The 115343-nt window shown below is 43.2% G+C and carries 97 protein-coding genes, 2 tRNA genes and 3 rRNA genes (2 of these 102 cut by a window edge); 52 read left to right on the top strand and 50 right to left on the bottom strand.

The genetic code is table 11. From position 1 onward, the window contains the following. The 3 genes in view from ACH784_RS00770 to murB are tightly spaced (each overlapping or abutting the next) and all read right to left on the bottom strand, a layout consistent with a single transcriptional unit that may run on beyond the window. Positions 1-565, bottom strand: the 5' portion of a protein-coding gene (locus ACH784_RS00770) for a type III pantothenate kinase (protein WP_404392683.1). 140 nt of this gene lie to the left of the window's left edge; only the first 565 of its 705 coding nucleotides appear in the window; its start codon is at positions 563-565; its stop codon lies off the left edge, out of view. Then, positions 562-1563 carry a bifunctional biotin--[acetyl-CoA-carboxylase] ligase/biotin operon repressor BirA gene (gene birA / locus ACH784_RS00765; protein ID WP_404392681.1) on the bottom strand — a complete coding sequence of 334 codons (1002 nt, stop codon included), beginning with the start codon at positions 1561-1563 and terminating at the stop codon, positions 562-564. Before birA ends, ACH784_RS00770 begins: the two co-directional genes overlap by 4 nt. After that, positions 1560-2570 (bottom strand): UDP-N-acetylmuramate dehydrogenase, encoded by a 1011-nt coding sequence (gene murB, locus ACH784_RS00760; RefSeq protein ID WP_404392679.1) that lies wholly within the window; start codon positions 2568-2570, stop codon positions 1560-1562. The genes birA and murB overlap by 4 nt, the downstream gene beginning before the upstream one ends. 130 nt (positions 2571-2700) lie before the next feature. Here murB and ACH784_RS00755 point away from each other — a divergent pair, with 130 nt between their 5' ends. Then, positions 2701-4545, top strand: a complete 1845-nt coding sequence (locus ACH784_RS00755) for a M1 family metallopeptidase (protein ID WP_404392677.1) — start codon at positions 2701-2703, stop codon at positions 4543-4545. Between the two features lie 80 nt (positions 4546-4625). Here the strand turns inward: ACH784_RS00755 and ACH784_RS00750 are convergent, their stop codons facing one another. Next, positions 4626-5213 (bottom strand): DUF2057 family protein, encoded by a 588-nt coding sequence (locus ACH784_RS00750; RefSeq protein WP_404392675.1) that lies wholly within the window; start codon positions 5211-5213, stop codon positions 4626-4628. 136 nt (positions 5214-5349) lie between these two features. Between ACH784_RS00750 and ACH784_RS00745 the strand changes: the two genes are divergently transcribed. The 5 genes from ACH784_RS00745 to ACH784_RS00725 all read left to right on the top strand — a co-directional run bounded on the left by ACH784_RS00745 (position 5350) and on the right by ACH784_RS00725 (position 15818). Next, positions 5350-5721, top strand: a complete 372-nt coding sequence (locus ACH784_RS00745) for a histidine triad nucleotide-binding protein (protein ID WP_404392673.1) — start codon at positions 5350-5352, stop codon at positions 5719-5721. Positions 5722-5947: 226 nt separating this feature from the next. After that, positions 5948-6604: a response regulator transcription factor gene (locus tag ACH784_RS00740; protein WP_404392671.1), complete on the top strand. Its 657-nt coding sequence runs from the start codon at positions 5948-5950 to the stop codon at positions 6602-6604. 98 nt (positions 6605-6702) lie between these two features. Then, positions 6703-8862 (top strand): ATP-binding protein, encoded by a 2160-nt coding sequence (locus ACH784_RS00735; protein WP_404392669.1) that lies wholly within the window; start codon positions 6703-6705, stop codon positions 8860-8862. A gap of 98 nt (positions 8863-8960) precedes the next feature. Next, positions 8961-12314, top strand: coding sequence for an amidohydrolase family protein (locus ACH784_RS00730; protein ID WP_404392667.1), 3354 nt, complete (start codon positions 8961-8963; stop codon positions 12312-12314). A gap of 213 nt (positions 12315-12527) precedes the next feature. Continuing rightward, on the top strand, positions 12528-15818 hold the full coding sequence (locus ACH784_RS00725; RefSeq protein ID WP_404392665.1) for a methyl-accepting chemotaxis protein: 3291 nt from the start codon (positions 12528-12530) through the stop codon (positions 15816-15818). A gap of 43 nt (positions 15819-15861) precedes the next feature. Here the strand turns inward: ACH784_RS00725 and ACH784_RS00720 are convergent, their stop codons facing one another. Both ACH784_RS00720 and ACH784_RS00715 read right to left on the bottom strand, forming a co-directional pair. Further along, entirely contained in the window at positions 15862-17193 is a 1332-nt protein-coding gene (locus tag ACH784_RS00720; RefSeq protein ID WP_404389461.1) for an IS4 family transposase, read from the bottom strand. A 127-nt stretch (positions 17194-17320) separates the two neighbouring features. After that, a complete protein-coding gene (locus ACH784_RS00715) occupies positions 17321-17923 on the bottom strand; it encodes a hypothetical protein (RefSeq protein WP_404392663.1) in 603 nt (200 codons plus the stop codon). A gap of 322 nt (positions 17924-18245) precedes the next feature. Between ACH784_RS00715 and ACH784_RS00710 the strand changes: the two genes are divergently transcribed. The 8 genes from ACH784_RS00710 (at position 18246) to ACH784_RS00675 (ending at position 27730) form a co-directional block, all read left to right on the top strand. Beyond that, positions 18246-19649, top strand: a complete 1404-nt coding sequence (locus tag ACH784_RS00710; protein ID WP_404392661.1) for an ATP-binding protein — start codon at positions 18246-18248, stop codon at positions 19647-19649. Then, a complete protein-coding gene (locus ACH784_RS00705) occupies positions 19642-20997 on the top strand; it encodes a sigma-54-dependent transcriptional regulator (RefSeq protein WP_404392659.1) in 1356 nt (451 codons plus the stop codon). Before ACH784_RS00710 ends, ACH784_RS00705 begins: the two co-directional genes overlap by 8 nt. 64 nt (positions 20998-21061) lie before the next feature. Further along, complete coding sequence (locus tag ACH784_RS00700; RefSeq protein ID WP_404392657.1) at positions 21062-22084, top strand: metal-dependent hydrolase; 1023 nt, start codon at positions 21062-21064, stop codon at positions 22082-22084. A gap of 102 nt (positions 22085-22186) precedes the next feature. After that, positions 22187-23305: a UDP-galactopyranose mutase gene (glf, locus tag ACH784_RS00695; RefSeq protein WP_404392655.1), complete on the top strand. Its 1119-nt coding sequence runs from the start codon at positions 22187-22189 to the stop codon at positions 23303-23305. Positions 23306-23309: 4 nt separating this feature from the next. Continuing rightward, entirely contained in the window at positions 23310-24332 is a 1023-nt protein-coding gene (locus tag ACH784_RS00690) for a hypothetical protein (protein ID WP_404392653.1), read from the top strand. A 245-nt stretch (positions 24333-24577) separates the two neighbouring features. Beyond that, on the top strand, positions 24578-25147 hold the full coding sequence (ahpC, locus tag ACH784_RS00685) for an alkyl hydroperoxide reductase subunit C (RefSeq protein WP_404392651.1): 570 nt from the start codon (positions 24578-24580) through the stop codon (positions 25145-25147). 131 nt (positions 25148-25278) lie between these two features. Next, the gene (ahpF, locus tag ACH784_RS00680) at positions 25279-26856 is read left to right on the top strand and encodes an alkyl hydroperoxide reductase subunit F (RefSeq protein WP_404392649.1); all 1578 of its coding nucleotides are present in this window, start codon (positions 25279-25281) and stop codon (positions 26854-26856) included. A gap of 220 nt (positions 26857-27076) precedes the next feature. Further along, a complete protein-coding gene (locus ACH784_RS00675; RefSeq protein ID WP_404392647.1) occupies positions 27077-27730 on the top strand; it encodes an XRE family transcriptional regulator in 654 nt (217 codons plus the stop codon). A gap of 57 nt (positions 27731-27787) precedes the next feature. Here ACH784_RS00675 and ACH784_RS00670 read toward each other — a convergent pair whose 3' ends face one another. From ACH784_RS00670 to ACH784_RS00660, 3 genes are read right to left on the bottom strand one after another with little or no spacing between them, the layout of a single operon-like run. Next, the gene (locus ACH784_RS00670; protein ID WP_404392645.1) at positions 27788-29098 is read right to left on the bottom strand and encodes a sigma-54-dependent transcriptional regulator; all 1311 of its coding nucleotides are present in this window, start codon (positions 29096-29098) and stop codon (positions 27788-27790) included. A gap of 3 nt (positions 29099-29101) precedes the next feature. Then, on the bottom strand, positions 29102-29611 hold the full coding sequence (locus ACH784_RS00665) for a hypothetical protein (protein ID WP_404392643.1): 510 nt from the start codon (positions 29609-29611) through the stop codon (positions 29102-29104). A 1-nt stretch (position 29612) separates the two neighbouring features. Next, complete coding sequence (locus tag ACH784_RS00660; protein WP_404392641.1) at positions 29613-31043, bottom strand: sensor histidine kinase; 1431 nt, start codon at positions 31041-31043, stop codon at positions 29613-29615. Positions 31044-31309: 266 nt separating this feature from the next. Between ACH784_RS00660 and ACH784_RS00655 the strand changes: the two genes are divergently transcribed. The 4 genes from ACH784_RS00655 to ACH784_RS00640 all read left to right on the top strand — a co-directional run bounded on the left by ACH784_RS00655 (position 31310) and on the right by ACH784_RS00640 (position 33663). Further along, positions 31310-31540: a hypothetical protein gene (locus ACH784_RS00655; RefSeq protein WP_404392639.1), complete on the top strand. Its 231-nt coding sequence runs from the start codon at positions 31310-31312 to the stop codon at positions 31538-31540. 54 nt (positions 31541-31594) lie between these two features. Then, positions 31595-31816, top strand: a complete 222-nt coding sequence (locus ACH784_RS00650; RefSeq protein ID WP_404392637.1) for a crotonobetainyl-CoA--carnitine CoA-transferase — start codon at positions 31595-31597, stop codon at positions 31814-31816. Between the two features lie 20 nt (positions 31817-31836). Further along, positions 31837-32061, top strand: a complete 225-nt coding sequence (locus ACH784_RS00645; protein WP_404392635.1) for an EF-hand domain-containing protein — start codon at positions 31837-31839, stop codon at positions 32059-32061. Positions 32062-32343: 282 nt separating this feature from the next. Continuing rightward, positions 32344-33663: a trypsin-like serine protease gene (locus tag ACH784_RS00640; RefSeq protein WP_404392633.1), complete on the top strand. Its 1320-nt coding sequence runs from the start codon at positions 32344-32346 to the stop codon at positions 33661-33663. Between the two features lie 34 nt (positions 33664-33697). Here the strand turns inward: ACH784_RS00640 and ACH784_RS00635 are convergent, their stop codons facing one another. Continuing rightward, positions 33698-35797 (bottom strand): winged helix-turn-helix domain-containing protein, encoded by a 2100-nt coding sequence (locus ACH784_RS00635; protein ID WP_404392631.1) that lies wholly within the window; start codon positions 35795-35797, stop codon positions 33698-33700. 333 nt (positions 35798-36130) lie between these two features. On the opposite strand from ACH784_RS00635, the gene ACH784_RS00630 reads away from it, so the two are divergent. Together ACH784_RS00630 and ACH784_RS00625 are read left to right on the top strand one after the other, a co-directional pair. After that, on the top strand, positions 36131-39157 hold the full coding sequence (locus ACH784_RS00630; RefSeq protein ID WP_404392629.1) for a TonB-dependent receptor domain-containing protein: 3027 nt from the start codon (positions 36131-36133) through the stop codon (positions 39155-39157). 86 nt (positions 39158-39243) lie between these two features. Then, positions 39244-40341 (top strand): metallophosphoesterase, encoded by a 1098-nt coding sequence (locus ACH784_RS00625; RefSeq protein ID WP_404392627.1) that lies wholly within the window; start codon positions 39244-39246, stop codon positions 40339-40341. A gap of 27 nt (positions 40342-40368) precedes the next feature. Here ACH784_RS00625 and ACH784_RS00620 read toward each other — a convergent pair whose 3' ends face one another. The 6 genes from ACH784_RS00620 to ACH784_RS00595 all read right to left on the bottom strand — a co-directional run bounded on the left by ACH784_RS00620 (position 40369) and on the right by ACH784_RS00595 (position 47084). Beyond that, positions 40369-41145, bottom strand: a complete 777-nt coding sequence (locus ACH784_RS00620; protein WP_404392625.1) for a hypothetical protein — start codon at positions 41143-41145, stop codon at positions 40369-40371. 36 nt (positions 41146-41181) lie between these two features. After that, positions 41182-41712 (bottom strand): DUF4124 domain-containing protein, encoded by a 531-nt coding sequence (locus tag ACH784_RS00615; protein WP_404392623.1) that lies wholly within the window; start codon positions 41710-41712, stop codon positions 41182-41184. A gap of 363 nt (positions 41713-42075) precedes the next feature. After that, a complete protein-coding gene (locus ACH784_RS00610) occupies positions 42076-42816 on the bottom strand; it encodes a phosphoadenylyl-sulfate reductase (RefSeq protein WP_404392621.1) in 741 nt (246 codons plus the stop codon). A 45-nt stretch (positions 42817-42861) separates the two neighbouring features. Next, on the bottom strand, positions 42862-44580 hold the full coding sequence (cysI, locus tag ACH784_RS00605) for an assimilatory sulfite reductase (NADPH) hemoprotein subunit (protein WP_404392618.1): 1719 nt from the start codon (positions 44578-44580) through the stop codon (positions 42862-42864). A gap of 52 nt (positions 44581-44632) precedes the next feature. Next, positions 44633-46447, bottom strand: coding sequence for an assimilatory sulfite reductase (NADPH) flavoprotein subunit (locus ACH784_RS00600; RefSeq protein WP_404392616.1), 1815 nt, complete (start codon positions 46445-46447; stop codon positions 44633-44635). 256 nt (positions 46448-46703) lie between these two features. After that, positions 46704-47084, bottom strand: a complete 381-nt coding sequence (locus ACH784_RS00595; protein ID WP_404392614.1) for a hypothetical protein — start codon at positions 47082-47084, stop codon at positions 46704-46706. Positions 47085-47326: 242 nt separating this feature from the next. Here ACH784_RS00595 and ACH784_RS00590 point away from each other — a divergent pair, with 242 nt between their 5' ends. The 3 genes from ACH784_RS00590 to ACH784_RS00580 all read left to right on the top strand — a co-directional run bounded on the left by ACH784_RS00590 (position 47327) and on the right by ACH784_RS00580 (position 50540). Further along, complete coding sequence (locus ACH784_RS00590) at positions 47327-48034, top strand: hypothetical protein (RefSeq protein WP_404392612.1); 708 nt, start codon at positions 47327-47329, stop codon at positions 48032-48034. 125 nt (positions 48035-48159) lie between these two features. Beyond that, complete coding sequence (locus ACH784_RS00585; protein WP_404392610.1) at positions 48160-48792, top strand: endonuclease; 633 nt, start codon at positions 48160-48162, stop codon at positions 48790-48792. 86 nt (positions 48793-48878) lie between these two features. After that, positions 48879-50540 carry a S41 family peptidase gene (locus ACH784_RS00580; RefSeq protein WP_404392608.1) on the top strand — a complete coding sequence of 554 codons (1662 nt, stop codon included), beginning with the start codon at positions 48879-48881 and terminating at the stop codon, positions 50538-50540. A 61-nt stretch (positions 50541-50601) separates the two neighbouring features. Here ACH784_RS00580 and ACH784_RS00575 read toward each other — a convergent pair whose 3' ends face one another. Continuing rightward, entirely contained in the window at positions 50602-50727 is a 126-nt protein-coding gene (locus tag ACH784_RS00575; protein ID WP_404392606.1) for a hypothetical protein, read from the bottom strand. A 237-nt stretch (positions 50728-50964) separates the two neighbouring features. Between ACH784_RS00575 and ACH784_RS00570 the strand changes: the two genes are divergently transcribed. Then, the gene (locus ACH784_RS00570; RefSeq protein ID WP_404392604.1) at positions 50965-51324 is read left to right on the top strand and encodes a hypothetical protein; all 360 of its coding nucleotides are present in this window, start codon (positions 50965-50967) and stop codon (positions 51322-51324) included. A gap of 8 nt (positions 51325-51332) precedes the next feature. On the opposite strand, the gene ACH784_RS00565 is transcribed toward ACH784_RS00570, so the two are convergent. From ACH784_RS00565 to fabR, 7 genes are all read right to left on the bottom strand, one after another. Then, on the bottom strand, positions 51333-51749 hold the full coding sequence (locus ACH784_RS00565; RefSeq protein ID WP_404392602.1) for a globin family protein: 417 nt from the start codon (positions 51747-51749) through the stop codon (positions 51333-51335). A gap of 86 nt (positions 51750-51835) precedes the next feature. Continuing rightward, positions 51836-52426, bottom strand: a complete 591-nt coding sequence (locus tag ACH784_RS00560) for a hypothetical protein (RefSeq protein WP_404392600.1) — start codon at positions 52424-52426, stop codon at positions 51836-51838. 87 nt (positions 52427-52513) lie between these two features. After that, positions 52514-53113, bottom strand: coding sequence for a 3-isopropylmalate dehydratase small subunit (leuD, locus tag ACH784_RS00555; protein ID WP_404392598.1), 600 nt, complete (start codon positions 53111-53113; stop codon positions 52514-52516). Then, positions 53113-54513 (bottom strand): 3-isopropylmalate dehydratase large subunit, encoded by a 1401-nt coding sequence (gene leuC / locus ACH784_RS00550; RefSeq protein WP_404392596.1) that lies wholly within the window; start codon positions 54511-54513, stop codon positions 53113-53115. The genes leuD and leuC overlap by 1 nt, the downstream gene beginning before the upstream one ends. A 51-nt stretch (positions 54514-54564) precedes the next feature. Continuing rightward, positions 54565-55641, bottom strand: a complete 1077-nt coding sequence (gene leuB, locus ACH784_RS00545) for a 3-isopropylmalate dehydrogenase (RefSeq protein ID WP_138480089.1) — start codon at positions 55639-55641, stop codon at positions 54565-54567. Then, the gene (leuA, locus tag ACH784_RS00540) at positions 55638-57185 is read right to left on the bottom strand and encodes a 2-isopropylmalate synthase (RefSeq protein WP_404392594.1); all 1548 of its coding nucleotides are present in this window, start codon (positions 57183-57185) and stop codon (positions 55638-55640) included. The genes leuB and leuA overlap by 4 nt, the downstream gene beginning before the upstream one ends. Positions 57186-57630: 445 nt before the next feature. Continuing rightward, complete coding sequence (gene fabR / locus ACH784_RS00535) at positions 57631-58257, bottom strand: HTH-type transcriptional repressor FabR (protein WP_058028411.1); 627 nt, start codon at positions 58255-58257, stop codon at positions 57631-57633. 104 nt (positions 58258-58361) lie between these two features. Here fabR and ACH784_RS00530 point away from each other — a divergent pair, with 104 nt between their 5' ends. Together ACH784_RS00530 and sthA are read left to right on the top strand one after the other, a co-directional pair. Continuing rightward, on the top strand, positions 58362-59489 hold the full coding sequence (locus tag ACH784_RS00530) for an acyl-CoA desaturase (protein WP_404392592.1): 1128 nt from the start codon (positions 58362-58364) through the stop codon (positions 59487-59489). Positions 59490-59571: 82 nt separating this feature from the next. Further along, entirely contained in the window at positions 59572-60960 is a 1389-nt protein-coding gene (sthA, locus tag ACH784_RS00525) for a Si-specific NAD(P)(+) transhydrogenase (protein WP_404395136.1), read from the top strand. 64 nt (positions 60961-61024) lie between these two features. Here the strand turns inward: sthA and ACH784_RS00520 are convergent, their stop codons facing one another. Together ACH784_RS00520 and ACH784_RS00515 are read right to left on the bottom strand one after the other, a co-directional pair. After that, positions 61025-62254, bottom strand: coding sequence for a hypothetical protein (locus tag ACH784_RS00520; protein WP_404392590.1), 1230 nt, complete (start codon positions 62252-62254; stop codon positions 61025-61027). Next, positions 62247-62900, bottom strand: a complete 654-nt coding sequence (locus ACH784_RS00515; protein WP_404392588.1) for a methylamine utilization protein — start codon at positions 62898-62900, stop codon at positions 62247-62249. The genes ACH784_RS00520 and ACH784_RS00515 overlap by 8 nt, the downstream gene beginning before the upstream one ends. A 346-nt stretch (positions 62901-63246) precedes the next feature. Between ACH784_RS00515 and ACH784_RS00510 the strand changes: the two genes are divergently transcribed. After that, positions 63247-64267, top strand: a protein-coding gene (locus ACH784_RS00510; protein WP_404395135.1) for an IS630 family transposase whose coding sequence is annotated in 2 segments (ribosomal slippage) — positions 63247-63699 and positions 63701-64267 — 1020 coding nt in all. Because the reading frame shifts where the segments join, the coding sequence is not laid out codon by codon here. A 127-nt stretch (positions 64268-64394) separates the two neighbouring features. Here the strand turns inward: ACH784_RS00510 and rrf are convergent. The 7 genes from rrf to rhlB form a co-directional block, all read right to left on the bottom strand. Then, positions 64395-64508 (bottom strand): 5S ribosomal RNA (rrf, locus tag ACH784_RS00505). 93 nt (positions 64509-64601) lie between these two features. Next, positions 64602-67485, bottom strand: a 23S ribosomal RNA gene (locus tag ACH784_RS00500). Between the two features lie 260 nt (positions 67486-67745). Continuing rightward, positions 67746-67821: transfer RNA gene (locus tag ACH784_RS00495), tRNA-Ala, on the bottom strand. Between the two features lie 43 nt (positions 67822-67864). Continuing rightward, positions 67865-67941: transfer RNA gene (locus tag ACH784_RS00490), tRNA-Ile, on the bottom strand. A gap of 75 nt (positions 67942-68016) precedes the next feature. Continuing rightward, positions 68017-69549, bottom strand: a 16S ribosomal RNA gene (locus ACH784_RS00485). The 16S, 23S and 5S rRNA genes sit together here with 2 tRNA genes alongside, the layout of an rRNA operon. Before the next feature lie 470 nt (positions 69550-70019). Then, positions 70020-71510 (bottom strand): guanosine-5'-triphosphate,3'-diphosphate diphosphatase, encoded by a 1491-nt coding sequence (gppA, locus tag ACH784_RS00480; protein ID WP_404392586.1) that lies wholly within the window; start codon positions 71508-71510, stop codon positions 70020-70022. Between the two features lie 39 nt (positions 71511-71549). Further along, entirely contained in the window at positions 71550-72818 is a 1269-nt protein-coding gene (gene rhlB, locus ACH784_RS00475; protein WP_404392584.1) for an ATP-dependent RNA helicase RhlB, read from the bottom strand. Positions 72819-72910: 92 nt separating this feature from the next. Here rhlB and trxA point away from each other — a divergent pair, with 92 nt between their 5' ends. The 3 genes from trxA (at position 72911) to ACH784_RS00460 (ending at position 76072) form a co-directional block, all read left to right on the top strand. Further along, positions 72911-73237, top strand: a complete 327-nt coding sequence (gene trxA / locus ACH784_RS00470; protein WP_058028399.1) for a thioredoxin TrxA — start codon at positions 72911-72913, stop codon at positions 73235-73237. A gap of 190 nt (positions 73238-73427) precedes the next feature. Beyond that, complete coding sequence (gene rho, locus ACH784_RS00465) at positions 73428-74687, top strand: transcription termination factor Rho (protein ID WP_404392582.1); 1260 nt, start codon at positions 73428-73430, stop codon at positions 74685-74687. Between the two features lie 119 nt (positions 74688-74806). Then, positions 74807-76072: a methyl-accepting chemotaxis protein gene (locus tag ACH784_RS00460; RefSeq protein WP_404392580.1), complete on the top strand. Its 1266-nt coding sequence runs from the start codon at positions 74807-74809 to the stop codon at positions 76070-76072. Here ACH784_RS00460 and ACH784_RS00455 read toward each other — a convergent pair. Then, positions 76049-78916 (bottom strand): ATP-binding protein, encoded by a 2868-nt coding sequence (locus ACH784_RS00455; protein ID WP_404392578.1) that lies wholly within the window; start codon positions 78914-78916, stop codon positions 76049-76051. The genes ACH784_RS00460 and ACH784_RS00455 overlap by 24 nt on opposite strands. A 70-nt stretch (positions 78917-78986) precedes the next feature. On the opposite strand from ACH784_RS00455, the gene ACH784_RS00450 reads away from it, so the two are divergent. Beyond that, positions 78987-79571, top strand: a complete 585-nt coding sequence (locus tag ACH784_RS00450) for a DNA-J related domain-containing protein (RefSeq protein WP_404392576.1) — start codon at positions 78987-78989, stop codon at positions 79569-79571. Here ACH784_RS00450 and dbpA read toward each other — a convergent pair. Continuing rightward, positions 79568-80944, bottom strand: a complete 1377-nt coding sequence (gene dbpA / locus ACH784_RS00445; RefSeq protein WP_404392574.1) for an ATP-dependent RNA helicase DbpA — start codon at positions 80942-80944, stop codon at positions 79568-79570. The two genes, ACH784_RS00450 and dbpA, sit on opposite strands and share 4 nt — an antisense overlap. A gap of 179 nt (positions 80945-81123) precedes the next feature. Between dbpA and ACH784_RS00440 the strand changes: the two genes are divergently transcribed. Next, the gene (locus ACH784_RS00440) at positions 81124-81912 is read left to right on the top strand and encodes a tetratricopeptide repeat protein (protein WP_404392572.1); all 789 of its coding nucleotides are present in this window, start codon (positions 81124-81126) and stop codon (positions 81910-81912) included. Between the two features lie 27 nt (positions 81913-81939). Here the strand turns inward: ACH784_RS00440 and ACH784_RS00435 are convergent, their stop codons facing one another. After that, positions 81940-84534, bottom strand: a complete 2595-nt coding sequence (locus ACH784_RS00435; protein WP_404392570.1) for an EAL domain-containing protein — start codon at positions 84532-84534, stop codon at positions 81940-81942. Positions 84535-84893: 359 nt separating this feature from the next. On the opposite strand from ACH784_RS00435, the gene ubiD reads away from it, so the two are divergent. Together ubiD and fre are read left to right on the top strand one after the other, a co-directional pair. Beyond that, a complete protein-coding gene (gene ubiD, locus ACH784_RS00430) occupies positions 84894-86372 on the top strand; it encodes a 4-hydroxy-3-polyprenylbenzoate decarboxylase (RefSeq protein WP_404395133.1) in 1479 nt (492 codons plus the stop codon). Between the two features lie 29 nt (positions 86373-86401). Then, positions 86402-87115: an NAD(P)H-flavin reductase gene (gene fre / locus ACH784_RS00425; protein WP_404392568.1), complete on the top strand. Its 714-nt coding sequence runs from the start codon at positions 86402-86404 to the stop codon at positions 87113-87115. Positions 87116-87172: 57 nt separating this feature from the next. On the opposite strand, the gene ACH784_RS00420 is transcribed toward fre, so the two are convergent. After that, positions 87173-87811 (bottom strand): hypothetical protein, encoded by a 639-nt coding sequence (locus ACH784_RS00420; protein WP_404392566.1) that lies wholly within the window; start codon positions 87809-87811, stop codon positions 87173-87175. 194 nt (positions 87812-88005) lie between these two features. Here ACH784_RS00420 and ACH784_RS00415 point away from each other — a divergent pair, with 194 nt between their 5' ends. The 6 genes from ACH784_RS00415 (at position 88006) to ACH784_RS00390 (ending at position 90788) form a co-directional block, all read left to right on the top strand. Next, a complete protein-coding gene (locus tag ACH784_RS00415) occupies positions 88006-88329 on the top strand; it encodes a hypothetical protein (protein WP_404392564.1) in 324 nt (107 codons plus the stop codon). Positions 88330-88375: 46 nt separating this feature from the next. Then, on the top strand, positions 88376-89068 hold the full coding sequence (locus ACH784_RS00410; protein ID WP_404392562.1) for a helix-turn-helix transcriptional regulator: 693 nt from the start codon (positions 88376-88378) through the stop codon (positions 89066-89068). A 175-nt stretch (positions 89069-89243) separates the two neighbouring features. Then, positions 89244-89450 (top strand): hypothetical protein, encoded by a 207-nt coding sequence (locus ACH784_RS00405; protein WP_404392560.1) that lies wholly within the window; start codon positions 89244-89246, stop codon positions 89448-89450. A gap of 165 nt (positions 89451-89615) precedes the next feature. Next, entirely contained in the window at positions 89616-90017 is a 402-nt protein-coding gene (locus ACH784_RS00400) for a CBS domain-containing protein (protein WP_404392558.1), read from the top strand. 140 nt (positions 90018-90157) lie between these two features. Further along, positions 90158-90301, top strand: a complete 144-nt coding sequence (locus ACH784_RS00395; protein WP_404392556.1) for a hypothetical protein — start codon at positions 90158-90160, stop codon at positions 90299-90301. 64 nt (positions 90302-90365) lie between these two features. Continuing rightward, positions 90366-90788, top strand: a complete 423-nt coding sequence (locus tag ACH784_RS00390) for a glutaredoxin family protein (RefSeq protein WP_404392554.1) — start codon at positions 90366-90368, stop codon at positions 90786-90788. A 52-nt stretch (positions 90789-90840) separates the two neighbouring features. On the opposite strand, the gene add is transcribed toward ACH784_RS00390, so the two are convergent. The 7 genes from add to cyaY form a co-directional block, all read right to left on the bottom strand. Then, positions 90841-91839, bottom strand: coding sequence for an adenosine deaminase (add, locus tag ACH784_RS00385; protein ID WP_404392552.1), 999 nt, complete (start codon positions 91837-91839; stop codon positions 90841-90843). 302 nt (positions 91840-92141) lie between these two features. Continuing rightward, positions 92142-93248, bottom strand: coding sequence for a heme biosynthesis HemY N-terminal domain-containing protein (locus ACH784_RS00380; protein WP_404392550.1), 1107 nt, complete (start codon positions 93246-93248; stop codon positions 92142-92144). Further along, positions 93245-95074, bottom strand: coding sequence for a uroporphyrinogen-III C-methyltransferase (locus tag ACH784_RS00375; protein ID WP_404392548.1), 1830 nt, complete (start codon positions 95072-95074; stop codon positions 93245-93247). The genes ACH784_RS00380 and ACH784_RS00375 overlap by 4 nt, the downstream gene beginning before the upstream one ends. A 16-nt stretch (positions 95075-95090) precedes the next feature. Next, the gene (gene hemC / locus ACH784_RS00370; protein ID WP_404392546.1) at positions 95091-96029 is read right to left on the bottom strand and encodes a hydroxymethylbilane synthase; all 939 of its coding nucleotides are present in this window, start codon (positions 96027-96029) and stop codon (positions 95091-95093) included. A 21-nt stretch (positions 96030-96050) separates the two neighbouring features. Then, positions 96051-97004, bottom strand: a complete 954-nt coding sequence (locus ACH784_RS00365) for a DUF2914 domain-containing protein (protein ID WP_404392544.1) — start codon at positions 97002-97004, stop codon at positions 96051-96053. Positions 97005-97020: 16 nt separating this feature from the next. After that, entirely contained in the window at positions 97021-97674 is a 654-nt protein-coding gene (locus ACH784_RS00360) for an alpha/beta hydrolase (protein WP_404392542.1), read from the bottom strand. Beyond that, positions 97674-97994, bottom strand: a complete 321-nt coding sequence (cyaY, locus tag ACH784_RS00355; protein WP_404392540.1) for an iron donor protein CyaY — start codon at positions 97992-97994, stop codon at positions 97674-97676. The genes ACH784_RS00360 and cyaY overlap by 1 nt, the downstream gene beginning before the upstream one ends. Positions 97995-98115: 121 nt before the next feature. Between cyaY and ACH784_RS00350 the strand changes: the two genes are divergently transcribed. The 5 genes from ACH784_RS00350 (at position 98116) to xerC (ending at position 102079) form a co-directional block, all read left to right on the top strand. Next, on the top strand, positions 98116-98298 hold the full coding sequence (locus ACH784_RS00350; protein ID WP_058028359.1) for a lipoprotein: 183 nt from the start codon (positions 98116-98118) through the stop codon (positions 98296-98298). A gap of 1 nt (position 98299) precedes the next feature. After that, on the top strand, positions 98300-99553 hold the full coding sequence (gene lysA, locus ACH784_RS00345; protein ID WP_404392538.1) for a diaminopimelate decarboxylase: 1254 nt from the start codon (positions 98300-98302) through the stop codon (positions 99551-99553). Between the two features lie 96 nt (positions 99554-99649). Continuing rightward, positions 99650-100480: a diaminopimelate epimerase gene (dapF, locus tag ACH784_RS00340; protein WP_404392536.1), complete on the top strand. Its 831-nt coding sequence runs from the start codon at positions 99650-99652 to the stop codon at positions 100478-100480. Positions 100481-100528: 48 nt separating this feature from the next. Continuing rightward, positions 100529-101137, top strand: a complete 609-nt coding sequence (locus tag ACH784_RS00335) for a DUF484 family protein (RefSeq protein ID WP_404392534.1) — start codon at positions 100529-100531, stop codon at positions 101135-101137. Positions 101138-101212: 75 nt separating this feature from the next. Further along, on the top strand, positions 101213-102079 hold the full coding sequence (gene xerC, locus ACH784_RS00330; RefSeq protein ID WP_404395131.1) for a tyrosine recombinase XerC: 867 nt from the start codon (positions 101213-101215) through the stop codon (positions 102077-102079). A gap of 432 nt (positions 102080-102511) precedes the next feature. Here xerC and ACH784_RS00325 read toward each other — a convergent pair whose 3' ends face one another. After that, a complete protein-coding gene (locus ACH784_RS00325) occupies positions 102512-103813 on the bottom strand; it encodes a hypothetical protein (RefSeq protein WP_404392532.1) in 1302 nt (433 codons plus the stop codon). A 134-nt stretch (positions 103814-103947) separates the two neighbouring features. Here ACH784_RS00325 and ACH784_RS00320 point away from each other — a divergent pair, with 134 nt between their 5' ends. Further along, a complete protein-coding gene (locus ACH784_RS00320; protein WP_404395129.1) occupies positions 103948-104655 on the top strand; it encodes an HAD-IA family hydrolase in 708 nt (235 codons plus the stop codon). A gap of 28 nt (positions 104656-104683) precedes the next feature. Next, the gene (locus ACH784_RS00315) at positions 104684-105580 is read left to right on the top strand and encodes a dTDP-4-dehydrorhamnose reductase family protein (protein ID WP_404392530.1); all 897 of its coding nucleotides are present in this window, start codon (positions 104684-104686) and stop codon (positions 105578-105580) included. A 56-nt stretch (positions 105581-105636) separates the two neighbouring features. On the opposite strand, the gene ACH784_RS00310 is transcribed toward ACH784_RS00315, so the two are convergent. Then, positions 105637-106476 (bottom strand): glycosyltransferase, encoded by an 840-nt coding sequence (locus ACH784_RS00310; RefSeq protein ID WP_404392528.1) that lies wholly within the window; start codon positions 106474-106476, stop codon positions 105637-105639. A 66-nt stretch (positions 106477-106542) separates the two neighbouring features. Here ACH784_RS00310 and ACH784_RS00305 point away from each other — a divergent pair, with 66 nt between their 5' ends. Beyond that, positions 106543-107226 carry a pseudouridine synthase gene (locus tag ACH784_RS00305; protein ID WP_404392526.1) on the top strand — a complete coding sequence of 228 codons (684 nt, stop codon included), beginning with the start codon at positions 106543-106545 and terminating at the stop codon, positions 107224-107226. A 7-nt stretch (positions 107227-107233) separates the two neighbouring features. On the opposite strand, the gene ACH784_RS00300 is transcribed toward ACH784_RS00305, so the two are convergent. Beyond that, positions 107234-107617: an MAPEG family protein gene (locus tag ACH784_RS00300; protein ID WP_404392524.1), complete on the bottom strand. Its 384-nt coding sequence runs from the start codon at positions 107615-107617 to the stop codon at positions 107234-107236. Positions 107618-108061: 444 nt separating this feature from the next. Here ACH784_RS00300 and ACH784_RS00295 point away from each other — a divergent pair, with 444 nt between their 5' ends. Then, positions 108062-108934 carry an EamA family transporter gene (locus ACH784_RS00295; protein ID WP_404392522.1) on the top strand — a complete coding sequence of 291 codons (873 nt, stop codon included), beginning with the start codon at positions 108062-108064 and terminating at the stop codon, positions 108932-108934. Between the two features lie 69 nt (positions 108935-109003). Here the strand turns inward: ACH784_RS00295 and ACH784_RS00290 are convergent, their stop codons facing one another. Then, complete coding sequence (locus ACH784_RS00290) at positions 109004-109933, bottom strand: SPFH domain-containing protein (protein ID WP_404392520.1); 930 nt, start codon at positions 109931-109933, stop codon at positions 109004-109006. An 80-nt stretch (positions 109934-110013) separates the two neighbouring features. Continuing rightward, positions 110014-112308 carry a penicillin acylase family protein gene (locus tag ACH784_RS00285; protein WP_404392518.1) on the bottom strand — a complete coding sequence of 765 codons (2295 nt, stop codon included), beginning with the start codon at positions 112306-112308 and terminating at the stop codon, positions 110014-110016. Between the two features lie 202 nt (positions 112309-112510). Between ACH784_RS00285 and ACH784_RS00280 the strand changes: the two genes are divergently transcribed. Further along, a complete protein-coding gene (locus ACH784_RS00280) occupies positions 112511-113131 on the top strand; it encodes a YceH family protein (RefSeq protein ID WP_404392516.1) in 621 nt (206 codons plus the stop codon). Positions 113132-113218: 87 nt separating this feature from the next. Continuing rightward, the gene (nadE, locus tag ACH784_RS00275) at positions 113219-114055 is read left to right on the top strand and encodes an ammonia-dependent NAD(+) synthetase (protein ID WP_404392514.1); all 837 of its coding nucleotides are present in this window, start codon (positions 113219-113221) and stop codon (positions 114053-114055) included. Positions 114056-114089: 34 nt separating this feature from the next. Here nadE and ACH784_RS00270 read toward each other — a convergent pair whose 3' ends face one another. Then, a complete protein-coding gene (locus tag ACH784_RS00270; RefSeq protein ID WP_404392512.1) occupies positions 114090-114977 on the bottom strand; it encodes a sulfite exporter TauE/SafE family protein in 888 nt (295 codons plus the stop codon). Positions 114978-115142: 165 nt separating this feature from the next. Between ACH784_RS00270 and folM the strand changes: the two genes are divergently transcribed. Beyond that, a protein-coding gene (gene folM / locus ACH784_RS00265) for a dihydromonapterin reductase (RefSeq protein ID WP_404392510.1) crosses the window boundary here: on the top strand, positions 115143-115343 show its beginning. Its footprint extends 507 nt past the window's final position; the window shows 201 of its 708 coding nt (coding positions 1-201); the start codon lies at positions 115143-115145; its stop codon lies beyond the right edge, outside the window.

Here is a 115343-nt window from a genome sequence, read left to right as displayed (position 1 = left end):
AATCTAATTGCGCTATACCCGCTTCCACAGCACCTAAGGTGGCTATCAAGGCACCATTTTTTACAGCATTTGGTGTATTTGTGCCAAGTTCTGGTAAAAACAAACTCTCTGAGTCTGAAAATACCTTTTGTGTGTTACTTACAAGACTGTCGATCATCATATCTAAACCGGGCAAAATCCACCCACCAAGATGCTCACCAGATTTAGTAACCACATCGACTTTACTCGCTGTGCCCGAGTCCACTACCACACAATGTCTATTTGGATATAAATAATGACAGGCAACCACACCCAACCAACGGTCAATGCCGAGATTTTGAAATTGCGGATAAGCACATTTAACTGCGCCAAGCTGCGCTGTCACATTTGCTTGTAATAAAGGAATGCTGAGCTGCTGTGCTTTAGCCGTGATATTTGCAAGCAGTTTGTCGGGCCCAACTTGCGCAATCGCGATTTCTTTAACCGCAGGCCAATTAATATCGGCTTCTTCAATAAAGGTGATGTTGCTATTTACTTCACTGGCAACTTTTAATGCGGTATTACCCACATCGACTAACAATCTCATTCATTTACTTCCTTACGCAATGAAATCTCTCCGCCATAGTAGCTTTTCACTTCGCCATCTTGGCGCAGTACAATGCCCCCTTGTGCATCTATGCCTTCACAAATACCGCGCCATTGTCTTTGCCCAGTAGAAAGACAAACCACTTCCCCTGCGAATGCATTTAATGCATTCCACTGTGTGACCATCTCGGTTAAGCCTGACACCTGATATTGCGCCAACCTTTCATCAAGGGCATAAGTTAAATATGCCACCAGCTTATCTTTATCTAGAACATGACTGTGGGAAGCTATGTCTGTCCAAGGTTGATCGATTTGCTGTGATGCCGTTTCGGGCATTTGTAAATTAATCCCAATACCAATCACTAAGTGACATGGCCCTTCAACCTGACCATCTAGCTCAACTAAAACACCAGCTAACTTTTTATGATTAAGATAAATATCGTTGGGCCACTTCAGTGCCACTTCTAACCCATAAAGCGCTTTTAAAGCATCATACACTGCAAGGCCCACCGCAATAGACACACCCATCGCTGCTTGCAATCCATCGTCTAAACGCCAGTAATAGCTGTAATACAGATTAGCACCAAATGGAGATTGCCAAGTACGGCCGCGACGACCCCGCCCTGCTTCTTGCATTTCAGCAACCAATACATGCCCTGAATTAATCGGCAATTTGTTTTGCACACGGCGCATTAATTCTGAGTTGGTTGAATCTATGATAGGCATCACTTCAAGCTGTTTTTTCTGCCCTGACAGTACATGGTAATAGTGATTTACTGCTGATTCATCAAGTAAAGGGACACTATGGTTGAGTTTGTAACCTTTACCACTGAGTTTAAAGATGTCGATGCCCATTTCTTGTAAAGACTTAATGTGTTTCGATACCGCAGCGCGAGAAATGTCTAAGCTTTCACCTAAATACTGTCCAGACACAAACTCTCCCTTATTAAGGGCTTTTAAAATAGCCAACTTGTTCCCTTGTGGTCCTTTATAACTCATGCTTGCACACCTTGTAGTTGTACATTGCCATTTGCAGCAATCACACGCACTTCATGTTCTAGTGGCACATTGAACTTTTGCCACACGCTTTGTTGAATATGTTGGATCATGGCTTTAAGCTCTGAGGCTGTGCCCGCACCTTGATTAACCAGTACTAAAGCTTGTTTGTGATATACGGCAATACCCCCTAACTCAAAGCCCTTGAGCCCGGCTTGTTCAATCAACCAGCCAGCGGCTAATTTAGTATGCTTAGTATCTACTGGATAATTTGGCATATCAGGATACTGCTTTAACAAAGCTTCTACCTGCCCGCTTCCCACAATGGGGTTTTTGAAAAAACTACCAGCATTGGCCAGCACTTTCGGATCCGGAAGTTTGCTTTGTCGTATTTCAATCACTTTGTTAAATACCTGCTGTGCGGTGACCGTATTTTTATCAAGCGATTGTAAAGGTCCATAGTTAAGCACAGGCTGCCATTGCTTAGGTAACTCAAACAGTACTTCAGTAATAATAAACTTATCTTTTAAAGCTTGTTTAAACACCGACTCTCTATAAGCAAAGTCACACTCAGCTTGCGCAAGTTCTACAAATTGCGCTTTGCCAATATCATAGCCTTTGACCGATTTAATGAACTGCCCAACTTCAACGCCATAAGCACCAATATTTTGAACAGGGGCAGCCCCCACTGTACCCGGGATTAATGCGAGGTTTTCAAAGCTAAATACGCCTTGTTCAAGTAAATGAATAACTAGCTGATGCCAATTCTCACCCGCAGCAGCTCGAACATGCCAAACATCTTGTTGCTCTATAACTGATATGCCTTTATTGGCTATCTTTAGCACTGTGCCAATAAAGTCTTCGATAAAGACCGTATTGCTACCCTCTCCCATTACATAGCAAGGTTTAGAAAAATCGAGCTGAGTGAGGTTATCGGGATGAGTGATGGTTATGAGCGCTGCACAGTGAGCTGGTAAAGCAAAAGTATGGAGCGTTTGGACTGATGGCACGTTCAACCTAACAAGTAATCTATTAATCTGGCTAGTTTACCCTAAGCACAATCCACACGCACCTATGTGAAGTTTTTCTTAAGCATGATATAAATGCCGCTCGTTTACTTAATCCGTGCAAGGATAAACAATGAAATTAACTGCTTTAGCCGCGAGCTTAATGCTGGCAGGTATCTCTCAAAGCGCTTTGGCAACACATGCTGTTGACGAGCACACTTATGCTAATTTAAAAGATGTAGTCAGCACCCATCTACATTTAGACCTAGACGTTGATTTTGCAGACAAGCAACTTGAAGGTTTCGTAGAGCACACCCTTGATTGGCGCAACGCGTCTGCGCGCACTTTAGTGCTAGATACGCGCGACCTTGAAATCGATAAAGTGATGTACCAAGGCAAAAACGGTCAATGGCATAAAGCAAGTTTTACCCTTGCAAAGCGTGATGATGTAAGAGGCGCTAAATTAACTATTCGCTTTAAAGAGCAAGCCAAAAAAGCCCGTGTTTACTACAATAGTTTACCGCAAGCGTCAGGCCTACAATGGTTAACACCAGTACAAACTGCCAGTAAAACACACCCGTTTATGTACAGTCAGTCACAAGCTATTCATGCGCGTAGCTGGATCCCTGTACAAGACACGCCGGCAATGCGCACAACCTACACTGCCCGTATTCAGACTCCAAAAGATGTTCGTGCGGTCATGAGTGCAGATAACTCAGAAGCATTTGTCAAAGACGGCGACTATTGGTTTGATATGCCACAAGCTATTCCACCATACTTAATCGCTATTGGTGCAGGTAACCTTGAATATAAAGAAATGTCGCACCAGACTGCGATTTTCGCAGAGCCACAAATTCTTGATGCCTCGGTTGCTGAATTTAACGACACGCAAGCGATGATCGATAAAACAAACCGCATGTATGGCGAATATGCTTGGGGTCGTTACGACTTACTAATGCTACCACCAAGCTTCCCGTTTGGCGGTATGGAAAACCCACGCCTGTCATTCATCACCCCAACCGTTGTTGCAGGTGACAAGAGCTTAGTTAATCTAATTGCCCATGAACTTGCGCACTCTTGGTCAGGCAACCTTGTGACAAATGCAACGTGGGAAGACTTATGGCTAAATGAAGGTTTCACCTCTTATGTTGAAAACCGCATTATGGAAGAAGTGTTTGGCCGCGACCGTGCCGTAATGGAGCAAGCATTAGATGCCGCGGGCCTGCGCGCACAACTTGGCAACATTCCGGCTCCAGATACCCGCCTAAACTTAAAGCTAAATGGTCGCGATCCAGATGATGCGTTCAGCAAAGTGCCCTATATCAAAGGTCAGTTATTCCTAATTTACTTAGAAGAAAAGTTTGGCCGTGCACGCTTTGACGAATTCGTAAAAGGCTACTTTGCCAAGTATTCGTTTAAGTCTCTAACCACCGCTGAGTTTGTTGAATACCTAAATACGCACCTACTAGAAAAACACCCTGGTATCGTTTCTCTAGAAAAAGCCAAAGAGTGGATTTTTGAACCTGGCTTACCTGCGGATGCGCCAAACCCAACTTCAGATGCGTTTAATAAAGTCGATGCTGCAACAGCGGCTTGGTTAAAAGGTGACAAAGACCTAGCAGACCTACCAACGAACGATTGGACAGTGCACGAGTGGTTACACTTCTTAAATAACCTGCCGCGAGATTTAAGCCTAGATAAAATGGCGAAGTTAGATTCAGCATTTAACCTAACTAATTCAACCAACGCCGAGCGTGCGTTTGCTTGGTATATGTTAGCCGTAGGTAATGGTTATGAGGCCATTTATCCGGCACTGGATAAGCACTTAACCAGCATTGGCCGCCGTAAGCTCATCGTGCCTTTATACAAATCACTTGTTAAACATGGCAAGCGCGACTGGGCGCAAAAGGTATATAACAATGCACGTCCGGGTTATCACCCGTTAGCGCAAGGTACTGTAGACGCGATTTTTAAATAAGCGAAATGCAAAAAGCAAAAAGGGCCATATGGCCCTTTTGTTTTCTATAGCTCAATTTAACAAATGCACTTGAATCGTGTTTAATTCACTTTAACCGCTTTCAAAAACGCCTCTCGCTGCTTTTTATCAGCTTGCTGCCACCAATAGTGCAACATAAGTTCAGCACTTGGATGCGTCACCCCTTCAACCGCCTTTCTACTTACTGGGGCTACTGTTTGTGGAGCGCTTTTTACACGCTCAGCAACTACGGGAGCAACCTCTACTTCAGGCTTTACTGCTACAGCTTTTTGTTGCGAATTATTAGGAGTAACCACATAAACAGCGGGAGATTGCGCAAATTGTTCTGCAGCTTCTATATCTTTTGCCCTGTTAAAACCGATTTTATATTTACCATCTTGAGTAATACTTACCTCAACCCAAAAAGGCTCGGACGACACAGTTTGGTGCTCGTCGTAATCTAACTCATAAAGATCACTATATTTAAGCTGCACTTTATGTGTTCCCACTGGCAGGTCAAAATCGAGCTTTTTGCTGAATAACGAATGCTCAACTTTTTCTCCATTTACTTTTAGCGGAATAAGCTCTTCAGGAAAGCTTAATGTCGCAGCTTGAACAAGACCACAACTGCTTATTAACAAAGCAAAAAACAGCCCTTTTATTTGATTCACTTCACTCTCCTTCTTGTAATTTTATAATCTTACCGATTGCAGTTTGACAGCTCAGCAATTCTTTGTCATTAGTGTATAGATACTAAAACAGTCTAATAAACCGATAGATAGCAACAACATACTTTTAGGATAAACCATGGCCGAAGCCACTATTTTTGACAAGATTATTAGTAAAGAAATCCCAGCCGATATCATCTATGAAGACGAACACACACTTGCTTTTAAAGATATTAACCCGCAGGCACCTTTTCATGTACTGGTGATCCCAAAAACACCTGTCGCAACAATCAACGATATTAATGAAACTAACGCGCATTTAATTGGTCAACTTTATGTGGTAGCGGCCAAGCTAGCAAAAGAGCATGGCTTTGCCGAAGATGGCTATCGAGTAGTTATGAACTGTAACGAACATGGCGGTCAAACTGTCTATCACATCCATTTACATGTGCTTGCAGGTCTTGAAATGGGCTGGCCACCATTCACAAGTAAGAAAAAAGAATTAATTTAAAAAATTCCTTGCTAATAGTTACAAATGAATAAGCTATTAATGCGACTAACAAAATAATAACATTTTCAAACGGTTAAAACTGAAAATGCCAATTAGTCGCATTATTTAACAAAAACGCTTGTATATATAGCAAAATTTTCTATATTTTTAGTAACAAACTCATACAAAAGGTCTGAGTCGCGTGTTAGCATTAAAGCAATAATTTGAATGAGAGCGTCCATTTAAAATGAGCAGTACCGCCTTTTTACTACTAGATAAAGATCCAATTAACACAATTGGTATTAATGTCCTTCAACCTTTACTTAAAACCCAAGGTTTAGAAGTCACCACCGGCACCGATATTACAGAGGTACCTGAAGACACAAGATTGTTATTCATCGAAACCGCACAAAACGATGCATGGAACAAACTAAAAGAACATTTAGTAAAGCTGAAAGTAAATTGCGATATTGTGTTATTTAACTTAGACGAAAACCCAGAGCTTGCAAATCGCGCGCTGCTAAGTGGTATTCGCGGTGTGTTTTACACCACAGATAACGCTGATGTACTAATGAAGGGGATCCGTTTATTAATGGAAAACCAGCTTTGGTATCGTCGTGACATCATGTGTAATGCCCTAAACCGTATGTTGCAGTTTAACAAAGATGCCCTTCACAAACTGACTGAAGGCGATATCGAGCCAGTTAAACTCACTAAACGTGAAAAAGCGATTATTTCACTCATGAGTAAAGGTGCGAAGAATAAAGAAATCGCTGAAGACCTAAACATCAGCCCACACACAGTGAAAACACACCTTTACAGTGCTTTCAGAAAGACTAAGTGTCGTAACCGAATCGAACTTCTGTCTTGGGCACAACAAAATATTCCAGACGAAATTCGTTAATAGAATGTTCTAAAATTGAGGAAGCTAAGCTTCCTCTTTCTTTACCTGTTCCCATCTTCCCTCTATGCTAGAGCAATTATTTAATAAGTTCGACGCGTATGTTTGATCCAAAAACTCTCTATTTTACCAGCGGCGCCATGATGGCCATGATGACCTTGTTATGTTTCTTAACTTGGCGTACCAACAAAAACATACCCGGCACAGCAACTTATACTCTTTACCCTCTCGCCCTTTTCCTGGCAACGATTAGCTTTTCACTCCATGGTTACCTAGAGCATTGGCAAACTATCGGCATCGGTAACGCCCTATTATTTGGTGCATCGATTATTCATGTTATTGCTATCAGTCAATTTTTTGATCACAAAGGGTGGGAGTTAAAAAGCTTCTTAGCGTTCACTGGGGTTTTGCTCATTGCATTAGGTTATTACAGTATCATTGATGATAATTTAAGAGCCCGAATTTGGATTTCTGACTTACAACATATTGCCGAAATCATATTATTACTTTCTTTGTTTTGGCGATTTTCTCGACCTTTATACCCCAATGGCAGTATTGTTTACGGTATTGTATTAATACTCTTGTTAATCGTTTTTGTCGGCCGCTCTATCATGATGGGAGACGTGACCCACATGACTATTATGCTCGACAATTGGTTCTCAACCACGGTTTTTGTCAACGGTGTTCTATCTCCTATTTTCTACGCTACGGGTATGGCACTTTTATGCAATGAACGCAGAGAACATCATTTAAATAAACTCACCGAAAAAGCACAAAAAGACCTAGAAATTCGAGGGTTATTCTTATCAACCGTCAGCCATGAGATCCGCACCCCATTGAATGGCATTTTAGGCAGCGCACAATTGGTATTAAGTCGTACCAAGAGTCCTAAAAACAAGGCCTATTGCGAAGCCATTATTAATTCAGCAGAGTCTCTCAACTTACTTATAGAAAAAGTGCTGGATTACGCCAGCCTTGAACAAAGTGACGAGTCATTGTATGAAGAAGACATTGAACTGAAAAGTTGGCTAAACAATTTATGTTTATTGCTCACGCCATTAGCCGAACAAAAGCAACTTAAGTTTGAACTTGATTACGACCTACCAGAACAAGCTTGTTATTACTGCGATCAGCAAAAACTACGTCAGGTTATTATTAATCTTGTTGGTAACGCCATTAAGTTTACTGATTCTGGCTCAGTGAAAATAAAAGTTCACCTCGAGCAAGACAGCGCCATGGCACATACTGTTACCTTTAGCGTGATCGATTCAGGCCCAGGTATTGAAGGAGACGATATAGAAAAGCTCACTCAACCTTATGTACAAAGCAATGCCGGTAAAGTGAAAGGCGGCACCGGTCTTGGTCTTGCAATTACCGCGCGCTTACTTGAACGTCTAGGTTCAAAACTAGAAATTGCCAGTCAGTTAAATAAAGGCAGTGTGTTTAGCTTCAGCTTAAATCTTGCAATAGGTGAACTGAGCTTAGTGCCTCAACGTCAACACGAACAAGATTGTGTAACGGGTCTTAATATCTTATTGGTTGAAGATTTAGAGTTAAACCAAAAAATTGCCATAGAGTTTATGGCTGAAGATGAGCACAAAGTGAAGCTGGCAACCACAGGGCAATCCGCCCTTGAGTTACTTAAAGATCACCAGTTTGATGCAGTGCTGCTCGATATGAACTTGCCTGACTTAACCGGCCAAGAAGTGCTTAAATCGCTGAAAAAGATAGAGCATAAAAACCAGCGCACTCCGTTTCTGGCATTCACCGCGAGCCTCAGCCCAGATGAAGTCAAAGAATATATGACGCTGGGTATCAAAGACATCGTGGCTAAGCCCATCAAACAAGAGAAACTTCGCCAAGCACTGAGTGACTCACAAACACTGAAAGAGCCAACCATCAGCGTCGAACTGGCGGATGTCCTTTACGATGAAACCGCAGCCACTTCACTTCAGAAAAACTTTAATGAAGACGAAGTGTCTTCTATTTACAACGAGTTTGTGCTTTCTGCGCGCAACAAATTAATTAGCATTCAACAGCAATTAGACATAGACAACGACCAATGTATAAAAATGCTGCATCGCCAAGCGAGCACAGCCTTACAATTAGGCTTTAATCGCTATGGGCAAATGCTAAAAACCATCGAGCGTCGTTTACTAGAAGATAAATCTGCCCACGAAGAGCTCACCCAAGCCATGGTTTTATGGCAAGAAAGCTTAGCGGCATATTTGCAGTTTGTTCGCACTCAAACGCTAAATTAAAGCACTTTATCGCGCAGAGTCGACACACTAAATTAAATTCGTCATGCTAGTGACAAGTGCATTGAAAGTGCACATATAACAAAACAAAGGGAACCATTATGGCATTACTTAAAACACCACTGGCGCTGGCCGTCAGTTTAGCCGTATTCGGTGCAAGTGCTCCTGCGCTTGCTAATGCTGATAGTAAAGCAACCGATAAGGCCGCTGTAAAAACTGAAGCTAAAAAATCAGACAAGTGGGATGTACTAAACCCACCAGGTGAAAAGCAAACCATCACCATCGACACTAACGAAACGACATGGAGTAACCTAGACGTTAGTCCTGATGGCAAAAGTATTATTTTCGATATGTTAGGCGACATCTATGTAATGCCTATCTCAGGCGGTAAAGCGACTGCGATTACCAATGACAGAGCGTGGAACTTCCAACCTAAATTCTCTCCGGACGGGTCTAAAATCGCATTTATCTCTGACCGTGAAGGCGCAGAAAACCTATGGGTTATGGATGTGAACGGCGAGAACATGCGTAAAGTGTCTGGCGAATCTCACAACCTACTTCATAACCCAGCTTGGTCACCAGATGGCCAATATATCGCGGTTAAACAAGGTCAAGTAACAGGTCGTACAATTCCTGGTGGTTCAATCCGCATGTATCACATTTCAGGTGGTAAAGGCGTAGTTGTGCGTGAACGCCTACACGGTGCGAAGTCACAGAAGAACGTTGCAGAGCCAGCTTTCTCAACAGACGGTAAGAAAATTTACTACTCAGTTGATGCAACGGCAGGTGTACGCTGGCAGTACAACAAAAATGCGCTTGATTCAGTCTTTGAGATCCGCTCTTGGGATTTAGCAACCGGTGAAGAAGAAACTGTGATCCGTGGCTCAGGTGGTGCAATTCGTCCAACGCCAAGCCCAGACGGTAAATCGCTTGCGTTTGTAAAACGTATCGAGAATGGCAAAATCATGCAAAGCGCTTTGTATATCAAAGATCTTAAGTCTGGTATCGAAACAGAAATCTTTGCAGGCCTAGACCGTGACTTACAAGAAGCTAACGGTGCACAAGGTAACACGCCAGCATTTGCTTACACGCCAGACGGTAAAGCATTAGTGTTCTGGTCGGGCGGTGTATTCCACAAAGTCGACATTGCTAGCAAACAAGCACAAGTGATCCCAACCCGTGTTGTGGCTGAAAAGCAAATCACGCCAGCGCTGAAGTTTGCGGTAGACGTTGCCCCTGACACATTCAAAGTGAAACTGGCACGTTGGTCACAAGTTTCTCCAGATGGTAAAACAGCCCTATTCCAAGCACTTGGTCACCTTTACACTAAAGATATCGCGTCAGGTAAAGTAAAGCGCGTGACTAAGCAAAACGATCACTTTGAGTTCTACCCTAGCTTCTCTCGTGATGGCAAATATATTGTCTATACAAGCTGGGATGACCAAGATTTAGGCGCGGTTCGCGTGGTATCTGCAAAAGGTGGTAAAGGCAAAGTGATCACGCAAGAGCCTGGTCACTACATCAACCCAAGTTTCTCACCAGATGGTAAAAAAGTACTTTATCGCAAAGTAACCGGTGGTTACTTACTCAGTGGTGACTGGTCAATGGAACCGGGCATTTACTTAACCAGCGTTAAAGGCGGTGAAGCAAAGCGCATCATCAAACGTGGTGACAACCCACACTTTGGCGCTGACAGCGACCGTATTTTCTTCAATGTTGCAAGCAGCGAAACTAGCCGAGAACTTAAGTCAGTAGATTTAAACGGTCAGCAAGAGCGCTCACACTTCAAGGGTGAGTACATCTTTGACTACCGCGTATCACCAAACGGCAAATACGTGGCCTTCATTGAAAACTTCAATACCTTTGTAGCGCCATTCACAAGCACAGGTAAAACGCTATCAATTAACAAGGGCACTAAATCATTCCCTGTTAAGCAAGTGTCTAAGTACTCTGGTGACTTCTTAAACTGGAAAGCTGACAGCAGCGCATTAACTTGGGCGTTTGGTCCGAACCTTTATCAGCGCAAGCTAACTGATACATTTGCGTTCTTAGAAGGCGCAGCAGATGACGTCAGCGAGCTAACGGCTGAAGGCATCGACTTAAGCTTCGAGAAAAAAGCCGATAAGCCAGAAGGCCTACTAGCCCTAGTTGGCGGTAAAGTCGTTACTATGCGTAACGCTGACCAAGAGCAAGAAATCATCGAAGACGGTGTGGTGCTTATCGAAGACAACCGCATTATTGCAGTAGGTACGCGCAGCGATGTGAACATTCCTAGCAAAGCAAAGGTCATGGATATCTCAGGTAAAACTGTGATCCCAGGCCTTGTTGATGCACACGCGCACGGCAGCTATGGTAGCCGTAACTTGCAGCCAGAGCAGAACTGGAACCAGTTCTCAAATGTGAGCTTTGGTGTTACAACCATTCACGATCCATCGAACGATTCAAACGAAGTGTTCTCAATGGCTGAACTTCAGCGCGCTGGTCTAACCGTTGCACCACGTATTTACTCTGTAGGTCGTATCTTATACGCAGGTAACGCACCGGGTTATAAAACGCCGATCAACAATCTTGAAGACGCGCAGTTCCACGTTAAGCGCCTGAAAGATGCGGGTGCTATCTCGGTGAAGAGCTACAACCATCCTCGTCGTGACACGCGCCAACAAGTGCTAGAAGCAGCAAAAGAAATGGAAATCATGGTAGTACCTGAAGGTGGTTCTAAGTTCCAACAGAACATGAATATGATCATCGACGGTCACACAGGTCTTGAGCACGCGCTACCAATTCCAAACATCTACTCAGACGTAGTTCAAATGTGGAGCCAAACTAAAGCGGGCTTTACACCTACGTTTAACGTGGCTTACGGTGGTATTAAAGGTGAAGATTACTTCTACGATAAAACAGAAGTATGGAAGAACGAGCGCTTAAAAGCATTCGTACCTGACTATATTCTAAACCCACGCTCAATTCGCCGCCCTACCGCACCTGAGCACCACTATAACCACATCAATGCCGCTAAGTCTGCGAAGCAGTTACGCGATAAAGGCGTTACAGTTCATATTGGTGCACACGGTCAACGTGAAGGTTTAGGCGCGCACTGGGAATTATGGTCAATGGCACAAGGTGGCTTCACAGCATGGGAAGCGTTACGCAGTGGTACAATCGATGGCGCTAAATACCTAGCGCTAGACAATGACATAGGTACCATTGAAAAAGGCAAGCTGGCTGACTTAGTGATCATCGACGGTGATGTATTAAACGATATTCGTCAGTCAGAAAAAGTAGCTTACACGGTACTAAACGGCCGTATCTACGATGCTGCAACCATGAACGAGGTAGGTAACTACAATCGTAAACGTCAGCCATTCTTCTTCGAAAACGGTAGCAAAGCACCTATGCACTCAGCAACCGAAGCCTACATGGAAGAAAAAGCACACAAATATCACTGGAAGCATTAATAACCTGAGTTCAGGTTAATTATTACAGTTTGATGTAGTGTAAAAACTTCAAAAGGCCGCAAATCAGCGGCCTTTTTTACATTCATAAAAAAATCACCTAAATCTGCAACAAAATTGGACGATAAGTGTAGACGCAACTAATAATTGTTCTAAACTTTGCACCTATATTAGTCACCATCTCAAGTAAGATGTAATCATAAAAAGGAATGCGCTATGACCAGCCCATTGACGTATTTCAGCTCGCTTAATTTGAGCCGAAAACTCATCGCCGCGTTTTTAACTGTGGCCCTTGTTCCCATCGTTGTAATTATTTCAATTGCGCTTTTTAAAGCGTCTTCAGCGTTAGAGCAACAAGCTTACTCACAACTCGCTGCTGTGGGAGAAATAAAGAAAAGTGCGGTCAGACGCCATTTTGAAAACGTAAAAGATAACCTTTATGCGTTAACCATTAACCCAAAAACAGCCGAAGCAAGCCAACAATTTATCGACGGCTTCAATCAAATTGATGGGGTTGTCAGTAAACCTCAGAGCTTACAACGCTATTACCAGCAAGACTTTAATAACAAATTTAAAGCTGAAAACCCAAACCAAGCGATGCCCGGCGAGATCATTAATGGTTTAAATGCACAAGCACTGGAATTACAAACCAGATATATTTCTGATAACCCTAACCCTCTTGGTGAAAAAATTAAGTTAGTTAGTACAGGTCATCAAGACAGTTATGATTTGGCACACCAAAAATTTCACCCTTTCTTTTCTGAAATAGCCGATATTTACGACTTGTACGATATTTTCATCGTCGACAATCAATCTGGAAACATTGTTTATTCAGTGTACAAAGAGCTCGATTACGCCACCTCTTTAACAAGTGGACCTTATTCGAACAGCAATATTGCGGCGGTTTTCAATCAAGCCAAAGATTTATTTAGCCAATCAGAATTTGCATTTGTTGACTATCAGCAATATGTGCCGTCTTATAATGCACCGGCGAGCTTTATTGCCGCGCCAATTATTTATGATGGTGCGCCACAGGCGACTCTGATCTTCCAACTATCAATTGATGCTCTTAATAAAATCATGACTGAGCGAGAAGGCTTAGGTGAAACCGGTGAAACTTACTTAGTCGGACCTGAAGGCCTGATGCGCTCAGACTCTTATTTAGACCCAGACAATCACTCTGTGATTAATTCATTTAAATATCCAAATAAAGGTAGCGTAAAAACCGAAGCATTCCGCTTGGCTATGTCGGGCCAAGAAGGTGAAAAAGTCATTACTGATTACAATGGCCAACCTGTGCTATCAGCTTATCGTCAACTCAATGTACTTGGGCATAATTGGGCGCTACTTGCTGAGATCGATGAGAAAGAAGCCTTTGCAGCAGTGACCATGTTGCGTAACTTGTTATTACTTATTTTGGTTATTTCCATCGCCTTGATAATTGCCGTTGCCGTATTTTTCGCACGCTCACTGACTCGACCTGTACATGATTTAATGGCCACGATGCGCCGCGTTGAAAAAGAAGGTGACTTTTCACTTCGTGCACCGATTTCTTCAAAAGATGAAATCGGCCGTTGCGCATTAGCATTCAACTCACTGTTAGAAGCACTACAAACTTCAATTAGCGCATCGAACCGCGTACTTAATCAAATGGCCGAGGGGAAATTCCACGACCGCATTCAAGTAGAATGTAAAGGTGAATTAAATACCCTTAAACAAGCAACCAACAATTGTGCAAACAGCTTAGATGTTGCCATAGGCGAAATTAATCATGTCATCAGCGCGATGTCACAGGGTCAATTCGACAAGCAGTTACAAGCACCTATGTCAGGGGATCTTGCTCATCTCAAAGACAACATTAATTGCTCTTTAAACTCGCTCGATAACACCATGAATGCGATTGTTGAAACCATGGCCAATGTCGCGAAAGGCAATTTTACCGACACCATTCAAGTTGAAGCACAAGGTAAGCTAAACGAGTTAAAGGTTAGCGTGAATGATTCTGTAAAAAGCATCAATGGTGCCGTTGCCGAGATTAATACGGTGATGGGTGCCATTCGTCAGGGGGATTTCTCTAAACGCGTTAACCTACCACTGCAAGGTCAACTTGAAGCACTGAAAGACGATATCAATTTCAGTGTTGCCAACCTTGCTGAAATCATTAAAGACATCAGTAATGTTATGTCTGCAGTAAGCCAAGGTGATTTCAAGCACACCATTGAGTGCGAGGCACAAGGTCAACTAGGGCAACTTAAACAAGATATTAATGCGTCAATCACTAGCCTAGATAAAGCCATGGGAGAGATTTCAGCGGTAATGATGGCAATTAGCCACGGCCGTTTCGACCGCACCATTGAATCACCAATGACAGGCCAGCTTAATACCCTGAAACAAGACATCAATCGCTCGGTATTAACCTTAGACCAAGTTATTCAAGAGCTTGCAAGTGTCATGGCGGCAATGTCTGAGGGTGACTTCACTCAGAAGATTGAGTCAGACCTACAAGGTCAGTTATTACAGCTCAAAGAAGACATTAATGGCTCAACCGATACTATTTCTGATGCCATCAATGAAGTGACACAAGTGCTTAGCGCAGTGGCTCAGGGTAATTTAACACACTCAATTAATAGTGATTACCAAGGGGTATTCTTAACCCTTAAGCATGATGTGAATAGCACCATTGCGAAACTTACAGAGGTGATCCAAGGCATTCAGATTGCCGCAAATCAAGTGTCACAAAGTGCTGGCGAAATCGCTAACAGCAACACCGAGATAAGCTCTCGTACAGAAGAACAAGCTGCCAACCTTGAAGAAGCCAGTGCCAGCACCAGCAATATGTTGGATGAAATTGGCCAAGTTGCCGACCAATCAGGTGTCGCTGTGCAATTGGCTGAAAGCGCTGAAGCCATAGCTAAAGAAGGTGGTTCACTATCGCACGATACAGTATTGGCGATTGACGAAGTTAACACGGCGAGCAAAGACATCAATGAAATCGTGTCTGTTATCGACGGCATCGCTTTCCAAACTAACTTACTCGCACTTAACGCTGCAGTAGAAGCGGCGAGAGCCGGTGATAATGGTCGCGGGTTTGCGGTTGTCGCTAACGAAGTTCGTGAATTGGCTGGTCGAAGCGCTGCGTCAGCTCGACAGATCAAAGACATCATCGCTAACTCAAATGCCAAAGTAGAGCAAGGCACTGAATTGGCGAATAGTTCGGGCCAAAAGCTAGAACAAATTGTCGGTGCAGTTGCGCAGGTGAATAATTCGATTGTGAAGATCAACCAATCGACCATGACTCAGCAACAGGCTATTCGAGAAGTTGATACGGTGGTACAGCGCCTTACTCATCTTATTCAGGAAAACTCGGCCATTACCGAAGAGACCATGGCTGCCGCGAAGCAAATGGCTGACCAAGCACACAATATGCGACGCTCATTAGAGTATTTCAATTTAGGTGAAAGTGAGTATGCCGAGCCAACTTTGCTGGTACATCACTACAACCGATAATACTTTACAATAAAAATAAAAACGGCCCATTGAGTAATGCCAGTCAGTTAAGAATTGACTGGCATTTTCTTTTATACGGATATTTCCTTGGTTTCTTTCTAACCTCTCTTGGGTATCTCCTATCAGGAAGCCGGTCTGGTAATACAAACAATCTTAGTGTTGTCAGCAGCTCTTCATAATGTACTGGCAACTTACTCGCACTGTGGATAGGAGTGAGCATAAAAAATGCGATGATATGGCGCATACATAAACTAAAACTAAGTTGTCTGGGTATCAGGATTTCTTCCGCTTTCGTTGCATCAATCATTGCAATGCGGATTAAGTTGTAAGCTAACAGTAGTCCCCATAACTCTTGACGTACCATATCTGGCTTTTTACTTCGTAATGCATGTTTAGACTGATGCAACCCTTGTTTCATTTCTCTAAAGCCCAACTCTATTTCCCAACGCTGAGTATAGACTTCTGTTAATTCATCATATGGATAACGCATGGGATCGATTAATGAACTCAGTACACGGTAGCTTTTCCCATCAACTTTATACGTAGTGAGTCGGGCGGTTATTTGCTCTGGTAAATCTTTAAATTTACTTTTAGCTTGAGGGCTAGTATGTAAAGAGATTATTTTATCTTCATCGCTGATATGACGTTCAACTTGGTATTGTAAATCCTTGCGAGCTGGTAACATCCAATGTGTATTTTTACCTTGTCTTTGCCACTGATATAAAAGGCCTAAAGAGTAATAGCCACGGTCAAATAGCGTTAAAGAGTCATCTGGGACAGACGATAAAAGTCTTTTGGCAAGTGTCATTTCCCCTACATGGCGTGCATCAAAGCTACTATCCAGTAATAGATGGCTTGATACCTCCATCAAACTACACATCCTGATTTGAGGATAACTGCCTTCACCAAATTGATTACTGTCACTACCAAACGCAATACGATTTTCTTCGTTATCTTGAGTTCTAAAGCTCACTCCATCAACAGCTAACAAATTCAGTCCACACCACTGCTCAAAGGCATGCTTGTAAAATGCTCTTTGGGCCAACAATCGAAACGAGTGACACACTGCATCAACCCCTAAACGTTGACGGCCTTGAACCAAAGCGCTGGGCGCAACCAGTTTATTTTTCCCCGGCAGCGTAATATCTAATCGGCTTGCGATATCCCATACTGTTTCGTTACGAAATAGGCTCATACCAATGACTGACCACATTATAGCTTCTAACGGCAACCTTCTTCGACGCACGGTTGCAACTCCAGCATATTCGAACGCCTGTTCAAGTATATCGGCATCAAGGACATTCTTTAGTTTATCCAGGGTGTGTACATCATCTAAAAACGAAGTTAGGTCGTCACAGTGATTAGAAAGAGGCATAAAAAAATCCGATATTAGTTTCCTAATATCGGATTCTGAACCCTTTAAAAGATCGGTCAACTGATCTATTTGTTTCTTAACTGATCAGCATTGGCCCATTGAGGGCCGTTTCTTTTATCAAACTCAGTTAATACTTTTCATTGAGCAGGGTTTGTAGCTCATCAATTTGCTCAGGTGTTAACTTGGTTTCTTTCAGTAATGACGTGATCAACTTAAACTCATGGTCGCCTTCACCATCTGCATCAAACGAGAACTTAAATACTTTAGGTGCTTTAGTTGGCTTAACTGGTTTTGGTGCACCTGGCGGTAACGGTGGCTCTGGTGGTAGGTGTAGCGCAAAATCTTCGCCACCATGTACAAACACCATTTTCTTGCCCTCTCCATCACCAGCAAAGGTCTGCACCACTTTGTCAGAGAAGAGAAACACACCATCTTCACCTTTTGTGTTGATTTGCGACAGCACCTCCTCTACTTTCGCTCGGGTTTCATCAGGCAAATCAGCCAGCTTTTCAGCTAGCACATCACCACCTAACTCCGCTTTATCAAGCTTAATGACTCGAACATCACTGTTGTGGCCTTCACTCACCATCACTTTTACATCATCATGAATTTGTTTAACTTTAATCACATGAAGTGCTTCTTTATCTGTTGCGTAACTGCTGGCCGCAAAAACAAAACCAGCTGCGGCAAGTGCCTTGACGACTTTTTTATACTTAATGGTTGAAAACATGATCTTCTCCTTATGGTGCGATTTATACACGCTAAAATAAAATGTCGACCTAGCTATAGAAAAAGGCATGCCAAATAACTTTTTATAATATATTCATGGCTTTACTAATTTTGCTTGGAAAAGCCAATGAAAAATATCCCGATATCAGGATATGAAAGGCTGATATCGGGAATGCTTAGTTGGTGAAATCTAACAGCTACAAAAAGCACTGATTAATCTACTTATTTTCATAGACTTATAAACCACTTGCGATTTAGCAATTTGGAATGCATCTTGTAATAAATGATTTAGAAGCGGTTTAAAGATCTATTTGGGAGAAGGTGTGACGATTAAGCGCTATTTTATTTTAGGCATTTTGGCGATATTTCTTTTACTCGCCGTGAGCCAAACCTTACTGGTCTTGCATTTCAAATCACAAGTCAGTGCAGATATCACTGAACAATCAAAGGTGATCACTAAGCAGCTAATTGGTAAAGCCCGAGAAGATATCAATCAAATCATTCACAAATTAGATGGCGATGCCCCAAAAGTGGTTGTGCTATCTGATAAGGTGACCATTTCTAACTCAGAGCAATTGCCACCTCCACCACCTAAATCTCCTTCTCCAACAAAAGCACCCGAGCCGAGTAAACCTCCCGCACCGCCTCAACCGGTAAAGCCTGTAATCACGATTAAAGCTGAAGCACTGCAAAATGAGGTTAATTCCGTGTTTTTTCATTTTCAAGATGACAGCCATATTAAGCGCGTGATCAGCACTGAACATTACGGCAACACTCAAAGCCAGAGTTTTGAACGCTTTACATCACTCATTTTATGGAGCATCGCCTTATCAACACTGATTGCCATTGGGCTTATGCTGTATTTTGTACACCGTCTCACTCAGCCAATCACTGCACTCAAGCAAGGCTTCAATGATTTATCAGACGGTAAGCTCGGCACTCAACTGCCAGCGCAAGGTGTCGGAGAAATTGCAACTTGCATTGACAGCTTTAATGCCACCAGCAGCAAGCTCGAGCAACTCAATCAGGTAGAAAAACAATTACAACAACAAAAGCAATTGGCGGAACTCGGCGAGCTCAGTCGCGCGATTGCCCATTCCCTCAGAAACCCTTTACATACCCTAGGTCTTACGCTTGAACAGTTTTGGCAAAGCCAAGATAACCAATTAAAAGACAACTTAAAAACCATAGCCGATAATAAAATTGCTCACTTAAATAAGAGTATCAGCGCTTTGTTGCAGCTCAGTAATCAGCAATCTTCAAGAGCGCAAACAGTCCCAATTGCTGCGGTACTTCAAGATATTCAGCTCGAAGTAGGCCAGCTTGATTTTGACCTTGAAATTCAGGTGCAACATGATTTGTCTATACAAGGTGCTGAATCTGAGATCCGCGCTATGTTACATACGCTGCTGGTCAACGCCATTGAAGCGCAACAAGCCAATCAAAGTACCCAAGCGATTGAGGTGAAAGCCTATTCAGAACAGAACACGTTATTTGTAGAAGTTGAAGATCATGGCGGTGGTTTTGAAGCACATATTCTTACTCAGCTATTTGACCCTCATGTGAGCAGCAAAGCCGATGGCGCGGGCATGGGGTTATATTTAGCCAAACGCTTAGCAGAACTTTACTATCTGGGTGATATTCAAGTACAAAACACACAAAATGGCGCACGTGTTACCTTGCAACTAGCGCAGTCATCGGTTGAAGAAGGAGCAGTTCATGACTAAGCCACAACCTATCTTGTTGGTTGAAGACGACCAGGCTCAAAATACTCTGATCAGCGCGATGTTAAGTGCCGCGAACTATCAAGTTTATAGCGCTTTTAGCGTTGAAGATGCCATCGTCACCCTTAAAAATCACGCAGACATCGAACTCATTTTTACCGATTGGAAGCTAGGAAATCTATCAGGCATGGACTTAATCAAATATGTCCGCGCACAACAAAAGCACATAGGCATTGTCGTCGCCACCGCCTATGGCTCAATTGAACATGCCGTTGAAGCCATCGAGCTCGGTGCCGATGACTACTTGAGAAAACCATTTCAGCGCCAAGAGTTATTGCTAGCACTCGCTAAAGCCAATAAGGCCAATCAGTTACGCCTTGCCAATCAACAGCTCAGCTCGCAAATAAGCGAGCAAAACCAGTTGGTCGATATCATTGGTCATGCTCCCTGTATGCAGAAAGTTTTTCAACGAATAGAACGCGTCAGTGCCACCAGCGCCACGGTGTTAATCAGTGGAGAAAGCGGCACGGGTAAGGAGCTTGCAGCACGTGCGCTGCATCAACTATCAAACCGTAGTAAACAAGCATTTATCGCCATTAACTGCGGCGCTATTCCTGAGAACTTAGCCGAGTCAGAACTCTTTGGTGCACTCAAAGGCGCCTACACAGGTGCGAACCAAGACAAACTCGGTAAATTTGCCGCAGCCAACAAGGGCACGATATTTTTAGATGAAGTGGCAGAGCTGAGCCTCAATGTACAAACCAAGCTACTGCGCTTATTACAAGAGGGTGTAGTCACACCAGTAGGTGATACCAAAGAGCATATTATTGATGTCCGAGTGCTTGCTGCTAGCCATAAAAACCTGCAACAAATGGTACAAGATGGCTTATTTAGAGAAGACTTATACTACCGGTTAAATGTGGTGCCGTTACATATGCCGCCACTGCGTGAGCGACAAGAAGATATTCCGCGATTAATCGAACATTTCTTAAAACGCTTTAGTCAACAGTATGGTATTGAAGCCCCCCAGTTAAGTAGTGCACTACTAAAACATCTCCTCAATTTTAATTGGCCCGGAAATGTGCGTCAGCTCTCCAATACCCTTGAGCAATTTGTACTCCTGCAAGATGAAAATGAGCTTAAAGAAAACTTGAGCAACACGGCTAACACGTCACAAACCAACGCACTGTTTACCTTGCCAAGTGAAGGGTTAAATTGGGATGAATTTGAGAAAGATTGCTTGCAGCAAGCACTCAACCGAGAAGGCGGCAATAAAACCCAAGCAGCTAAGTTATTAGGCATTAGCTACAAGCAGTTTTTATATCGTCTAGAAAAGCATAATTTAAATTAAAACAGATCGTATTACGCACCACAGCACTATTAAATGCTTAAGAAAGTTCATTGGGAGTAACAATTTGGATTCAGTCACGCAAATTTTACTCGGTAGCGCAGTAGGCTACGCCACTTTAGGCAATAAACTTGGTCGTAAGTCATTGCTTGTAGGCGCGGCATTTGGCACCCTGCCCGACTTAGATGTGCTGATCAACTTCGGTGGTGATGTCGAAAACTTTGTTTATCACCGCAGCTTTAGCCACTCACTGATTGTGCAATTACTGCTTAGCCCTGTATTTGCGTGGTTCATTGCAAAAATGCACTGGGCCAAATCCGTGTCGCTGACACGCTGGTCTCTAGCCCTATTTCTAATCATGAGTACCCATGCTCTGCTCGATACTTTTACGGTATATGGCACGCAATTACTCTGGCCTCTGAGTCATTATCCATTTGGCATTTCCAGTGTGTTTATTATCGACCCCTTATATAGCCTACCTTTGCTACTTGCGTTTGCAGCCCTGTGTTTGGCCCGTACAAAACCCTTTGCAAGCAAAATTAACACTACCGCACTGGTAGTGAGCTCGCTCTATCTGACTTGGAGCCTAGGTGCCAAATGGTTTATCGACAGCAAAATACGGCAGGCTTTAGACAAGCAAGCCATTACTTTTAAGCAAATCGAAAGTACTCCTTCACCATTTAATACTCTGCTTTGGCGCGCCGTGGCAACCACTGAGCAAGGCCATTATGAGATTTATGCATCGGTATTTGATTCGGTTGATGAGGTGGATATTCGATTTTACAAAACCGAAAATCATGTCCTTGATACCTTGAGTGAAGATCAACGTATTGCCTTGCTGCAAAGTTTTACCAAAGGTCTATACGGGGTTTACCAACAAGATCAGACTTATGTTTTTAGTGATTTAAGAATGGGCTTAGAAGGTTTTTATGTGTTTTCTTTTGAGATAGCCAAATTGTCTGAAAGTAGTATAAAGCCAGGCGATTTCAAACAGCTACAAAACCGCCCGCCACTGGCTAGAGCAGGTTTAGTATTCGATAGAATCACAGATCCAAACGTAGATTTGTCTAAAAGTTCTTTAACAAACTAAAACGGGTACATTCTGATTTTATTGTCATTCTTTTTGAACTTGTTTGTTGTTATAGTTTCGAAGTCACTACAAGCCCATAACTATATTTAAAGGCCAACTAGAATGAACAACGCTCAATATGACTACCTTATTGTCGGTGCGGGACTCTTCGGCGCAGTATTCGCGCGAGAAGCAACTGACAAAGGGAAGAAAGTTTTAGTAATTGATAAACGTAACCACACAGGTGGTAATATTTATTGTGAGAATGTTGAAGGGATTAACGTCCATAAATATGGCGCCCATATTTTCCACACAAGCAACCAAGAAGTTTGGGATTATGTAAACCGCTATGTGACTTTCAACCACTATGTAAACTCGCCAGTTGCTCGCTTCGAAGACAAACTTTATAACCTGCCTTTTAACATGAACACGTTTTATCAACTATGGGGCGTGACGACACCACAACAAGCAAAAGACAGAATTGCGCAAGAGCGTGCTCCTTATGCTGATTTAGACCCTAAGAACTTAGAAGAACAGGCACTGTTTTTAGGTGGTCGTGACCTGTATGAAAAACTCATCAAAGGCTATACCGAAAAGCAATGGGGACGACCTGCCACTGAGATACCATCATTCATCATTAAGCGTTTACCGTTCCGCTTTACCTTTGACAATAACTACTTCAACGACCTGTACCAAGGTATTCCAATCGGCGGCTATAATGCGCTTACCAATGCATTGCTTGAAGGCGTAGAAGTGAAAACAGGTGTTAACTATTTTGATAATAAAGATGCCTACAACCAGTTAGCCGACAAGGTACTATACACAGGTAAGATTGACGAATTCTTTGATTGTCAGTTTGGTGCGCTTGAGTATCGTAGCCTGCATTTCGAAACAGAAGTGCTAGATGAAGAAAACTATCAAGGTAATGCGGTCGTGAACTACACTGAGCGCGATGTGCCTTATACACGTATTCTTGAACATAAGCATTTCGAGTTTGGCAGCCAAGAAAAAACCGTGGTTACTAAAGAATACCCGCATGAATTTAGTAAAGACAACGAACCTTACTATCCAATCAATGACGAAACCAACAATGCCTTGTTAGCCCGTTATCAAGAACTTGCATTAACTGCGCCATATGCTGACAAGTTTATCTTTGGCGGTCGTTTAGCAAACTACAAGTATTACGATATGGATGACACCATTGAAGCGGCGCTTGCATTAACGAGCAAGGAGCTTAGTTAGTCCTATGAGTAATAAAGTATATATCGCGCGTAATTACCGCTCTAAGTTTGACGCTGCAGGCAAAGCCAAAATGGACTGTGAAACCATTTTAGAAAACAATGGTTGGAAAAACATTGGCTTTAAACAGACTTGGATCTCAAATTCTATTCTGGGCACTTTGATCAGTGCACTTGGTGTTACTTGGGCTATTTTACGTATGAAATCGGGCAGCACAGTATGCCTACAATACCCGTTTAACAAGTTTTACGGATATTGCTTGTGGGGCGCGAAACTAAAAAATAGCAAAGTACTCACGCTTGTGCATGACTTAAAAAGCCTAAAAGGTAAATATGGTCATTCAGATAAAGAAGTTGAGCTTCTTAAAAAGTCTGATCAGCTTATCGTTCATAACGATAAAATGGGCGCTTGGTTTAAAGAGCATAATTTCAGTGCTGACATCACAAATATCGAAGCGTTCGATTACCTTCATACCGACAACCCAAATGCCAAACGCACGCCTACAAACTATGAGCAATTACGTATTGTTTTCGCAGGCAACATGGGGCCTTTCATTTTTGAGCTTGATGACCTCGAGCGTGGTAACTTCAAGTTTGATTTATACGGCGTCGGCTTTGACGAGAAAAAAATTAAAAACGCCAACGACACTATTTTAGACTACAAGGGCTGCTTCCCTTCTAATGAAGTTATCGACCATATTGATGGAGATTTTGGCTTAGTTTGGTACGGCAACACCTTAGATTCGTGTGATGGCGTAACAGGCCAATACTTGAAGTATAACAACCCACACAAACTGTCACTTTACCTATTGTGTGATATGCCAATCATCATTTGGGATAAAGCCGCGATGGCAGATCTGGTTGAGCAAGAAGGCATTGGCTTTAGAGTAAAGTCTTTGCGCGACATCAAACAGCGCCTAGCTGAACTGACGCCAGAGCAAATCGATGAGATGAAGCAAAATGTGCAACGGGTTAAAGCCGATGTGCAGTCTGGCCAATTCTTAACAAGCGCATTGCAGCGACTTTCTTAAGCAATCGCACTATCCAACTATTATCTTAAAACAAGCGCAGCCTTATTTAAAAGCTGCGCTTTTTTATAACCCCTTTCCTTCGCATAAAGCATTCCAAACCATGTTCACAAAAATCGATTGAACTAATCAAAACAATTCATTTTATTTAACAAGCCGAACCCACTATCTTAGTTACCAAGCAAAGGGGCACAGCAACAGGATGCCCTAAACGTAGTAATTACAAACTAACTAAGAGAGTAAACATTATGACTACTTCATTGATCAACACACAAATCAAACCATTCAATGCAACGGCTTACCACAATGGCGACTTCGTTGAAGTAAGCGAAAAAGACCTACTAGGCAAATGGTCAATCGTATTCTTCTACCCAGCTGACTTCACATTTGTATGTCCGACTGAGCTAGGTGACCTTGCTGACCATTACGCACAACTTCAAGACATGGGCGTTGAAGTTTACTCAGTATCAACTGACACACATTTCACGCACAAAGCATGGCACGATGCGTCAGACACAATTAAGAAAATCCAATTCCCAATGATTGGTGACCCAACAGGTCGTATTACACGCAACTTCGGTGTAATGATTGAAGAAGAAGGTTTAGCACTTCGCGGCACTTTCGTTATCAACCCAGAAGGCGAAATCAAAGTGGTTGAAACGCACGACCTTGGTATCGGCCGCGCAGCGGGCGAGCTAGTGCGTAAAGTACAAGCAGCTCAGTACATTGCAAGCCACGACGGTGAAGTATGCCCTGCTTCTTGGCAGCCAGGCGAAGAGACATTAGCGCCGTCACTAGACCTAGTTGGCAAAATCTAAAAATCCTTCTTCTTTCGCACTGCACCAGCCTTGGCTGAATGCAGCGCGAAATCTCTAGGATATTAATTTAGTTAGTTAAAGGCTGTTACAGCAACAGCCTTTAATAAGCAAAAATAAATAGGACAATCACCATGCTAGACCAAAACATAAAAACGCAATTACAAAGCCACTTTGCTGCCATTACCGATCCTATCGAGCTAGTGCTTGCCCTAGATGACAGCAACAAATCAAACGAATTAAAAAGCTTAGCAAACGATTTAAGTTCATTAAGTACGCACATCACAGTGTCAGAACAAAGTGATGCGACCCGTGCTCCGAACATGTCTGTGCGCTCACCAAAGCGTGGTACACAAATCGATTTTGCAGGCATTCCTATGGGTCATGAGTTTACCTCATTGGTATTGGCACTGTTACAAACAGGTGGACACCCAAGTAAAGCCTCTGAAGAAGAGCTGAGCATCATTGATGGCATTACTGAACCATTAAACTTTGAAATCTATATTTCTCTGAGCTGCCAAACTTGTCCGCAAGTGGTACAAGCGCTAAATACTATGGCGGCCAGAAACAGCAATATTAAAGCAACCATGATCGACGGTGCACTGTTCCAAGACGAAGTGAACGCACGCAACATCATGGCTGTACCGAGTGTATTTTTAAACGGTGAGCAATTCTCACAAGGCGCCCTATCGCTGAGCGATATTCTCAATAAACTAGACACTGGCGCGGCGGCCAAACAAGCTGAGAAGCTCAATGAAAAAGACCCATTTGACGTACTGGTTGTCGGTGGTGGCCCTGCGGGTGCATCGGCAGCCATTTATGCGGCACGAAAAGGCTTAAATGCAGGTGTCGTCGCCGAGCGTTTTGGTGGCCAAGTTGCCGATACCCTCGCCATTGAAAACTTTATTTCAGTCAAAGCCACTGAAGGGCCGAAGCTGGTTGCCCAACTTGAAGAACACGTTAAAGAATACGATGTCGATATTATGAAAGGCCAACGCGCTGCGGGTATTACTCGCGGAGACTACATCGAAGTGCCACTTGAATCAGGTGCGACGTTAAAAGCCAAGTCAGTGATCATGGCAACGGGTGCACGCTGGAGAAACATGAATGTACCAGGCGAGCAAGAATACAAAGGCAAAGGCGTTGCTTACTGCCCACACTGTGACGGCCCATTATTTAAAGGCAAGCCTGTTGCGGTGATCGGCGGCGGTAACTCAGGTATTGAAGCGGCGATTGACCTTGCAAATATTACCTCGCACGTCACCGTATTAGAATTTGCTGACACATTACGTGCCGATGAGGTGCTTATTCGTAAAGCCAACAGCTTGCCGAATATCACCATCATCAAGAATGCACAAACCACCGAAGTGCTTGGTGATGGTCAACGTGTAACAGGATTAAGCTACATCGACCGCGTATCGGGTGAGCAGCACCAAGTCGACTTAGCCGGTATTTTTGTACAAATCGGCTTAATTCCGAACAGTGAATTTTTAAAAGAAACCGACGTACAACTAAGCCGCTTTGGTGAAATTGAAGTCGACAAATACGGCGCTACAAGCATGAGTGGTGTGTATGCTGCGGGTGATGTAACTAGTTCAGCATTCAAACAAATTATTATCGCCATGGGCTCAGGGGCAACCGCTAGCTTAGGGGCTTTTGATTACCTCATTCGCCACAGCGATGAAACACAGGATGAAGCAAGCGCAGCCTAAGTGACAGACGTAGCTTCCCCAAGCAACCAATTTACTCCTAATACTTGCTATTACACCCAGCAAGTCCAAAGTAGCCCTTGAGTTAGGTCAAGGGCTACTTTTCTATGTAATTAACCCAAACCTGTCTACTTATCCCGCAGTTGCACTGTACTTGGCTATACAAGTGTAAAACCACAGATTATGCTGTGCGGCCAAATTAAAGATGTTGAGGTGATGTATTATGAGCACGGCTTTTTCTCGTCGTTTTATGGAGCTGGTTGAGCAGTTTGCTGGCGGAAACAAACGCCAATTTGCCATTTTAACGGGCAAGTCACCTTCGCATATTTATCGTATTTGTCGTGGTTTAAGTCGCCCTTCAATGACCTATCTTGAACATCTTTATAGCCTATTTAGTATCGACTTAAACTGGCTATTAACTGGCGAGCAGCCCATCGATAAACCGTTTTCATCAAGCCAAGATGAACTATTAATGGTGCCGCAACTCGACGTTGAGGCCAGTGCCGGTTTTGGTAGCATGGGTGGCAGCGAAGATGTCACTGAGCAATTTGCCTTAAATAAACGCTGGTTAAGCTCACAACTTGGTGTGCACAGTGACCGTTTGGCCTTCGTATCTATTCGCGGTGATAGTATGCTGCCAACCCTTGAGCATGGCGACATGGTGCTGGTTGATTTAAGCCAGCAACAAGTCAGTCGTGAAGGCGTCTATGTCATTCAAACCCAAGACGGTTTAATGGCAAAGCGCTTAAAGCAAAAATCTGATCATATTGCTGTGGTGTCAGATAACGACGCCTACCCAAGCTGGCAAATAGATAGTCAGAACGCCGAGCAACACGGCGTGGCGGGTCGTATTGTCTGGTGCGGCCGTAGCCTTTAACTGCTAAAAAGCCGCATTGCTCAGCAGCAATGCGGCTTTTCCTGATAGGCGACTTACTCAAACCGCACTTGGCTCTATGTTGTGCTTTTTAAGTAATTTATAAAAATCAGAACGATTGCGCTTGGCAATTTTTGCGGCCTCAGCCACATTGCCTCGAGTGATCGCGAGCGCTTTTTGCAAATACTCGTACTCAAACTGCACTTTTGCTTCGTTTAAACCAATAAATGGGGCGTCTATTTCTTCGGGTAACGCCTCATTGATCGTTTGCAGCGAAATAAGCTTACCCGGCGTAAGTGCCACCGCATACTCAACCACATTATGTAATTGTCGAATATTACCCGGCCAAGGGTATTGCACTAACCTGGCTATCGCATCGCGGCTAAATGACTTGTCGGCAAATTTTGCCAAAAAGTGATTCGCTAACAGAGGGATATCTTCTGGCCGCTCTTTTAAACTTGGCAAGGTAATAGAAATAACATTAAGGCGATAATATAAATCTTCACGAAATGTGCCTGCTTCTACCGCTTTTTTTAAATCTTTGTGGCTGGCACTTAAAATTCGCACATTAATGGGAATTTCGAACTCTGCACCAACCGGTCTGATCTTGCGCTCTTGTAATACACGTAAAAGCTTCACTTGAAGATCCAACGGCATATCGGCAATTTCATCTAGAAATAAGGTGCCATTATCGGCCAATTGTGCCAAACCTACTTTATCTTTGGTGGCGCCAGTGAAAGCCCCTTTTTGATGACCGAACAGTTCTGACTCCAATAAATTTGCAGGCATCGCGCCACAGTTAATGGCGATAAACGGGCCCTCACTCACTGCACTGGCTTTATGAATTGCCTGAGCGGTAACTTCTTTACCCGTGCCACTTTCACCTTGAATTAATATATTGGCCTGACTGCAAGAAATCGCTTCTAACTTATAAGCCAGCGTGTGCATTAAATCACTTTCATAGAATAACCCATGAAACTCACCGACTTTTTTCTCAGCGCTTGAACGCCGCTCTAACACCCCGTCTAGTAAGCGCTCTAACGCTGCAATGTCGATTGGCTTAGTTAAAAAACCCGATACGCCCGATTCGGTCGCTTTAATGGCTTCTTCAATTGAGCCATGGGCGGTCATGATGATCACAGGTAAGGCACTAAAGCGCTTATTGATTTCATTAAATAGTGCCAGCCCATCCATGTGCTCCATACGTAGATCGGTGAGCACCACATCAATGGCGTGCTTTTGCAAAATAGACAGAGCAAGGGTGGCACGATGCGCTAAATGCACTTGATACCCTAAGCTTTCTAAGCGCAATGACAGCAACTCTGCAAAGTGCACATCATCGTCAACAATCAATAAATTTGTATTCGCCATCATCTACTCCTCATCGTTTAAGGGTTGTAGGCTTTGCTCTAAGCGCTTGCGTTGCAACTGCGCGAGCTGTGCTTTTAAGGTATCTAATTGAGTCGTTACTTCGTTCAATTCTGCGGTTAAGCGTTTTACAGCTTTTTGCTGAACATGCAATGCGCCAGCAAGCTTTTGAGTGTGTTGGTTCTCTCTTTTCAGTAACGCAAAAAAATGTTGATACGATTCTGGCCAAGGCGCTTGTTTTTGCACCCGCTTTAGCGCAGCCAAACGGCTCTTGCTACTTTTTGCTTGGCAATAGCGGTTAAAAAAGTCATGTAAATACGATTCATGCAAATAACTGTCGTTGTGCTGAAAGGACTGCTTTTCACAAGCTGCTAAATACCAAGACATCAATACCAATACGGGCGCATAACTAGGCAGTTGCACCACTGGCACTTTAGGCTCAATGGGACTTGGATCACTACTCAGTACGCAACCGGTCAGTAACCAAGGACAAATAAACCAAACTAATCGTTTCATATTAAGCCGCTCCTAGGCCAAATTTAATGGTGACATGACCACCTTGTTGAGCGCGAATGATCAGCGCACCTGACATCGCTTTACAGCATTCATGTGCAATTGATAAACCTAAACCACTGTGCATATGTGCCTCGTTGTTGTGTTGATGGTCAGAGCCTTTATAAAATGGTTCAAGTGCTCGACTGGCGGCCTCTTCATTAAAACCTTGCCCGTCATCGGTTACCACAAACTGATAACCGTCCGCAGCTTTGCTAAAACACACTTCAACATGATGTTTAGCAAATCGCAGCGCATTGCTGATCACTTGTGTCAGTGCCAGTTTGCAAGGTAAAAACGGCACACTTAACTGCTCTAAATCGTCTAATTGCCAGCTCAGTTGCTTATGTTGTGCCATAGGTAAATCAGCAAAATACTGTTGCAACTCAGTTTTTAATTCGCCGCAGGATTTGTTTTGTTCTAGTTGGGTGAGCTTAGCGGTACCGCTAAATAATAATAAGTCTTCAATCAGTGCTTTAAGCTGCATAGCGCTTTTATCCATGATGGATAACACTCTAGTTTGCTGCGCATTTAATGCCCCGAGCACTTGCTCGTTGAGTAATGATGTACCTTCAACCATGGACGCAAGGGGGGTTTTAAGCTCATGACTGACGTGGCGCAAAAAGGTATCTTGCTCTTCATGTTGGCTTTTTAAGCTCAACCTTAACCAGTTTAGGCGCGCGCCTAATTTAGCCAACTCAGCACTGCCCGATAATGCAATAGGTTTATCCCATTCACCGACCCCTAGCTGATCTGTGGCTTTTTCTATGGCCGATAACTTGCTGCGAATTTTCACTAATAAACGAATACTTACCGCTGCCAACAAGGGCACCAGTACACTCAAGCCAATAAAAAACAACCATTGTTGCTGAGCAATATGCGCATCGAGTTGCTGTTGCGTTTGCGCTAAATCAGCCTTTAGCGTGTCGGTCAGTTGATAGTAATCTCGCCAAATCCGGGCGAAAGTATCGTCTGATTTAGTGTGCAATTGCATGGTTTGTTGAAGCTGTTGCAAATCGGCAACAAAGCCCTCTGAGCGAGCATATTTTTTTAATGCCACCGCCATATTTTCAACTTCAAACCACTTATTTTCGAGAGTTTGAGTTAATTGGCTGTCTTGTAATATTTGGTTATTTTGCTCGGCGTCTTGTAGCGCTTTAAGGGCTTGCGAAACAGCTTTAAAATCTCGTTCAACCTGTTGAGATAGCTTATAAAAGTCGCGCATTTGTGAAGAAGACTGCTGCAGAGAAGACGAGAACCACAAGGTCAATGCAATCAGCGGTAAAGTCGATAAGACAACAGCGAAAACAGCTTGGTGCACAAAAGAACTAGAAATTTTTAATTTTTTAAAAATTACGCGCCACGCTCTGAACCTAGTTTTTAACCCTGAAGCCATTGTGCTCGTCCTTCGAAAGTTCACTTGTCGCTAAAAAGCAACAAGCTAAATACATGATTTTAAATGACAAATAAAAAGCTAACTCGTTTAACTGTTGCTATTTAGCAACACCGCAACTGAATCATTTCTGAATAAAACCTCACCAAAAAACCTAACTGCATGATAGTTAATAACTTTTTATTTTTGGCACCGTTTTTGAGTTATCTACTTCGACATTGACGAACACCACACTCAATAACGAGGTGGTCCAAAAGAAGGAAATGAAGATGAAAAAACATATTAATTCAGCACTACTTGTAACGAGCATCGCATTAGTAGGTAGCAGCTTCAGTGCATTAGCGACAACCACTTTTGAGCAGTTCGACAAAGATGGTAACGGCAGCATCAGCAAAACTGAAGCAAGTGCAGATCCGCGCCTTAACGACCAATTCAAGAAATTAGATAGCGATGGTAACGGCGAGCTGAGTAAAGCAGAGTTCGGTAAATTTGAAGGCTAATTCACTTTAGCTTTATCACCCTTTTCTTACATTTTAAAAAATTAGGAGCTCATTATGACGCTTTCAAAAACATTACTTATGACAACTTCACTTTTCATCAGTGCCTTTGCACTTGCGAGCGACGTGCAATTCTCAAGCGTCGATGCCAACAATGATGGCGTTATTTCGCAAACTGAAGCGAAGGCGGTTCCAAAAGTGGCTGCACAGTTCTATCAACTTGATGAGAACAAAAACGGCGAGCTTTCTGAAGCTGAATTCAAAAACTTTAAGCAATAATCACATTAAGGATCAAGACTATGAAAACTATGATTAATTTATCTATTATCGCTGCTGCAACTTTAATCAGTGCACAAGCATTCGCCGCTTCTTTCAGTGACTTTGATACAGATAGTGATGGCTATATCAGTCAAAAAGAAGCGAAAGTATCAAACACCTTAACGCAGCTTTTTGATCGCCTAGACGCTGATGGCGACGGTAAAATCTCGCAAAAAGAGTTTAAAGCGCTCGACTCAGAAAAGTAATTGGGTTTAGTCATTCCAATACGCAAAATAGCTTAAAGGATTCTCCCTCTACATGGATGTAGAAACCCCCAACCATCTTTTTCGTTATCAAAATGTGAACCAAATTGAAATCAGACCTGTTGAGCGCTTTCACACCACTCTCCTCTATAGCCTATATAAACTAAGCCATGAGCTAGATTTTCACACTAAGCATGAAAATATTTCATTAACATTACATTTGCATTTAAAAATTCCGTACCCATAATCACAACCTCGTCTAAAAAATCAACAAGGATACCCGTTGTGAAAAAATTCAATACACTTACAAGCAGTTTAGCCATTGCGCTTTCTTGCGCCTTTACCGCCCATGCTCAAAGCGAAGTCCTCCCTTTCATTCCAGAGCAATTCGGTGGTGAGATCACCCCGCAAATTGTCGGTGGTGGTCCTGCGAATACTGCAAACTGGCAGTTCTATACACAAATCTTGAACTCAAATGGCACAACCGCTTTTTGTGGCGGTAGTTATATTGGTGACGGCTATGTACTGACTGCCGCGCACTGTGTCAGCAGTAAGTCTGCACGTTTTATTGATGTAAAAGTGGCTGGCTTCAGATTGGGTGGCACAGATGGCGACCGCATTGGCGTTGTTGAAAAATATGTGCACCCACAATATAACCGCAGCACATTGAACTATGACATCGCGCTATTAAAGCTTGAACGTTCGCCAACACAAGGCCAAGCAGTGCGTCTCGCTTCAGGCTCTTTAAGCCAATATGCGCGCAGTGGCGACTTATTATCGGTTGCTGGATTAGGCCGTTTATCAGAAGGTGGTAGTCGTCCTTCATTCATCCAAGAAGTCGACGTACCACTTGTATCTGATGCGGTCTGTAACCAATCAGGTGGAAACTATGCCAATGTTGGCAGCGTGGCGTTTTGTGCAGGCTACCCGCAAGGACAAAAAGATTCATGCAGCGGCGACAGTGGTGGTCCTATCGTTATCAACCATGGTGGCGAGATTGTACAGCTAGGTACTGTGAGTTGGGGGATTGGCTGTGCGCGACCTAATCAATATGGCGTTTACGCCGATGTAGCAGCTTTAAGTGGCTGGATAGATGAAATTAAATTTGGTGGTGGTAGCTCAAACTTAGTCTATCAACAAAACCAAACTCTCGCAGATTTCGGCTTATACGAAGTAGTGTCGCATCGCTTTACTATTCGCAACACTGGTAATCAAGCCGCAGCGCTAAATACAGTCTCGGTTTCAGGTAGCGGTGCAACAAGCGGCCTTGTGGTGACTGCAAATAACTGTAGCAATACAACACTTAACAGCAATGCTAGCTGTAGTGTTAATGTTGAGTTCACTGCGCAAGCTGCAGGCACAGCAAGTGTGACTTTTGAATTCACCGAAGCAGGCAGCACAACTCGCCACATCGGCACTGTCTCTGCCAAAGCATCGAGCACACCTGTGTGTGCGGGATCTTGGGATGAAAATACCGTATATCGCAGCCCTGATCGCGTGACTTACCAAGGTAAGATTTATGAAGCGCGTTGGTGGACTCTAGGTGAAAGACCTAGTAGTGCGCAAGTTTGGAAAGAAGTTGGTTCAGATCCAAGCTGTAAATAAGCATTATAAGGAGGGGCATTCGCCCCTCTTCAAGCTACTCACTATCTACAACTTGTCTTAAACGGTTAATATCTGATTGTGGCGTTAAGCTTTGCGTAAACAATAACGTTTGCTGCGCATCATCATAAACAAAAGGTGCGGCTTTACTAAAGCTTGCCTTTGGCAAACGAATAAACTTGTTTTCAGTTTTATTCTGTAAGTTATAAGCATGGATATAGTTATATTCTTTACCCAAATGTTTATAAAAAACCTGATCTTTTGTGGCATACCAGGCATAGCGCGTATTGAATTGTGCCCTTTCGATCAATAACTCAGTGTTTTCACCTTGTTGTCGCCATAACCCTTTATTATTTACGAATAACAATTCGTTTGCTGAAATATATTGCCCAAAACGTGCCGTTGTTTCTAATAATGGCGTTAACACCATAGACTCAATATGCAAACTAAACAGCTGCCACCCTGTGTCTGTTGACTGGCGAAGTACGATATCTTGGCCATTACCATGCCAAAAAGGTCTGCCAATTTTGCCAAACCTTAAATCAACACGACGAAGCTGCTTTGAAGCGTAGTCAAACACATATAATTTATCATGACCATCGGCCTCATCTGAGCTCACAACTAATAGCTTATCACCCTTGAGCGACCAACTTGGATAACGCAAATTACGATTTAAATGGGTAATTTGCTCTCGTTCGGTACCATTTAAATTCGCTAACCAGAGTTCATAGTGACCCGACTCATTTGATAAAAATGCCAGCTTTTTATGGGCTTGAGATAAGCTTGGGTATTGGTTTGAATAGTGTGATTCAATCAAAGGGGATGGCATAGAAGCCACCTCGCTATCTGTTGAGAAGCTCGCGATAAAATAGTTCTCACGACGCTTTTGATAGTACAAATTTCCCTGCATATCAAAGTGCGGATAGCTAAATCCTCTCGGGGCCAATTTGTTTTGCTGTTTGGTCTCAAGGTCAATGACATAGCCGCGTCGCTTATCCGCGATCTGCGCCCCATACACTAAATATTGACCATTAGGATGAAAACTCATTCCCACGATATCAGCATGACTTGAGTTGAGCACTTGATATTGCTGAGTGGTCAAATCATACAAACTCAGCCATTCTACAGAGGTACTTTTGCGCTGTGTGATAGCCAAATACCGGCCATCAGGTGAAAAAGCCACATCTCTATCTCGTAACTCACATTCTGCGTCACAACTTAAACGCTCTGGTACTGCATTGCCTGAGGTTAAATCGAGTAAATAAATGCCATCTTTTGAGGCCAAAGGTGCCTTGCCATTGAATGCCAGTGTTTTACCGTCAGGACTAATCGCAATATAGTTGTAACCCGAATCAAGGGGACAACTGGTCAGAACAACTTGTTGTAAATCAGCCAATGAGAGACGCACAATCTCACACTGTTGATGGCTCTTTTGGGCGAAATACAAAAACTGTTGATCGGGGCTCCAAACCGCTTTCCAAGGCCTTTTGTCAGAAAAGGTCAGTTGCGTAATCGCAACATTTGGATGCGTTAAATCTTTTAAGTACAGCTGAGTTTCTTTCCCTTGTTGCCAAATAAATGCCAGCTTTTTACCATCAGGCGAAGGGCTTGGGCGCAATTCACTGCCGGGCATTTTAGTAATTTCGTCAATTTGCCCATGTTGCTGGGTTGGCATGTTTGAATGTGTATTGAAGTGCATCCAAACAAGTGAAAGTAAAACACAAACGCTCACAATCACCCCAGCTAAAATAAGCGGTTTGAGTGGTTTTTTACTTTGTAATTCAGAAAAATCATGGTGATGGGCAGATTGCACAATAAGCTGCGGAGCTTGCGTTAACTTATAACCTTTTTTACGGATCGTTTCGACCACATCAATGGGATGACTTGGGTGAGCAAATAATTGTCTAAGTTGCCAGATAGTATTGGTCAGGGCCTTTTCACCCACCATTTCATTACCTTGCCAAACTTCATCAATTAACTCATTGCGGCTAACGACATCAGGGTATCGACTTACTAATACTTGCAGTAACTCCATGACTTTGGGTTGAGCTGCGACCTTTTCGCCATTCAGTACCACCAAGTGTTCATCAATAAACACTTGATATGGACCAAACTGAAACGACTTTTCATACTGCATTTTATCCGCTCTACTCAACCAGTTGATTAGTTACTGTTATTTAATTATTTATAAATATTCAATGATTTTGAATATCTTTATCTTACCTGATTTACGCGAAACAGGGAGTAGCAAGTACCATTTAATTGCAACAAATAATTTTATCTATCAAACCACAACCACTTGAAAATTAATAAAAAGATATAAAAAAGAGATAAATCGGATGTTCCCGAGGTTGAGTTAGGTGGGCAATTTATCAAGTCTCGAGTGGCCTTGTCGAAACAAGGCAAAAATAACAAAACTCGAAAAACTGACATCACTTTAACAAGTTAACTCATCAAAACGGGAACAACCATGAACAAAAAGCAACTTTGCGTTGCAGTGCAAGCCGCCCTGTTTGGTGCCGTATTCAGCGCCAGCGCACAACAAAATGAATTAGATGCCGTACAAGTAAAACAGAATCAAACCTCGATAGAAAAAGAACAAGAGCAAGTAGAAAAAATCGTCGTCACCGGTTCACGTATTAAACGTGATAGCTTTAGTGTCGCCACGCCGCTGGTTACGATGAATAAAGATGCAATATCTGACACGGGTTTAGGCTCTCTGTCTGAGATCTTAGTCGATAACATTCCATCAATCGAAGCCTCAATTAGCAACTCAAACAGTCAATCCAGTGTTGCTTCAACAGGTATTTCCTCTATTAGCTTACGAGGCTTAGGTTCAGATAGAACGTTGACCTTGATCGACGGTCGCCGTGTCGTTTCAAACAGCTACAGCGGCAATGTAGTCAGCTTAAGTACCATCCCTAGTGGCATGGTGGAGCGTATTGAAGTGATCAGTGGTGGTGCATCTGCAACCTATGGTGCGGATGCGGTAGCTGGTGTTGTAAACATTATCACGCAAAGTAATAAAGAAGGCGCAACCGTCAAGGCACGTACTGGTGAGTCATTTGACGGCGGCGGTAAAGAATTCACCCTAGATTTTGACTTTGGTAGTACCTTTGACGATGGTCGTGGCTACGCATTTGTCAGTGCGAACTGGGATCGTCAATTTGGTATGAGTTATTTCGATCGTGACCGCGCTCAAATCGAAGATGCTTATCGCTACAGCGAAAGCGACATGTGTAACCAGATGCAAACCGCTCAGGGTTACCAGTGTATGCGCGACATCACTCAAGCTGACTGGGTAAGTAAAAGCGATGGTATCCCAGGCGGTGTGTTTTTAGAAAACTCAAAAAATGATAAACAGTTCTGGTACGACGGTCAGACACTGCGTGATGACTGGAAAGATAATGAAGAAATATACGGTATAAACAGCAATCAATATGTGATGTTAAAAGTACCAAATGATAGCTTTTCTATTGCTGGTAAAATCGACTATGACCTAAACGACGACATTAAATTCTACGGTCAAGTTCAGCTTAGTATTGATGAATCATTTAATGATAAATCGCCAGAAGACGAATACGAAGGCGCCAGCCAAACCGTCTACAACCCAGAAACGGGTGAACGTTTAGGTTTAATTAAACCGGGTTACATTCCGATTGATAACCCATTTGTGCCCCAGGCTATTTTAGACAGCGAACCGTATAAAGATCGCATCTATTGGGACAGACGTTTTAATGAAGTGGGCAATATTGCCACCGATAATACTCGTACTACCATCCGCTCTTGGGCTGGATTGCAAGGTACTGCTTTTGATGGCGAGTGGGATTGGGATGTATCTGTTGGTTTTGGTAAATTCCACCAGCAACAGCTTCGTTATAACGAACTCGATGTGCGTAAGCTAAGCCATGCTTTAAATGCTGAAAAGCTCGCTGATGGCACTATCCAATGTAAAGATGAAGCTGCACGCGCTGCGGGCTGTGTGCCAATCAACCTATTTGGTGAAGGTTCTATCACTCCAGAGATGGCTGACTGGATCCGCGTAAACCCAGAGATTAATACTTATATCCACCAAACCAACATCGTCGGCTATATGACCGGTGAATTATTCGAACTACCAGCGGGTGCCGTATCTGCGGTATTTGGTGGAGAATACCGTAAAGATAAGCAAGATTTGCAAACCAGCATTGGTATGCGTGAAGGCGGTATCACTTTTAACGTAGTGCCGCAGTTTGAAGGCTCAATCGATGTCTATGAAAGCTTTGCTGAGTTTGATGTACCTTTACTAAGAGATGCGCCATTTGCAAAGTACCTTTCACTAGAGACTTCACTTCGTGTCGCTAAATACAGTATCGACGCAGTAGGCACAGTACCTAGTTATAAGTTAGGTGTATTGTGGCAACCTATTGAAGATCTGACTATTCGTACTAACTTTGCCCGTGCACAGCGCGCACCAACGATCACAGAGTTGATGTCTCCTGCTCGTGGTGACTACGATAGCTTTACTGATATATGTGACGGCCTAACCGCAACTTCAAGCAATGCGGGCCACGATAAATGTCGCCAAGATCCAATATTTGCAGCGCTACTTGCTGAAGATCCTAGTTTTGAGTTCGACCCAAGTTCAGGTAGCAAATACTCACCGAATGCAGGTAATGCTAACTTAAGAGAAGAAACAGCAGATACTTTCACCCTTGGTTTTACTATGGCGCCAAGTGCCATCGAAAATCTGCAAATCGCTGTTGATTACTATGATATTGCTATTGAAGGTGCGATTTCTGTCATCTCTAATGAACGTATTATGCAAGAGTGCTACGACTCAAGCGTCGAGTTTGGTAGCAGCAACCCATTCTGTAATGAAATTACTCGAGATGATGAAGGTAACATTACCGAAATTGTGCAACGTGAAGATAACCTAGATGAAGTAAGCAGCCGAGGTTTCGACGTCGCGATTGAGTATAAATACGATTTAGAGAGCTTAGGACGCTTATCTTTCAAAGCCGACTATAATCATATCCTTGAGAGCTCAACCACTTACCTTGGTTTAGATGGCCTTGAGACAGATGATTACGCAGGATATGGTAGCTCAAAAGACAAGCTATCGGCATCTCTTACTTGGCGTTTAGATGACTGGCGAGTGCGCTACGGTGTGAAATACTTAGGTTCATTCACTGACAGCCTCAGCCGCGAGCGAGAGTATACTGCTGCACTAGAGCGAAATGCTGAACGTTGCGCTACTACCGACGAAGACAATGGCTGTATAGCAAGCCCTGAAGCTCTGGCTTATCATAAATATGGCAGCTATGTGCGTCACGATGTGTCAGTATCTTACAACACAGACCTTTCAGCAGGCTTAGAGTTGCGCGTCTTTGGTGGTATCAACAATCTACTAGATGACAAAGGTGACTTTACGCCTAGTGGCCGTGGTAACTTCTATAGTGGCTATGGCACTGGTATGGGTCGTTTTGGCTACCTAGGTGCTGAAGTTAAGTTTTAAGCGCTGAGCTCTGCGAAAGTTGCCTGAGGATACATTCTCAGAATGAATGCCAAGGGCAACAATTCGCTTTTTAAAAGGATAAAACAATGATAACAAGCCGCTTACTCCGTACATTGTCTGCTGCAATGTGTACATCATTACTGCTTGCCAACCAAGTACACGCCAAATCTCTTAAAGACGAGCGCGTTACTGACGGCCCTTATATTGATGTGCATAACAAAGCTCTATCGGTGAATTGGATTTGCGATGACCAAGTGAAACGCACGCAACTCAAACTCGAAGAGGACTCCCTGCCCTACAGTTTTAATGCCTGTGGATTAACAGCCATCACTTCGCAGTTACATTTCGACGAGCAACTAATCGAGTATCAGAATGTAAAACGAGTAGCGGCGCTCAGTGATCTGCATGGTCAATACGAGCTAATGCTGACCCTACTGAAAAACAATAAGATTATTGATAAAAATAACCGCTGGGCGTTTGCTGATGGTCACTTTGTAATTACGGGGGATATTTTTGACCGTGGCGACAAGGTTACCGAAATACTTTGGTTTATTCACGACCTAGAAAAGCAAGCCGAGCAGGCCGGCGGTAAAATTCATCTACTGCTAGGTAACCATGAAGTCATGGTTTTAAATGGCGACTTACGTTATTTGCACCCCAAATATGTAAAAGCCGAACAGCTGCTAGAGACACCTTTTGATCAGCTCTTTAATCAGCAAACCATTTTAGGTCGTTGGCTACGTAGTAAGCCTGTACTGGTTAAAATTAACGACCACTTATATGCCCATGGTGGTTTTCACCCACAGCTCGCTGAAGATAAGGTTACTTTAGACACCATAAACAAAACTTTTAAGTCACACCTTGTTGAAAAAGAACTGCCGAAGAAGCGTGAAGGCTTTGCCCGTTACTTACATAAAACCCATGGCCCGATTTGGTATCGCGGTTACTTTAAAGACGACGGCGCCACCGCTGAAGAGCTGGATTTATTATTAAAGCATTTCGATGTGAACCATATTGTTGTTGGCCACACTTCTCAGAAAAAAATTGAAACTCGCTTTAATGGCAAAGTAATCGCCATCGACAGCAATATCAAGAAAGGCAAATATGGTGAAGTGTTATTTATTGAAAATGGTAAACATGAACGAGGTACGTTAAAGGGGAAAAGAAAACCTTTAAAGAGGTAACTCATTTTCTATGGGGGTATTCAGCGTTTAGAAATGGTAAATTTTTTGAATACCCGTTCCTACTTCTGCTGTGACAGCTTTAATAGCAGGGCATGCTTGAAACTCCTTCAGATCAAATAAACTGCACGACGATTTACTAGCCTTAATGATAATATTTTTTAGGTCAAAGAATTCAACCAAAGTGATACTAGTGAAATTACTTTTTAGAAGTTTCAAGAGGTTCTCTAAAGCGGCTTCTGAATATGGGCAATAGTTAAAGAGCAACTCCCCCGTATCACCAAGTACATTTGAAACTTGCTGTAAAAAGTCCCCCTGCAACATAAAATCATCTTCTGCATTATCAAAACAAAAATCTAATAAAATCACATCATATTGCTGGCTAATGGTATTTAGATAACTAAGTGCATCGGCTATCTCAATGTCACCTGAAGGTAGATGAAAAAATCTCTGCACGCACTCTTTAACTTCTGGACTCACCTCAATACTTTTCATTGTAGAAAGGTTTATCAACTGTTTCTCATGCAGGTAATGAAACGCTCTTTCTACTGCGCCTGTGCCAAGCCCTAAATTTAAAACCGAATAACTAGGCTTATCTTGCAAAAAGCACATAAGAAAGAGTTGGGATACGGGCGATAGTAATAACTCAGGACGAGCAACCGACATAACACCTTGAATCACAGCATCACCAAAAGTTAACCAACGAAGTGCATCAACTTCATACACGCACAGTTTGGTATCGTTACTTTCAATAACAGCAATACAATGATTGATGTCTGTAAGTCTTTCTAACTCTAAGATAATCAAAACTAACTACAATCGCATAAAATGCAAAAGCGAAACTTAATTCCCTTTTTCGTTCTTGCCCTCAGTAATGGCATCGAGTTGCTTTTGTCTGTCGTCCATTAGCTTTTGAATATTCTTGGTGTTCTTCATCAGCTCTTTAACATCTTGCGGACTCATCGCATTGGCTTTCAGTGATTCACTCTCAGCTGTTTGTTTGTCTTTATATAAAATTGATGTATCTTCAGCGGCCATGATGGTGACTTTGCTGGGATCAAGCTGATGAGTTTGGCTATTGCCTTTTGGATTTGGCTGGTCTGAATAAATCCAGTTGCCGTTTTCGTCTTGCCATTTATAAATGGTTGGCTGTTTTGTAGTTTGGTTCTCATCAGCGGTTGCTTGTTTAGCGTAATCTACCGCTTTATTTAAATGACGTTTAGATTCATCTAATAAGCTTTGTGTATCGTTTTCAACTTTATTGAAAATCGCATCGATAGACAGGTAAGGTTGACCATCAGGACGTTTAATTACAAACAATGATGCCACACCTATCAGCATCACCATAATCATCATATATGCTTTATAACCCACGAGAACACTCCGTCGTATCGACTCTTTATTATTTTAGTTTGGTTATAGATATTATACCAATTAGTGTAATTTAGTGAGCAATTTTGAGGCTGAGAAAACTTGGCGATTGCTAGGCAAAAATTTTGTGTTTTAGTTGTTCTAAATGAGAAGTTTTTAACGCAGCAAGCGTCAGTTTTAGCACCTCAAATTGCTTAAGTATTACGACTGATTGGTATCAACAGAAAATGTGGAATAAAAAAGCACAGGCTTTAAGACCTGTGCTTTTTATTTACATCAAGGCAAAATTATTAATGGCTGTATGTTTAGACTAGTTTCTAACAATCCGCCATTTAAATAACCAGAACTTAGGTTAAATAAGAATTTTTAGATACCGTCACCGTCAATGTGCAGGCCACACTCACGATTAAGGCCGAAGAAGCGCGTTTCTTCTTCTGTCATACCTGGCTCTAACTTACGAGTAGTATGCATATCACCCATAGATACATACCCTTCGTCCCAAAGCGGGTGATAAGGTAAGTCATGCTTGGTTAAATACATATACACGTCGCGGTTGCTCCACTCGATGATCGGATACACTTTTACAGTACCTCGGCTGATCTCAAGCACTTGCTTGTCGGCACGGCTTGATGACTGATCACGACGTAAACCACTGAACCAAGTCTTTGCACCAATTTCTTCGATAGCACGGGTCATTGGCTCCACCTTGTTTAAGGTGTTGTATTGCTTAATGCCTTCTTGACCTTGCTCCCAAAGCTTACCGTACTTAGCTTCTTGCCAAGCTGGACTCATTGGTGAACGATATACTTTTAGATTTAAGTCTAAACGCTCTGTTAAGTAATCTACAAACTGGTAGGTTTCTGGAAACAGGTAGCCAGTATCAGTTAATACCACTGGAATATCTGACTTTTCGGTTGAAACCAAGTGCAACATAACTGCCGCTTGAATACCAAAGCTTGAAGATAAAAATGCCGTATCAGGCAAGTTTTCAAGCGCCCATGCCACACGCTGTTGCGGTGTCATTGGCTCTAACAAAGCATTCGCTTCGGCAAGTAACGCTTTTTGCGCTTCGCCTTCTAACTCTAATAATTGTTTAAAATTACTCATGCTTGTTCCTAGGTTGGCAGGCATGCCTGCCAACTCAATGATTTCTTAAGCGTGGAAGTCTGTTTTAGAAACTTTCACTTCGGCAACGATTTCCTTACGGATAGCGAAGTCACCAAAACACTCGCCTTCATTGCGCTCTTTAGCCCACTGGCCAATTAATTCGTCTAATGCTGGTAGATAAACGTCTTCAGCTACGTTTTCTAGGTACAGCTTAGGTACACGCGTACCTTCACGGTTACCACCTAGGTAAACGTTGTATTTACCTGGGCCTTTACCTACGAAACCAATCTCAGCCAACATCGCACGGCCACAGCCATTTGGACAACCAACAACACGCATAATGATGTCGTCATTCGGGATTTCGTGCTTCGCTAAAATCGCTTCTGTTTTCTCGATAAGCTCTGGCAGGTAACGCTCTGCTTCAGCCATCGCAAGTGGACACGTAGGTAACGCCACACATGCCATTGAGTTAAAACGTTGCTCTGAGTGTGAGTCGTCAATTAAGCCGTGCTCACGCGCGATTTTCTCAATGATGTCTTTTTGATCAGCTGGCACACCGGCAACAATTAAGTTTTGGTTCGCCGTCATACGGAAATCACCTTGGTGAATTTCTGCAATCTTACGACAACCGGTTTTAAGTGGTTGACCTGGGTAATCAAGAATACGACCACTTTGGATAAATAGTGTTAGATGGTGCTTACCATCAATGCCTTCTACCCAACCGATGCGGTCACCACGGTGAGTGAACTCATACGGGCGGCTTTCTTCAAATTTAACGCCAGCGCGGTTTTCTACTTCTGCTTTAAATGCATCAGTACCGAAAGTATCAAGGGTATATTTCGTTTTTGCGTTCTTACGGTTAACACGGTTACCCCAGTCACGCTGCACAGACACTACGTGCTCAGCAATTTTTAGCGTGTGCTTAAGTGGGATGAAACCTAGGTCATCAGCTTTGCGCGGGTAAGTGTTTACATCACCGTGAGTCATTGCCAGACCACCACCAACAAGCACGTTAAAACCAACTAGTTTGCCGTTATCTGCAATGGCAACAAAGTTAAGGTCATTGGCGTGAACGTCTACTTCGTTGTTTGGTGGAATAGTCACTGTGGTTTTGAACTTACGTGGTAAGTAAGTAGACCCTAAAATTGGCTCTTCTGTTGTTTCTGTCTTTTCACCGTTTAACCAAATCTCAGCATACGCTTTGGTGTGTGGTAATAAGTGCTCAGAGATCTTCGCAGCCCACTCGTAAGCTTCTTGATGTAACTCAGACTCAACAGGGTTAGTCGTACATAGTACGTTACGGTTAACGTCACCAGCAGTCGCGATAGAGTCAATACCAACGCTGTTTAGCATTTGGTGCATTTCTTTAATGCCCGGCTTTAACACACCGTGGAACTGGAATGTTTGACGCGTTGTTAAACGAATACTGCCGTAAATGGTTTTATCGCCAGCAAACTCATCAATCGCTAACCACTGCTTAGGCGTGATAATACCGCCTGGCATACGTGCACGAAGCATCACGTTGTGCATTGGCTCAAGCTTTTGCTTAGTACGCTCTGGACGAATATCACGGTCGTCTTGCTGGTACATACCGTGGAAACGAATTAGCTGGAAGTTATCCGCTGTAAAACCACCTGTAAGTTGGTCTTTTAGATCCGCTTCAATGGTACCGCGTAAAAAGTTACTTTGTGTTTTTAGTCTTTCGTTATCAGCAAACTTAGCATTTGGGTCTAGCTTGCTGTTAGGTTTGTAATCTGTGCTCATGGCTTATCCTAAAATTCTACTGTGACGGTCAGTGTGGTGTACTAACAAGCTGTTAGTACACGTCTTTTTGATAACGGTTGTTGCTGCGAAGCTCCTTAAGGTAGCTTTCAGCCTGCTCGTCATCTTTGCCACCATGGGCTTTAATAATGTCGATAAGTGCTTGGTGAACGTCTTTCGCCATGCGGTTTGCGTCACCACAAATATAGAAATGTGCACCTTTTTCTAACCATGCAAATACTTCTTCGCCTTTCTCGCGAAGACGGTCTTGCACGTAAACTTTTTCAGCTTGGTCGCGGCTAAATGCTAGGTCTACTTTGTTTAGTAGGCCAGACTTCACATAACCTTGGATCTCAACTTGGTATAAGAAATCTTGGGTGAAGTGCGGGTTACCGAAGAATAACCAGTTTTCACCTTCTGCACCGCGCGCGTCACGCTCTTGTAAGAATGCACGGAAAGGCGCAATACCTGTACCTGGGCCTACCATGATAACTGGTGTGTTATCGTCACTTGGTAAACGGAAGTTGTCGTTATGCTCGCTAAATACTTTAACTTGTACGCCTTCTTCTGCACGGTGTGCTAGGTAGCCTGAACAACCGCCAAAGTGTTTTTCACCAAAGGCATCAAACTCTACTAAACCAACCGTTAAGTGCACTTCTTCTTCCACTTCAGCTTGGCTTGAAGCAATTGAATATAAACGCGCTTGTAGCTTTCGTAGGCTATTTGCTAAATCTTGTGCGCTGATATCGCTTGGGTTTTGCTTAATGATATCGAAGATTTGACGTGCTTCGATGTATTCACGCATTGCCGCTTTGTCTTCAACTAGCTTTAATAGCTCTGCGTTGTTAGTCGCTTGTGCGTACTTTTCAACGAAACCAGGGTAAGACTGAGTTAGCTCTAGTTTTTCAATTAACGCTGTACGAATTGATAGGGTTTCTTCACCTAATGTGATTTCAGTTGCGCCATCAATGTTTAATAGTGCCAGCGTTTCATCAACCAGTGCTTCGTCATTTAAGAAGTAAACACCTAGAGAGTCACCTGGAAGATACGTGATATCAGAACCTTCAAGTGAAATTTCAATGTGACGAACATCTTTCGTTGAATCGCGACCTGTGATCTTTTGTACCACACTTAGCTCAGCCGCAAATGGGTTTTGCTTAGTGTATTGACTTTGCGCGGGTGCTGCACCGAAGCCAGCCATAGGAATAACTTGTGCTGAACCTTGTGACTGTGCTTTTAGCTCAGGTTCGAATGCATCAACTGCACCACCGATCCAAGCTGTTGCTTGGTCTTCATAATCAACATCTAAATCAGCACGCGCAACAACCGTTTCTGCGCCTAGTGCTTTAAAGCGCTCTTCAAAATCGATCGCCGTTTGGCAGAAGAATTCGTAACTTGAATCACCTAGGCCGATAACCGCTACTTTAACGCCATCTAGTTTAGGTGCTTTTTTCGATGCTAAGAACGCGTGTAGGTTTTCAGCATCTTCTGGCGGCTCACCCTCACCATAAGTAGAAACAGCAACAGCAATAAACTTTTCTTTCTTAAGTTGAGCAGGTTTGTAGTCAGCCATGTTCACTAACTTAACAGCTAAGCCTTTTGCTTCTGCAGCCGCTTTTAGCTGATTAGCAACGCCTTTGGCATTACCAGTTTGCGAACCATATAGAATGGTGAGTGCAGCCGCTTCGCCTGCAGCTGGCGCTTGACCACCCACTACACCGCTTAATGCAGCTGTATTTGCATTTGCAGCTAGGTAACCACTTACCCAAGCTTGCTGAATTGGGTTTAGCTCGGCCACTAAACCTTGTAATTTTTGCACTTGCTCTTGTGTCAGCGGGCTTGCCGCGGCACTAAGTTGACTTAACAACATGGAATCTATCCCCTAACCCTAAACCGTCTGCTTAGTTTGCTTGCTGAAATACTTCTACTCGAAGTAAGGTTTTCTAAGGCTGAAGCATACTGATTTGCGTTGCCAAGGATAAAGAATTAGATCTGCTTTGTTATTCCATTTGGTTATCAAAGAGCAAAAACACCATTAAAAACAGTTTTAAGAAAATTCTGCTCGAAAACAAAAAAACGCGATCTTGGAAACCCAAGATCGCGTTTTTTACTAAATCAATGCTAGCTTAACTTTCGACTGGATAAATAGTGATTTCGATCCCCGCGCCAATCGCCGAAATTCTCAGTAATGTATCGGCGCTAATTGGCTGAGAGAAACACTTAGGTTCAGCGCCCGAGCTAAAGCCAATATCAAAAGTACGCTTAGAGCAAGATAACCATTGCTTCAGGGCGTTTTTAGAACAAGACTCTATTAGCTCGCATAAATGATTAATCGCTTTATCAGGGCTTACCACATCAGCGTCGGCTTCAATGCGCGCTAGATGACGATAGTCGTCTTTATCATAGTGCAGCACCATAGCGTTCTTCTTTAAATCGTCTACCAAGGCACTAATATCCTGTTTTGATTCAAGCTCTAGGTCTACATTTAAGAATTGGATTTCTGACATTATGACTGTTCTCTTTTTAAGCTGTATTTTTAAGATGTTACTAAGCGATACTCAATATAGACAAGTGTAACTAACTCACCGAGTGGTTGCTACCGCTAACGCATTTTAAAACTGCACAAATCTTGTTCAACATCGAAAAAGCAGATTTAATACTACTTTTTAGGCTGAGACAATTTGTCGCAGTGACAAAGAAACCTTTTTAGGTACACTGCGCTCTTTTCTCATTTGCTAGGATAAAAATAATGACAAAAACAGCATTTAAACCCATTCGAAAAATACACAAATGGCTTGGTTACCTGCTCGCCATTCAAATATTCGCATGGTTATTAGGCGGGTTTGTCATGAGCGCCATTCCACTTGAAAAAGTACATGGCAAACACCTAGCTCACCGCCAGCTCGATAATCCATTTAAACGAGCCGATTACTCTGCAGATTTGAATCTCATAACAAAAAGCCAAGATGCACTTTCAAGTATTTCGTTCAAACACCTATTAGATTTGCCCGTTATTAAAGTGCAAGGTGGTCAAACGACTTGGTTTAACGGTATTACTGGTGAACAACTTAAAGCGCCTAGTGAAGCTATAATCAAACAACAAGCCGACGCCCATTATTTAGGCAATGGCGAAATCACTGCGGTTCAATTGTTAGCTAAAGGCCCAAGAGAAATCGGCTACAAAGAAAACGTCTGGGTAGTCACTTACAACGACTGGTGTAGTACAACACTCTATTTAGAGGCGCAAAGCGGGCAAATCATTACCGTAAGAAGCACCATTTGGCGTATTTTTGATTTTTTCTGGATGCTACACATTATGGACTATGACGAGCGAGAAGACTTTAATAACCCGCTGCTCATTAGCTTTTCTGTTGTCAGTGTGCTGTTTTGTCTCTCTGGTATTTTCTTATTATTCCAAGCTCCGCCTTGGCGAAAGCGCAGAAACAAAGCAACTTAATATATCTTCTGCCCTAACAAACTAAAGCATTATTTTAATAAGACTATTGCAATCAATAAGATAATTTCAAAGCCTTTATTGCGGTGATATAGTGCATTTTTCTGTAGTCCACTTAGGTGAGAGAAATGCGCCCGCTATTCGCGTTAATGGCTTTGCTATTGCTGAGCCCGCCAACTTTTGGCAAAGAGTTTTCAAGCTTTTCACAAGCAAAAAAATATCTCAATAAAACCCTACCTAAAGATGCCACAACGCTTTACTGCGGCTGTAAGATCAAGCGCCAAGGTAAAAAGCTCATCCCTGATGCTAACAGTTGTGGTTATGAACCAAGAAAACCCTATACCCATGCAGGCAAACCAAATAGCCGTGCCACCCGTATTGAATGGGAGCACATTGTGTCGGCTTGGGAGTTTGGCCACCAGCTACAGTGCTGGCAAGACGGTGGTAGGAAAAATTGCCGAAAAGTCAGTGCTAAATTTCGCAAAATGGAAGCAGATATTAACAATTTAGCACCCGCTATTGGTGAAATAAACGGTGACAGAAGTAATTATCGCTTTGGTATGTTACCAAGTACAGAACTAAAGCATGGCGCCTGCCCTGTTAAAGTGGACTTTAAAAGGCGCACAGTTGAGCCACCGGATTTTGCCAAGAAAAGAATCGCTGATGCTTACTTTTATATGCATAAAACCTATGGCTTGAAGTTATCTAAAAAACAGCAACAATTATTTACAACTTGGCAAAAATACATTCCGTATGATTAGCATTAAATTAGCTTTATCTGGTTGTACCAATTGTGTTTACAAATACTTATTGGTATTTTGAACAAATCAGATTAGATGGGATTTAAATGATGAAATTAAAAACGCTTAGTTTTAGTATCGCGCTAGCATTGTCAGCTACAGCACTGAGTGGTTGTGGTGGTTCAAACAATAATAACAACACAACAACACCTACACCAACCGACAATAGCGGCACGATAACAGAGCCGACATGGACTGCAGGCCAATTTGCTGCATCGGATACATTTCAACATCAGTGTGAGACTCCACGAACTGGTACAGATCCGTATGAAAATGCGCCATACCCAGATAAAGCGGGCACGGCCATGCATGAAAAAATGTGGCTACGCTCTTTCAGCAATGAAACTTACCTTTGGTATGACGAAGTTGAAGATAAAGATCCAAAACACCCTGACTTCGACTCTGATGAACAGCTAGACACTGTAGCTAAATATTTCAGACATTTAAAAACCGATGCTGTCACTGAGTCTGGTGAAGCAAAAGATAAATACCATTACTCAGAAAGTTATGAAGATTTCAAAAAAGAAGCTGAGTCAGGTTTGGTCTCTGGCTATGGTGTTAGATGGGCATTTATCAGTAGCATGCCGCCGCGAGTTCTTAGAGTGGCTTTCACTCAAGATGGTTCACCTGCGGCCCAAGCAGGGCTGCTGAGAGGTGACACGATTACAGCCATTAACGGGGTTGATATAAACACCAGCACTGAAACAGATAAGCTTAATGCAGGCCTACTACCTAAAGCTGGAGAAACACATAGCTTTACTGTTAAGCGAGAGAATGTAGATGAACCGATTACTTTTTCGTTAACCGCGACTGATGTGCAATCTACTCCAGTTCAAAATGCAAAAATAATTGAAGTGGCAAACAAAAAAGTAGGCTATGTACAATTCAACCAATTCATACAAGTCGGTCAGGAACCGTTAATTGAGGCATTTAACCAATTTGCTAACGAAAATGTCGACGAACTTGTTTTAGATATGCGTTACAACGGTGGCGGCTTAGTTGCTATGTCAGCCCAGTTGGGATACATGGTCGCAGGTGAAGAACAATCAAAAGCTTCAGACAGTAATAATGCAAAAGTTTTCAGCTCGCTAATTCATAATGACAAACGCAGCGACGAAAACAAATATTATCCGTTTGTAAACCTCGCCATTGATTGGGATGCGGGCGAATTCACAAACAATCTACTGCCGAGCGTAAATCTAGACACAGTATATATTTTAAGTTCTAGTGGTACTTGTTCAGCCAGTGAATCTTTAATCAATGGTTTGCGCGGTATTAACGTTAAAGTTGTATTAATTGGTGGTCAAACATGCGGTAAGCCGTATGGCTTTACGCCTGAATCGAACTGTGGAGAAGTGTATTACACAGTACAATTTAAAGGTGCGAATGCAAAAGACTTCGGTGATTATGCTGAGGGCTTTAAACCAGTTCCTGAGACTGAAATTACTCAATCAACCATTGGTTTGACTGATAAGGTACCTGGTTGTACGGTTGCTGACGATTTTGCAAATCAATTGGGTGATAGTAAAGAAGGGATGTTAGCCGCAGCACTCACTCACATCGAAACCGGCAATTGTCCAGTGAGCAAACAGTCTGTACAAAACGTTCCTGCAATTTCAGTGCATTCTCAAGGCCAAGGTATTGGCCTATCTACGCCATATCACCCTATGCGTGATGGCTTAGTTGATATTGAGATCAAAAAGCAGTAATGCGCCTTATTGTCTGCACTTTACTTTTAAGTTGCATAAGCTTGACTGGGTGTAAACACACTCAGTCAAGTGAGCCTTTACCTGCCATTATTGCACTCACAACTCCAACCATGAAAGCTGAAATACAAAGCGCGGTCGTGTCTTTAAATGGAGGTGTACCACCTTTAATTTCAAATAATGTGTTCATGAATAGTAGTACCTTACTTTTAGAGTCGGGCGTATCTGATGAGTCTATTCTTGGCGTTAATTCACTGTCAGTGCAAACATTTCAACTACAGAAGAGAGACATTGGCTGCGTGCTATTGGCACTTAAAACACACCGATATGTTCTGCTAAAAAGCGTACCCTGCCAAGCTGTGATAAAATAAACAGGTATATTGAGGCATATAAAACCTCACCTTCACCTTTTACATTTGAGAATGTTATGAAATCAACATGGATAAGACTTGCCGCTATTAGCATCTTAAGTTGGACGCTTGCAGCTTGCCATCATACTCCAACCCCAATGGGGAAGCCTGAAAAGTTATATGACTTCGATCACAAAGTGCATTATGAACAAACCAAGTTTAATGATAACCACTATTTTTTAAGTGTACGCTCAGATGATTATGCGCATTTCACAAAGCAAAGCGTATTTCTCTTAAGGCACTCAGAAAAACTTTGCCAAGGTATGAATGCACAATTGACCTTACAAAAAGGCGTGCAAGACTTTGAAAGATTACCGACTCACCCTCGCGCTTACCAGCCAGATCTACAAGCCGAAGTAAAATGCGTGCCTAAATAAAAACCTTCTCAATCGTTAAAAGCGTGGGCTTTCATAACAGTTGCGACTGTACGAAACGTATCGACCCACGCTTGCCTTAGCTCAGGCGTCCACTGCTCGCCTAATCCAACTTTCAGGGTATAAAGTAATGCGTTGCCCACGGGCGTAAAATCTTTCGCTTCGACACCATAGTCTACGTGTCGCTCAGCTAATTTATGTAAAACAGGAATGAGCCCATCAAGATCATCGAGCCCTCTAACGGCTAACTTTAACGTTGCCATCAGCTTTTGTCCTTGGCTTTTAATATCTGACTTAAATAAAGGTTTTAGGTTTGGATCGTATTGAAACAGCGTTTGATAAAAAATTTCGGCGGCTTGCTCAGCAATTGGTTCAACCTGAGCAAAACTTTGTTGTACGAGTTGTTTTTGTCTGGCGGTAATTGGCATTAGCAATGCTCCTAGCCATGCCAACATAATTGGCACTGAATTGAGTCAATTATTAAAACTAGACGCAACAGTGCCAGAATGCCAATTTAGTCCTTATAACCCCAAGGGGCTTTTGGTGGCGTGATTGGTTTCGTTAAGTCAAAATCAACTCTGAATTCACGACCTTCACGCACTAAACGGTAAGTAAATTTCTCATCGTAGATATACATCTGCCATGTGTTGCCCATTGACTGAGGAATGCCTTGGCTCGCAAATAACTCTTTTGAATACTGATCTGCAGGGAAAGACTGCACGTTTGCAAAGCCAGCATCGACTGTATGGCCGCCGTACATAGTTGACGGGTCATCATCGCCATTTTCTAAACGGTGGTCGTGCTTCAAACTTAATCCACTGCCTGTTTTGGTGATGATCCAAGTACGAGATGCATCTTTTCCTACATGAAAAGGCACTTGTAGTTCTTTTTCGTTACAACGACGCACATGCATCACGAGCTTGGCTTCATTAAACTTGCTCGGACCTTGGTTATCCAGGGTTACTTTACCTTGATACGCTTTACCACAATGCGCAGCAATTTTATCGAAAAATGCATCATGAGTTGGAATTGATACCAGTGGCGCTGGACGCGCGATGGCTGAGCCACTAACAAGTAGCGCAAGAACGGCTAGGCTTTTTTTCATTATGCTTGTCCTAAAAAAGAAAAACCAGAGAGTAGTCAGCTCTCTGGTTAGATGCAAAAAAACGCGATTAACGCTGAATTATTAGCTTTATTGCCAAGGACGCTCGGCAGCTAAGTTAGCTTCAAACGCATCGATTTGTGCATTCAACTGCTCAGTCTCACCAATGAAATCTAAGCCACTTAATAAACGCGCTTTGATATCTGAACGTACATCAAAGTCGATGGCATCGAAATACTGACTGCGGATCTGCTGATTTTCTAAATCAATTTCAACCTGAATATCTTGATGCTGCTCTGCAATCGCAAACAAGCTATCCAATGTGTCTGCCGATAGCGCGATACACAACATCTGGTTGTTACCACAATTGTTAAAGAAAATATCTGCAAAACTTTGCGCCAAGATCACAGTAAACCCATACTGTTTTAATGCCCAAGGCGCATGCTCACGAGATGAGCCACAACCAAAGTTATCACGTGTCAGAAGTACCGAAGCGCCTTGATAACATTCTGCGTTTAACACAAAGTCAGGATTCGCACTGCCATTATCTAAATAGCGCCAGTCATAAAACAGCGCTTTATCAAAGCCGTCACGACTGGTTGAAGTTAAAAACTGCTTCGGAATAATCTGATCAGTATCGACGTTATTTTTGTCTAAAGGTGCCAATAAACCTTGATGATAAACCGCCATTACACCGCTCCTCTAATATCTGTAAAGTGACCGGCTATTGCCGCTGCCGCTGCCATCGCAGGACTCACTAAGTGAGTTCGACCACCGCGACCCTGACGACCTTCAAAGTTACGGTTAGAGGTCGAAGCACAGCGCTTTTCAGCGCCCAACTTGTCATCGTTCATTGCAAGACACATAGAGCAGCCTGGCTCTCGCCATTCAAATCCAGCTGCTTTGAAAATATCCGCCAAGCCTTCTTGTTCTGCCTGCTGTTTTACTAGGCCAGAGCCCGGCACTATCAAGGCTTCAACGCCAGTCGCAACCTGCTTGCCATTGACAATTTCAGCGGCTGCACGTAAATCTTCAATGCGGCTGTTAGTACAAGAACCGATAAATACGGTATCGACTTTTGCATCAGATAACTTCTGGCCAGCTTCAAGACCCATATACTTCAAGGCTGCACGCATGGCATCAGCTTTGATTAAATCTGCCTCTTCGTCTGGGTTTGGTACTCGCTCATCAATACCAATAACTTGCTCTGGGCTTGTGCCCCAAGTCACTTGTGGTTGAATATCTTGCGCATCGAGCTCAACGACTAAATCAAACTGTGCATCCTCATCTGATTTCAGTGTCTGCCAATATTCAACGGCGGCTTTGAAGTCATCCCCTTTTGGTGCAAATGGACGCCCTTCTAGATAAGCAAATGTCGTCTCGTCTGGCGCGATTAAGCCCGCTTTGGCGCCCATTTCGATACTCATATTGCAAAGCGTCATACGCGCTTCCATTGACAAGGCTTCGATACCTTCGCCACAAAACTCTGCCACATAGCCCGTACCACCAGCAGTACCTAGCTTGCCAATCACAGCTAGAATTAAATCTTTTGAGGTCACGGTTGGACGCAGCACACCATTAATTTGGATCTTCAATGATTTGGCTTTTTTCTGCTGAAGTGTTTGCGTTGCTAATACGTGCTCTACCTCAGAAGTACCAATACCATGCGCTAAGGCACCGAATGCACCGTGTGTTGAGGTATGGCTATCACCACATACAATTGTAGTCCCCGGTAAGGTGATCCCCTGCTCTGGACCCATGACGTGCACTATGCCTTGGTTAATCGAGTTTAAATCATATAACTCAATACCAAAGTCTTTACAGTTTTGCGCAAGCGCCATTAATTGGTTTTTCGACACTTCACTTGCGGCATCTAACGAACGACTCTTGGTTGAAACGTTATGATCCATGGTCGCAAAAGTTTTCTCAGGGCAACGTACTTTGCGGTTATTCTCGCGCAGTCCCGCAAATGCCTGTGGCGACGTCACTTCATGTACTAAGTGACGATCAATATAAAGTAAATCGGTTTGTTCATTGATTTGTGCAACCACATGAGATTGCCAAATTTTATCGTATAAGGTCTGAGCCACTTGCTACATCCTCTTATCTTGGCTGCATGACGGTGCAGCCATCAGCCAAAATTAAATACGTGAAACGATTGCTTGTGCTACATCTTGTGTGGTGTAACCGCCTTGAGGGTAGATATCTGGCGTGCCCACACCTGCCGCGACAGCTTCTGCCACAGCCTTCTCAATGGTGCGTGCCGCTTCATCTTGCCCTAAAGAATAACGAAGCATTAAGGCCGCACTTAGAATTTGTGCAATCGGATTCGCAATACCTTTACCCGCAATATCTGGCGCCGAGCCACCTGCTGGCTCATATAAACCAAAGCCTGACTGGTTTAAACTGGCTGAGGGTAATAAGCCCATAGAGCCTGTGATCATCGCGCATTCGTCTGACAAGATATCGCCAAACAAGTTGTCGCAAAGCAGCACATCAAACTGGCTTGGTTGCTTCACCAGTTGCATTGCTGCGTTGTCTACATAAATATAATCAAGCGTTACTTCTGGGTAGTCTTTGCTCACTTCGGTGACAACTTCACGCCATAGTACGCTTGAGGCCAATACATTGGCTTTGTCTACTGACGTAACATGGTTACTACGCAGACGCGCCGCTTCGAATGCAAAGCGCGCGATGCGCTCAATTTCAGCACGAGAATAACGTTGCGTGTCGAATGCAGCTTCACTCGCACCCTCGCCTTCACGGCCTTTTTCACCAAAATAAATACCGCCCGTTAACTCGCGCACACATAAAATATCAAAACCTTGCGCACTGATATCCGCTCGAAGAGGAGACGCGGCGCTCAGTGCAGGTAATAGCTGTGCTGGGCGCAAGTTACAGAACAAACCAAAGTGCTTACGAAGTGGCAGTAAAGATGCTCGCTCTGGCTGTTCATTCGGTGGTAAATGCTCCCACTTAGGGCCACCTACAGAGCCAAATAAAATGGCATCCGCTTTTTCACATGCCGCTAAAGTAGAGTCAGGAAGCGCCGCTCCAAATTCATCAATGGCAGCACCACCAATGGCATGGTGCTCACGTTGTAGCGTAAAATTAAACTTCGCGCTAACCGCGTCTAATACTTGCTCGGCGGCAGACATGACTTCAGGGCCGATGCCATCTCCAGCTAAAACGGCGACTTGGTAACTTTGTTGGCTCATCCTGCTTTCCTTTGTTGTTTTAAGTCAGACACTTTTTGTGCTCTGTCAATTAAGTTATATACGCGGATCATGGCGCGTACTGAGGCTTCTACGATGTCGGCAGCAAGGCCGGCGCCGTGATATTGGCGACCATCGTATTTAGCAATAATATTTACCTGGCCAAGTGAGCTTGCACCTTGGCCTGTGGCATCTAAGTTGTATTCAATCACGTCAACCGCCATGCCCGTAATACGTTCAATGGCTTTGAATGAGGCTTCGACCGGACCATTTCCTGTGGCAGCTTCTTGCTTTGATTGCCCACCGACTGTCATGCCAATAGTCGAACTGGCGACTGATTGAGAGTTTGACGCTGAGTTTACAAACTCAAGTTGGTAAGTTTCGTCTTTATCACTGATCTGATTAAAGTAGATCATGGCTTCTAGGTCATAGTCATAGACCGTGCCTTTTTGGTCCGCTAGCGCTAAGAAGCTGTCATATAAGCTATCCATGTCATAATCAGACTTTTGATAACCCAATTCTTCTAAGCGATGCTCAATCACATGACGACCTGAACGCGAGGTCATATTTAATTGGTTGTTTGGTACACCCACGGTTTCTGGGGCCATGATCTCGTAGGTATTTTGTGCTTTTAATACGCCATCTTGGTGAATGCCTGAGCTGTGCGCAAAAGCATTTTCACCGACAATAGCTTTATTCGGCTGCACAGGCATATTACAAATGGTCTCAACTTGGCGCGACGCACGGTAAATCTCTTCGCTGCGGATATCGGTGTAAACACCTAAATGGTCGTGACGCATCTTCATGATCATCGCCACTTCTTCTAATGAACAGTTACCCGCTCGCTCACCAATACCATTAATCGTACATTCAATTTGTCGCGCGCCGGCTTGTACTGCAGCAATTGAGTTTGCCACCGCCAAACCTAAGTCGTTGTGACAATGCACACTTAAACGCGCTTGGTCAATATTTGGCACGTTATTCATTAAATGATGGATCATTGCCGCATACTCGTCAGGCGTCACATAGCCCACAGTATCAGGTAAGTTGATGGTTGAAGCGCCCGCTTTAATCGCTTGCTCGACAATACGACATAAATCCCAATGTGGAGTACGGCCGGCATCTTCACACGAAAATTCCACATCATCGGTGTAATTTCGGGCTAGCTTGATTGATTTTACCGCCATCGCAGTCGCATCATCTAGGCTCATGCGTAGCTTGTGTTCAAGGTGTAAAGGGCTGGTTGCAATAAAGGTATGAATACGGCTTTGCTCTGCTGGACGTAATGCTTCACCACAGGCTTCGATGTCTTTTGCCACGGCCCGAGCTAAACCACAAATCGCAGGGCCTTTAATCTCAGTGGCGATGCGCTGTACTGCCCGAAAATCTGCAGGGCTTGAAACCGGGAAACCAACTTCCATGACATCCACATTAAGGCGGCTAATGGCATGTGCAAGCTGTACTTTATCATCTTCAGTTAAGCTCGCCTTTAGCGCTTGCTCACCGTCTCTTAATGTTGTATCAAAAATCCAAACTTTATCATTCATACCTTAGCTCCTCACCCCTTTGTATCGCCCTTTGAACACCATCGCTATAAGCAAATAGTTTTAATCAGTCATTAGATAACAGTGCAAAAACAAAAAACCCCGCAATGTGCGGGGTTTTCGTTATGCTGCATTTCACACGCACACCGCCCCACACCGATACTTGATCAGTAAGAGGTTTAATAGCAGTGACAATTGTGTGAACTTTTTCATTTCTTAATCTGCATGTTTTGTATTTATGCTGTAACTGATGCGATTTTTAACATGCCGCAACACATAAGATCAAGCATAAACAATTCAACAAACCAGTAAAAACAGAATCAAGAAAGAAACAAAAAAGCAGATATAGATATACAGAAGAATAAAAAAACCCTTAAACATAAAAGTTAAGGGTCTTTTTAAATTTGAACAGTAAACAATCGAGTAGATTAATTTTTATATGATTTTTTTATGAAGGCTTTGAATTTACTTGATGTGTGCCGTAATGGTTCGCGCCCTTGGCGATATAACGCAACTGCCAAATCAGACGCTCGGTTAATTCTTCTCGTTGTTGTGTGTCTTGATCAAGTGCATCTGCACCAGCATTAAATACCAAGGTCACCATGGCTTCTGCTTGCATATAAGCATGATTCGCATCGCATGGGGTTTCTGCCTCTAAGTAATGCGCAAGCTCTAAAATAAAATGCTGAATTTCACGAGCGACTGCAGCACGAAATGCTTTTGATGTGCCTGAGCGCTCTCGTAACAACAATCTAAATTGGTTACTCGAGGTGTCGATGAACTCCATAAAAGTCAGCACAGAAGTATTGATCACACTGCCACCACTCGCTATACGACGGCGTGCTTGGCGCATCAGTTGGCGCAGTGTTAAACCCGCTTCGTCAACCATGGTTAGACCGAGTTCATTCATGTCCTTAAAGTGTCGGTAAAACGAAGTCGGTGCAATACCCGCTTCTCTTGCCACTTCTCTTAAACTCAAATTAGAAAAACTATGTTCCGCACTGAGCTGGTTAAATGCAGCTACAATCAAGGCTTGTCGGGTTTTTTGTTTTTGTTGTGCACGAACACCTGACATATTTTCTCCCTAGAGTTTATCGATAACTTGTGCAGTCTAATACTTGACGAGATGAGAATGAAATACTATTTTAGCGTACAAGTGTACGCTGAGATTTTTTGAAGATGAAAAAACCCCCTCTGATTTGGACAAATGTCTTATTTTTTGCCCTGTCATTTTTGGCAGCCATTACCCTAGTGCCTTGGTATGGATTCACCCATGGCTTTGAAACCAGCACTTGGGTAGCTTTTGTTGTCTGTATGTTTTATGCCGGCCTGTCTATCACCGCCGGTTACCACCGCTTATGGGCGCACAAAACATATGAAGCTCACCCAGCTGTGCAATGGGTATTTGCACTAGGCGGTGCATTCGCACTGCAAAATAGTGCATTGCACTGGAGTAGCGACCACCGTGTTCACCATGGTCAAGTCGATGATCCTATCAAAGACCCATATGCCGCAACCAATGGCTTTTGGTATAGCCACATTGGTTGGATGTTGCGAGACTACCAAGGTAAAAACTATGGCGATTACAGCAATGCCAGAGACTTACAACGCAATCCTATCGTGATGTTCCAACATCGTCATTACATGAAGCTAGTGTTACTAACAAATGTGGGTATTCCATTATTATTAGGTGCACTGTTTGGTGACATTATCGGTATGTTGTTATTGGCGGGTGTGTTAAGACTGGTATTAAGTCAGCACTTTACTTTCTTTATCAATTCACTGGCACATATTTGGGGCTCTCGCCCATATACTGAAAAAAATACCGCCCGTGATAATGGCTTTTTAGCATTGTTCACATACGGTGAGGGTTATCACAATTTCCACCATATTTTTGCCAGTGACTATCGCAATGGCATTCGTTGGTACCACTACGACCCAACAAAATGGATGATCCGTGCATTTGCGGCGGTCGGCCTTGCCAGCAAACTTAAACGCACACCAGTCGAGCGTATCGAAAAGGCCAAAGCAGAAACCTTGTTACTTAAGACTAAAGTTAAGCTGGCAAAATTGCCTTTAGCCCAAGATCAGCTTACATTGTTACAACAAGAATATGATTTGCTTCTAAAAAAGTTACAAACCTTTTGCGCGGTACAAAAGCAATTATTAGAAGCAAAAGCTGATTCCATGCGTGAACAATATGATATGTCAGCCATCGCTAAGCAATATAAAGAGCTAGAAGCGGCTTGGCAGGCTCAAAAACAGGCATGGTTAGCACTAAATGCAAGGCTATTATCGAACGCCTAACGGTGATAGCCAACTCGCAAGTTGAGGAGGGGCTGTGGCCAAACAAAAAGCAGAATCAAATACAGACAAGCCGGCGTCATTTATGTATGACGCCATTATCATAGGTTCAGGTCCTGGTGGTGAAGGTGCCGCCATGAACCTATCTAAAAGCCACAAACGTGTTGCCGTTATCGAGCGCCATAAAGCGGTTGGTGGGGGTTGCGTGCATTGGGGCACGATTCCTTCAAAAGCACTCAGACACTCTGTTAGTCGTTTAATTGAATATAAACAAAACCCACTTTTCAGCCTCACTGAAAAACCGCAGCGTTTAACCTTTGGCGATATTCTTAGCCATGCCAGTAATGTGATCTCTAAGCAGTCAAACCTACGCAGCAGCTTCTATGACAGAAACCGTATTGAATTATTTCAGGGTGACGCCAGCTTTATTGACCGTTACTCAATTAAAGTGACACATGATGATGGCTCTTATGAAGTTATCACGGCACCGATTATTGTTATCGCTACAGGCTCACGCCCATATCGTCCACCAGGTGTCGATTTTTCCCACCCTAGAGTTTATGACAGTGATACCATTTTAAGTCTAGAGCATGACCCTCAGCGCGTTTTAATCTATGGTGCTGGTGTTATTGGCTGTGAATATGCTTCTATCTTTAAAGGTCTTGGTGCCAAAGTTGATTTGATCAATACTCGCGATCGATTACTGGCGTTTATGGATGCTGAGATTTCTGATGCGCTCAGTTACCACTTCTGGAATAGCGGTATTGTTATTCGCCATAATGAAGAATTTGCAAAAGTTGAACCACATGAGCATGGCGTCGTGCTGCATCTGCAATCAGGTAAGCGCGTACGTGCTGATTGCATTTTATTTGCCAATGGTAGAACCGGTAATACAGATAAGCTTAATCTTGCCGCTGTAGGCCTAAAAGCCGATGGCCGTGGACAATTAAAAGTTAACGATAGCTACCAAACTGAAATCGATAACATTTATGCCGTTGGTGACGTGATTGGTTATCCAAGTCTAGCGAGCGCCGCATTCGACCAAGGCCGTATCGCCGCAAAAGCCATTGTTTCAGGCGATTGCAGTGAAAAGCTGATCAATGACATTCCAGCTGGTATTTATACCATTCCTGAAATGAGTTCAGTAGGCAAAACAGAGCAAGAGCTAACAGCTGCTAAAATTCCATATGAAGTTGGTAGAGCACAGTTTAAACACCTTGCGCGTGCGCAGATCACAGGCACACAAGTAGGTAGCTTAAAGCTATTATTCCACTCGGAAACTAAAGAGATTTTAGGTGTTCACTGCTTCGGTGAGCGTGCCTCAGAAATCGTTCACATCGGCCAAGCAATTATGGAACAAAAGGGCCCGGGTAATAACATCGAATACTTTGTTAATACCACCTTTAACTACCCGACCATGGCAGAAGCCTATCGCGTAGCAGCATTAAACGGTTTAAACCGACTGAGTGATTAAAGCAAAAGGGAGAGCAACTGCTCTCCCTTTTTCATGGCAAATAAATAACCAGAGCTCAGGTTAACTAAAACTGATAACTAATTGTCGCTCGCCAAACTTTGTCTTTCACATCATATGGCAATCCGCTTTTATAGCGATAACTTAACCAGCTATCAGAATAAAGCCACTCAACCCCTGCGCGCCAACGCTCTGAAAACGCACGACTTGCATGTAATGTCAGCGCTTGGTTGTCACTTGCATTAGGATCAAACACCCAGTGATCTTTATCAATCACCTTTGATTGCTCAAATCGCGCTGAGAAACGATAATCTTGCCATTTGTGGCTTAGTAACAAAAACCAACTATGAAAATCATTATTTACACCCCGAGCTTTGCCCATCGCGGTTGACCCCGACATAGCTTGAGCTACTAAATGGGTCTGCTTTGTTAGCTTACTTTTCCAAGCGACACTCAAAAATCTAGTATCCCAAGCATATTGACCAATTGTCTCATTCAAGACCGCTGGATCGCCATTATTATCATACCAATACACTCGCAAGCTATGCTTTTTCAAATACTCTAAATGCGCACCAAAGTAATAACCAAAACGACCATCAATTTCATGAAAAGGATCAGAATGCTGCCATTGCTTAGATAATTGAGGTTTTTGAAGAGAGTATAAAGGCGCGAAACCAATACGCTCGTTTAAATGTGTTTGTCTGTCATGAGGCAGTAGTCCTCGCCACGCAATCAAAGTACCTGCGGGATCATTACCTTTGAAAACAGCGCCATGAAAACTGAAGTCGTATTTACTTCTAAACTTACGTGCAGGGCGCTTTATGACCAACTCTGCACCTATGGTTCTGATTTCTTCGCCAAGCCAAGCATTCAAAGCCGAGTAGTGGTAGGAATAAGGTGAAGACCAGCCAAAACCAGTGTTTTCAAGAGACATCTTAGGGTAAAACGCACCAAGTTTGGTTGATACATGATAGCCTTGAGCTGCGGGACTATACTCAAGAAAAGCCTCAGTGAAACCAACTGTCGTTTTAGGATCCGGCACATATTGTGCGACTCCTTGAAATGACCAGCTATCAGCAAAGTCTATACGCCCTGCCAGTGCTGCACGTGAAACTGACAGCTTATTATCATTTTTACCGAATCGTGTTGCCCCCCAACCTTTATCAAGCCAACTGACTGATTCTGAGCCTGTGTCATAACTAAAATCGAACTTACCTTCAAACTTTGTTTGAATATTAGCTGCAACTGCAGCATGAGTGCATAGCAGAGCAGAACAAACTCCAAGTATTTTACTCATAACCATCCATCTCATCTGCTTCAAAATCGAATGACTCCATAAGCGGTTGTTTTATTGTGTATGTAATTTTTTGATTGACTGAGTCAATAACTACCGTGAGCTGTTCACTGCTATCTAATTTTTCAAAGCGTTCATGCCAAACATTTAACAATGATGAACCCAACTGCTGTTTATCTAACTCAATTTTCGCAACGCCATTATCATTAGTTAACGCATAAGAGTGAGAGTTAACAACAAGAATATAACCAAGCATCCAGTCATGGATATTACATCCGAGCTCAACAACGCCTTGGTTTTCGAATGTGATCTCAGATTTAGGTGTATCTCGATATAACTTCAATTCAAATAGTTTTGGTTTTGAAAACGAATAAACATGGTGCAATATAGAGTCGAAATTAGGAAATTCCACTTTTGCACCTTGCGGTACCACTAAAATATGCGGTGTAAAGGTTCTGTCTTTTTGTCCCATACTGAACATCTCAGCGGCTTGGTTAGTTTTGAGCTGGTGTTTCTTTCCCTCGAACCATACAACTGCATCGCTGAGTACATTACCTTCTTGATCTTTAACGGTTACCTCAAGCGCTTGTGAATTAAAAGCAGCTAACAATAAGGTGAAAAATAATAATTTTAGGTTCCTAGATTTCATTTAAATTATCCGTTTCGCAGGCTACTTTTTCTAAACCCGTTAAGTAACCCCATTTCGAGATTAGTTAAGCATACACATAGATGACCGAATTATTTAAATTTATTATTCAATTTATGTGCAAAATTAGCGACAGCGAATGCTCTTCTTTTGCGCAAGGTGAAGTGAGCTAGTTTAGCTGTAGCTGAGAAAGTGTATTTAATAACAAGCGTGAAATCGGGCTTCAAAATGAACAGAGTGGCCACTATGAAGGTTGCTCACTTCACCTTGCGCTAATACCATTCCGCTTAAATATCTGATCTAATAGAAGTCATATAAAATCACCAACTCAATAACGTTGAACACAAACATATCTGAACAGCTTTTATCGCTTTCCCGAAAAGAACCCAACGCACGAAAGCGCATTCGATTGCTTGCCGTGTCATTATTTTATGAGGGCAATAGTAGAGCCGACATTGCAAAACGCCTTAATACTGCACGAAGTAGTGTTAATAAATGGGTCTCTAGTTACCTAGAGCATGGCCTCGATGGCTTAGACAATAAGCCTATTCAAGGGCGTCCATCTAGACTCCAACAACCACAGCTTGAGCACCTGTCTGAGTTTATAAAGCGCGCAAACTCAGACCTTCAAGGTGGCCGTCTAACCGGTGAGGACATTGTGCATTACATTAGCACCGAGTTTGGCGTTCATTACCACTTAAATCATGTCTATAAAATACTAAAACAGCTTGGCTTTAGCTGGATCACAAGTCGCTCGAAGCATCCTAAGCAATCACAGCAGAGGCAAGAAGCTTTTAAAAAACTTTCTACTGGAAACGATCCTTCACACTCCAGGCCACCTTCCTCTTGACCGTATCGATGTCTGGTTTCAGGATGAAGCTCGATTTGGTCAGCAGAACCCGACTACACGCATTTGGGCTGAAACAGGAACACGGCCAAGGATTGTGAAACAACAACAGTTTGAATACGGGTACTTATTTGGTGCAGTATGTCCTGCCACAGGCCAAACTGAAGCGTTAGTAAGTCCATTCGTAAATAAAGAAGCGATGAGGCAGCATATGCGTCAAATATCACAAGCTACACCAGTTGGCAGGCATGCAGTTGTGATTATAGACGGCGCAGGCTGGCATACAGATGATACTGCGGCAGAATTCAGCAACTTAACGCTCATAAAACTTCCTCCTTATTCACCAGAGCTAAATCCAATAGAACAAGTATGGAGCTGGATACGACAACATTGTTTATCCAATAGAGTGTTTTCTGGCTATGACGGCATAGTTGATGAAGTTTCAAAAGCATGGAATCAATTTATTTCACTACCGGATCGAGTGAAGAAGATGTGCAGCCGAGAATGGATAAAGCTGACTTAATCTTTATGCGGAATGGTATAATTCGTCTTTTTATCACCGAGCATTACCTCATCACTGTGCAAGACGATTTAGCACCCTAAACGCAAAAAAGCCCGACTCTTTTGAATCGGGCTTTCTTTAAATAGGTGCTTGGCGATGTTCTACTTTCACATGGGAGACCCACACTATCATCGACGCTGTTTCGTTTCACTTCTGAGTTCGGCATGGGATCAGGTGGTTCCAAAACGCTATGGTCACCAAGCAAATTTGTTAAAATCTGGAAAAAATCTGATAATTCTAAAACTGTCTACTCTAGTTCATATTAGCTTCTGAGCTAAAACCACTTTGGCGTTGTATGGTTAAGCCTCACGGGTAATTAGTACTGGTTAGCTTAATGTATCACTACACTTCCACACCCAGCCTATCAACGTTGTAGTCTCCAACGGCCCTTCAGTTAACTTAAAGTTAAAGTGAGAACTCATCTCGAGGCTCGCTTCCCGCTTAGATGCTTTCAGCGGTTATCGATTCCGAACGTAGCTACCGGGCAATGCAATTGGCATCACAACCCGAACACCAGCGGTTCGTCCACTCCGGTCCTCTCGTACTAGGAGCAGCCCCTCTCAATTCTCAAACGCCCACGGCAGATAGGGACCGAACTGTCTCACGACGTTCTAAACCCAGCTCGCGTACCACTTTAAATGGCGAACAGCCATACCCTTGGGACCGACTTCAGCCCCAGGATGTGATGAGCCGACATCGAGGTGCCAAACACCGCCGTCGATATGAACTCTTGGGCGGTATCAGCCTGTTATCCCCGGAGTACCTTTTATCCGTTGAGCGATGGCCCTTCCATTCAGAACCACCGGATCACTATGACCTACTTTCGTACCTGCTCGACGTGTCTGTCTCGCAGTTAAGCTGGCTTCTACCATTACACTAACCGTACGATGTCCGACCGTACTTAGCCAACCTTCGTGCTCCTCCGTTACTCTTTGGGAGGAGACCGCCCCAGTCAAACTACCCACCAGGCACTGTCCACAACCCCGATTAGGGGCCTATGTTAGAACATCAAACATACAAGGGTGGTATTTCAAGGATGGCTCCATGACAACTGGCGTCGCCACTTCAAAGCCTCCCACCTATCCTACACATGTAGGCTCAATGTTCAGTGCCAAGCTGTAGTAAAGGTTCACGGGGTCTTTCCGTCTAGCCGCGGGTACACAGCATCTTCACTGCGATTTCAATTTCACTGAGTCTCGGGTGGAGACAGCGTGGCCATGGTTACACCATTCGTGCAGGTCGGAACTTACCCGACAAGGAATTTCGCTACCTTAGGACCGTTATAGTTACGGCCGCCGTTTACCGGGGCTTCGATCAAGAGCTTCGTCCGAAGACTAACCCCATCAATTAACCTTCCGGCACCGGGCAGGTGTCACACCGTATACGTCATCTTACGATTTTGCACAGTGCTGTGTTTTTAATAAACAGTCCCAGCCACCTGGTCACTGCGGCTGTCGTCAGCTTAAAGAGCAAGTCTCATCACCAACAACAGCGTACCTTCTCCCGAAGTTACGGTACAATTTTGCCTAGTTCCTTCACCCGAGTTCTCTCAAGCGCCTTAGTATTCTCTACCTGACCACCTGTGTCGGTTTGGGGTACGATTCGAAATAATCTGAAGCTTAGAGGCTTTTCCTGGAAGTAGGGCATCATCAACTTCACCACCGTAGTGGCTCGTCTCGACTCTCAGCCTTAGCGACCCGGATTTTCCTAAGTCACCAGCCTACAGCCTTTCACATGGACAACCAACGCCATGCTTGATTAGCCTGCTCCGTCCCCCCATCGCAATTATTCCAAGTACGGGAATATTAACCCGTTTCCCATCGACTACGCTCTTCAGCCTCGCCTTAGGGGTCGACTTACCCTACCCTGATTAACATGGGATAGGAACCCTTGGTCTTCCGGCGTGCGGGTTTTTCACCCGCATTATCGTTACTCATGTCAGCATTCGCACTTCTGATATGTCCAGCATGCCTCCCGGCACACCTTCAGCCACTTACAGAACGCTCCCCTACCCCGCATACTAATGTATGCAGCCGTAGCTTCGGTGGTATGTTTAGCCCCGTTACATCTTCCGCGCAGGCCGACTCGACTAGTGAGCTATTACGCTTTCTTTAAAGGATGGCTGCTTCTAAGCCAACCTCCTAGCTGTTTTAGCCTTCCCACATCGTTTCCCACTTAACATACACTTTGGGACCTTAGCTGACGGTCTGGGTTGTTTCCCTCTCCACGATGGACGTTAGCACCCACCGTGTGTCTCCCGGATATTACTTTACGGTATTCGGAGTTTGCAAAGGGTTGGTAAGTCGGGATGACCCCCTAGCCTTAACAGTGCTCTACCCCCGTAAGTATTCGTCCGAGGCTCTACCTAAATAGATTTCGGGGAGAACCAGCTATCTCCCGGTTTGATTAGCCTTTCACTCCAAGCCACAGGTCATCCCCTAACTTTTCAACGTTAGTGGGTTCGGTCCTCCAGTTGATGTTACTCAACCTTCAACCTGCCCATGGCTAGATCACCGGGTTTCGGGTCTATACCTTGCAACTCAACGCCCAGTTAAGACTCGCTTTCGCTACGGCTACCCTAAACGGTTAACCTCGCTACAAAATATAAGTCGCTGACCCATTATACAAAAGGTACGCAGTCACCCTCGAAGGGCTCCTACTGCTTGTACGTACACGGTTTCAGGTTCTATTTCACTCCCCTCACAGGGGTTCTTTTCGCCTTTCCCTCACGGTACTGGTTCACTATCGGTCAGTTGGGAGTATTTAGCCTTAGATGATGGTCCACCTATATTCAGTCAAAGTTTCACGTGCTCCGACCTACTCGATTTCACTTTAGATAAGTTTTTGTGTACGGGACTGTCACCCTGTATCGTCAAACTTTCCAGAATGTTCCACTAACTACACTAAAGCTTAAGGGCTAGTCCGATTTCGCTCGCCGCTACTTTCGGAATCTCGGTTGATTTCTTTTCCTACGGGTACTTAGATGTTTCAGTTCTCCGCGTTCGCCTCGTTAACCTATGTATTCAGTTAACGATACCTGCAAGCAGGTGGGTTTCCCCATTCGGAAATCCTAGTCTCAAGCGCCTCTTACTGGCTTGACTAGGCTTATCGCAAGTTAGTACGTCCTTCATCGCCTCCAACTGCCAAGGCATCCACCGTGTACGCTTAGTCACTTAACCATACAACCCAAAATAGTTTTAAGTTGTACTGCTAAAGACAGTTTTAACTTCGCCAGAAGTTAATATTGAATACTAAAGTAGACGCTAATAAACAAATGAATGTTTATCGGCATTGTTTTACTTTTGAAAACTCTTTTTAGAATTTCTTCTAAAAGAATTAATTATCAGCTTTTCCAAATTTTTAAAGAGCAAGAGAATTACTTCTCAGAGTTAAAGACTCTGTAGTCAAAGCATTTATCTATGAGGAGTAAGTAGTAAAGTGGTGGAGCTAAGCAGGATCGAACTGCTGACCTCCTGCGTGCAAGGCAGGCGCTCTCCCAGCTGAGCTATAGCCCCACATTACTAGGAATACATTGTTTATGACCGACTTTAAGCAAAGTGGTGGGTCTGAGTAGACTTGAACTACCGACCTCACGCTTATCAGGCGTGCGCTCTAACCAGCTGAGCTACAGACCCAAACAATGTTTTGTTCTCTAATTCTATTCAACAATCATCTGTGTGGACACTACGAACAAATCTGTTCTAAATCGTTAAGGAGGTGATCCAGCCCCAGGTTCCCCTAGGGCTACCTTGTTACGACTTCACCCCAGTCATGAATCACTCCGTGGTAAGCGCCCTCCCTAAGGTTAAGCTACCTACTTCTGGAGCAACCCACTCCCATGGTGTGACGGGCGGTGTGTACAAGGCCCGGGAACGTATTCACCGCGGCATTCTGATCCGCGATTACTAGCGATTCCGACTTCATGGAGTCGAGTTGCAGACTCCAATCCGGACTACGACGCACTTTAAGTGATTCGCTAACTCTCGCGAGCTTGCAGCACTCTGTATGCGCCATTGTAGCACGTGTGTAGCCCTACACGTAAGGGCCATGATGACTTGACGTCGTCCCCACCTTCCTCCGGTTTATCACCGGCAGTCTCCTTAGAGTTCCCGACCGAATCGCTGGCAACTAAGGATAGGGGTTGCGCTCGTTGCGGGACTTAACCCAACATCTCACAACACGAGCTGACGACAGCCATGCAGCACCTGTATCAGAGTTCCCGAAGGCACCAAACCATCTCTGGTAAGTTCTCTGTATGTCAAGTGTAGGTAAGGTTCTTCGCGTTGCATCGAATTAAACCACATGCTCCACCGCTTGTGCGGGCCCCCGTCAATTCATTTGAGTTTTAACCTTGCGGCCGTACTCCCCAGGCGGTCTACTTAATGCGTTAGCTTTGGAAAAGTTGTCCGAAGACCCCAGCTCCTAGTAGACATCGTTTACGGCGTGGACTACCGGGGTATCTAATCCCGTTTGCTCCCCACGCTTTCGTACATGAGCGTCAGTATTGACCCAGGTGGCTGCCTTCGCCATCGGTATTCCTTCAGATCTCTACGCATTTCACCGCTACACCTGAAATTCTACCACCCTCTATCATACTCTAGTTTGCCAGTTCGAAATGCAGTTCCCAGGTTGAGCCCGGGGCTTTCACATCTCGCTTAACAAACCGCCTGCGTACGCTTTACGCCCAGTAATTCCGATTAACGCTCGCACCCTCCGTATTACCGCGGCTGCTGGCACGGAGTTAGCCGGTGCTTCTTCTGTAAGTAACGTCACAGCTAGCAGGTATTAACTACTAACCTTTCCTCCTTACTGAAAGTGCTTTACAACCCTAAGGCCTTCTTCACACACGCGGCATGGCTGCATCAGGCTTGCGCCCATTGTGCAATATTCCCCACTGCTGCCTCCCGTAGGAGTCTGGACCGTGTCTCAGTTCCAGTGTGGCTGATCATCCTCTCAAACCAGCTAGGGATCGTCGCCTTGGTGAGCCATTACCTCACCAACTAGCTAATCCCACTTGGGCTAATCTAAGGGCGAGAGCCGAAGCCCCCTTTGGTCCGTAGACGTTATGCGGTATTAGCAGTCGTTTCCAACTGTTGTCCCCCACCCTAAGGCATATTCCCAAGCATTACTCACCCGTCCGCCGCTCGTCATCTTCTAGCAAGCTAGAAATGTTACCGCTCGACTTGCATGTGTTAGGCCTGCCGCCAGCGTTCAATCTGAGCCATGATCAAACTCTTCAATTAAAAGTTTTTTGAAACCGAAGTTTCGTGCTCAATGAATTCTGTATAAATTGACTATATAGTCACTCATAAGAAATTGAGACTCTAATTTTTTTGCTCCTGAATCAAGAGCTGTTAGAACTCAATCTGTACGAGTGCCCACACAGATGATTGCTTCATATTTTTAAAGAACGTTGAAACTAACCTTGGTTAGTTACCGCAGCCTTGCTGCGAAGTGGAGCGCTATAATAACGACTTCACTTTTTATGTCAACACTTAATTTAAAAAGTTTTTAAATTTAAGTTTTATTTGACTCGACATCGTTTTGATTTGCTTTTCAGCGTCTCGCCCCGTGTCAGTGGGGTCGCATTATAGGGAGAGCAGAAAATTACGCAAGCCCTTTTTTAAAGAAAAATGCAAAAAACTAACTGTTCGCGTGTATTTTGACCGAAACCTTATAATTTCGATGTTTTATGTAGAATAAGTGAGCAGTTTTAGCTACTAAACTGCCAATTTAGCTTTGATTGATACACGCTTTCTTGTTCAAGCTCACTTTTCATAAGTGGGTGTTGAGCTAACCAGTCTTCAGAAAAGCTAATATTAAGTCTGTTTTTATCTGCTTTTACTTCAAAGGTAGGTAAAACATCATCTTTGCGTCGCATAGATAGGATAACGGCTAGCCTAATTATGCGTACTAACTTTTCGGTCAGTGCTTTATTAGCACCAAGATGTGAAAACAGTGCATCATTTAAATCGGCACGGTGGCCTTTTAAAAGACTGACAATGACTTTCTTTTCTGCTGGCGAGTAACCCGGCATATCGGTGTTACTTAATATATAGGCGCTGTGCTGATGATATTGTTTGTAATCTATTAGCAAACCAATTTCGTGTAAGTGCGCTGTTGCGCAAAGCAATACATTTACTTGCTGTAAATCTAGTTGCCAGGCATGCTGAAGTTGTTTTGCTATTAATAGGGCTACATCTGAAACACGTTTCGCTTGCTCTTTATCGGTATGAAAACGCAGTGCAAAGCTTTCAAGCGTTCTTTCACGAATATTAGAATGGTGTAGATCTGAGATCATACTGTAAAGCACACCTTCTCGAAGCGCGCCACCTGCAAGCCCCATCTGCTGAATATTCAGCGCTTCAAATAATGCAATAAGAATTGCTAATCCAGAGACAAACACCAAACGGCGTTCTTCACTGAGACCCGGCAAAGAAAGTGTTGATACGTTTTTATGCTTTATCGCTTCGGCTTTTATATGCTGTAACTTTTCTAAAGAAAGCAGATCAGTTTGCCCTGTTGCAGCTAAGATCTCTTGAATTGCTTGCACAGTACCAGATGCACCAATGGCCAACTCCCAGCCAGTCTCAATATATTGATACTTTATTGGTGCGATTACTTTATGAGCGGCTGATATGGCATTATCAAAATTACTTTCAGAAAGTAATCCATTTTGGAAGTAACGCTCTAGATAAGTCACACACCCCATATCTAAGCTTTTATAAAGCAGCGCTTCAAACCCTTTGCCTATGACAACCTCGGTACTTGCACCACCAATATCGATCACCAATTGTTCACCTTGGCATGCAGAAGTATGTGCAACACCTTTATATATAGTACGCGCTTCAAGCTCACCACTGATGATATTGATTTTATGATTGAGAATTTTTTCGGCTTGAGTTTTGAACTCATGGGCATTAGTAGCAAGCCTCAGCGTTGCCGTTGCGACAATGCTGATATTTTGCTTCGGTATATCTTGCAACCTTTCGGCAAATAGCGCCAAACACTCCCAGCCACGTTGCATTGCATCAGAAGATAACATGTTGTTTTCGTCCAAGCCTGCAGCCAGACGCACTTTACGTTTAACCCGACCGATGGTGTGAACACCACCGGCAATGTGTTTTGCAATCAACATATGAAAGCTGTTAGAGCCCAAATCAATAACGGCGAAGACGTTATTATTATCTATATTTTTGGCCACTTTGTACCTCTAGCTGCAAGATCCCGCAATTACAACTTCTTAAGTGTTCGCTTTCGATTTATTGTAATTTGATTGACGTCGATTGTTTCCCTTTCTTGGGCCAGAGTGATGACGTCTTCTCTGCGTATTTGGTTTAGGTAAATCTTCAATTAATGCTGTTTTATCATAATGAGACAGAGGAATCGAATGTTCTATGTACTCTTCGATCTCATGTAAGTTATATGCATACTGTTCACAGGCAAAACTGATTGCATGACCTGATGCACCAGCACGACCCGTACGACCAATTCTGTGAACGTAATCTTCACAGTCATCCGGTAAATCAAAGTTGAATACGTGACTTACTTCAGGAATATGCAGACCACGCGCAGCAACATCGGTTGCCACAAGAATATCTAAATCACCTTTGGTAAATTGTGCCAAAATTGACTGACGTTTCTTTTGATTTACATCACCGGTTAATAAGCCTACACGATGTTTATCTGCTTTTAGCCACGCATATACGTTTTCACAACTTTGCTTAGTGTTTGCAAATACAATTGCTTTTTCAGGCCATTCTTCTTCTATTAAGGTAAGAAGCAACGGAATTTTGTCATCATGAGAAGAGTGAAATAATTCTTCTTGGATACGTTTACCCGTTTTTACATCTGGCTCAATTTGCACATGCTCTGGATTGGTCATGTGTTCAAAAGCTAACTCTTGCACTCGATAAGATAAAGTCGCAGAGAAAAGCAGGTTTAATCTTTCAGCTGTCGGTGGCATACGGTTGAATAGATAACGTATGTCTTTAATGAAGCCCAAATCAAACATACGGTCAGCTTCATCAAGTACAACAACTTCGATTTCATTAAGGTTATAAGCACCTTGTTTGTAGAAATCGATTAGACGACCCGTAGTACCAATTAAAATATCGACACCTTTTTCGAGTTGCGCCCGTTGTTTTTCATAATCTTCGCCACCATATACTAAACCTAAGTTTAGACCACAGTGTGGCGCAATAATTTTTGCATCTTTATGGATCTGAATCGCAAGCTCTCTCGTAGGAGCCATGATCAGCGCTCTTGGGTGCTTTCTGGAGCGACCTTCTGTTTGCATCAAACGGTGGCAAGTGGCTGTTAAAAAAGCCAATGTTTTACCAGTACCCGTTTGTGCTTGACCAGCGATATCTCGCCCGTCACAGACAAAAGGTAAACACTTTGCTTGGATTGGCGTGCAATATTCAAAGCCATTCTCAGCTAATCCGGCGACCACTTCCGGTGCAATAGCAAAGTCAGAAAATTTTTTATTGGTCAAATGTGTCTTAGTCATAGCAATTAAGCATAACGTTTAAACTTGCAATAAGAAACAAGAGTGTTTAAATACGCAATAAATAAATTCGCCAATTTCTAACGGAGAACGCAATGAGCGACAAAATTATCCAGCTTACTGACGACAGCTTTGAAGCTGATGTAATTAAATCAGACCTACCTGTACTTGTAGACTTTTGGGCTGAGTGGTGTGGTCCTTGTAAAATGATCGCGCCAATCTTAGACGAAGTTGCTGAAGAATTTGCTGGTAAAGCGGTTATCGGTAAATTAAACATCGACCAAAACGCAGGTACTCCACCTAAGTTTGGTATTCGTGGTATTCCTACTCTGCTTCTTTTCAAAGATGGTGCAGTAGCTGCGACTAAAGTTGGTGCGTTATCAAAAACTCAACTTGTTGAGTTCTTAAACGACAACATCTAAGTCTTTTATATACGCCTTACCAATGTAAGGCGTATATCCCACCTGCCTACCAATAGTTTTTTCGACTAAATTTGTTTAAAGACTGGACGACTAGCAAGCTAACTGCTAATTTATAAAGCCACTAACCTTTAGCTTTATCAAATCAACCTCTCATCACTGAGATGACAATTGTTATAAAGAACCCACCAATATGCATTTACGCGAATTAAAAGACAAGTCAATCAACGAACTTGTAAAACTAGCTGAGTCCATGGGACTTGAAAACGTAGCCCGTTTAAGAAAACAAGACATTATTTTTGCCATTTTAAAAGCTCACGCCAAAAGCGGTGAAAACATTTATGGCGGCGGCGTTTTAGAAATTCTACAAGATGGCTTCGGCTTTTTACGTTCATCAGAAGCCTCTTATTTAGCTGGTCCTGATGATATTTATGTTTCACCAAGTCAAATTCGACGCTTCAGTATGCGTACTGGTGATACGATTAGCGGCCTTATTCGCCCACCTAAAGATGGTGAGCGTTACTTCGCACTACTAAAAGTAAACGAAGTTAACTTCGATAGACCTGAAAACTCTCGTACTAAGATTTTATTTGAAAACTTAACGCCTATTCATGCGAATGAGCGTTTTGTTATGGAACGTGGTAACGGTAGTACAGAAGATATTACTGCCCGTGTTCTTGATTTAGCATCACCTATCGGTAAAGGTCAGCGTGCCCTGATTGTTGCTCCGCCTAAAGCGGGTAAAACAATGTTGCTACAAAATATCGCGCAATCGATTACCTACAACAACCCAGATGCAACTCTAATGGTTCTACTAATCGACGAGCGTCCGGAAGAAGTAACTGAGATGCAGCGCCTTGTAAAAGGTGAGGTTGTTGCTTCAACATTCGATGAACCAGCAAGCCGTCACGTACAAGTTGCCGAAATGGTTATCGAAAAAGCAAAACGCTTAGTTGAGCACAAGAAAGACGTTATCATCCTACTTGATTCAATCACACGTTTAGCGCGTGCTTACAACACTGTCATTCCTTCATCTGGTAAGGTACTAACCGGTGGTGTTGATGCAAATGCACTACACAAGCCAAAGCGTTTCTTCGGTGCTGCACGTAACGTTGAAGAAGGCGGTAGTTTAACAATTATTGCAACAGCGCTTATCGATACTGGCTCTAAGATGGATGAAGTTATCTACGAAGAGTTTAAAGGTACCGGTAACATGGAATTACACTTAAATCGTAAGATTGCTGAAAAGCGTGTATTCCCTGCCATTGACTTTAACCGCTCAGGTACGCGTCGTGAAGAATTGCTGACGAAACCTGATGAGTTACAGAAGATGTGGATCCTGCGTAAGATTGTTCATGAAATGAGCGAAATTGACGCAATGGAGTTCCTCATCGATAAGCTCTCAATGAGTAAAACGAACGACGAGTTCTTTGAACTTATGCGTCGTAAGTAAATACTTTAAAAAAGCCTGCTGATGCAGGCTTTTTTGATCTTAAATACTATCGCATAACCCCCGTTTTTTTACTATGCTACTTATTGACTTACGTGCTTAGACAGGGAGCAGTTCATTCCATGAAACCCTTTCAATTAGTTAGAAATTTTTTTATTGCCAATACATTGCTGCTATTAGTTTTGCTGCCATCTTTGTCAGTTTCTTGGGCTACAACAGGTATCATCATTACCGTACAAGCCATCTTAGGCAGTATCGCAACGTGGTACGCAAGCAGACAAGCAAGCAACGCGGAGTATTTGCAAACCTTAGTTAATGCCATTAATCATGATGGACTGATAGATTTAACTTATCGCTTTGATGATAGTAAGGTGTCAACACCACCGGCCTGTTTAGCGATCAATGCGTGCCTTGCCACCATTGAACACATTATCGGCGAAGTATATGCCTCTTCCTCTCGCTTATCCCCCATGGCAGATGGACTCAGAGACACCTATGCATCAATGACACAAAAAGCAACCATTCAACACGCCCACGGTGAGGACTTAGCAGATTCCATCACCCGTATGTTAGCTGTGTCTCGAGAGCTTGATAGTAATTTAGAAAAAATTTATACCTCCGTTGAAGCCGCCACTGATGCTGTTAAGAAAACCCGTGTTGATACCGACAAAAGCCAAGCAAGCTTAATGAGCTTGGCAAAAAATATCGAACAAACCAGTGCACAAATTGAAACGCTCAAAATAGATTCTGATGCGATCAGCTCTGTTATTGACGTGATTAATTCCATTGCCGAGCAAACGAATTTATTAGCACTTAATGCTGCGATTGAAGCTGCGCGAGCGGGTGAACAAGGTAGAGGCTTTGCGGTTGTTGCTGATGAGGTGAGAAGCTTAGCTGCACGCACCAGTCAATCAACTCAACAAGTACGCGAAGTTGTCAGCAAAATACAGGCAGGTACTGACAGCGCACACCAGCTCATGCTAAACGCGCTTGAAGAAACAAAACAGACAGTGACACTGTCTGAAGCATCAACAAGAGAGGTTGACCAAATCGAGTCTGCGATGCTTAACATTAACTCTATGTCGCACAGTATTCATGAACAAGTGAAAGATCAAAAAGCCGTATCTGATGAAGCGCAAACAAGTATTGAGTCAATGGTTGAGCTCAACTCTGATGCCCTATCAAGTTCAAAAATTCAAGCTGTTTCAAGTAGTGATTTAATTAGTCTTGCCCACAGTATTCACGATAAGTTGGCAATATTTAAAGTGGATGAAGCAAGCTTAGATCATGATCCACGAACAGATAGAACCCGCTTACACTCTGAAAGTTCAAATACGCAGCGCTCCCCTGAAATTCAAGCTGATTCAGGAGACATTGAGCTGTTCTGATAACTGTACTTGTTGCAGTTCATCACACAAGATTAAATACCAATGTTGCAACCCATGAGAATCAACTTCTTGTGGGTTTTTTAATGCTTGTTCCATATGCTTCGCTGTCTTGGCGATATCTTCAAAACCAAAGGTACTTGCGGCACCGGCTAAGCGATGGCAAACCGCTCTTAACTCAAGCCAGTCTTGCTTTTGCCACAACTCAATCACAGTAAAACGCTCTTGCTCAAGGCTTAAAGCAAAACTGGTAATTAGGTCACTAATATCGACTTGCATAGTTATGTCATCAACGCCACCAGCCTCTACTAAGAAATCGCTTAACGCAAGGTGCAGCTTATCTCTATCTAGTGGCTTTCCTAAGTGACCTGCAAACCCAAGCTCTAGGTAAGACTGAATTTCATGCTGCATAACATTTGCTGTCAGAGCAAAAATAGGCCCAGTAAAGCCAGCTTGTCGAAGCAGTTTAAACGCTTCTAGACCATCTAGGATTGGCATTTGTATATCCATTAAGATCAAATCAGGATATTCACTCAGCGCTTTCTCTACCGCAACTTGACCATTTTCAGCAGTAATGACCTCTACGCCTAGTTGAGAAAGAACGCGCTCGAATAATGCGCGATTATCATCATGGTCTTCGGCAATCAGAACCGTGCCATTTAGCTTGGCTAGCTGAGAAATAGGTCGAGGCGTTTTATGCGCGAAACTGGAATCTAACATGGAGTCTAGACGCGCACATGGAATCACAATATAAAACTGACTGCCCTGTTGAGGCGCGCTTTTAACTTGAATGCTGCCGCCCATCATAGTGGCTAATTGCTGCGATAAACATAAGCCCAGTCCAGAACCACCAAAGCGGCGCGTTATACTATTATCGCCTTGTTGGAAACAATCAAAAATACGCTGCAATTGCGCAGCATCCATGCCAATTCCCGTATCATTTACAGAGAATTTCACACCATTATTTTCTTGGCTTACCACTAATTCGACATGACCATACTCTGTAAACTTAACCGCATTACCCAGTAAGTTAATTAGCACTTGCTTTAATCGCACATAATCAAGCCTCACCACATAAGGCGTCGGTAAATGGTTGACCAATATGAAGTTCAACCCTTTCGCCTCGCATACATGCTGAAACATATCCGTGACATCATCTAATAGTTGCTCTAAGGCAAACTCAGTAAATTCTAATTCAAAACGCTGTGCTTCAATCTTACTCAGGTCTAGCACATCACTAACGAGTTCTTTTAAATGCTCACCTTGCCTTTGAATAACCTGCAAAGGCCCTTGAATGTGCTTATCATGCTGATATTCGTGGAGCAGCGCTTCACTATTACCTATAATAGATGTCAGTGGAGTTCGGATCTCATGACTAATATTTGCTAAAAACTGACTTTTAACTTTGTTTGCTTCACCTAGCTCGTCAGCAAGTTTTTGTAATTCAGCAGTACGCTTTGCTACTTGTTGACTCAGTTCTATATTGGCAGCGCGTTCCATACGCTTTCTGTACATACTCACAACCGCAACCGTACCTGTGATCAATAATAAGATTGCAAACCAAGTTAATTGCTCACGCTGTTCAATTTGTAGAGTTTGTACCGCTTGTTGCTGCTTAAGTAATGCAATTTCTTGATTTAACTCTGATGCTTCAATCTTGCTCTGGTATTCATTTAAACGTGCGTACAACTGATCATTTAACAATTGTCTTTGTAACTTTTGGAATGCATTAAAGCTTTCCATGGCTTTTTTAGGCTCCCCCATATGTGCCTGTACTATAGCAAGAATCGCCAAGCCTTCTTTTTCTCGTAATTTAGAACCTTGAGCACGAGCAAGTGCAATTGATGTTTCTATGCTTTGCAAAGCAGCTGCAAAATCACCATGATAAACCTGCAGTTTTGCTAATGGATAAAGCGCTTCCATACGGCCTGAATCTAAGTCAACTTCTTCTGCATATTGCAGTGCCTTTTGCGCTTCTTCATAGCCACGCTCCATGTCGCCTGAAGCCACACTCAAGTTTGCAAGATTACTGTATTCAAACGTTAAACTTCGCGCAGAACCCACTTTTTCGTAGTACTCAATAGCAGCCTGTAAACTTGCTCTTGCTAACTCACGTTCACCTGTTTCGCTATAGATAACACCCAAGTTTGCTTGTGCTAACGCGGCTCCGTATTCGTCATTGAGTTGATTAAATAACCCAATCGCACGTAACAGCATGTCTTCTGCAATTTCGTAACGATATTGACGTATATATGCACCCGATAGGTTTAACAACATATCGGCTTTATCTTGCTCGTTACCATGAAGCTCATACAAACGATGCGCTTCAACGTAATGACGAATGGTGCTCTCTAGATCGTGAGCTTTGAGGAGTGCCAAACCTAAGTTGTTATGAATATTTGCCAACTCAAGGGGCTTATTTCTTAATTTGGCTATATTGAGCGCTGTTTGATAATACTCAATCGACTTCGCATACTCACCTTGATAGTAAGTAGTGATACCCAGCATTTTGTAAGCTGTAAACTTATCATCACTACTTTGATCTTCGGCTTGCAATAACGCGAGTTGCTGAAAATACGTCTGAGCAGACTTTAGCTTTTCTCGGTTTAAGGACTCTCTGCCCATTTCAATAAGAAAAGCACTGAGTTCGGCTGGGTTATTTTGCAATAAAGTGATGTGTTGTTGAGCTGTATTTTGTGCTGTCTGCCAGTCTGAAAGCTGTTTAATCTGTTCAATTACAGGTGCAGACTGGATAGCCGGAGTAGCGGCCATGTGAGGTGAAAAAAAGAGACAGTTTATTGCTAATAGCAAAGCAGTTTGCGTATTTCGCTTTGGCCTAATCAACATCCTTGCCCTCATTGCCTACTAAAAAATAATCATGTTAAGGTGAAGATACACCAACAAACTCAGAGGGACAATGTTGCGTCCAATTCTAGATGAAATTTTTTCTGTGCTCAGTAATGGCGAGCATTACAAAGTTCATACTTTAGCAGCGCACTTGCAAGCAGTTGAATTGCTTAAGCAACTTGATGAAGATCCAAATCAGGACCTATTCAAACGCAATTTTGTTTTGATGAATAGCTTATACAGCTTGCAGTCAGAGTTAATTGAAGACGGTATTTACTTGCATGTAGATAGTATGGATATTTATCTTGCAGATAAGGGCCAAGCTCCCGAATTAAACACGCCACTTAGAAGCTATTATTTAGATTGGCAAAACTATCACACTGATAATAAAGAAATTGAGGCGCTACTTGATTCTTTTTGGCAACGATTTAGCTATCAGCAATATTCCACTAACCAACCATTAGACAAAGCAACTGTTGATAATTTATGTCAGCAATGGCAAATAACTCAGCCGCTTGAAGAAAAAGCCATTCGCCGACGCTGGCGACAATTGGCTCTAAAATACCACCCAGACAAGGGGAGTGATGATGATTTAATGTTCAAGCAGTTACAAGACGAATACCAGCAACTGCTTAGTCATATCAAGGTGTTTTAGTTAACTCGTTTCACCTGGTATTTTTTACCTTTAATTTTGTTATCTCGCAGCTTTCTAAAGGCAGGCTTACTTGCTTCGCGCTTCACAGCAACAAACGATTGGTTTTCAAATACAGTGATCTTACCAATTTGCGAAAAGCCAATACCCTCTTCGCCTGTTAAGCAACCCACAATGTCACCGGCTCGTAATTTTTGTTTTTTACCGCCATCAATATAGAGGGTTTGCATTTCAGGTTTATAAGGTGGTTTCTCTAATAAACTTAGCGAAGGTAAAACAGCAGGTTCAAATTCACGATCATATAGCTGCTCTATTTGCTTAACTCTGAACGCCTCTTTTTCACCAAAAATAGAACAAGCCAGGCCTTTTTTATCACCACGACCTGTTCGGCCTACACGGTGAACATGGGTTTTAGGGTCGAGTGCAAGATGATAATTAATCACCATGTCCATATCATCAATATCCAAGCCTCGCGCAGCAACATCAGTCGCCACCAAAATAGAGGCACTCTTATTAGCAAAACGCATCAACATCATGGCGCGCTCTTGCTGTGCTAAATCGCCATGCAGTGCCGAAGCATAAAAGCCCGCCTCTTTTAATTCTTCAAATAAGCGCTTAGCTTCAACCTTGGTATTACAAAACACCACACAACTTTTTGGTTGATGCTTCATCAGCAGTAGTCGCAGCGTGTTAAAACGCAGCTTGTTATTACTGAGCTTATAAAAAGTCTGTTTGATACTTTTATTGATCCCCACCTCTTCAATTTTGACTTGTTGTGGGTTGCGCATCAGCTGCGCTGAAAGCGATTCAATATTTTTTGGATAAGTTGCGCTAAATAAAAGGCTTTGACGCTCAGGTGGTAAATAAGCAACGATGTTTTCTATCGCATCAGTAAAACCCATATCCAGCATTTGGTCGGCTTCATCAAGCACTAAGGTGTTTACTTGCGTTAAGTCTAGCGTGCCTTTAAACAAATGATCTTCAATACGCCCTGGCGTACCGACAATGATATGTGCACCATGTTCAAGAGAGCTTATTTGCGGTCCAATAGGCACACCACCACACAGGGTAAGAATTTTAACGTTTGCTGTGCCACTGGCTAACTTTCTAATTTCTGTCGCCACTTGATCTGCCAATTCACGTGTAGGGCAAAGCACTAAGCCTTGTACATGCATACTCGATACATTGAGTTTAGATAACACACCGAGCGCAAACGCCAAGGTTTTACCCGATCCTGTTTTTGCTTGTGCAATCACATCTTGTTGGTCGAGGATAAGTGGCAAGCTTTGCGCCTGCACGTCCGTCATCTGTTTAAACCCTAATTGCGCAATGGTCTCAAGTAATACTGGTGATAAAGCCAATGTATTAAATTGCATGATGCTTTGAGTCTCTCTTATAAAGCTAACTTAATGGCTTAGTTTACCAGTAAATTTACTCGACCACACTGATGCATAACTGCAATTAAGCATCAAAATTCTGCCGCTCAGAGTTTCAGCGAATGACTAAGTAGCAAACTTATGGCAGACTGAAATTTTATCGGTACAAGGAAGCTATTATGCAAAACCTCTTTCAAAAATCACTTTTTTACTTCCATGACCAAACTGACAAACTCTATAAACATCATCACAAAACACTGTTTGTTATAGCTCTCATAGTTATTGCTTACTTCGTACATAGCATTTATGAAAACAAACAGCAGCAAGCAGTCTTTTTAGCAGACCCTCAAATTGATGATGTACTCATTTTAGATATGGGACACATAAACACAGACCGAAAATACCAAGCTCAATATCGCGTGGCTCAGGTACTTCAGGTTGACGACGAAACAGTTACACTGAAACAAGGTAGCTATACCTATCGGAAAAAACGCGGTGCCGAGCGCGCTATTAAACTAGATAGCTTAATGCTCAATAACTATTTCCGTCCTGCGCTATTAAGCTTCAAAAAGTCAGAGCTCTCAGCACTTTATGACAAAGGCGCTATCGACGAAATTTATCGCCCAACTGATATCTATGTGATGGGTGGCATTGTCAGACATAGAGCTATGCCTGAGCGGGTTCCGCATAAACTTAAGATAGCTTTCAATCAATACAACCAAGAAGGCGTGCAAGCTTATTTAGCAAGAGACTTTGAAGAAGCAAGAAAACTTTTCACACTCGCAGCGGAGCAAGGCCATGACTGGGGTCAATACAACCTTGCCGATATGCTTGAATATGGTGAAGGTGGCAATATTGATTTAGCTGGCGCGTATAAATGGTATAAAAGTGCTGCAGAGCAAAATAACCTAAAAGCGAAGGCGGCACTTGAATCATTTTGTGATAAACACAAAGCGCTTTGCCGTTAAACCTGTTGTAGCCTGAGCTCAGGTTATTTAACTGGCATAGTCAGCTAAAAAGCTTTCAAATGCCGCTGCTTGCAGCGGCTTACTATGTAAATACCCCTGCGTATAATCACAGCCCAATTCATTCAATAGCCATAACTGCTCGTCTGTTTCTACACCTTCAGCAACCACTTTAAGGTTTAGATTACTTGCCATAGAGATAATCGCTTTAACCATTTCATGGTCGTCTTGATCATCTGGTAGGTCTCGTACAAACTCTCTGTCAATTTTAAGCTTTGAAAGCGGGAAGCGCTTTAAATAACTTAAAGAAGAATAACCGGTACCAAAATCGTCAATGGCTAGCTCAACTCCCATGGCTCTGAGCGCCTTAAGTTGCAGCAGAATACTCTCGGAGTTATCAACCAGTACCGTTTCGGTGATCTCAATCGTCAAATAACGCGCTTCCAGCCCTGTTTGATCTAATACCTTTTTGACCAACTCCACGACACTCTGACGTTTAAACTGGGTGCTTGAAACATTCACAGTAATAAAGAAAGGTCTATCACATTGCTGTTGCCATGCTTTGGCTTGCGAACAAGCTTGGTACATTACCCACTCACCTATGGAGATAATCAAACCAAGCTCTTCACAAATAGGTATAAAGTCTGTAGGCGATACCGAGCCGAGGGCTTTGTTTTCCCAACGTAGTAAAGCCTCACAACCAATTCTTACATCATCACGAGAGAGAATCGGTTGATAAGCGAGATGAAACTCATTATTTACAAGCGCCTTGTGCAGCGCGCCTTCTAACTGACTGCGTGCTTTTGCATGCTCATGCATGGCCGAGGTGTAAAATTGGAAGCAGTTTCGTCCCAACTCTTTGGCTTTGTACATGGCATTGTCAGCATTGCGGAGCAACACCTTGGTATCGTCGCCATCTTCCGGGTAGAAGGTGATCCCCATACTGCCCGAAGCAAACACTTCATGTCCTTCAAGTTCATAAGGCTCGTGTAGTTTCTCTAGAATTTGAGTCGCGATTTGCTCCACCTTAGAGATAGAATCAACATCTGGTAGTAACAATGCAAATTCATCACCGCCTAACCGGGCCACAGTGTCAGAGTTTCTGGTGCACTCTTCTAAGCGCTTTGCCGCTTCAATTAGCATTAAGTCACCAATATGATGACCGAGCGTGTCGTTTACGGCTTTAAATCTATCTAAGTCAATAAAACATACAGCCAAACGGCTTTTATCTTTTTTAGCCTTTTGTAGCGCTTGTTCAAATTTTTCTCGATAATTTCTGCGATTAGCCAAACTGGTTAAGGTATCGAAGTTAGCCTGTTGCCACATCATATGCTCGTGATGTTTGCGCGAAGTGATGTCATTAAACAAGGCGACATGCATTTCAATTTCACCTTGCTGATCAAATACCGCCGATACCTGCAACCAACAAGGGAACACTTCACCGCTTTTACGACGATTCCACACTTCTCCTTCCCAGTGACCTCGTTGACTTAAGGTATCGTACATTTGTGAGAAAAAAGCTGGACCATGGTGGCCAGAATTTAAAATTGCAGGTGATTGGCCGATTACTTGTTCTTGCGTAAATCCGGTGATCTCCGTGAATGCTCGATTCACCATCTGGATCTGATTATGCTTATCAGAGACCAATACCCCTTCACTGGTTGTTGCAAATACGGTGCTGGCTAGACGCTGCTCACGCTCAATGGCTAATTGCGCGGTGATATCTTGCAACATATATAAATCACCCAGCGACTTGTCGGCATTATTTACGGCTTGTTTATCAACCATGAAGAAACGCCATTCATCCTGTACTTTTAAACGATGTTCTGAGCAGCCATAAGGTTGTTCAGCCCAATTGACGTCACTTAAAAATACATCACCCAACGCCTTACCAATAATAGAGTTTTGCGCTTCAATATCTTTGAAAACCTGCTGATTGGCATCGAGCACTGTACCTGCGCGCGAAGTGAATAATAAATATCCTTCTATGGCATCAAAAATAGAAGATAAGCGGGCACCTTGCGCTTCAGCTTTTCGCTTGGCATTTTTTAGATTGATGTAAAAGCGCCCTAAAACAACCAAAGAACCGATAAGCAAAACTATCACGACAAGAGACAGCAGCAACTGCATTCGACTTGCTTGTTGAATAGCATCAGTTTGTATCTCAACTTGCTGCTCGAGATTGGCTTGATAATGCCAAAGCGATTCTTGTAACGCGCGTTGTTCGCTGATGTCTGTGATCACAGATAATAATTGCTGCTGGCCGTGCTCGTCGGTAAAAGGTGCAGAATGCACACTGACCGTGCGGATCTCACCATTAGCTAGTTGATGTCTAAAGATAAAGTAATTACGCCCTTCATCTGCGGCGTTAGCACGCTCATTTGCGACCTGTTCAGGCGTGAGTTGATTTATATTTTGAATAAATTGCTGTTCAAGCTCTCCAGCTTGATAACCATAAAACTTATCAGCTGCACCATTGGCAGCCACGATAGCGCCTGTTGAAGGTGTGATCACAAGCATCACTGCACTGTGTTGCTCAAAAACCACCTCGGGAAGATGATCGGCATTCACGTACTGACTCAAGCTGAGTAAGGCACACAACAATATCGCTTTAAGTCGCTTCAAAACTTCCACTCACAAATCACACAACACATTCGACTATAATCTAATCCGCAATAGTTGAACATAGTTCACTTTACTGCATTTGTGCAAAATCAAACAAAAATGCATTTACCTTCGTATACCTTACTCAACTTATACCAATCCTCTTAATTGAGAGAGTTAGTTTGAGGCTCAAAAAGCTTGTCATATATAACAAAAAACTATGCTATTTAGCTGTTCTAAATAAAAAAGTTTGATGTATTGACGATAGCTTAAGGCCTTCAAAACGATTATGTCTTATTGAGTATTGGTCTTAAGTGGTGATGCCATTTTCGCCACATCTTGATATACTTCGTGACAATGAAAAGTGCCCTATGCCAACGATGAAATACAAAGACTTAAGAGACTTTATTGCGCGCTTAGAGGAGCAAGGTGAACTTGTTCGCGTTAAGCAGCCAATCTCTACCAAGCTAGAGATGACCGAAATTGCCGATCGCACCTTGCGTGCTGGCGGTCCAGCCATTTTATTTGAAAACCCAATCGGGTTTGATATTCCTGTTTTAGCCAACTTATTTGGTACACCAAAACGTGTTGCGATGGGCATGGGTCAAACCGATGTCAGCGAACTACGTGAAGTAGGCAAGTTATTGGCTTTCTTAAAAGAGCCAGAGCCACCAAAAGGCATTAAAGAAGCTTTAGGACAAATTCCGGTGTTTAAGCAAGTGCTTAATATGCCTGCTAAAGAAGTGCGCAAAGCGCCTTGCCAAGAAGTGGTGTTAAGTGGTGATGATGTCGACTTAACCAAGCTACCAATACAGCATTGTTGGCCGGGTGATGCAGCACCGCTGATCACATGGGGCTTAACGGTTACCAAAGGGCCATATAAAAAACGTCAAAACTTAGGTATCTATCGCCAACAGCTATTGGGTAAGAATAAGATCATCATGCGTTGGTTATCACACCGCGGTGGTGCACTTGATTATCAAGAGTGGTGTAAAGAACACCCTGGCGAGCCATATCCAGTTTCGGTTGCTTTAGGTGCTGATCCGGCGACGATTTTAGGCGCTGTAACCCCTGTACCAGATACTTTAAGTGAATACGCATTCGCAGGTTTGCTACGCGGTTCAAAAACTGAAGTTGTTAAGTCAATTTCTAACGACCTACAAGTACCGGCAACTGCTGAGATTGTACTTGAAGGCTATATTGAACAAGGCGAGCTGGCACCTGAAGGGCCTTATGGTGACCACACAGGTTATTACAACGAAGTGGATGACTTCCCAGTGATGACCGTCACACATATTACTCATCGTGAGAACCCGATTTATCACAGCACTTATACGGGTCGTCCGCCCGATGAGCCTGCCATTTTAGGTGTGGCACTAAACGAAGTATTTGTGCCCATTTTACAAAAGCAATTCCCTGAGATTGTCGATTTTTATTTACCGCCGGAAGGCTGTTCATACCGTATGGCCGTGGTCACCATGAAGAAACAGTATCCGGGTCATGCGAAACGTGTGATGATGGGTGTTTGGTCGTTCTTACGCCAGTTCATGTACACCAAGTTTGTTATTGTCTGTGACGATGACGTCAATGCGCGTGATTGGAATGATGTCATTTGGGCCATTACTACGCGTATGGACCCGGCTCGTGACACCACCATGATCGAAAACACCCCGATTGATTACCTCGACTTTGCTTCTCCAGTGTCAGGTCTTGGCTCAAAAATGGGAATGGATGCCACCAATAAATGGCCAGGTGAAACTGATCGCGAATGGGGTGAGCCCATCGTGATGGATGAATCAATCAAACAACGAGTTGATGAAATTTGGGACTCGTTAAACATTATGTCTCTTAATAAATAAACGCTGCGCGCGTCGTGAAAGGTTTAATAATGCAAGTGTTAAATGCAGAAGTAGTAAGTATTACCCCCCTAACAGAATTTGTTTATAAGGTAGAGCTAAAACCAAGCGAGCCTGCAGAGTTTAAAGCAGGACATTACCTTCAATTGGTGCTTGGTGAGAAAGACAAGCGCGCTTTTTCAATTGCGAGCCGCCCAAGCCAAAAAGAATTACTTGAGCTACACATTGGTGCCTCTGAAGAGAACAGCTATGCCATGCAAGCGCTTGATCATTTGCGTGAGCACCACGCAAATGGCACGCAAGCAATCGTTGAGGTGGGGTTAGGTATTTCTGAATTACGTACTGAATCGCAATTACCTATCGTGTTATTAGCGGGCGGTACGGGGTTTAGCTATGTGAAATCAATGGCTGACCATTTAGCTGAAATTGACTCAGATCGTCCGGTATTCTTCTACTGGGGTGTACGTGATGAATCAGCACTTTACGCAGCAGAAGAGATGCACGCATGGGCCGCGAAAAAAGCAAACTTCACGTTCGTACCAGTCGTTGATAATGCCAGTGACAGCTGGGAAGGTCACACTGGTTTTGTACATAAAGCGGTGATGAAAGACATAGTGTCACTTGAGCCATACGAAATCTACATGGCAGGCCGTTTCGACATGATTGGCCCTGTGCGCGATGACTTTATCGCTCATGGTGCCATTCGCGAGAACATGTACGCCGATGCCTTTGCTTTCATCAAATAACACGGCTTCATAATAAAAACGCCAGCATATTTGCTGGCGTTTTTATTTCCGTAGTATTTAAATCTTAAAGTGTAGGCCTTGTTGAGATTGCTCTATGTTAACCTGCCCCGTTTTAAGATAATGCTCAGTTTCTTTGATAATAATTTCTTGTTTAAAAGCCGCTAGCTTCGCCTTCAATAAAGCATTTTTTAAATCTTGCTTTAGCGATTTTAATAACTGCGTTTGATCTTCGGATGCAACAAATTTATTTATAAATTCTGTCAGAAAACTCGGGCCCATTTTTTCCATAGCATTTTTAACATGCTTAGTTGATTCATAACCCGATTCAATCCGCACTAACAACTCTACGGGTAATTCTCTGAGTTCATCACGCAACAGCGCAAAACGCCATACACTGACACTTAAATCTTCTTGCGGAATAGAAAAAAGATAATTTTTATTAGCCGTTTCTCGACCATCTTCAATGAGCTTATCGATGTAAGCAATACTGTCTTCATAGTCTTTTAACGACGACTGTAAAGACGCTAAGTTACTCTTCATTTCGTAATGCGCTTTTTCAAGAATTTCATGGGCTCGCCTTTCTTCTTGATAATTTTGAAACCACTCGTTAATAACCAGAGCAATTAACACACCTAATGTTACTATCGTCAGCTCAAAAGTGACTTTACTTAAGCTTGCTCTTAATTTTTCTTTCATATCCGTTGAACCTTTACTACTAGTACCGATTTCATCTTACCGTTTTGATAGACATAAGAAAACTGCAAAGTCTATAACAGAGTCTAAAGCAAATTTTCCTGCAACCAGTTAGAAAAACCTACTGACACTCCCTGACATAACGCTGTGGTTTACTTATCTACGTCAACCAACAAACAGTCAATACGGAGATAATTATGTCTAATAACGCCATTGAAATCGTGCAATTCAAGCTACAAGAAAACGCTGATCTTGCTCAGTTCGAAGCCGCAAACACGGCTTTTCAAAGTTTTATTGATCAACAACCTGGTGTGCTCTACCGCTCACTTGCAAAGCAAGCTGACACGCACAGTTACGTTGATGTGGTGTATTTTGAAACAATGGCTGATGCCAAGCGCATCGGTGATGCATTTATGGAGAACCCGATTTGTCAGCAGTTCGCAAAACTGATTGACAAAGACACAGTGAAATTAGAGCGCTACAATGCAGTAAGTCAGACACCTTGTGAACAAAGTGCCTAAACATTTAATCACTTTGATCATCAAATAAAGCAAAAAGGACAATGGTGTGCATAAATCTGAGCGGTTATTTCAACTGGTCAACATTCTAAAGAGCCGTCGACTCGCAACCCGAGCGTGTGACTTGGCAACGCGTTTGAATGTGTCAGAGCGCACCATTTATCGTGACATCCAACATCTTCAAAGCTCTGGTGTGCCCATTGAAGGTGAAGCTGGCATTGGCTATCTCATTAGTGACTATGACTTGCCACCTATGATGTTCACCATGGACGAACTGCAAGCGCTGTTACTTGGCAGTAAAATGGTCAGCGCATGGACCGATCCTGACTTAGCCGAAAAAGCACAAAGCGCCATCACCAAAATAGAAGCTGTACTGCCCGCCCAGTTAAAACAACAAACAACTGATCAGCCTTATTTAGTCTCAGGCTGGAGCCATAACGCCGAGCATCAATCGTTTACTTTTACCCTGCGCCAAGGCATCGAACAAAAACGCTGTGTAGATCTGCATTATAGCGATGCCAAACAAGCGCTCACTTCACGAACGGTTGAACCGCTTGGGTTAGTCTATTGGGGTGGAAAATGGACACTAGTTGCATATTGCCAACTCAGAGCTGATTATCGAGAATTTAGACTTGATAGAATCCAAGGTGCAACATTATTGGAAAGTGACTTTAGCCTGCATGAAAAGAAAAATCTCGACCACTATGTCGCTCTCATTAAAGCGAAATATAAAGAATGTTAAGTCCATCTTTTCTAAGGGTCATTACAGCAAGTTAATTCTGAGAATGTTATATAGAAATATATTATTTCTTACTCTTTAACACCCCAAAATAAATTTTTACTTCACAAATTATTTTTGTTGTGAGATAAAAGTTTCGCTCTTGAATGAGCTATTCATTAATTTTAAGGAAAACAAAATGATTAAACTAAAGAAAAAAAGCATAAAATCACTTTCTCTTGATAAAGCAAAATTACCAGTTGAATATACCGCTGAGGTAGCTGGCGCAGCAGATAAGCCATATAGCTATTATGATAATTGTACTACACAACCAATGACCAACTTATGTACAGACCTTTGTACCCCTAGCGTTGGAGCAGGTTGTGCAACATCTAACATGTGCTAAATAAGCACAGCATGTTAGCTAGCTTTAAAGTCAGTAAAACCCTTACTGACTTCTTGAAATCCTCACAAAACAATCCAAATTACAAATCAAACCAATCTAAACAATCCATTTTACCAATTTAACTTTATTGCTGATACTGATCTCAACCAACAGGAGAATCGTATTATGCAAGCAATTAAAGACATTATGACTAGCCAATTTCCGGCTATTTACGCAAACACAGAATTAACTGACATTATTGAACAACTACAAAGCCATGGGCTATTTGGCGCACCCGTACTCGATGCACAAAGGCAGTTAATTGGTTTTATTTCTGAACAACAACTGCTTAATCCACTGTTACAAAACAGCTATTTTTGTGACGGTCAGATCACCGCGCAAGACTTGATGAACAAAGACGTTTTAGCAGTAAAAAGCAACATGTTGGTGGTCGATTTAGCCACGCAAATGCAGGGCGATAAACCAAAAATTTATCCTGTAGTGGAAGACAATAAGGTGATTGGATTATTGACGCGCTCACGCGTTATCAATGCGCTTAAGCAAGCTTATTTGTCTTGTAAACATTAAAGAAATAAAAAGCCAAAAGCTCATTCCAAAATGTACTAAAAACGCTCAACTCTATGATTGCCTATTAAGATACAGGCGTTATGATAATTAATGTTAACAAGGTTAACATTAATTATACTTTTCAAATCAAAGGATACATGATGAAAAATTTAAAAAAGAAAATCGCAAGTGCAATCTTAATTGGTATGGTCAGTGGTGCTGCGTATGCAGGCCATTGTTGGTGTGCAGAGCCAGATATTGATCAAAATGGTAACCGTATCTGTCACCAGTGGGTTTGCTGGTAATAATGCTTGCGCGCTGAGCTTCTTAGTTCAGCGCATTTAGTAAAGTTATAAATAAGGACATACCTTGAAAGAAAGTTTAAAACTTCTCGCCATTACGCTAATTTCTGCCGCAACCGTTATCGCAGGCGTGCATGTTTACAAACTCTTAAATGAGCCAGATATGCAAATCCTCACGGGTGATTATTCTGAATATGGGGTTACAACCCAAACACCAGTAGTAGTGTATGCTCGAGAAGGGTGTATTTATTGCAAAATGCTTAAAGAGTTTTTTGCCGAAAACCACATAAAATATGTTGAAAAAGATATTTCGGACCCTAAGAACAAACAACAACTAACAAGCTTAAAAAAGTCTGTGACCCCTGTGGTTTTAATTGGTGATAAGTTAATTACTGGCTTTGATAAACGCGCAATTACCCAAGAGTTAATTGCGCTTAAGCTACTCGAGCTGCCTTCAGAAGAAAAAAGCGTGGCCGTAAGCAAAGGTTAGTTTTAGTAACTAACAGCCCATCAACCACGCCATTTATAGTAAAAGCGGTAAATTAACCCGCTTTTTTAGCTAGTAAAGCTTGTTTGTCTGAATCGCTTAAGAATGCGATTTCAAGCGCATTTTTTTGGGCTTTTTTCACATCATCAGCGGTTAAACCCGCTACTTTCGCCGCTTCAATAAACTCATGCTGTAACTCAATACCTTGTACTGCTGGGTCATCGGTATTAATACAAGCCGCAATACCGTGATCTAAGAATTGTTTAAGAGGGTGCTTGGTTAAATCAGCCACGGTACTTGTTTGAATGTTACTGGTTAAACAAGATTCAATACCAATACGGTTGTCACGCAAGTAATCCATCAGTTTTGGATCTTCAATTGATTTCACACCATGACCAATACGCGTTGCGCCTAGTTCTTGAATCGCCTGCCACACACTTGATGCGCCTTCAGCTTCGCCTGCATGAATGGTTACACCTAAATACGCGTCGCGAACTTGTTTAAAGTGATCAACAAATAATTCACCTGGGAAGCCAAGTTCATCACCTGCTAAGTCAACTGCTGCCATATCATTTTTAAATGCTAAGATTGCATCTAGTTCGTACTGGCATTTTTCTACACCGAAAGTACGCGACATAATACCGATCAGGTTAACCTTGATATCGCGGTTAGCGGTTGCTGACTTAATACCATCAACCACAGCTTCTACGACACCTTGCGGGTGTAAGTTATGACTTTGTGCCATGTAGTATGGGCTGAATCTTAACTCGGTGTAATCGATATTTTGTGCAACGGCATCTTCTACGTTTTCTATCGCAATACGACGACATGCATCGTAGTCACCCAATACCTTCACACCCCAGTCTAGCTTTTGTAAAAACGCCACAAGGTTTGGTTCAGTGCTCTGCACTTGAACATGTGGTAATAAGCCTTCTAGGTCATTGGCCGGAAGCGGTAAATTAAATTGCCTACCTAACTCCAAAATAGTGTTAGCACGTACATTGCCATCTAAATGGCGGTGTAAGTCTAATAACGGGAATTTCTTATCGAACATAAATACCAATCCTCTATCAATCGTGACCTACTCAGAAGGCTTATCGCACGGCTTCTAAGACTCGCTTCAAAAAGACCTTATGTGGAATCGCAATACACATTCAGGTTTTAAGTAACATCTACTTTTTGAAGATAAAATTTTCCAGATCATACGCATGTAGCGATTATGATCAAGGACAGGTGTCCTCCGGAGCGAGCTCATTCGACCTCTTTCAATAAAAAGCCCCAGCTACATAACTATAGCTGGGGCTCAATCTGTGTCTAATTTTCTAAATAACCAAAGCTCAGGTTAAATAGTTAGCGTTATTTTGCGGCCAATAATAAATAAGCTTTTTGGAACTGCTGGGTTTGCTCATAACTGTTTAGAACCGGTTTTAAATGGGTTCTATCGAGCTCTGTTAGCTGACAATTGTCGAATACTTTCGCAGCCAATTCATACTCACCTGCCGCGTTGGCTAAGCACCCCATGGCAAACAACAATTGCGGTTGCTCAGGGTGTTTTTTCAACGCATCTTGCAGCGATGAACGCAATTTTACATCAGGGTTTTTGGCATGCACGACCACATCAGCAAAGGCCTGGTACTGACCTTTCTTGAGCCACTTTTGTAATGTCGGCAGCAAGTTTTGCCATTGACCGGCACTGGCTTGCGACTGCATGTAAAGCGCTTCGCTTTGCACTTTTAATGCTTTAGGTAGCTGCTCAAATTGGCCAATCGCCTGCTCTGCGTTCGCAGCAAACCAACGAGCCATAAATGCTTGCCACTGTGCTTGCGACCAATCTAAACGTTTGTAATGCTGATTTATCGCCGTCGCTAATTCAGCGTGTTTTTCGGCCTGTAGTAAGCCAGCCAAATAACTGCTCACCGCAGCCTGTGTTGGTTTTTTCTCTGCCATTGGCGCATCTAACAGAGCCAAAGCTTGCTCGTTCTGATTGGCATCCAACCAAAGTTTAGGCACCTTGCTTTGCGCTGCATCACTGATGTTTTGTAAATGCGCCAGCGCTTGCGCTTTATCACCTTGCTGTAATGCAGCTTTTGCCAATAAGGCTTGCTGCGCGTCTTGCCACTCTTCAGGCGCTTGCCCTTTATTAAACGTACTTTGCACCGCTGCCGCATCGTCATTGATGCTGGCCCATAAACCTTGCTGCCACACTTGCTGTGCTTTAAGTGCTTTTTTACCACGCCAAAACCCTGTGGTTTTGCCGTACATGCGTAACAATGTTTTTAATAATTTAAGCACTAGCCACAACGCAACAAAGCCAAGCACAAACATGATCACAAAGGCGACGATAGTGCCTTCGATTGTGGTGTTATTAAATGCGATAAGCACATAGCCTTTCTCATCTATTAATAGATGACCTGCAGCCAATGCTGCTGCGACAAGGGCAAATGCTAAAATTGCTCTTATCATGGCGCAACCTCTTCGGCTAACCAGCTCTTCAATACTTGCTCAGAGCTTAACTGCACTGGTCGACTAAACTGAAGCGGCTGCTGTTGCAGTTCAATCAGTGCTGATTGCATGGCTTTAACTTCAGCCTTATCAGCTGCGAAATAAGCCTCAAGATGTTGCTGTGCTTGTTTTAAAGCAGTGAAGAATACACTGGCTTGCTTATCCATTAGCGCAGTTTGCGCTTGTGATAAATAGCCGCGTAGTTGTGCTTTTAATAGTTGCTGCTCTTGGGCATCCAGAAGCGGATCTATCACTGTCACATCACGTTCGCGGATCTTAATAAAATCATCCACCAGCCCTTGCCATGTTCTCTTCAGATTGGTTTGCCAATCGCTAACCTCTGTTGATAGCTCAGCTGGCGCTTGTTGACGCGTCTCAGGTAACTGCAAAGTGACTAATGGCAGTGTATCAACCTGATTCAATAAGCCATGTAGCTCTAAATAAATACTTTCAACCGCAGGTTGTGGCTGAGCGTTGAGTAGAGCAATGTCATCTGCCAGTGCTTTTAATACTTCCGTATTGTTGCTCTGTGCTAACAACACATCGTGTACACGCTTTAATACCGCGGCACCGCCTTGGTAATCTTGCTCTGCGGCCACTTTAAAAACCGCTAGGCGATGTAAGTAAACCGCTTCATTGATTGCAGCGCCACTGAGCTGTTGATCAGCCTGGCGTAATTTGCTGTCTAACTGTGCTGCAAAGCTCTCTTGAAGCTGCGCTGCTTGCGATGACAAAGACTGGTTCACCGCTTGTGACAAGCGTGATTGCTCACTTTGCAATGCGGCTAAATTCTGTTGTGATTGTTTGAGTTCATTTTTTAAGGCGCTATTTTCGGTTTTTAAGGCATCTAGCGCCGCATAGGTTTTGTCGCTGATCTGCTGTCCATGGACGATTAAACCGGTTGTCATGACACCCGTTGCCGTTGCTATCAACAAGGCTAATACGCCCACTTTACTGATCTTTTGCTTCATCGGTTTGATCTCTGGCACGCTCGGTTTTTCACTCGCAGCGGTTGGTTGTTTTTGTTCTTCACTCATAGTGCTTACCTGCTGTTTTTGAGACGACTTAATGCAACTGAACACGGCATCATCACTGGCACCGTCGGCAAGGTATATCTGCGTCTCAGCAATTTGGTACTCTTGTTGTAAATAATCACAGCTACGTTGACTAACAAGATAAAAATCTCGTTGCTTTAACCAGTCTAAATATTGTTCTGATTGTGTGTTAAAAACAGCATCAATCGCAGCATTACTGCTCAGCACTATAGCGGTTATCTGTTGCTCACGCCAGTGGTCTAACCAGCTATCAGCGGTTTCTTCTAGCGCTGCGCGTTCATAGACAACACATTGATTTAAAATAGCACCACGTGATTTACAGGTTTTGGCTATCAGCGTGCGACCGCCCTTGCCTTTGACGAGTACACATTGTTTTGCGTCTAAATCTTGTAATGCTTTTAAGGCCAATAAGCCTTCGGAATCTTGTTGCTCTGGAAAATCAGCTTTGCGAGAAAAGTGCGCTTCTATGGCCTGTGCGGTTTGCTCACCCACAGCAAATAGTTTGGCATGGGCTGGTAAAGTTGGATATTGCTCAGCAAGAGATTGCACGGCATCTTGTGAGATGAAAATAATGACATCAGCATTATCGAGTGGCGCAAGCTGCTGAGCGTCCAGTGTTATCGAGGTAAGCGATAACACTGGGGTATGAAGATATGCAATCTGATGCTGCTTGAGTTGCGCCTTAAGCTGCTCACCTTTACCACTTGGCCGTGTGATTGCAATCTTTGTCATATTAAATTTAACCTTATTACGCGTCTCTATATACTTCAGCTAAAATTTTGTCAGCACCTTGCGCTAATAGCTGCTCGGCAAGCTGAATACCTAACTGCTCAGCGTTTTCGACTGAACCTGATACCTCATCGCGTAAAATCTCAGAGCCATCAACTGCGCCCACTAAACCGCGAATATGAACTTGCTCACCATTTACTAACGCATATGCACCGATTGGCACCTGACAACCGCCTTCTAAACGACGGTTCATGGCACGCTCTGCAAGTACACGAATACGTGTTTCAGTGTGCTCTAACGGCGCAAGCAATGCTTTTACTCGATCGTCATCACTGCGACACTCGATACCCACGGCACCTTGGCCATTGGCAGGTAATGATGTTTCTGGCTCGATGAAGTCAGCAATGCGCTCAGGCATTTCTAAACGCAGTAGGCCAGCAGCAGCCAAAATAATCGCATCGTAATCGCCGTTATCTAGCTTAGCTAAACGGGTATTTACATTACCGCGTAAGTCACGAATGTCTAAATCTGGGCGTAATGCACGTACTTGACATTGGCGACGTAGACTCGAAGTACCGACTACTGCGCCTTGCGGCAGCTCATCTAAGCTTTTGTATTTGTTTGATACAAACGCATCGCGCGGATCTTCACGCTCACAAATGGTGTTAAGCTCTAACCCTTCAGGGAATTCAACCGGCACATCTTTCATTGAGTGCACCGCGATATCAGCGCGGCCATCTAACATGGCTTGTTCAAGCTCTTTTACGAATAACCCTTTACCACCGATTTTTGCCAGTGGTGTATCTAGAATAATGTCACCCTGGGTCGACATTGGCACCAGCTCAACGGTAAGGTCTGAGTGAAAACGCTCAAGTTCGGCTTTCACAAATTCTGCCTGCCACAGTGCCAGTGCGCTTTTGCGGGTTGCGATACGTAAAATATTTGCTTGTTCTGTCATGCTTTTGCCTGTTGGACGCGATTAAAGCGCCGATGGAATAATTCGAAAAGTTTTTTGTGCCAGTAACTCGCCTTGCTCTGTTACGGCTTCAACACGCCATTGACCTGTTTGGCTTGGCATGATGTTTTTGCTTGAATAAGTACGGTAGCGGTCTGCGCTGATCGTCAATGAAATTTCTGCCATTAACTGATCTTGATGAAACCATAAATGGCTAATAGTTTGACCTTTTAGCTTGCGCACCTCTGTGAAGAAAAATAGTTTTTCTTGAAACTCGGTTTGCTCAATCGACTCTTTCAAAACATCAACTGGCTCACGCTCACTGATGCCTGTAGTCAGTACAGCACGGCTAATAAATTGCACATCAATTTGTGCACCTAGCGCCACTGAGGTGACTTTCGCGTTGTCTGAAAACTGTGTTGATGATGTTTCTGCATCTTGCTCAATCTCAGGTGAAGTAGTTGCCGTCTCAACAGTTTCTTTCTCAACGCTGATTTCATCAGTCACTTGCGCAAGCTCAGACTCGTTATCAAGGGTTTGCATTGTGTCTGTTTGCTCAGTTAAAGCTGCGCTGGCTGTTTCCACACCTGCTTGATTATCAACAGCTGCGGCGTTTTGCTCTGGTTCTTGAAGCTCAGGTTCTGCTGCTGCAGTTTGCACAGGTGCCATGGCTTCTTCGGCAATCACCTCGGTTACTGGCTCAGAGATAGCAGCAACACCATTATCTAACTCTTGCTGTGCTGTATCTATAACAAGTTCAGGTTCTGAAATAACGACTGTGTTTAGCTCAACCATTTCAATATTTTGCACTTCATCGGCATTTACTGAATTCATTAAGCCATACACGATTGCCACAGCGGTCAGCATTAACATGCTTGCTGCCATAAAAATGCGTCGCCAATGCCACTGATAATGCACGGCTTGCGGCTGGGTAGGCGCCTTACTCACACTGGTTTTTATGACAATCTTCTGTGACATGTTTTGCTCCGTTTAATTAAGCCAGTTTTTCAAGCAACCAAGTGCGAATAGCGGTTAGCTCTTCAGCACATACCTGATGTGCCATTGGGTAATCTTGCCATGATACCGTGTAACCCTGAGTGGTTAGCGTATCAAATGCTTGGCGGCCTGCCATCATAGGCACGACTGGATCTTGTGACCCATGCGCCATGAAAATATCTAACTCGGCTTGCACAGCCTCGTCTGCCAGCTTTTGCGGCGCGCACATATAAGTCGATAACGCCATCACACCGGCTAGCTTTTGCTTAAGGCGCGGTGCCAAATGCAAGGCTATCACCCCACCTTGAGAGAAACCAGCCAAGATGATTTTATCGGCAGGTATACCTTTGTCTAACTCAGCTTGAATTAAAGCTTCAACTTGAGCAGATGAGTCTCTCACACCTGTTTCATCGGCTCTTTTATCTAGATCAAAAGACTTGATGTCATACCATGCGCGCATCACCATGCCACCATTTATGGTGACCGGTTGCTCTGGTGCGTGAGGAAAAATAAAACGTACGCCAAGGTCTGCAGGTAAACCAAGCTCTGGGGCTATCGGTAAGAAGCCATTACCTGAATCGCCAAGGCCATGTAACCAAATGATCGACGCTTTATGCGTGCTTTGTGCTGGGTATTCTACAAATTCAAGCATTAGTCGTGCTGCCACTCAATAGGTGCGCCAGCTTGCTTGGTCGCCGCTTCGCTCATAAATTGCCAAAATTCTGCACCCGAGCGATTGTCAATCCACCGCTCACCTTGCAACTCAAAGTGGTGGCCATTGAATTTCGTTGCAACCCAAACTTGATGAAGTGGTGCTTGTTTGTTGATGATGATCTTACTCTTATCAGGGAAAATGATCTCTAAAATGCCCGATTGAGACTCATAGTCTAAATCAACATCACAGTCATCAATTTGCTCTTCAATGGTTAACATTAACGCGTCGGCAAGTTCGTGGTATTCATGATCGGTCATCACGGCATCCTTCAATAAGCACGGTTGTATAAGTTATGACGAAATTTCACAGCCCCAATAGCTGCATTTTCTATGAATTCTGTTACTCTGCGATTATAAAGGCACTGACATCATTAATCTAATGAAAGCGAACCCCTCATTCACAAGCTTATTCTTTTTGGTCATCTTTACCAGCTTATTCGTGACTGGTTGTGGCCAAAGTGGCGTGCTCTATTTACCAGAGCAACAGCAACAAGATAACCAAACACCTGCGAGTAAACAACCTAAGCAAGACCAACAGAAACAACAGCAAGAGGAAAAGTAAGATGGATTTTTTCGAATACAAAAATAATCAGCTGTTTGCTGAAGGGGTTTCGGTGGCAGATATCGCCGAGCAATACGGTACCCCCTGTTATGTCTATTCTCGCAAAACTCTAGAGCGTCACTATCATGCATTTACCGATGCCGCTGATGGTCACCCGCATTTAGTCTGCTATGCAGTTAAAGCAAACTCGAACCTGGCTGTGTTAAATGTCTTGGCAAAACAAGGTGCTGGTTTTGATATTGTATCGCAAGGCGAACTTGCGCGCGTTCTTCAGGCAGGTGGCGATGCCAGCAAAGTGGTATTCTCTGGTGTTGCAAAAACTGCACAAGAAATTGCGTTTGCTCTAGTACAAAACATCAAATGTTTTAACGTTGAATCTGAAGCCGAGCTTGAACGTATTAGTCATGTAGCCAGCGAACTAAATAAAACTGCACGTGTGTCTATTCGTGTGAACCCAGATATTGATGCTAAAACCCATCCTTACATTTCTACTGGGTTAAAAGAAAACAAGTTTGGTATCGACATCAATCAGGCCTTCGATATTTATCAAAAAGCCTATGCATTGCCAGGCATTGAAGTGGTCGGTGTTGATTTTCATATTGGCTCGCAACTGACCGAGGTCGCGCCATTCTTAGCCGCACTAGACAAAGTATTGGCTTTGGTCGATAAGCTAAAAACCGCAGGTATCGAACTTGAACATTTAGACATTGGTGGTGGTCTGGGCGTGCCTTACGACAGTGAAAAGCCACCTCACCCAAGTGCCTATGCCGCAGAAGTTAAAGCTAAGCTAGTAAACTACCCTCACCTAGAACTCGTCTTTGAGCCGGGTCGCGCGATTGCTGCCAATGCCGGCATTCTAGTAACCAAAGTTGAGTATATTAAGCCGACTAAAGACAAACACTTCGCGATTGTTGATGCGGGTATGAACGACATGCTACGCCCGTCTTTATATCAAGCATGGCAAAACATCATTGCTGTTGCACCGCGCGCAGATGGCACGCCAACACAAAATTATGACGTAGTCGGCCCAGTGTGCGAAACCGGTGATTTCTTAGGTAAAGATAGACCCCTTGCCATTCAAGCCGGTGATTTACTTGCGCAACGCAGTGCCGGCGCCTATGGCTTTACCATGAGCTCAAACTATAACTCGCGCCCTCGTGCGGCTGAAATCATGGTAGATGGCGACGAGAGTCATTTGGTTCGCCAACGTGAGACGCTTACTTCACTTTGGCAAGGCGAGCAATTACTGCCTTAAAGAAGCGCATTCCCGCACCAAGCCCAGTGGATATCACTGGGCTTTTGGTAATTGCCATGGCAAAGTAGTAGCAGCTTGGAGTTACATTAAGACATTATGTTTGTAAATTTTTCTAAAATGCACGGTTTGGGTAATGACTTTATGGTCGTTGATAACGTCACTCAAAATGTATTTTTATCACGCGACCAAATCAAGAAACTCGCTGATCGCAATTTCGGTGTGGGTTTTGATCAACTACTTATGGTTGAAGCGCCTTATTCACCCGATCTCGATTTTCATTATCGTATTTTTAATTCTGATGGCACCGAAGTTGAACAGTGTGGCAATGGCGCCCGCTGTTTTGCCCGCTTTATACGCATGAAGGGTCTTACCAACAAACATAAAGTCGCAGTGTCTACTAAGGGTGGCAACATTACCCTGTATACCGAAAAAGACGGCCAAGTCACGGTGAACATGGGCAACCCGCACTTCGCGCCGAGCAGTGTGCCATTTAAAGCAAAAAAGCCAGAGCTCACTTATATTCTTCGCGCTGGTGAAAGTACGGTTTTTTGTGGCGTAGTGTCGATGGGCAACCCCCATTGTGTATTAGAAGTCGACGACGTAAATACCGCTGAAGTTGAGATTTTAGGCCCATTACTTGAAAACCACGAACGCTTTCCTGAACGAGCCAACGTAGGTTTTATGCAGATCATCAACCCTGAACACATTAAACTGAGAGTCTGGGAGCGCGGCGCTGCCGAAACTCTAGCCTGTGGCAGTGGTGCGTGTGCTGCTGTGGCTGTAGGTATAATGCAAAAGAAATTAGCCAGCACAGTGCGTGTAGATTTACCTGGCGGTTCATTACAAATACGCTGGCAAGGCGAAGGTAACCCAGTACGTATGACAGGCCCAGCTGAGCACGTATTCGATGGGCAAATTTCTTTATAAAGAACCAGCTTTTAAGCGCGCTCGAAATAAAAAGTCGGAGTAATTAACATGAAGCAAACAGATCAAGAACAACAAGTCTGCGACTACTTAAAACGCAACCCCGACTTTTTTCAGCATCACCCTTATGTGTTACTCGAATTAGAATTGTCCAGCAAAAGCCAAGGCTTACCGAATTTAGCCTTGCAACAGTTGTGTTTATTAAGAGAGCAAAACCAAGCATTAAAACAGCAGCTCTCTGGAATGGCTAAAATTGCACACAGCAATGAACAGATATTCAAAACTTTGAGCGATTGCCAGCGCCAAATTTGGCAAGCTAGCTCATTGAATGAAATCTCTAAAGTGATCCAAACCGCGTTTGCTAATACACCTAATATTTCGGCGACAGAGCTGCTCTTTCAGCCCGAACAAGTAACCCAAGCGCTAAACACCACACTTGAAGATAAACCTCAATACTTAGGCCGTACACCAAAACAGTTAGATAGCGTCTGGGAAAAAGCCCCAAGCACAGGCTCTGTGGCGCTGTATCAACTTGAAGACAGTGATGCGGTACTGGCTTTTGCCAGTGACAACCCTGCGCACTTTTGTCCTAATAACGATGACCTGTTGATGCAAGAGTTTTTAGCAGGCTTAAAACTGAGAATTGCCGCACTTGGATAGCCCATTGTGACTAGTCAGTTCAATACCTCTCAAAGTGAGCTTAAAGACGAATTTTCTCAGCCAATCGATGCATTTATGGCTTATTTACGTCATGAAAAGCAATACTCAGAACACACTTTAGGACAGTATAAACGTCAACTTATACAAGCCGCTTTGGTCTTTCAGCAAGACTGCCATGATTGGCTAGGTGTATCCCCCGACCATATTCGCCGTTTTAGCATGCAACTGCGCAGCAAGCAGTACAATCCCCGCAGTATTAATTTGAAGCTTAGCTGCATTCGCAGTCTGTATAAGTTTTTAAAAGCCAAACATCAACACCACCAGACTTTAATCAACCCAGGGGAAGGCATAAAAGGCCCTAAGTTTCAAAAACCATTGCCAAAGAATCTCGATGTCGACCAAATGGCGCAGTTATTAGAATTACCTGAAGACGACGCCCTCGCTGTGCGCGACAAAGCCATGATGGAGTTGATGTATTCAAGTGGTTTGCGTGTTAGCGAGCTGGTGAATGCCAACTTAAATGATATTCGCGAAGGAGAAATTCGCGTACTGGGTAAAGGCAGTAAAGAGCGCGTAGTCCCCGTTGGCAGTAAAGCCCTCGCCGCATTAGAGGCATGGTTAAAGCTACGCCCACAATTTGCCATTGAAGGCGACCCCGCCTTATTTGTGAGTAAACAAAAGCGCCGTATCTCAACCCGTCATGTACATGAGCGTATGAAAGATTGGGGCCTAAAACAAGGTATTAGTACCCCAGTGCACCCGCACAAACTACGCCACTCATTTGCGAGTCACATGCTGGAATCAAGTGGTGATCTGCGCGCAGTACAAGAAATGCTCGGGCACAGTAGTTTGTCAGCAACCCAAGTCTATACTCATGTCGATTTTCAACATCTCGCTAAGGTGTACGACAAGGCACACCCGAGAGCGAAAAAGTCGAAGTAAGTTACAAATGCGTTGAAGTTAATTCAGCCGCAATTAACCTTTCTCCTTCAACATAAAAACACTCCATACCATTCACCATTTTCATAATCTACTTGATCAAAATCATAAGATACACCCTCGGCCCATTTGAATTCACGGCCCAACATATAAATGCATTTTGCAAGTGTTAAGATGATAAAGAGATTAACACTGAAAACATCATTTAGTGTCAGCAGCTAACTAAAGCGCTTCAGTCAATACTAAAAAAGCAAAAATTCTATTCAATCTTAATTCTACTAAACCAGACTTGGTCTAACTGTTACCCTCTTTGACATCAGTAACTGTTAGTTTAGATTCGAGCTAAAGTCATCTCGGCTAATCAACTATTGCCTATATACCCATCTCAAAAAGGTAAATAAAAACAGGCCAGAGAGCAAAAAATCAAATTAAACTTTAAAGGGCTAACATGTCAATCTCACCAGATACAAGCATGTTATTTTCTAAATAAAATTTCCCTGACCAATCACCATCTTTACTCACAAACTCCAAATCATCCATAAAAACATCAATAGTACCGTGCTGCTTTAATGCTTCAATCGAAGTGCCCTTTTTTATGGACAAAAAGGTCCAAGGTGCAAAACCTACAAAAATATTTCCATACCCCAAATTAACACCTTTCATTGACCATGAGTCAATTAGGCTAACATTTCCAACCTCATCAAAACCTTTCATCGAAACCAGCTGGTTACATGCTGACAAATAATTTACTTTATTATCCTGACTAAAGAATGAAATTAATTTTTCTTTTTTATCATTAAAGCCAGTAGTTAAATCATCCATTTCAAGACAACTTGGTATTACCTCCTCTGCCCCAACTGTTACTTCACCAATAGAAAATGATTCTATTTTTACTGTAACTTGCTCACTAAAAGCATCACCAACCCGAACAGTGATTAAATTTTTAAACTCAGATTCTAAAGCTAGTAGGTCTTCTGAAGATATATCATTAAAGCCTATTTGATGATCGTTTTCTAATTGAATAGTTAGAGGCTTTTTAAATATTTCAAGATGGTTACTTAATGAAACAGGTAAAAGTGACTCACTAAATTGATAGCCAACCAGCTTATTACTTGAAAAATAAAAAGCATGATTTCTACCTACTAACGCTATTGTTCGCTCCGAGCCTAGAGGCCAAATTAAGCTAAACCTTCCAAATCGAGACTGTATATCCTCAAACCTCTCCCCAAACTTTGCCCCCATCACAGACCTAGATGAAATAGTGGCATTTTCAATATTTAGAGATTTTTTCTTGAGCTTTTCTAGATTCACTTCAAAGCTAATCTCACTACTATTAATAACACTAAGATCCATTGTGTGAAGTTTATAAATTTCACCATCCAAAATTGGCTGAGCAGTCGCGATACAACTTTCTACTGGACTTAACTTCATCCTAGCATAAGCAATTTTTCGTCTCTTCTTATTCCTTTCCTGTATTTGAGAATAAAAAGCGATGTTATCTATTTTAAAGTTATATTGAGAGTCAATCAGCTCTTCAAATGCCCGGCTTAAAACCCTCTGCTGGAGCTCTGTTATTATTTCACCCTGAGTTATATTCAAATCATGATGAATAACCTTTGCGTTTACTACTCGAAAACTCTGTCCATATATTGGTGAACAATCCGCTGATTTCTCATAAATTTTTGATTTTCCATACACAAATGGACTTAAAAAAAGAAATACTATTAATAAATACATGCTAATCCTTCAAAGTTAGTACCAAATAAAGGTAGCACATAAAGTGCTAAATTCTACCCTCTACGGTAACATTAAAATTTAAACCTCTCGCTCATAAAGCGCGTATAGATTAAATTATAAAAATCAGAGTACTAATAATGCGATTCAACCGAGCCATCACGCCCGTTAAAGTTTTAAGCTTTGACCTAGACGACACCCTTTATAACAATCACCCAATAATCAAAGCCGCGCTACAGGCACAGTTTGATTACCTTGCCACTATTGAGCAATGGCATGCTAAAGGGCCAAACTACTGGCGTGAGTGTCGTAATCATATTGGTGAAACACAGCCTGAACTTCAGAGTGATGTGACGAAATGGCGTCAGGTTGCATTAAGGTATGGCTTTGCACAATTGGGGTTTTCTGATAGACAAACCCAAGAGTATGCAAACGCGGCTTACAAGGCATTTGCCGATGCGCGCAGCAATATTGTGGTCAGTGATGAAGTACTTGAGCTACTAGCGCAATTACGCGAGAAATATACGCTCATCGCCATTACCAACGGCAACGTTGAAGTCGACAAATTTAACTTAAAAGGCGAATTTGATTTGGTATTGCAGGCCGGCCCTCACGGTGAAGCTAAACCGAGTCGCGCTTTATTTGATAAAGCCTGCGCGCTGTTAGAAGTGAAGCCAAGTGATATTCTGCATATCGGCGATAGTCTTGATACCGACGTACAGGGGGCGAATAATGCAGGCTGTTATAGTGTTTGGCTAGATAACCAAGATTGTATATACAACTATAAAGGACTTGCTGATATTGAAATAACTGACATTATGCAGTTAGCGCTTTTAACAAAATAAACAATAACAACAAACACAGGGATTATTTATGGAACAAACTGTGACACACGCCACTAAGATTATGATCACAGGTGCGACAGGATTGTTGGGTCGCGCCTTGCTTGCTGAGTTAAGCCCACATTTTGATGTCGTTGGCACAGGCTTTAGCCGTGCTGAAGGCAACATCATCAAATTAGATTTACATGAGCAGCAAGCGGTTGCAAACAGCTTAATTGAGCATAAACCACAAGTCGTGATCCATGCCGCCGCTGAGCGCAACCCAGATATTTGCAGCAACAAGCCAGAGCAAGCCATTGCCCTGAATGTCGCCGCTTCAAAATTTTTAGCCGAGCAATGTGAAGCCATCGGCGCAAAATTGATTTTAATCAGTACCGACTATGTGTTCGACGGCCAAGATGCTCCCTATTTAGAAAATGCCGCACCTAATCCTCTAAACCTATATGGACAAAGCAAGCAACAAGCGGAGCAAGCTGTGCTAGCGGTTGCGAAAACTCATAGCGTGATCCGTGTGCCGGTTTTATATGGTGATGTTACGCATTTAGGCGAGTCAGCAGTCACCACGCTTGCACAACAGCTCAGCGCCACAGCACCTTCAAGTCACGACAACTGGGCGATCCGCTATCCAACTCACGTAGCCGATATCGCCATGAGTATTCGTGACTTAGTCCAGCAAGCTGACAAATTAGGCGGTATTTTTCATATTTCTGGCACTCAGAAAATGACTAAGTACCAAATGGCATGTTTGATGGCTGATGCACTTGGCTATGACCGAAGTTTATTGGAGCCATTGGGTCAACCAAACGATGGTACTCCTCGCCCGTATAACTGTGCTCTTGAAAATAAACGTTTAAAAGCCATGGGGATCCACTATGAACGCGGGTTTGCCAAAGCGATTGCTGAAATTATTGTCAAACACAGTGCCTAAAAGCTGTTTTTAGGCACTGCTCTGTTAATTAATACAAGAGTACAAAGTCACGTTGACTAGTGCGGGACGTTTCGCTCGCACAGCAGTTTTAATAAAAAGTTTGGTAGTGGATACTTCTTATAAATCTTATTTAAGTACTGCTGCCATGCCTGCGCTTTTAGCCGCTTAATGTCTTCGTCGCTAACAATCCCCGCATACAACTGCGCAAAGTCTTTCAAAAATTGTACGTCACGGCGGCGATTATTCTTTGCATATCCCTTGCCCGCATAATGAATAAAGTCAGCGTCTAAATAACCTTCTTCTCCAAACATATCCATACGATTAAAAGAGGCACTGATCGCTGTGTGTTTTAACTGCTGCTTAAAGATCTGATAGTTGAAAACGGTTTGTTCGTAAAACCGAATGTGATTACACACAGATTGTAAAAGAGGTAAGTCACAATATGAAAAGAGCTGATGAGGCTGAGACAATAGCATCACGCCGACATTGTAATAGTCTGGCTGACCGTTGACTATTGGCCAGTCAACTTCGCCTAACTGTTGCTCAATTAAGCTTTTTTCTAATGAACGATTGCAGTGCGCGCCTTCATTCAACATATAAATACAATCAGGATCGTCGTATTCTGTAAAAATATTGCGAGCATTTGGTGTAATTAGAATATCAGCATCAACATATAAAACGCGATCGTACTCTTTTAATAACTCGCCAATACGTAGCTTTTCAGCCCATGCAGGACTCGCACTGTGCTTCGGATTTTCAATATTTATTGGATAGTGCAAGCTATCAGAAATAATAAGATCGGCCCCAACCTTGTCGGCATAGTGCTGGAAACTTAAAATAGCGGCTTGATACATAGGGTTGTCGCCAATGGCGAGGGTAAAAATTGCTTTTTTCATAACCTTCCTTTTTGCTCACAGCCAGTTTATTTACAAAAACCTTTTTTGTCACTTTATGAGTAACTAATGTCTAAAACACGCCTTGCAAAATACATTGGCCATGCGGGAGTTTGCTCCCGCCGTCAGGCTTCTCGCTTAATTGACTTAGGTGAGGTGATGGTGAATGGTCGACCTGCAAACCACATAGACCACGTTGATGAACTTGATGAGATCATTGTACAGGGCGTAAAACTTGAGGGACCTGCCAAAAAAGTGCTCTACGCTTACCATAAACCTGTTGGGGTAGACTGTAAGCTAAAGCTTGATGATCCAAGCAGCCTTATTCATCACTTGCCGCAAGGTGAGCGTGTTTACCCAATTGGGCGCTTAGATAAAGACTCTCGAGGTTTGTTATTGCTAACAAACGATGGTGAATTGTGCCACCAGTTAATCCACCCAGATCACCATCAAGAGAAAGAATACTTAGTCGAAGTCGATAAACCCCTTGATGCCGATTTCTGTGCCAAAATGGCTGCAGGCGTGCCTGTTGATGGCCAAATCACTCTGCCCTGTGAAGTTTCTCTGATTGATGAGAACCGCTTTAAAATCATTCTTAAGCAAGGGCTAAATCGACAGATCAGAAAAATGGCCAAATATTGTGGTTACAAGGTGATAGATTTATACCGAGTGCGCATTGCCAACTATGTATTAAACCCGAATGAAGTCAGCGAAAATGCTTACCAAGCCATCACCTTAGATGAATTGTTGTAGTGACTTTTTAAAAGCAAACCACGACCATCGCCAAGGCGCTAACTAACCCCACCAGCCATACTGATGAACGGGCAATATGCCAGTCAAGGTAATAACATACGCAATAGGCAACACGAGCAATAATGTGGGTGACAGCCAAGGTTTGCGTGGTCTCATTTATGGTATTTGTGCCTAACACCACAGCTAATGCGACAGCAAAAACCGTTAATGCTTCAAAGCTATTTTGATGGGCAGCTAAAGCGCGTGCACCAAAGCCGGTAAGCTGCGTTTGTTGTGCTCTAGGGTGTCGATTATCGTAGCCGCCTAATCGATTCATCGCGATAGCAACGGGCGCTTTTGCCAAATAAGGCAATAACATGGCGATAAAAGCACAAATCAGTAGCGTGGTCATTTTATTAACTCCAAACTGACAATATTCAGTGTCTAGATATTCTTAATTCAAAACAACACGCTAGCACAAAACTGTAGACAAAAAAAAGCCACCTAAAAAGCAGGTGGCGAATTATTTTGTAGCATCTGATACCGAGTATACGCACAAAAATAAAAAACACACTGCGACAGATTGTCGCAGCTTAGGTGCTTGCCATTCGAGCTTCAAAAGCCTCTATTCAATTTTGTCCTTTCTAGGCTTTATATTTTCAGATGATGCTTTAGATAATAAAAATAAATGCCTAAAACCTGCAATTCATGATCAATGATTGTGATAAATATTCATTCTGAAAAAACAAGGGGAGTATTACGATATAGTGTTGTCAAATATAAGCAGTTTTAGACGACGTGAGTGGGCAGCCTTGCTCGCTAGATAAATCTATTAACAATAACAAATTGGTATCCTATGACCTGGATCGCTTTCACACTGTTAGCCGCCTTCTCTCAAGCATGGCGTAACGCCTTGCAAAGCAAGCTGAGTAACCATGCGAGTGTCGCAGGTGTCACCCTCGCCCGCTTTTTACTCGCCAGCCCACTCGCTGCACTCTATTTATTTGGCCTTTACCAATGGCAGCCTGCTGAAGCACTATCTCCAAATAACAACTTTTTATTTTATGTATTTGCAGCAAGCATTATGCAAATTGCCGCTACTGCGCTCATGGTGGTGCTCTTTAAGCAAAATAATTACGCCGTCGGCGCAGGACTTGCCAAAAGTGAGGCCTTAGTCGCCGCCATTTTAGGTATGTTGTTCTTTGGCTCTACGCTATCGTTATTAGGTTGGCTGGGGGTTGCTATTGGTGGTGTCGCAGTGCTACTTCTGAGCGGTTTTACCTTAAAAAATCTCAATCCAAAAACAGCACTCATTGGCTTAGCCTCAGGTACCGCATTTGCCCTTACCTCTCTTTGGGTACGAGAAGCGAGTATCGCATCAGGGTTGCCTTTTCCACACAGTGCCGCTTGGGTTTTACTCTTTGTATTACTCACCCAAACTGTGATGCTATCAGCGTATATCAGTATTAAAGAATCACACACTTGGCGCACTTTGCTCAGCTATAAACCGCTGACTTGTGCGATAAGTGTTACCAGCTGCATTGGCTCAATTGGTTGGTTTAGTGCCATGAGCTTACAACACGTTGCTTATGTGAAAACCCTTGGGCAAGTTGAAGTGTTTTTTACCATCTTGCTGTCGATTTTCTGGTTAAAAGAACCAGTAAAAAAACGCGATGGACTCGGGCTAGCCCTAATCGCCATTGCAGCTATCTTGGTGATGATGACCTAGCCAAACTGCTATTTAAAACGCAAAAAGGCTCATCCATGATGAGCCTTTTTGTTATTAACAAACAAAAAGTTAGTTCTTCTTATTCATATTCCAAAGTACGCTTTGCCCTTCGCCCATCATGGTTGTTGGCATTTGGCCATTCCATTGCTGAGCACGCATATAGTCAACTAGGGTTGCGTTATTCTTAATCGCTTCAGCTTTTTTCAGTATTGCCTCGGCTTCTGCTAAACCTTTTAATTTAATGGCTTCAGCTTCGGCTTGGGCTTCTACTTTAATTGCGTATGCTTGGCCGTCTGCTTTTGCCTTGGCCGCATCACGTTGTGCCAGTGCCGTATTAACTTCACGCTGTGCTTCTAACTTTTGACGCTCTAAACGATGCTTTTCTGCAGCCGCAAGGTTTTTTTCAGTTTGTTTGGTTTCGATAGACTGAATGTACTTTTGCGGAAGCTCTAAATTTTCAATTTGCGCTGAGTCTAATTTCACCGGATAGTCTTTCATTTCTTCCAGTAATAACTCTTCGATACGAGCAATGACCTGAGAGCGATTTTGAATAAGCTCTTCGGCCTTATAGCGTGCTAAAGCATCTTTCGTTGCTGAGCGAAGTTTAGGGTCGAGAATACGGTTCTCAAATTGCGTTAAGCCACCATAACTTTTAAATAAGTCGAACGCTTCTGCACGGATCACCGTCCAGTTAATTGATACCTCTGCAGTTACTGGCATTTGTTCATGAGTCGCGGCACGTAATTTCTCGACATTTTTACGTGTACGGATCTCTAGCATCTCAACGCTATCGACAATGGGTACCTTGGTATGCAGACCTGGGTTAACTTGCTCGGTGGCTTCACCAAATCGTTTGATAATACCCACGTGCCCTTCGTCAACGGTATAAAACGCGCCATTAGCAAGAATTAGCAAACCGATTGCCGCCGCAGCACCACCAAACAAGCCCTTTTTCTTAAAAAAGTTTGTGCTGATGTCAGGTAAGTTATTGTGTTCCATGCTTCACCTTTTTTAATTTTCGTCCAGTACTGTGCCTATTTATAACACAATAAAGAGATAAAAATATAACCCCTCACTGTTTATGGCTGTGGTGTGAACGTGATTTCGTGGGTTAAAACTTGTGGCAATAACGGCGTATTATCGCCTTCGGCATACTCATCAAAGCCACTGCGATAGAAAGGTGAAAGTGGGTGACCGCTTTGTCCACCAGCCACGGTCATAATGGCTTTTTCTAACTCACCGGGTTGTACAATAAAACGTTGTGACGCGCCAAACTCAGGACGTTGTACCGCTGGCATATAGCTATCACCAAAGCCGTCGTACTTGGGCATATTTAAGAAGTGACTCAATATTGGCAGTTGCTTGCTAAACGGATGTTGAATTTGTAACGCATTCACTTCACCCCATGTCCAGGCCGCCATATTTGGTCCAAACTCTGCGGCCAATTTTTGCTTTGCTTGTTCGTAAGCTGCCAGTTGCAACGCTTGCCAATTATCATGGCCATGTAACCAAGATTCAGGTTGGGCATTGCTCAATTGCCAAAGTGCCGGCTCTAAATAATTTTTCAGTGCGCTTAAGCTGCTGCCTGACTTTTTCATGTTGCGCTCAACCGACACAAACACAGTATCGATAAGGCTGTCGCGATAATAGCGCACTAAGGTGTAACCCACTGACTCAGCGCAAGCACATTGCTGCCAATCATCTAGCCAGCTTAAGTCGATTTGGTACTTAAACTGGGTTTCGGTGTCTTGTCGTAATAGCGACGATAATTGCTTATGCCATGGCGTTAAAAAGCGCGCTTCGTTATCGAGCTGAATGGCATAAAAATCTTTTTCGCTAAATTTTGACTTTTCTAATAATCGATCTCTGATCTGCGCTGAACGCGCCCCCAAAGCATAACCGCCATCACCAAAGCGCTGATGAGCAACAGCCGAGACCACACGAGAATTACCCGTCCAGAGTTTACCACTTTGCGGATTCACTACTTGTGGGCGCTGTACTTCATTAAATTGCCAAAGCTTGGCGAAGTGCTCACTTGATTGTGCAATATCTGCCGGATTTGTGCGCGCAGGCACGGCGCCCATTGGCTTCCATGCTGCATTGCCTTGGTCGTCTACAACCATTAAGTTTTGTACTGGAATACCCACATGCGGCGCCAGTGCGACGGCTTCTTCAACCGATTTCGTGCGTTCAAACCTAAGTAACTCTAGGTTTACCGCATATGACTGGTGTGCCACCCAGCTTAATGCATATTGCTCACCTTGAATTTCTTTTACTGGGCCGTAATTAGACATGGTCAGCTCATACACCGCATGCTCACCGTTTGGTAATGCAATACGCTCGTTTACTTGCCATGTTTTGTCTTGCGCTGTTAGGGCTATCCAATCCGCGGTGTCTAAATAACCGTTGGTGAACCCCCATGCAATATGATCATTACTACCAACTACAACCGCAGGTGTGCCCGGTAGCGTCACCCCTGTCACCTGGTACTTTTCGCCTTGGTGGCGGTAGTTTAATTGCGCGCGATACCAAATTGACGGCACATTCAAACCCAAATGCATGTCATCTGACAACATGGCTTTTCCGGTTTTGGTTAATACACCTGTTACCGCCCAGTTGTTGCTGCCGTAGTGGTCTTGCTCTTTGATATGGGTTACTTGTGATATTGCTTCACGACTGATTGGCTCTGGAATGGCAACGCGCCCTTGTGGCAGTTTTGAACCATCGAGTGCCGCTTGATATTGGCTTGGTTGTAAAATAAACGCGCGCATTTGCTCGCCGTACAGCTTATCTAAATGAATTAATGCTTCATCTCTAAAATAGGTGCCAGCTTGTAAATCGAGATACATGCTAAAGATCACCAGTAAGCTATCTTCACTTAACCAAGGTTTTGCCTCCGCACCACTTAATAGATATTCAAAGCTTGCGATGCCTGCCTGACTTCTACCTTCGTTAACCCCTTGCGTGTAAGTTGCCAGTAGTTGTTTATCTGCTTCAGGTAATAATTTTAGAATTTCTTGGCTGCGAGCACGCAACTGATGAAAACGCATTTTTTTATCGAGCTCGAGCGCACCTTTACCAAATAATTCACTTAACTCTCCCGCAGCGTTGCGACGTAATAAATCCATTTGGAAGAAGCGGTCTTGGCCATGGGCAAAACCCAATGCATAGGCGGCATCTTGGCGGGTTTTCGCGGTGATCACCGCTTGCCCTAATACATCTCTTGCCAGTGTGACTGGCTTAGAAATGGCATCAGAAGAGCCTTTACCGTCTAATGCAGGTAGGCTGAGCGATAACAAGCCATATAAGCCTGCGGTTAGAATTAAAATGAGGATCAACAACCCAGATAATCCACGCTTGAGCCAACTTAACATTGCGGTATCTCCTTGTGCTTTATTATTTCTATACTAGCCATAAATAAGTGACGCTATTGTGTCAGCGAAACTGCATTATGTTCATGTTATACCCAGCTTTTCAATCTTGTTCCTCTCTGATAACCAACTAAATCAATTCTTACTGGTATATTAATTCGCCTTAACGTACATTTGAGAAATAGCCTAATTAAGGAGCTTGGCGATGGAATTAAATCAAATTGAGCAACGTATTATTGGTGTGTTGCTAGAAAAAGAAATCACCACCCCAGACCAATATCCTCTATCTTTAAATTCACTGACGACGGGTTGTAATCAAAAATCGAATCGTGAGCCGGTATTAGAGTTAAGCGAAGCTGAAGTCTTAGATGCCGTTGATGGTTTAATTGCTAAAAGAATAGTGGTTCGAGATGAAGCAGTTTCGGGTCGAGTCGATAAATACCGCCATCGTTTCTGCAATACCGAATTCGGCGATTTACAATTTAGCGAACAACAACTCGCGGTTGTGTGTGTATTGCTATTACGTGGCCCACAAACTCCCGGTGAACTTCGCAGTCGTACCAATCGCCTAGCTAGCTTTGCTCAGGTCAGTGAGGTTGAACAAGTACTACAAGACCTCCAACAACAAAGTCTTGTTCAGCAGCTACCAAGACAACCGAGTAAACGCGAAAGCCGTTATCAACACCTGTTTATATCGAGCACAGAAGCTGAACTGGCTAGTGCTGGCGCTGAGCCGTTAGCTGAAGCAGACTTAAATAGCTTATTAGAAGAAGTGCAGAAACTTAAGCAAGAATTAGCCAAGATAAAACAGCATTTAGGACTTTAAATGTAAGAAATAGCGCTTTAAATTCAGCAAATATCACAACATAATAGAGCTTGCACTCAATAAACCAGAACTCACAGAGGAATCATCATGCGCCAAGCCATTTTAGCCGAAATGCGCGTTCAGCCTAACATCGACGTCGACTTTGAAATCACCCGTCGCGTTAACTTCATCAAACAACGCCTTGTCAGTGCACATTGTAAGTCACTGGTATTAGGTATTAGTGGTGGCGTAGATTCTTCAACTTGTGGTCGCTTATGTCAGCTTGCCGTTGACGAGCTTAATAACGAGTTAAACACCACTGAGTATCAGTTTATTGCGATGCGCTTACCTTACGGCGTGCAAGCGGATGAAGACGAAGCGCAATTAGCTCTAGAGTTTATTAAGCCGAGCAAACGCCTAACTGTAAATATTAAAGATGCAGCAGATGCGCTGCATGCTCAAGCCTTACTAGCTATGTCTGATAGCGATACCACTTTACCTAGTGACAGTCATGTGGACTTTGTAAAAGGTAATGTGAAAGCTCGTCAGCGTATGGTTGCGCAATATGAGATTGCCGGTCTTACGCAAGGTTTAGTGGTAGGTACTGATCACAGCGCTGAAAACATCACTGGCTTTTATACTAAATTTGGTGACGGTGCCTGTGACCTTGCGCCTTTATTTGGTCTATCTAAGCGCCAAGTTCGCGCATTAGCCAGCAAGCTTGGCGCACCAGCTGCTTTAGTAGAAAAAGCACCGACAGCCGATCTTGAATGTGATAAGCCTGGTCTAAAAGACGAAGACGCATTAGGTTTGAGCTACGAGCAAATTGATGATTTCTTGGAAGGCAAAGACGTAGACGCTGAAGTCGCTGACAAGCTGATTGCGATTTATCTACGCACGCAGCATAAGCGCCAGCCTATTCCTACGGTTTACGACGAAGTATAAGTAACCTGAGTTCTGAATAATAAAGAAAATTAGGTTATGAGCTAACTAGCTCATAACCTGTCATACCCGCCTCGAGCACAATTAAACTCAGTAAAAACATCACCACATAACCCACTTTTACTTTCGCACATACATATGCCCCAAGTGGCGCGCCTATTACCACAACAGGAATAGCGGCAAGCAAGTAGCTATGAATTTCTGGCGTGATCTGCTGTAAATAAACCACATTAATAATACTGCCGATCACTGAGGTAAACGCCATCACTAATACCGACGTCGCGGTCGCTTTTTTCACATCAGCTTTATAGCAAAGCAATAACAGCGCAAATAAGGCAATATCTGCCCCTGAGCCCACCAAGCCACTGGCAAGTCCGCCAATAAAAGCCACCAGCATTAAGCGCTGTGGATGAGGGTGAATGTCATCAATACTTTGCTCATGGTGGGCTTTGCGCCACCATCTAACCAGCATAGTCACAGCAAAGCACAGCAACAACACACTAAATACCGACTTAACCCACAGCCTAGGCACAGCAGGGGAAACATACAATAAACTTAAAGTCACCCCCAGTGATGCCATTGGCAGCGCAAGCAGCACCACATTGCGATAATAAGGAATGCCGCGACAGATAATGGTTAAACTCGCCGCTGTCATGCCAAAGCTTTGTATCGCCAAAGAAAATACCTTGGCTGTGGCCGGTTCAATATCAAGTAGCTTAGTCATGATCGGAAATGCCACCGCACCACCTCCCAAGGCTGTGCCACCTGCTACGAAAGACCCTAACGCCATGGTTAAGGCAATCTCAAGTTCTTGATAAACCTGCATGAGCGCAGGCTTTGCGCCTTGTAACAATAACAAGGTGGCATAAACTCCGGCAGTAAACCAAAACGGCCAAACTGACTTTTGCGTAACTCTTGCTAACATCCAACCTCCGTAGACAACGCTGTCAATTATACCCAAGTTGTATACTTTAAGTTCACATTTTTAGGAGCGTTCTTCTATGCTCCTGCAAGCGCTTGATCGATAAAAATAAAAAAAGCGTATACACTGGTTAAATAGAAAAATTTTAACAACATAGATAGGTCTTACATGACAGCACCCATACTGATTACCGGCGGCGCACAGCGCATTGGCTTAGCACTCACAGAACACTTTGTTGCTCAAGCTCAGCCTGTAATAATGACTTATCGCACCCGTCACGCATGTATTGATGAACTCGAAGCCCAAGGCGTTACTTGTATTCAATGCGATTTCGATAAGCCCGATTCAGTCAGCGAGTTAGTCAACCAA

Source organism: Pseudoalteromonas phenolica, assembly GCF_044788725.1.
Classification (GTDB): domain Bacteria; phylum Pseudomonadota; class Gammaproteobacteria; order Enterobacterales; family Alteromonadaceae; genus Pseudoalteromonas; species Pseudoalteromonas phenolica_C.
The sequence above is the reverse complement of the archived record's forward strand: the minus strand, read 5'-3'. Positions and strand labels throughout refer to the sequence as shown.

What these genes read in the sequence shown, in the direction of transcription:
- ACH784_RS00665 (WP_404392643.1), bottom strand. Translation starts at nt 29,611, where the DNA reads ATGAAACGATTAGTTTGGTTTATTTGTCCTTGGTTACTGACCGGTTGC.
- ACH784_RS00310 (WP_404392528.1), bottom strand. Translation starts at nt 106,476, where the DNA reads ATGAAAAAAGCAATTTTTACCCTCGCCATTGGCGACAACCCTATGTAT.
- ACH784_RS00570 (WP_404392604.1), top strand. Translation starts at nt 50,965, where the DNA reads ATGAAATCAACATGGATAAGACTTGCCGCTATTAGCATCTTAAGTTGG.
- ACH784_RS00375 (WP_404392548.1), bottom strand. Translation starts at nt 95,074, where the DNA reads ATGACAAAGATTGCAATCACACGGCCAAGTGGTAAAGGTGAGCAGCTT.
- ACH784_RS00670 (WP_404392645.1), bottom strand. Translation starts at nt 29,098, where the DNA reads ATGGCGAATACAAATTTATTGATTGTTGACGATGATGTGCACTTTGCA.
- ACH784_RS00350 (WP_058028359.1), top strand. Translation starts at nt 98,116, where the DNA reads ATGAAAGCGAACCCCTCATTCACAAGCTTATTCTTTTTGGTCATCTTT.
- ACH784_RS00730 (WP_404392667.1), top strand. Translation starts at nt 8,961, where the DNA reads ATGGCATTACTTAAAACACCACTGGCGCTGGCCGTCAGTTTAGCCGTA.
- fre (WP_404392568.1), top strand. Translation starts at nt 86,402, where the DNA reads ATGCAAGTGTTAAATGCAGAAGTAGTAAGTATTACCCCCCTAACAGAA.
- ACH784_RS00580 (WP_404392608.1), top strand. Translation starts at nt 48,879, where the DNA reads ATGATGAAATTAAAAACGCTTAGTTTTAGTATCGCGCTAGCATTGTCA.
- birA (WP_404392681.1), bottom strand. Translation starts at nt 1,563, where the DNA reads ATGAGTTATAAAGGACCACAAGGGAACAAGTTGGCTATTTTAAAAGCC.
- ahpC (WP_404392651.1), top strand. Translation starts at nt 24,578, where the DNA reads ATGACTACTTCATTGATCAACACACAAATCAAACCATTCAATGCAACG.
- ACH784_RS00660 (WP_404392641.1), bottom strand. Translation starts at nt 31,043, where the DNA reads ATGGCTTCAGGGTTAAAAACTAGGTTCAGAGCGTGGCGCGTAATTTTT.
- cysI (WP_404392618.1), bottom strand. Translation starts at nt 44,580, where the DNA reads ATGAGCACAGATTACAAACCTAACAGCAAGCTAGACCCAAATGCTAAG.
- ACH784_RS00400 (WP_404392558.1), top strand. Translation starts at nt 89,616, where the DNA reads ATGCAAGCAATTAAAGACATTATGACTAGCCAATTTCCGGCTATTTAC.
- hemC (WP_404392546.1), bottom strand. Translation starts at nt 96,029, where the DNA reads ATGACAGAACAAGCAAATATTTTACGTATCGCAACCCGCAAAAGCGCA.
- ACH784_RS00365 (WP_404392544.1), bottom strand. Translation starts at nt 97,004, where the DNA reads ATGTCACAGAAGATTGTCATAAAAACCAGTGTGAGTAAGGCGCCTACC.
- ACH784_RS00630 (WP_404392629.1), top strand. Translation starts at nt 36,131, where the DNA reads ATGAACAAAAAGCAACTTTGCGTTGCAGTGCAAGCCGCCCTGTTTGGT.
- ACH784_RS00655 (WP_404392639.1), top strand. Translation starts at nt 31,310, where the DNA reads ATGAAAAAACATATTAATTCAGCACTACTTGTAACGAGCATCGCATTA.
- ACH784_RS00325 (WP_404392532.1), bottom strand. Translation starts at nt 103,813, where the DNA reads ATGTATTTATTAATAGTATTTCTTTTTTTAAGTCCATTTGTGTATGGA.
- dapF (WP_404392536.1), top strand. Translation starts at nt 99,650, where the DNA reads ATGTTTGTAAATTTTTCTAAAATGCACGGTTTGGGTAATGACTTTATG.
- ACH784_RS00590 (WP_404392612.1), top strand. Translation starts at nt 47,327, where the DNA reads ATGACAAAAACAGCATTTAAACCCATTCGAAAAATACACAAATGGCTT.
- ACH784_RS00740 (WP_404392671.1), top strand. Translation starts at nt 5,948, where the DNA reads ATGAGCAGTACCGCCTTTTTACTACTAGATAAAGATCCAATTAACACA.
- leuB (WP_138480089.1), bottom strand. Translation starts at nt 55,641, where the DNA reads ATGAGCCAACAAAGTTACCAAGTCGCCGTTTTAGCTGGAGATGGCATC.
- ACH784_RS00645 (WP_404392635.1), top strand. Translation starts at nt 31,837, where the DNA reads ATGAAAACTATGATTAATTTATCTATTATCGCTGCTGCAACTTTAATC.
- ACH784_RS00415 (WP_404392564.1), top strand. Translation starts at nt 88,006, where the DNA reads ATGTCTAATAACGCCATTGAAATCGTGCAATTCAAGCTACAAGAAAAC.
- ACH784_RS00595 (WP_404392614.1), bottom strand. Translation starts at nt 47,084, where the DNA reads ATGTCAGAAATCCAATTCTTAAATGTAGACCTAGAGCTTGAATCAAAA.
- ACH784_RS00715 (WP_404392663.1), bottom strand. Translation starts at nt 17,923, where the DNA reads ATGTTTTCAACCATTAAGTATAAAAAAGTCGTCAAGGCACTTGCCGCA.
- ACH784_RS00280 (WP_404392516.1), top strand. Translation starts at nt 112,511, where the DNA reads ATGGAATTAAATCAAATTGAGCAACGTATTATTGGTGTGTTGCTAGAA.
- ACH784_RS00305 (WP_404392526.1), top strand. Translation starts at nt 106,543, where the DNA reads ATGTCTAAAACACGCCTTGCAAAATACATTGGCCATGCGGGAGTTTGC.
- ahpF (WP_404392649.1), top strand. Translation starts at nt 25,279, where the DNA reads ATGCTAGACCAAAACATAAAAACGCAATTACAAAGCCACTTTGCTGCC.
- trxA (WP_058028399.1), top strand. Translation starts at nt 72,911, where the DNA reads ATGAGCGACAAAATTATCCAGCTTACTGACGACAGCTTTGAAGCTGAT.
- ACH784_RS00560 (WP_404392600.1), bottom strand. Translation starts at nt 52,426, where the DNA reads ATGAAAAAAAGCCTAGCCGTTCTTGCGCTACTTGTTAGTGGCTCAGCC.
- ACH784_RS00725 (WP_404392665.1), top strand. Translation starts at nt 12,528, where the DNA reads ATGACCAGCCCATTGACGTATTTCAGCTCGCTTAATTTGAGCCGAAAA.
- ACH784_RS00565 (WP_404392602.1), bottom strand. Translation starts at nt 51,749, where the DNA reads ATGCCAATTACCGCCAGACAAAAACAACTCGTACAACAAAGTTTTGCT.
- ACH784_RS00270 (WP_404392512.1), bottom strand. Translation starts at nt 114,977, where the DNA reads ATGTTAGCAAGAGTTACGCAAAAGTCAGTTTGGCCGTTTTGGTTTACT.
- fabR (WP_058028411.1), bottom strand. Translation starts at nt 58,257, where the DNA reads ATGTCAGGTGTTCGTGCACAACAAAAACAAAAAACCCGACAAGCCTTG.
- ACH784_RS00705 (WP_404392659.1), top strand. Translation starts at nt 19,642, where the DNA reads ATGACTAAGCCACAACCTATCTTGTTGGTTGAAGACGACCAGGCTCAA.
- ACH784_RS00335 (WP_404392534.1), top strand. Translation starts at nt 100,529, where the DNA reads ATGAAGCAAACAGATCAAGAACAACAAGTCTGCGACTACTTAAAACGC.
- ACH784_RS00755 (WP_404392677.1), top strand. Translation starts at nt 2,701, where the DNA reads ATGAAATTAACTGCTTTAGCCGCGAGCTTAATGCTGGCAGGTATCTCT.
- ACH784_RS00450 (WP_404392576.1), top strand. Translation starts at nt 78,987, where the DNA reads ATGTTGCGTCCAATTCTAGATGAAATTTTTTCTGTGCTCAGTAATGGC.
- ACH784_RS00295 (WP_404392522.1), top strand. Translation starts at nt 108,062, where the DNA reads ATGACCTGGATCGCTTTCACACTGTTAGCCGCCTTCTCTCAAGCATGG.
- glf (WP_404392655.1), top strand. Translation starts at nt 22,187, where the DNA reads ATGAACAACGCTCAATATGACTACCTTATTGTCGGTGCGGGACTCTTC.
- ACH784_RS00290 (WP_404392520.1), bottom strand. Translation starts at nt 109,933, where the DNA reads ATGGAACACAATAACTTACCTGACATCAGCACAAACTTTTTTAAGAAA.
- ACH784_RS00455 (WP_404392578.1), bottom strand. Translation starts at nt 78,916, where the DNA reads ATGTTGATTAGGCCAAAGCGAAATACGCAAACTGCTTTGCTATTAGCA.
- leuD (WP_404392598.1), bottom strand. Translation starts at nt 53,113, where the DNA reads ATGGCGGTTTATCATCAAGGTTTATTGGCACCTTTAGACAAAAATAAC.
- ACH784_RS00395 (WP_404392556.1), top strand. Translation starts at nt 90,158, where the DNA reads ATGAAAAATTTAAAAAAGAAAATCGCAAGTGCAATCTTAATTGGTATG.
- ACH784_RS00405 (WP_404392560.1), top strand. Translation starts at nt 89,244, where the DNA reads ATGATTAAACTAAAGAAAAAAAGCATAAAATCACTTTCTCTTGATAAA.
- leuA (WP_404392594.1), bottom strand. Translation starts at nt 57,185, where the DNA reads ATGAATGATAAAGTTTGGATTTTTGATACAACATTAAGAGACGGTGAG.
- ACH784_RS00575 (WP_404392606.1), bottom strand. Translation starts at nt 50,727, where the DNA reads ATGAACACATTATTTGAAATTAAAGGTGGTACACCTCCATTTAAAGAC.
- ACH784_RS00610 (WP_404392621.1), bottom strand. Translation starts at nt 42,816, where the DNA reads ATGAGTAATTTTAAACAATTATTAGAGTTAGAAGGCGAAGCGCAAAAA.
- ACH784_RS00285 (WP_404392518.1), bottom strand. Translation starts at nt 112,308, where the DNA reads ATGTTAAGTTGGCTCAAGCGTGGATTATCTGGGTTGTTGATCCTCATT.
- dbpA (WP_404392574.1), bottom strand. Translation starts at nt 80,944, where the DNA reads ATGCAATTTAATACATTGGCTTTATCACCAGTATTACTTGAGACCATT.
- sthA (WP_404395136.1), top strand. Translation starts at nt 59,572, where the DNA reads ATGTATGACGCCATTATCATAGGTTCAGGTCCTGGTGGTGAAGGTGCC.
- ACH784_RS00635 (WP_404392631.1), bottom strand. Translation starts at nt 35,797, where the DNA reads ATGCAGTATGAAAAGTCGTTTCAGTTTGGTCCATATCAAGTGTTTATT.
- ACH784_RS00745 (WP_404392673.1), top strand. Translation starts at nt 5,350, where the DNA reads ATGGCCGAAGCCACTATTTTTGACAAGATTATTAGTAAAGAAATCCCA.
- ACH784_RS00360 (WP_404392542.1), bottom strand. Translation starts at nt 97,674, where the DNA reads ATGCTTGAATTTGTAGAATACCCAGCACAAAGCACGCATAAAGCGTCG.
- ACH784_RS00650 (WP_404392637.1), top strand. Translation starts at nt 31,595, where the DNA reads ATGACGCTTTCAAAAACATTACTTATGACAACTTCACTTTTCATCAGT.
- xerC (WP_404395131.1), top strand. Translation starts at nt 101,213, where the DNA reads ATGGCTTATTTACGTCATGAAAAGCAATACTCAGAACACACTTTAGGA.
- lysA (WP_404392538.1), top strand. Translation starts at nt 98,300, where the DNA reads ATGGATTTTTTCGAATACAAAAATAATCAGCTGTTTGCTGAAGGGGTT.
- ACH784_RS00315 (WP_404392530.1), top strand. Translation starts at nt 104,684, where the DNA reads ATGGAACAAACTGTGACACACGCCACTAAGATTATGATCACAGGTGCG.
- cyaY (WP_404392540.1), bottom strand. Translation starts at nt 97,994, where the DNA reads ATGACCGATCATGAATACCACGAACTTGCCGACGCGTTAATGTTAACC.
- ACH784_RS00300 (WP_404392524.1), bottom strand. Translation starts at nt 107,617, where the DNA reads ATGACCACGCTACTGATTTGTGCTTTTATCGCCATGTTATTGCCTTAT.
- rho (WP_404392582.1), top strand. Translation starts at nt 73,428, where the DNA reads ATGCATTTACGCGAATTAAAAGACAAGTCAATCAACGAACTTGTAAAA.
- ACH784_RS00460 (WP_404392580.1), top strand. Translation starts at nt 74,807, where the DNA reads ATGAAACCCTTTCAATTAGTTAGAAATTTTTTTATTGCCAATACATTG.
- ACH784_RS00585 (WP_404392610.1), top strand. Translation starts at nt 48,160, where the DNA reads ATGCGCCCGCTATTCGCGTTAATGGCTTTGCTATTGCTGAGCCCGCCA.
- ACH784_RS00600 (WP_404392616.1), bottom strand. Translation starts at nt 46,447, where the DNA reads ATGTTGTTAAGTCAACTTAGTGCCGCGGCAAGCCCGCTGACACAAGAG.
- ACH784_RS00440 (WP_404392572.1), top strand. Translation starts at nt 81,124, where the DNA reads ATGCAAAACCTCTTTCAAAAATCACTTTTTTACTTCCATGACCAAACT.
- ACH784_RS00420 (WP_404392566.1), bottom strand. Translation starts at nt 87,811, where the DNA reads ATGAAAGAAAAATTAAGAGCAAGCTTAAGTAAAGTCACTTTTGAGCTG.
- ACH784_RS00515 (WP_404392588.1), bottom strand. Translation starts at nt 62,900, where the DNA reads ATGAAATCTAGGAACCTAAAATTATTATTTTTCACCTTATTGTTAGCT.
- ACH784_RS00520 (WP_404392590.1), bottom strand. Translation starts at nt 62,254, where the DNA reads ATGAGTAAAATACTTGGAGTTTGTTCTGCTCTGCTATGCACTCATGCT.
- ACH784_RS00625 (WP_404392627.1), top strand. Translation starts at nt 39,244, where the DNA reads ATGATAACAAGCCGCTTACTCCGTACATTGTCTGCTGCAATGTGTACA.
- ACH784_RS00690 (WP_404392653.1), top strand. Translation starts at nt 23,310, where the DNA reads ATGAGTAATAAAGTATATATCGCGCGTAATTACCGCTCTAAGTTTGAC.
- ACH784_RS00530 (WP_404392592.1), top strand. Translation starts at nt 58,362, where the DNA reads ATGAAAAAACCCCCTCTGATTTGGACAAATGTCTTATTTTTTGCCCTG.
- ACH784_RS00720 (WP_404389461.1), bottom strand. Translation starts at nt 17,193, where the DNA reads ATGCCTCTTTCTAATCACTGTGACGACCTAACTTCGTTTTTAGATGAT.
- nadE (WP_404392514.1), top strand. Translation starts at nt 113,219, where the DNA reads ATGCGCCAAGCCATTTTAGCCGAAATGCGCGTTCAGCCTAACATCGAC.
- ACH784_RS00735 (WP_404392669.1), top strand. Translation starts at nt 6,703, where the DNA reads ATGTTTGATCCAAAAACTCTCTATTTTACCAGCGGCGCCATGATGGCC.
- ACH784_RS00675 (WP_404392647.1), top strand. Translation starts at nt 27,077, where the DNA reads ATGAGCACGGCTTTTTCTCGTCGTTTTATGGAGCTGGTTGAGCAGTTT.
- rhlB (WP_404392584.1), bottom strand. Translation starts at nt 72,818, where the DNA reads ATGACTAAGACACATTTGACCAATAAAAAATTTTCTGACTTTGCTATT.
- ACH784_RS00380 (WP_404392550.1), bottom strand. Translation starts at nt 93,248, where the DNA reads ATGATAAGAGCAATTTTAGCATTTGCCCTTGTCGCAGCAGCATTGGCT.
- ubiD (WP_404395133.1), top strand. Translation starts at nt 84,894, where the DNA reads ATGAAATACAAAGACTTAAGAGACTTTATTGCGCGCTTAGAGGAGCAA.
- add (WP_404392552.1), bottom strand. Translation starts at nt 91,839, where the DNA reads ATGTTCGATAAGAAATTCCCGTTATTAGACTTACACCGCCATTTAGAT.